The following is a 92757-nucleotide window of genomic DNA, read 5'->3' as shown; positions in this document are numbered from 1 at the left end:
AACTCGACAGACTATACAGCAACAGGAACTTATCCAATACTGAACAACGGATGCACGGCGGATCAGGAGCTTCAGCTGACGGTTACTCCGAAGCCTGTAAAAATCATCACCACGACGACTATCTGCTCAGGGGAGACCTATACGTGGAGTGCAAACTCAGTTGATTATACAGCAACAGGAACCTATCCTATCGCAAACAACGGATGCACGGCGGACCAGGAGCTTCAGCTGACGGTTACTCCGAAGCCTTCAAAAATCATCACCACGGCAACTATCTGCTCAGGGGAAACCTATACATGGAGTGCAAACTCGACAGACTATACAGCAACAGGAACTTATCCAATACTGAACAACGGATGCACGGCGGATCAGGAGCTTCAGCTGACGGTTACTCCGAAGCCTGCAAAAATCATCACTACGGCGACCATCTGCTCAGGGGAGACCTATACATGGAGTGCTAACTCAGTTGATTATACAGCAACAGGAACTTATCCTATCGCAAACAACGGATGCACGGCGGACCAGGAACTGCAGTTGACGGTTACTCCGAAGCCTTCAAAAATCATCACTACGGCGACGATCTGCTCTGGGGAGACCTATACATGGAGTGCAAACGCGACAGACTATACAGCAGGGGGAACTTATCCGATAACAAACAACGGCTGTACGGCAGACCAGGAACTGCAGTTGACAGTAACCCCTAAGCCTTCAAAAGTAATCACCACAGCAACAATCTGCTCTGGGGAGACTTATACATGGAGTGCAAACGCGACAGACTATACAGCAGGGGGAACTTATCCGATAGCAAACAACGGCTGTACGGCAGACCAGGAGCTTCAGCTGACGGTGACTCCGAAGCCTTCAAAAATCATCACCACAGCGACCATCTGCTCTGGGGAGACTTATACATGGAGTGCAAACGCGACAGACTATACAGCAGGGGGAACTTATCCGATAGCAAACAACGGCTGTACGGCAGACCAGGAACTGCAGTTGACAGTAACCAATGTTACAAGTCCAATAATTGGTTTAATAACGCATCCAACTTGTTTGTCATCAACTGCTAGTGTTGAATTAAGCGGTTTACCAGCAGGATCATGGATTATTAATCCTGGAAATATATCTGGAAATACTGCTACAACTACGATCACTGGTTTGATAGCTGGTAATACTTATAATTATACGGTTACAGACTCTTTTGGGTGTCAATCGGCAGTTTCTGCAAACGTAACAGTTTCAAATTATATTTGTGCAGAAGACGATACTCCATCGACAATAAATGGAGCGGCAGGTGGAACTATTTCAACCGTTTTTGCAAATGATAAAATAAATAGAAATTCATTTTTACCAACTGATATTACTATTTCAACTAGTTCACTTCCAACAGGCATAGTTTTTAATACTGATGGAACAATTACAGTTGCTCCTAACACGCTTGCTGGAACACATTTAATTACTTATACTATTTGTATGTCTGCAAACTCAAGTGTTTGTGATTCTGCAACATTAGAGATAATAATTGAGAGACCGGTAATCGACGCGGTATCTGAAACCACAGCATCAATCAACAGCAACATCGGAGGTACGACAATATCTCTGACAGCCAATGATACGCTGAACGGAACACCAGTTACAGTCGGAACAGGCGCAGGCCAGGTTGGTTTTACGCTTGTGAGCACGCTTCCTTCAGGTCTTACGCTTAATGCAGACAAAACCATCACGGTGGCTCCGGGTACAGCTTCAGGAAACTACGAAGTGGAATACACGATCTGTGACAATGACCATGCCTTGAACTGCGATACAGTGAAGAGTTATGTTCAGGTGAATGGCGATGTACTTGTTGCGAATGCAGACAATCCTGCTTCAGTGACAGCATCAAATCAGCCACAGACAATCATCACAGTTGTGGACAATGACACTAGAAATGGACAGCCGTTGACAGCTTCAGAAGTAAAAATAACTACGACAGTTCCGAATGCTTCAGGATATTTAACTCTTGATCCGTCAACAGGAATTGTGTCCCTTGGCGCGAATGCACCGGCGGGAATTTATACTTTGACATATTCGATCTGCGATAAGACCAATACATCAAACTGCTCGACAGCGAGTGTAAGCTTAACGGTAAATGCTCCGATAGTGATTCCTGTAATCGACGCGGTAACTGAAACCACAGCATCAATCAACAGCAATATCGGAGGTACGACAATATCTCTGACAGCCAATGATACCCTTAACGGAACACCGGTTACAGTAGGCACAGGCGCAGGACAGGTCGGCTTTACGCTTGTAAGCACACTTCCTGCAGGGCTTACGCTTAATGCAGATAAAACCATTACGGTAGCTCCGGGTACAGCTTCAGGAAACTACGAGTTGGAATATACAATCTGTGACAATGACCATGCTTTTAACTGTGATACGGTTAAAAGTTATGTTCAGGTTACGGGAGATGTACTGGTTGCTAATGCAGACAATCCTGCTTCAGTGACAGTATCAAATCAACCCCAGACAATTATTACAGTTGTGGACAATGACACTAGAAATGGACAGCCATTGACAGCTTCAGAAGTAAAAATAACTACGACAGTTCCGGATGCTTCAGGATATTTAACTCTTGATCCGTCAACAGGAATTGTGACGCTTGGCGCGAATGCACCAGCGGGAACTTATACTTTGACGTATTCGATCTGCGATAAGACCAATGCATCAAACTGCTCGACAGCTACAGTAAGCTTGACAGTAAATGCTTCGGTTGTAATTCCGGTAATCGACGCGGTAACTGAAACCACAGCATCAATCAACAGCAACATCGGAGGTACGACAATATCTCTGACAGCCAATGATATGCTTAACGGAACATTGGTTACAGTCGGAACAGGCGCAGGCCAGGTTGGCTTTACGCTTGTAAGCACACTTCCTGCAGGGCTTACGCTTAATGCAGATAAAACTATCACGGTAGCTCCGGGTACAGCTTCAGGAAACTACGAAGTGGAATACACGATCTGTGACAATGACCATGCTTTGAACTGTGATACAGTGAAGAGTTATGTTCACGTGACTGGCGATTTATTGGTTTTGAAAGATGATTTAGCAGGCCCAATTGCAGGAGTTAATCATGCGGTAACTGTTATTAATGTTTTAGGAAATGATACTAAAAATGGACTACCGATTGCAGTTTCTGATATAAATCTTTCAGTAACTATTGCAGATCCATCAGGATATTTAACATTAAATCCAGACGGAACAATAGTACTAAAAGAAAATGCTCCAGCAGGAACTTATGATCTTACTTATCAAGTATGTGAATTAAATACAACAAATTGTGCAACTGCAAATGTTAAAGTTACCGTTGTTCCTCCAACAATGACAATAACCGCAAATAGTTATTGCTCTAATGATGTTCCATATGTATCCTACAATGTAACACCAGATAATTTTACAACAAATAATTTATTGACTGTAAAATGGATTGACAGTGCAAACAATGTTGTAGCGACTCAAACTAATTTGCCATTGAGTGGAAGTATTTTATGGCCGGGAGCAATTGTCGACAGCAACGGAATTGGAGTTGACTGGCCAGGATGGTTATTGACAAATGGTCAATGGATAGAAGGTGCAGATGGATTTGAAAAAACCAGAACTGGTGTTACAATAGAATTTTCATTAAATCCTACTGTAAGTATTTCAGTAAGTTATCCTCCAGCAACACCACAGTGTAACGCAAGACCAACATTTGAAATCAAAGCAAATAATGACAGTGCGGGACCAATCGATGCTAAAAAAGGTATAAGTACTGCATTAAATATATTTAGTAACGACCGATTAAATGGAACTGCAGTAAACCAAACAGCAGTTGTTCTAAGTACTGTAGTTGCAAATCCTAATTTGATTTTAAATGCAGATGGTTCTGTTGATGTTAAATCAGGAACACCATCAGGGACTTATCAATTGACTTACCAAATTTGTGAAGCTTCAAATTCATCAAATTGCAGTCAGGCAGTTGTAAATGTTACCGTTGTTAATTCAGATGATCCAGCACCAGCACCACAGATTATTACAAAAGATGATCTTCAGGTAAATGTTGACGGAATTAATGGGCAGCTTGAGTTTATTAATATTTTAGATAATGACTTATTGAACGGCGTATCAATTGATCCGGCAAATGTTGTCATTTCTAATATTCCAAAAAGCCCGTATTTTGAATTTAATGCAGACGGAACAGTAAATGTAAAACCAAATACGCCGGGAGGAAGTTATGCTGTAGTATATCAAATCTGTGAAAAAGCTAATGCAACAAATTGCGCTTCGGCTACATTAAATGTTTTTGTTGAAGTTCCAAATATTGCCATTATTAAAACAGCAGTGTTTAATGATGAAAACGGAAATGGATTCGCAAACGCGGGTGAAACAATCACCTATAAATTTAAAGTTACCAATACCGGAAATGTTCCGTTGACAAAAATAGTAGTTAAAGATCCTTTACCTGGAGTTGTAGTTTCAGGTTCAGCAATTGATCTGGCAGTAGGCGAGGCTAATGAGAATAATTTTACAGCACAGTATAAAATAACGCAAAGCGATATTATTCTTGGAACTGTTAGCAATCAGGCAACTGCATTTGGTTTTAGCGCTAGAGGAGTTGATGTCGAAGACAAATCAGATGATGCTAGCAATACGGGAGATAATCCAACGGTATTGAGTCTTAACGGTTGTCAGATAAAAGTCTTGAATGCTTTTTCTCCAAATGGTGATTCAAAAAATGCAAGATTCTATATCCAAGGAATAGAATGTTATCCTGATAATACAGTTGAAATTTATAATCGTTGGGGTGTATTGGTATTTGATACCGATCATTATAATAATCAAGACCGAGTTTTTGTTGGAGTTTCGGCAGGACGAGCGACTGTAAAAGAATCAGATGGATTGCCGGTTGGAACCTATTTTTATGTCTTGAAATATAAAGATGGCGATTCAAATCCGCATGAGCAGTCAGGTTACTTGTATCTAAATAAATAAAAAATGATGAACGGCTTGACTTTTAGCCAAGCCGTTTTAAAAGCTTAATAAATGAAAAAGTTAATTTTAATTTTCATGTTTTTTTCAGTTGTGTGTTCCGCTCAGCAAGATGCGCAGTATACACAATACATGTATAATACAATCTCCGTGAATCCGGCATATGCAGGTTCGCGAGGTGTACTGAACGTTTTTGGACTGTATCGTACACAATGGATTGGACTTGACGGTGCGCCAGAAACAAGTACTTTTTCAGTAAATACTCCTTTAGATAATACTAAATTAGGATTAGGTGTTTCTTTGGTCAATGATAAAATTGGACCAACTGTTGAAAATACATTGTCAGCTGATTTGTCTTATAGTATCCCAACTTCTGATTCGTTTAAACTTTCTTTTGGGATAAAAGCTACAGCCAATTTATTTAATCTTGATGTAACCAAACTAAGTTTTGAAGATCAAGGAGATGAGCAGTTTCAGGATTTAGATAATAAATTCACGCCAAATATAGGAGCTGGTGTTTACTGGCATTCTGATCGGGCTTATTTAGGATTTTCGGTTCCTAATTTTATTGAAACAAATCGGTATGATGATAACAATACGGCCATTTTCAAAGAAAAAATTAATTACTATTTAATGGCGGGTTATGTATTCAATTTGGACAAATTAGAATATATCAGATTTAAACCGGCAATATTGACTAAAATGGTTCAGGGCGCTCCTTTACAAGTTGATGTTTCGGGTAATTTTATGTTTTATGATAGATTTGTTGTGGGGCTTGCTTATCGCTGGAGCGCATCAGTAAGTGCAATGGCTGGATTTCAAGTTTCAAAAGGCCTGTATGTTGGTTATGGATACGATCATGAAACAACCGATTTAAGACGATATAACTCAGGATCTCATGAAATTTTCCTTCGTTTCGAGTTTTTCAATAGTTTTAACAAAATGATCTCTCCACGATTCTTCTAATTAATGCCTGCTATGAGAATTAAAATTTTAAGCTTTTCTGTTTTGTTTGTGTGCTTTTTCTTCAAAATAAATGCGCAGACAGCAAACAATACAAGTTCCGCAGATAAAAAGTATGATGACTATGCGTACGCCGATGCAATAAAAGCATACGAAAGTCTTCTAGAAAAAGGTACTAAAGATGAAAAAATAGTGCAAAGGCTTGCCAATTCGTATTATTTTATTGGTGAATTGCCGTCTGCTCTTCAATGGTATAAAGAGTTGTTTGCAATGAGTGAAGATCAGGAGCCAGAATATTTGTACCGATATGCACAGTGTTTAAAAGCTTCAGGAAATTATCGCAAGGCCGATGAAGTTTTAGAGAAATTCAATTTAAAAGCAGGTTCAGAAAAAAGAGCTTCACTGATTAGAGAGGATAAAAATTATTTGGAGCAGATAAAATTGAATTCAGGACGATATGAAATTGCCGATGCTGGAATAAATTCACCTTACTCGGATTATGGGAGCGTTATTTATTATAAAAAAATTGTTTTTACTTCGGCCAGAGATACGGGCGGAATTACAAAAACGAGTTTTAAATGGACAAACAAATCTTTTTCTAAATTATATATTGCTGATTTAATGCCAGACGGAAGTGTTGGCAAGCCAAAATTATTTCATAAAAGCCAAAAATCAAGATTCAACGAGTCAACTCCTGTCTTTACTAAAGATGGTCGAACAATGTATTTTACGAGAAATAATTTTACCGACGGAAAGAGAGGAAGTAACGATAAACAAGTAACACTTTTAAAACTATATAAATCAGAGTATGTTAACGATACTTGGGAAGAAGCCAAAGAACTTCCTTTTAATAGTGACCAATACAGTACTGCGCATCCTACATTGAGCATTGATGAAAAAGTCTTGTACTTTGCATCAGATATGCCGGGAACTTTAGGACAGTCAGATTTATTTAAAGTTGCTATAAATGAGGATGGAAGTTTTGGACAGCCTCAAAACTTAGGTCCAGTAATTAATACAGAAGGAAGAGAAACTTTTCCGTTTATTTCAGGAGAAAATGAACTTTATTTTACTTCTGATGGACGTCCAGGATTAGGCGGACTGGATATTTTTGTTACGAAAATTAATCCTGACGGTACAATTGAGGATGATGTGCAGAATGTCGGAGAACCTGTAAACGGTAAACAAGATGATTTTGCATTTATAATCGACAGTAAAAACAGAAACGGATTTTTTTCTTCCAATAGAGAAAACGGCCAAGGTTTAGATGATGTTTATCGTTTTACAGAAACGAAAAGACTAGTTTGCGAGCAAGATTTAATGGGAACAGTTTCTGATGCTGAATCAAATGAAGTTTTATCTAATGTAAGTTTGGCTTTATTTGATGAAAATCGTAATCCAATTTCAACAATAGCAACAGATGAAAAAGGGAATTATATTTTTCCAAAAATAAAATGCGGTAAAAAATATTCAATTCGAGCTTCAAAAAGTGATTATGGAATAAAAGATATTTCGATAGCAATTAAAAAAGCAAATGGTAAAACAATCTTGGATTTTACGATGCAAAAAATGTTCAAACCGCTAGCAACAAAAGCTATCGAAATCAAAAAAACAACCGTAAAACCGGTTAAACTCGGACCAATAAAAATTGGAACCGATTTGGCTAAATTGCTTCATATTCCAATGAACTTTTTTGATTTAGGAAAAGCAACTATCAAAAAAACATCTGAGCCTGATTTGCAAAAAGTTGTTGATATTTTAAATCAGTATCCAAACATAAAATTAGATATACGTTCGCATACAGACAGCCGTTCATCTGCAGAAAGCAATCAAATTTTATCAGATAAAAGAGCACAGTCAACTAAAGATTGGCTAATTAGCAAAGGAATTGATGCTAACCGGTTATCAGCAAAAGGTTACGGTGAAACAAAATTAATAAATAGATGTGCTGACGGAGTAAAATGTACCGAAAAAGAACATCAACAAAACAGACGAAGTGAATTTATTATCGTTGGTTTGTAAAAATGAACATAAAAAAAGAAGCTCTTTTCTAGTTATGAAAAGAGCTTCTTTTTTTATGTAAAAACCAAAAGCGTTAAAAAACCAAATTTTTCACAAAAAAACTCTTTAATTGATTTCATTCTTTATTGAATAATTTTGAAAAATTGAAATGTGCTGTATTTTATTTAAAATGAATGAATTAGCTTTTTAAAAAGCAAATTTTAATAACAAGTTTTGTCATTTTTTATTTAACTTTATAAAACTAAATTTTTTCAGATATGACTGTAAATCAAATACTAAACGCAAAAGGAAGAAATGTTTTTTCAGTACTTTCAACAACAACAGTTTATGAAGCATTGAAAGTAATGGGTGAAAAAAACATAGGGGCTATCCTTGTAATTGATGGAACCGATCTTAAAGGAATATTGTCTGAAAGAGATTATGCCCGAAAAATTGTTTTAAAAGATAAATCATCCAAAGAAACATTTGTGCATGAAATTATGGAAAGTAATGTTTTCTCGGTAAATCTTTCAAACAATATTGAAGATTGTATGGAGCTGATGAGTACTAAAAGAATCAGACATTTGCCTGTTTTAGAAGATGGAATTGTTGTAGGGATTATTTCAATCAGCGATGTTGTAAAGGCAATTATCGAAATTCAAAAAGACACAATAAATCATCTAAATTCCTATATTTCCCAATAAAGAAAACCTGAAAAATATATTTTTAAAAATAGTCCTGATTTTGATGGACTATTTTTTTTTGACTATGTAAATTGTTATTTTAACAAAAGAAAGCACTAAAAACGCCCCATTTTAAACTAAGACTTATATCTTTGTAAGCTAGAATAAAAGCTAAAAATAATGAACAAAGAGAGTAAAAGAAGAGAAGCGCTACTGTATCACTCAGAGCCGACTCCAGGAAAAATTCAGGTAGTTCCAACAAAAAAATACGCAACCCAGAGAGACTTATCACTGGCTTATTCGCCGGGAGTTGCAGAGCCATGTTTAGATATTGCAGCAAACGTTGAAGACGTTTATAAATACACAGCAAAAGGAAATTTAGTAGCTGTAATTTCAAATGGTACAGCAGTTTTAGGGCTTGGAGACATTGGTCCCGAAGCATCAAAACCTGTAATGGAAGGAAAAGGTTTGTTATTCAAAATATTCTCTGATATTGATGTTTTTGATATCGAAGTCGATACAAAAAATGTAGAAGAATTTATCCAGACTGTAAAAAATATTGCTCCAACTTTTGGAGGTATTAATCTTGAAGATATTAAAGCGCCAGAATCTTTCGAAATTGAGAGAAGATTGGTTGAAGAATTAGATATTCCGGTAATGCATGATGACCAGCACGGTACGGCAATTATCTCGTCAGCAGCATTAATAAATGCATTAGAGTTAGCAGGAAAAAAAGCGGAAGATGTAAAAGTGGTAGTTTCTGGTGCAGGTTCGGCTGCAATAGCATGTACTGATTTATATGTTTTGTTAGGTGTGAAAGTTGTGAATATCCTAATGTATAATAGTAAAGGCCTTTTAACAAAAGACAACCCTTCACTATCAGAATTACAATTAAAATATGCTATTGATGGTGCTAAAATCGAATTAGCCGAAGCAGTAAAAGGTGCCGATGTTTTCATCGGACTATCTTCGGGAGATATTCTGTCGCCAGAAATGTTATTGACAATGAATGATAACCCGATTGTTTTTGCAATGGCAAACCCAAATCCGGAGATCGATTATAACTTAGCTGTAGAAACTCGTAAAGATGTCATTATGGCTACAGGACGTTCTGATTTTCCTAATCAGGTTAATAACGTTCTAGGTTTTCCATATATTTTTAGAGGAGCGCTTGACGTTAGAGCTACAAAAATTAACGAGGCAATGAAAATGGCAGCTGTAAAAGCTTTAGCTATTTTGGCAAAAGAGCCAGTTCCAGAACAAGTTAACGTAGCTTATGGTGCAACAAAATTAGGTTTTGGTCAAGAATATATTATTCCTAAACCATTTGATCCACGATTGATTACCGTTGTAGCGCCAGCTGTTGCAAGAGCGGCAATGGAATCTGGGGTAGCAAAAAATCCTATTACTGACTGGGCAGCTTATGAAGACGTGCTTCGCGAACGTATGGGGAATGATAATAAAATGGTTCGATTAATTACAAACCGTGCAAAATTAAATCCTAAACGAATTGTTTTTGCCGAAGCTGATCATTTGAATGTTTTAAAAGCAGCACAAATTGTATATGAAGACGGTATTGGTTTCCCTATTTTATTAGGTAACAGAGAAATTATATTAGAATTAAAAGCAGAATTAGGTTTTGATGCTGATCTTGAAATCATTGATCCTAAAATAAACGAAGAAGAAGCAAGACGCAACAGATTTGCAAATTCATACTGGGAATCAAGAGAGCGCAGAGGTGTTTCATTGCTTGATGCTCAAAAATTCATGCGCGAAAGAAATTATTTTGCAGCCATGATGGTAAATGAAGGAGAGGCAGATGCTGTTGTTACTGGCCATTCAAGAAGTTATCCAAGTGTCGTAAAACCAATGCTTCAATTAATTGAAAAAGCACCGGGAGCTTCACTTGTTGCAACTGCAAATATGATGCTTACAACACGCGGACCAATGTTTTTGTCAGATACTGCGATCAATATTAATCCGTCTGCTCAAGATTTAATTAATATTGCATTGATGACTGCTAAAACTGCAAAAATGTTTGGTGTTGAGCCGGTTATTGCTATGGTTTCCTATTCAAACTTTGGTTCATCAACACATCAAAATGCATCAAAAGTAAGGGAAGCTGTTGCCTATTTGCATAAAAATCATCCGGAATTAATTATTGATGGAGAAATTCAGGCAGATTTCGCTTTAAATTCAGAAATGCTTAAAGAAAAATTTCCTTTCTCTAAATTAGCAGGCAAAAAGGTAAATACACTTGTTTTCCCAAATTTAGAGTCAGCAAACATTACTTATAAGTTGTTAAAAGAATTAAACAAAGCAGGTTCAATTGGTCCAATCATGATGGGATTAGGCAAACCTGTGCATATTTTTCAATTAGGAGCAAGCGTAGAAGAAATGGTCAATATGGCTGCAATTGCAGTTATTGATGCTCAGGAAAAAGAAATTAAAAAAAATAAATTAGTACAATAGCCCTTATAGTAAACAGAAATCAATATTTTCTTATTTTTACTTATATTTGGTACTATAAATTATATTTATGATAGCACATTTGCAAGGGAAATTGGTTGAAAAAAATCCCACTGAAGTTGTAATTGATTGTGGCGGAGTGGGTTATCATGTGAATATATCTTTACATACCTTTTCGCTGATCCCTAATGCTGATTTTATAAAATTGTATACGCATCTTCAAATTAAAGAAGATGCGCATACTTTATTTGGTTTTGCTGAAAAATCAGAACGCGAAATATTCAGAATGTTATTATCTGTTTCTGGTATTGGCGCCAATATTGCAAGAACAATGTTGTCTTCAATTGAACCGAAACAAATTATAAATGCGATTGCGTCTGGAGATGTGGGAGTTATTCAGTCAATTAAAGGAATTGGCAGCAAAACAGCGCAAAGAGTTATACTTGATTTAAAGGAAAAAGTGTTAAAGTTGTACGATTTAGATGAAGTTTCGGTAGTTCAAAACAATACAAATAGAGATGAAGCGTTATCTGCTTTGGAAGTTTTAGGATTCGTTCGAAAAGCTTCTGAAAAAGTAGTCGAAAAGATTGTAAAAGAAGATCCGGAAGCTACAGCAGAAACCATCATAAAAAAAGCATTAAAAAGCTTGTAACTCAACTAACATAAACCAATTGTATGCGTAAAATTTGTATTTTTTTACTGGTTTTATTTTGCGGTAATGTTTTGCAATCGCAAGTAAATCCGGCAGTTCAAGATACAACAAAAACTCAATTTTCTGTAGGGAAAGTAGAGTTGAAAGATCCGCCAAGCATACTTTCTGCATACAAATACGATCCAATTTCAGATCGCTATATTTATTCGAATTCAGTTGACGGTTTTCCTGTCAATTACCCGATTATTTTAACGCCTAAAGAGTATGAAGATTTAGTTCTGAAAGAATCTCGCCGAGAATATTTCAGAAAAAAAGCGGATGCAATTGACGGTAAGAAAGCTGGAAGCGAAGCCGCTAAAAAGAATTTACTGCCAAGATATTATGTTAATTCAAGTTTTTTTGAAAGCATTTTTGGAAGTAATACAATTGACGTAAAACCAACAGGTTCAGTTGAAATGGACTTAGGGATACGCTACACTAAACAAGACAATCCTTCATTTTCGCCAAGAAACAGATCGAGTCTCACATTCGATTTTGATCAGCGTATCAGTATGAGTTTAATGGGGAAAGTGGGAACAAGATTAGAAGTAAATGCTAATTATGATACACAGTCAACATTTGCTTTCCAGAATCTATTTAAACTTGCTTATACTCCTTCAGAAGATGATATTATCCAGAAAGTCGAAGTAGGTAATGTGAGTATGCCTTTAAATAGCACGTTAATACGTGGTGCTCAGAGTTTATTTGGTGTAAAAACACAATTACAATTTGGAAAAACGACTGTTACAGGAGTTTTCTCTGAACAAAAATCACAAACAAAGAGTGTTGTAGCCGAAGGTGGTGGTACAGTTCAAAATTTTGATTTGTATGCCTTAGATTATGATAATGACAGACACTTTTTCTTATCACAATATTTTAGAGATAAGTATGATGCTTCTTTAAAAAGTTATCCAGTAATCAACAGTCGTATTCAAATAACTCGAATAGAGGTCTGGGTTACCAATAAACAAAATCGAGTAAGTACAACCAATAATAATCTTCGTAATGTTATCGCGCTTCAGGATTTAGGTGAAGGGCCCCTAAGTAACGTTCCTGATAACCAAGTAGTTGTTATTAGTCCTACAACAGGATTTTTTAACCCTTCTACACTTATTGATTCGCCTTCTGATAATGAAAATAACGCTTATAATCCTGATGCGATTGGTCAGCCGGGATCGTTTTTAAATTCAAATATTCGAGAAATCGTTACGGCAAAATCTGGTTTTAATAATACAAATGTTAATGAAGGAACGGATTACTCGATATTAGAGAATGCTCGTAAATTGACAATTAATGAATTTACTTTCAATCCACAGTTAGGATATATATCGTTGCAACAACGTCTGGCAAATGATGAGATTTTAGCTGTTGCCTACGAATATACAGAAGGAGGAAAGATCTATCAGGTTGGAGAATTTGGAAGCGATGGAGTTGATGCAACTGTTGTTACAGGAAATAATAACTCTAATCAAGCAATTATTACGCAAAGTTTGATTTTGAAAATGCTTAAGAGCAATTTGACAAACGTGCAGAATCCGGTTTGGAATCTGATGATGAAAAACGTTTACCAAATTCCACAAGCCTATCAAATAAAACAAGATGATTTTAGAATGAATATCTTATATACAGATCCTTCACCTATAAATTATATTACCCCGGTTACGGGCTCTTCTTTCCCCTCAAACCCAACAGCTGACAATAAAGTTGATCAGACACCTTTATTGAATGTGTTTAATTTAGACAGATTAAATTACAATAACGACCCACAAACAGGTGGTGATGGTTTCTTTGATTATCTTCCTGGTATTACAGTAGATGTTCAAAACGGACGAATTATTTTTACAACGAAAGAGCCTTTTGGAGAATTAATATTTAAAAAATTACAAAATTCAGGTTCTGCCGAAAATTATAATGATCCAAGCACTTATAACGCAAACCAGCAAAAATATGTCTTTAGAAACATGTACCGAAATACACAATCTGGAGCTTTACAGGATAGTGATAAAAATAAATTCTTATTAAGAGGAAAATATAAATCATCTGGAAATAACGGTATTCCAATTGGAGCTTTCAACGTGCCTCAAGGTTCTGTTGTTGTTATGGCTGCTGGACGAAGATTAGTTGAGGGTATTGATTATAGTGTCGATTATCAATTAGGAAGAGTTCAAATTTTAGATCCGTCACTTCAAGCCTCAAATACGCCTATAGAGGTTTCATTGGAGAATAATTCTATTTTCGGACAACAAACCCGAAGATTTATAGGATTCAATGTAGAACATAAAATTTCAGAGAAATTTGTTGTTGGCGGTACTTATTTGAAAATGACTGAAAAGCCATTTACTCAAAAATCAAGTTACGGTCAAGAATCAGTAAATAATACTATTTTTGGATTTAATGGTAATTATGCGACTGAAGTTCCGTTTTTTACAAGATTAGTAAACAAACTTCCAAATATTGATACAGATGTTCCGTCAAATCTTTCTGTTCGAGGTGAAATTGCTTTTCTAAAACCTGACGCTCCTAAAGCCAGTGATTTTGAAGGCGAAGCAACTATTTATGTAGATGATTTTGAAGGTTCTCAATCAACTATTGATATGAGGTCTGCTTATGCATGGAGTCTTGCTTCAACTCCATTTATAAATTCAATAAATGACAATACATTTAATGCAAATTCAAGTACATTAGAATATGGTTATAAACGTGCAAAATTAGCTTGGTACACCATTGACCCTGTTTTTTACTCATCAAAACCATCTGGTATTTCAAATGATGATTTGTCATTAAATACAACTCGAAGAATTTATAGTAGAGAGTTGTATCCAAATACTGATATTGCCCAAGGTCAGATTCAGGTAATCAATACGCTTGATTTAACCTATTTTCCTTCAGACAGAGGGGCTTATAATAATAATCCAAATTTTGGTTCGAGTGTGGCTTCTTCAAATTTTGGAGGAATTATGCGTTCGCTAAATTCTACCAATTTTGAACAGGGAAATGTCGAATATATCCAGTTTTGGGTATTGGATCCATATGTTGGAAATGGCGAAGCTCCAGCAAACAATACAGGGAAAATATATTTCAATTTAGGTGAAATTTCCGAAGATGTTTTAAAAGATGGAAGAAAGCAATACGAAAATGGTTTAGGTCCAGATCAGGTAATGGTAAACCCACAACCGATTTGGGGAGATGTGCCGGCATCACAATCTTTAATTTATGCATTTGATACTAACGCAGACAATCGAAAAAATCAAGACGTTGGTTTAGATGGTTTGCCAGATGCTAAAGAAAGTGCAGTTTATACTAATTATGCAGGCGAAGAAGATCCTGCCGCAGATAACTATAAATATTATTTAAATGTTGATGGAGGAGTTCTGGATCGATATAAAAGATACAATGGTGTCGAAGGAAACTCTGCTGTAAGTATTGATGATCCTAATCGTGGTTCAACAACACTTCCAGATGTAGAAGATATTAATCGTGATAATACTATGAGTACGATTAATGCTTACTATGAATACAGTGTTGATTTGAAACCGGGAATGCAGGTAGGACAAAATTATATTACAGATATTCGTGAGGTTACTAATGTAGAATTACCAAACGGCGGGACTACAAATGCAAGATGGATTCAATTTAAAATTCCGGTAGCAAAACCTCAAAATACAATTGGAAACATATCTGATTTTAGATCTATACGTTTCATGCGTATGTTTATGACTGGTTTTAATGATCAAATGACGGTTCGTTTTGGAGCTTTAGATTTAGTTCGAGGCGAATGGAGAAGATACACCGGTACGCTTGATGCAAACGATCCAAATCCTGATGACGATGGGGTTCAGTTTGATGTTGCTGCAGTTAATATTCAGGAAAATAGTACGAAGTGTCCGGTAAATTATGTTATTCCGCCGGGCGTTCAAAGAGAACAATTGTATAATAATAATACTATTATCAATCAAAATGAGCAGGCATTAGCGGTTCGAATAGGAGGAACAGGGTTGCAGTATCAGGATTCAAGAGCAGTTTTCAAGAATGTAAGTGTTGATATGCGTCAATATAAAAAACTGAAAATGTTTTTGCATGCTGAGTCACTTCCAAATGAAACAAATTTATTAGACGAGGAAATGGTTGGTTTTATTCGTTTCGGTAACGATTTTACGCAAAACTATTACCAAGTCGAAATTCCATTAAAAGTTACGCAAACGGGAGGATCTTGTACAATAGCTCCAGACTTGGTTTGGATGGAAGAAAATAATATCGACTTGGCACTTGAATTATTAACCAGTATGAAAATCAAAGCCATGCCTTTAGATATTAATTCTCCTAAAAGAGATATTAATGGGGTATATTATCCTGATGATGATCCTGATTTGATTGCGAGTGGAGGTGATGGTGATAGTAAATTGAAGCTTGGTATTAAAGGAAATCCAAATTTTGGTTTGGTTCGAAATTTAATGGTTGGTGTAAAAAACAGGGCAGATCATAAAGATATAAAAGGGGAAGTGTGGTTCAATGAACTTCGTATGTCAGATTTAGATAATAAAGGCGGAATGGCGGCATTATTAAATGTTGATACCAACATGGCCGATTTTGCGACTATGTCTGCTACTGGTAGAAAAAGCACAATCGGTTTTGGATCGCTTGAACAGGGCGCAAATGAAAGAGATCGTGAAGATATTCAGCAATATAATATTGTTACAAATTTGAATTTAGGAAAATTACTGCCTCACAAATGGGGAATTAATTTGCCTTTCAATTATGCTATTGGCGAGGAAGTTATTACGCCAGAATATGATCCTTTTAATCAGGATATAAAATTAGATCAGCTGATTAAAGAAACGACTGATCCAGCAGAGAAAGATAATATCAGAACAAGAGCTGTAGACTATACAAAGCGTAAGAGTATTAATTTTATTGGGGTTAGAAAAGACAGAGCTCCAGAGCAGAAACCTCATGTTTATGATATTGAAAATTTCACATTTTCACAATCATACAATCAAGTGGCGCGTCATGATTATGAAGTAGAAGATTATAGAGATGAACAGTCCAATTCTGCGGTAAATTATGCTTATACTTTTCAGCCAAAAGAAGTGGTGCCTTTCAAACAGACCAAATTCATGAAGAAAAGTGATTATTGGAAGATGTTGAGTGATTTTAACTTTAATTACCTTCCTTCGAATGTTACTTTCAATACAAATATTTTAAGACAAAGCAATCGTCAGCAGTATCGACTTGTTGAGGTTGAAGGAATTGGCCTTGATCCGCTTTACAGACGAAATTTTGCTTTCAATTATCAATACGGTTTTGGCTTTAAAGTGACCAAATCTTTAAATTTGAATTATACTGCGGCGTCAAATAATATTGTGAAAAATTATTTGAATGCTGACAATACACCAAAAGAAGATTTTAATATTTGGGATGATTATTTTGATTTGGGAATTCCAAATCAGCATATACAGCAATTAAAATTGGATTATGATATTCCAATCAATAAAATTCCAGTTTTAAGCTTTGTAAAGGCTCAGTATACCTATACTGCAGATTATAGCTGGCAACGTTCTTCTACGGCTATGTCTCAATTTACTGCTGATGACGGTATTACATATAATTTAGGAAATACTATTCAAAATGCAAATTCAAATACGTTGTCCTCAACTTTGGATATGAATAAGCTGTACAAGTATTTAGGTTTGACGCCTGGAGCAAAAACAGCAGCAAAACCTAAACCGACAGCACCGCCAAAACCAGGAGAAAAAATTGTAAATACGACAGCAAAACCAGTGGTTAATAATAGTCCATTTTATGACGGTTTAATTGGTGTTTTGACAAGTTTGAAAAATGTTCAGGTTAATTTTACGAAAAACAGCGGGACAGTTTTGCCTGGATATACACCAAGCGTAGGTTTCTTTGGAACAGCAAAACCATCTTTAGGATTTATTTTTGGAAGTCAGGATGATGTTCGTTTTGAAGCTGCAAAAAATGGCTGGTTAACGAATTATGATAATTTCAATCAAAACTTTACACAGGTTACAAACAAGATTTTAAAAGTAACTGCAAATATTGATTTGTTTCCAGATCTGAAAATTGATTTGGCAATGGATCGCGCTTATTCTCGAAATTCATCTGAACAATATAGTGTTGTAGATGGTGAGTATATTCCGTTATCTCCTTACACTTATGGAATGTTTTCGATCTCAACTGTATTGATTAAAACATCTTTTGCGACCAGTAATGAAACTGAATCGGCAGCATTTGATGATTTTAGAAGTAATCGTTTGGTTATTGCAAATCGATTGGCCGAGGATCACTATGGAGCTGGTGCGACTATACCAAGATATGGAGATGCAAATAACCCAATTCCTGCGCCGGGAGATGCAAATTATGCTGTTTATACTGCCAATGTAGGATATCCTATAGGTTTTACAAAAAGCAATCAGGCGGTTTTATTGCCATCATTTTTAGCAGCTTATTCCGGAGGAAATGCGTCAAGCAGTTCGACGGATATTTTTAAAAGTTTCCCAATTCCTAACTGGACCATAAAATACAATGGTTTAATGCGTTATAAATATTTTAAAGATAAATTTAAGCGTTTCTCATTGCAACACAATTACAGAGCATCTTACACGGTAAATCAGTATAGATCTAATTTTGATTACTACGAGAATCCAACGGGGCAAGATGTGAATACGAATTTTTACAATCAAACGGTAATGTCGAATGTGAATTTAGTGGAGCAGTTCAGTCCCCTGATTCGTGTCGATTTTGAGCTGAAAAGTTCTTTCCGTTTGCTGACTGAAATTAAGAGAGACCGAGCATTGTCGATGAGTTTTGATAACAACTTGCTCACAGAGGTGAAAGGTGTTGAATATGTTGTGGGAATGGGATATCGCTTTAAAGATGTTATTTTTTCATCACGTTTAGCAGATAGCCCAACAGGAATCATAAAAAGTGATATTAATATAAAAGCTGATTTTTCATATAGAAATAACCAGACATTAGTTCGTTATTTAGATTATGATAATAATCAACTTGCGGCAGGACAAAATATTTGGGCATTAAAATTAACTGCAGATTATGCATTCAGTAAAAATCTGACAGCTATATTTTATTATGATCATTCATTTTCAAAAGCAGTTATTTCAACTTCATTCCCGCTTACAAATATTAGATCAGGATTTACGCTCAGATATAATTTCGGAAATTAAATTTAGATTTCGGGACTAAATTTTATTAGAAGATTATTACATTTGTGACTTATTTATTAAATTATCAATTTTCAAACATACTATTATGAGCATACCAGCAAATTTAAAGTACACAAAGGATCACGAATGGGTTAGCATCGAAGGAGATGTTGCGACTGTAGGAATAACTCATTTTGCACAAAAAGAGTTAGGGGATATCGTGTATGTTGAGGTAGAAACTTTAGATCAGACATTAGATAAAGATGAAGTTTTTGGAACAGTTGAGGCTGTTAAAACAGTTTCGGATTTGTTTTTGCCTTTAACAGGAGAAATTATTGCTTTCAATGATAGTTTAGAAAGTGCTCCAGAAACTGTAAATTCTGATCCTTATGGAGCAGGATGGATGATCAAAATAAAAATCGCTGATGCATCAGAAATTGATTCATTATTGTCTGACGCAGCTTACAAACAACTTATCGGTGCCTAAACAACTTCTTTTAATTTGGGCAATTATCTGCTCAGGAGTTATTACTTATTTTTGTTTGACAAATTCAAGTAATATCCCAGCAATAGATTTTCCAAGCATAGATAAAATTGTTCATTTTTGTTTTCATTTCGGATTTACAATCTCGTGGATTTTGTTCTTCAAAAAAGAACTTAAAGGTCAGCATGCAAATGATTATAAAGCATATCTAATTTCGTTTATATTTTCCGTTTTTTTTGGAATTACAATCGAAATTATGCAAGGAGTCTTAACAACTACAAGACTTCCTGATGTAACAGATGTTTTAGCAAATACGATTGGTGCAACCGCCGGCGTCTTTTCTGCTATAGGATTTAGGAAACAGATCGACAAAATAATAGGAATATGATTACCCACTTCGGTGGGTTTTTTAATATCCTAAAATGAAGCTTTATAAATAGTGCTGTTTTTTGAATTTAAAATGTATTTTTGTGCCGATCTGATATACTATTAAGTCATGAACATTAAGCAATACCTTGATTCAACGTATCTTAAAACTGCTTCGCAAGCTGGACTTTCGGAAGCGGAAAATGATATCGTTGTAAAAAATGCAATCAATGAAGCAATTGCAGAGGGCTTTAAATTGATTATGATTCGGCCAGAGAATGTCAGCTTGGCAAAAAAAATGATTCTCAAAGCTAATGCAGCTTTATTGGTTGGGACTGTTATTGATTTTCCAGAAGGCAAATCAGATTTAGAAACCAAGATTAAAGAAGCGAATGAAGCTATTGAAAATGGAGCTGACGATTTAGATTTTGTCTGTAATTACGAAGCTTTCAAAAATGGTGATACTGTATTAGTAAAAAACGAAATTTTAATAGGTACTCAAATTGGTTTAGCGCATAATAAAACGGTAAAATGGATTATTGAAACCGCTGCTTTAACCGATAAAGAAATTATTCAGCTTTCGGCTTTGATCAAAAATGTCGTTATCTCTAATTTTAAAGAAGACGACTATGCTTCAGTTTTTGTAAAATCATCTACAGGTTTTTTTAAAACGGAAGATAATTTGCCAAATGGAGCTAACGTTCCTGTAATTATTATTATGCTAGAAAATGCGTCACCATTGCCAGTTAAGGCGGCGGGCGGTGTCAGATCATATGAAGATGCAATAGAAATGATTCGTTTAGGAGTTAAACGTATCGGAACTTCGGCGGCAAAAGCAATTGCTAATGGAGAGAATACCCCAAATCAATATTAAATGAAAACCAAAATTTACGCAACAAATAAAAGTGCATTATCTTTTGTTTTGCTGTTAAGCTCGTTATTTGCTTTCGCACAGAACAATAATACTTCTTCTGTTCAATCTGGATTTACAAGTGAACAATTTCCCGTTTTTGATAATTGTCAAAATTTAGCCGATAAAAAATTAGAAAACTGCTTTTATAAAGAAGTTCAGGATTTTGTTTTTCAAAATTTTGAAGTGCCTGAAAATCTGAAACAATCAAATTATAAAGGCGAAGTAAAAGTGCTTTTTGAGGTTGATGCAACTGGTGATTTTAAAGTGATTTATGTAAATATTGCAAATGAGGATTTGTCTGCAGAAGCCAAACGTGTTTTTGGTAAATTTCCAAAAATAAAACCTTCTACTTACAACGGAAAACCGACTTATTCAAAATATACAATTACCATTGCTATTCCTTTGAAAAGTGCAGATCAGCAGGCGGCAGAAGCATTGGCAGCAGCCCAAATTTTAAAACCGGCTGAGAAGCCTCTGACAGAATTAGATAGCATTGTATATAAAAAATACAATAATCCCGAATTTGAGAGTCATTTAAACATTCCGTTTTCTCATAGTTATTATGCACAGTTTGATGGTGCGATGAATCAGGTTGGAAGCAATAATCATACAGCTTCAAAACCATATACTTATACTGAGGTTTCAAAATATTATAATTTGAAAGCAGTAAATGAGTCACTTCAAAAAAATGTTTCAACTTGGCTGGGCAAGAAATGGTGGAATGAAAACTTGGTGCAGATTCAGGGAGAAGATTATTGGCTTGCTTTAAATCCAATAGTTGATTTGCAATTGGGAAAAGCTTCAGATCTTGATGCTTCTTATACCTATGTAAATACGCGCGCTTTAAATTTTAGAGGAGGTTTAGGGAAACAAATAAACTTTACTACAACAATTTTTGAAAGCCAAGGCCGTTTTGCAGGATATTTTAATGATTATGCCGAATCGTTGAAACCATCAGGAGGGAATCCGGCGATTATTCCTGGAGTTGGTATTGCAAAGCGATTTAAAGAAGATGCTTATGATTTTCCTTTAGCAGAAGCCAATATTACGTACACGCCGTATAAATTTTTTGATCTGCAGTTAGGTTATGGTAGAAATTTTATAGGAGATGGATACCGATCACTTCTTGAAAGCGATGGAGCGAGTCCGTATCCGTATTTTAAAATTAATACCACTTTCTGGAAAATAAAATATACGAACACTTATATGTGGCTCAAAGATGTTCGTCCTGAAGTTACAGTTGATAAAACATATGCCACAAAATTTATGGCAAATCATTATTTAAGCTGGAATGTTTCAAACAGACTGAATTTAGGTTTCTTTGAATCGGTTGTTTGGACAGATACTAATAATAGAGGATTTGATGTCAATTTTGTGAACCCAATTATTTTTTATCGTACAGTTGAGTTTACTTCTTCTTCAAGAAGCGGTAATGCAATGCTTGGTATTACTGGAAAATATAAATGGAATAACAGTATAAATTTGTATTCACAGTTTTTAATTGATGAGTTTTCGGTTTCTGATGTAAAAGCAGCAGATAAAAGTTGGAAAAATAAATTTGGTTTTCAAATTGGAGGAAAATACTTTAATGCATTTGATGTAAAAGATCTTTTGGTGCAGATAGAATATAACCATGTACGACCTTATGTATATTCGCATAGTGCGGTGATTACAAATTACGGGCATAATAATCAAAGTCTAGGTCATCAATGGGGAGGAAATTTTAATGAACTTGTCATGATAGGACGTTATCACAAGGGCCGTATTTTTGGTGATGCAAAATTTACTGTTGGAACAAGAGGATTGGATTTTAATACAACTCAGGATAGTTATAATTATGGAGGCGATATTTACAAAAGTTATGATGTAAAGCGTCCGTATGATAAGGGAGTTAAAGTGGGACAGGGAAATAAAACAGATGTTTTTATTGCCGATATACAAGGAGGGTATTTGATAAATCCAATGACGAATTTGAAATTGTATGGAAGTTTTATTTACAGAAACTTTGATCCTACTCAAGATACCGCCACAACTTTTAAGCAAAGTACGACTTGGTTTACTATCGGATTGCGTTCAGATATTTTTAATTGGTACTTCGATTACTAGAATTTTTATAAGATTTTTCGAAATAATTGTGTTAAAGATTTGCAAGACCTTATTTTGTAAAGGTTTTATTGAAAAAAATCTAATTTTATAGTTCTTTATTCTACAATCTAATTTGTACATTTGCAGCACTCAAAAAAAATATACAAACAATAGAGGTTTGAACGCTACTAAAAATACAATTTCACTAAAATCAATATTTCTGGATTTCAAAGAGATTACAAAGGCTGGTTTGGCTATCAGTGTTTTGTTTTCTTCGATTGCCGGATATTTATTAGGCGTAAATAACGAACACCCTTTTAAATGGAGTGTTTTGCTTGTTTTGTCAATTGGCGGTTACTGTATGGTTGGAGCTTCAAATGCATTTAATCAGGTAATTGAAAAAGACATTGATGCCTTAATGGATCGAACGAAAAATCGTCCAGTTCCTTCAGGGCGTATGTCTCCAAAAATGGCTTTGTTTGTAGCGAGTTTGCTGACCATCATTGGAATCAGTTTGCTTTACACTATTAATGCTAAGTCAGCAATGTTTGCTGCAATCTCGATATTTTTATACACAAGTATCTATACGCCTTTAAAAACAGTAACTTCATTGTCTGTTTTTGTTGGTGCATTTCCCGGGGCTATACCGTTTATGTTAGGATGGGTTGCGGCAACTGGTGAATTCGGAATTGAAGCAGGAACATTGTTTTTGATTCAGTTTTTCTGGCAATTTCCTCATTTTTGGGCAATTGGTTGGTTTTTGTATGAAGATTATGAAAAAGCGGGAATCTTTATGCTTCCAACGGGAAAAAAAGACAAAGGAACTGCTTTGCAGGTTATTTTATACACAATTTGGTTGATTATAGCTTCATTGCTTCCGGTTTTGGGTTATACAGGACAATTGTTTATTTCGCCTATTGCTGCAGTTTTAGTGTTTTTATTGGGTTTATGGATGTTGTTTTATGCTGTGAAATTATATCAGCTAAGAACAGCAAAGTCAGCAAGAACCTTAATGCTGGTGAGTGTTTCGTACATTTCACTGTTGCAGATTGTATTTATAGTAGATAAATTTTTAAGATAGTTATGGAAATGACAATTAAAGCAAGTGAAGAACAAGAGAGTAAATCAAAGTCGGCAAAGCTGATTTTGTTATTCGCCATGGTGAGTATGACCATGATGTTTGCTGGACTTACAAGTGCATTTGTAGTTAGTAAATCAAGAGCCGATTGGTTGAAGAGTTTTGAATTGCCAACGGCATTTTATTATAGTACAGCGGTGATTATTGGCTGTAGTATCACTTTTTATCTGGCAAAAAAAGCAATCCAGAAAGACAACAGAAGCTTAACTACAGCTTTATTGTTAGGGACATTGGCTTTGGGTATTTTGTTTGTGGTTTTACAGCTTGTAGGATTTGGGCAGATTATGGAAAGCGGTTATTATATGACTGGTCAAGGTAGTTCGATTACGGCAACTTTTCTTTATGTAATTACTTTTGTACACCTATTGCACTTACTTGGCGGGTTAATTTCGCTTTTAATTGTAATTTATAATCATTTTAAACAAAAATACAATTCAACTCAAACTCTTGGTATAGAACTAGGTGCAATGTATTGGCACTTTCTAGACTTATTATGGGTTTTATTATTTTTATTTTTATATTTCTTTAAATAAGAAAAAAACGTAAATTTGGGAACTTTTTAACGAATATCTTTTATGGAAGCGACAGTTACTACTGCAAACAACGACGAAAAAACTTGGGGAGGCGGCGACATCCAGCCATTAGGAGCAAGCTATGGTAAAATGATGATGTGGTTTTTTATCGTATCAGATGCCTTAACATTCTCTGGATTCCTTGCTGCTTATGGTTTTTCTAGATTTAAATTTATTGAAACTTGGCCTTTGGCTGATGAAGTGTTTACACACTTTCCATTTTTACATGGTGTTGCGGCTCCTATGTATTATGTAGCCTTAATGACTTTTATTTTGATTTTTTCATCTGTAACAATGGTGTTAGCTGTTGATGCAGGTCATCAATTAAAGAAGACAAAGGTTGCTGTTTATATGTTCTTGACTATTATTGGAGGTTTAATTTTCGTTGGTTCTCAAGCTTGGGAATGGAAAAACTTCATTAAAGGAGAATATGGTGCAGTTGAAACAGCAGGCGGAAGTTTATTGCAGTTTGTTGACAAAGATGGTAAAAGAGTAGCTCTTGAAGCGTTTGCTGTAAAATTACCGGAACAAAGAGAAGCTTTGACAAGAAGCCATGCAACTTGGTTTGTTGAAGATGCTGAAACGCAACCAACTTATACTGTTGCTGAAGTTCAGGCTGGTTTTAAAGCACATCCTGAATTGTTGATTAGAACAGAACAGATAATTGAAAATAACGGAAAAAAGAGTAAAAAAGTTCTGACTAGAGCAGAAGCTGAAACTCGTTTGGCAACTGCAAAATATGTAGTAGAAGGTGCAAACCTTACAAGAAACGAATACGGAAGCAAATTATTTGCTGATTTCTTCTTCTTCATCACTGGATTCCACGGATTCCACGTATTTTCTGGAGTTATCATTAATATCATTATTTTCTTTAATGTATTATTGGGAACTTACGAGAAAAGAAGAAGCTACGAAATGGTAGAGAAAGTTGGATTATACTGGCACTTTGTAGATTTAGTTTGGGTATTTGTATTTACAGTTTTCTACTTAGTTTAATTTTTTAAGATTTATTATTATGGCACACGGTCACGAATACGTATCAAATACAAAAAGAATCTGGTTTGTTTTTATATTACTATCAGTAGTAACTACAGTAGAGGTTGTTCTTGGTATCTACAAACCTGCAGTTTTAGAAGGTAATCATTTTGTTGGTTTGAATTTGTTAAACTGGATTTTCTATATCCTTACAATTTTCAAAGCATATTATATAGTATGGGCATTTATGCACATGGAAGGTGAAAAAAGCAGTCTTAGATGGTCTGTTGTATCGCCAGTTATTTTCCTAGTTTTATATTTATTGTTTATTCTTTTGACAGAAGGACATTATATTTATGGGGTTTTTAAAGATTCTACTATTAAATGGAATTTTTAACATGATATTAATTCGAAAAGAAGCTCCGATTTGCGGAGCTTTTTTTATTTTTGTACCTCAATATTTGTCCGCATAAACAATGAAAAAAAATATAGTTCTCTTTGTACTTTTTGTTCTGCCTATCGTAGCTTATTTGTTTTTTGCATCTGGAGTAAACAGCTTTACTAAACTTCCTACCATAACACCAAAAATCGCTGACCTTGGTAACTGGAAATCTTTAAAAGGTGAGAAAGTAACTTTGAATAAAAAAATCACAATACTTGGTTTTTCTGGTGCTGAAATTGTAAAAAACAGAGGTAATTTTTTTAATCTGAATGAAAAGATCTATCAGCGTTATAATGGTTTTAAAGATTTGCAGTTTGTAGTTATTTGTCCGTTAGGGACAGAAGAAAGCGCTAAAAAACTTGTTAAATCTTTAGGTGCTTTTACTGATGTTTCAGGCTGGCATTTTGTTTTTGCTTCTCCAGAAGAAATCAAAACGTTTTATAATCAGCTTCATTTAAAAGGCAAGCTCGACGATAATCTTGGAACATCAAATGTTTATATTGTTGATAAAGAAAGAAATCTTCGAGGTCGAAAAAATAAAGATGATTATAAAGAAGGATATAATACTTTTCATCCTTCAGAGTTGAGCAACGAAATGCTTGATGATTTTAAAATCATTTTATACGAATATCGTGCGGCTCTTAAAAAGAATCACAATGCCACTAAAGAACTTTAATTTTTACCTACATGTTTAAAAATAAATCATATATCGGAATTTCGTTTATCGTTCTGATTTTCGGAATTTATGCAGTGCCAAAAATTGTCGACAGAATTCAAAACGGAGAAGTTGTAAAAGGAAATCGTTTGGATAACGTTGGTTTGAAAAATTCGAAAGAAGATGGGAAATTATTGACTATTGGTCCAGCTCCTAAATTTGAATTAACGAATCAGGAAGGTACTAAAGTATCAAATGAAACATATAAAGGAAAAGTTTATGTTTTGGAGTTTTTCTTTACAACCTGTCCTTCAATTTGTCCAAAGATGAATTTAAGCATGCTGGAAATTGAGAAAACTTTCTTTGGAAATCCTAATTTCGGAATCGTTTCAATTACAATAGATCCTGGTCACGATACGCCGGCGGTTTTAAAAGATCACGCAAAATTATTAGGTGTTAAATCTTCAAATTGGAATTTTTTAACTGGGGATAAGGCAACGATTATGGATTTATCTAACAAAGGTTTCAATCTATATGCAGGAGAAAATGATAAAGTGAACGGAGGTTTTGAACATTCAGGTCTATTTGCTTTAATTGATAAAGATGGTAAAATTCGTTGCAGAAAAGATGAGTTTGGAAATCCAATTTTATACTACGATGGCTTAGATAAAAAAGGTGTTAGAGAAATTCAAGAAGATATTAAAGTATTATTAGAAGAATAAAATGGAAGATAATTCGATAGAAAAAAAATACAATAAATTTATTATCGCTGTTTCAATTGTAATACCAGTTGTAGTGGCAATTTTATTTGGTGTGAAACTTAAAGATTTTGGATATAATGTTGAACCATTATCTATGTTGCCTCCTGTGTATGCAACAATAAACGGCGTAACAGCAATTGTTTTGGTTGCAGCTGTAATGGCTATTAAAAACGGAAAACGTTTGTTACACGAGCGCTTAATGACCTTTGCTATTGTTTTGTCTGTTGCTTTTTTAGTGATGTATGTTGCTTATCACATGACAGCAGATTCAACGAAATTTGGAGATTTAAATCATGATGGTATTCTTGATGCTACAGAAAGTGCTAAGGTTGGTTCATTACGATTAGTTTATTTTGTTATTTTAATAACTCATATTTTGCTTTCAATCGCAATTATTCCGCTTGTTTTAATTTCTTATGTTAGAGCTTTGGCACAACGATTTGATAGACATAAAAAAATAGCTAAAATCACGTTTCCAATTTGGTTATATGTTGCTGTAACTGGGGTTGTAGTATTTTTAATGATTTCTCCGTATTATGCTAATTAATAAAAAAAATAATATTCAAAGTTTAAAACTGAAATTTCAAACTTTGTTTTTTGGAATTTGCTTCTTCTTAATTGGAATTTCAGCAAATGCTCAATGTGCAATGTGCCGTGCTGCCCTTGCGGGAGATTCAAACGTTAAAAAAGCTGAGGCGGTAAACGACGGAATTGTTTATTTAATGGTGATTCCGTATTTGCTTGTTGGTATAATTGGTGTTCTGATTTACAGGATGTACCAATCTAAAAAGAAAAAAGCAGTCTAAATTTAGACTGCTTTTTTTTTATTTTAATCCGTCGACAGAAACATTCACGGTTCCATTTATTTTTATAAAAGCGATAATGGCCTGATTAGTCAGCTGAATTTTATCAAACTGAATGTCTTCCATTTTTCCGTTTACAAAAACTCCCGGCATTGGGGAATAGTTTTTTAGATAAGAAGCCATACTCTTTTTGCCTTCTTCTAAATTAGGCTGAATAGAATAGCGGCAACTTGCTTCCATTTTTTTTAAAATATAACCTTGTCCTAGCCAGCTTGCGGTTCTCATTAATTTGCTTTTGGTGTCTAAAACATAATCGAGTTTGTCAAAATAGATTTCTTTTGTCTGCGGATTATATTGAGGAAATCCGTTTAAGTATAAAGTTCCGTTTATAGATCCTAATACGTCTAATGCAATTACCATTTTTCCATCTTTGTGCCAAATGGTAACATTTTTTACGGTTACTTTTTTACTTCCAGATCCAAATTCCTGATCAGCAAAATTTTTGGTCATTATTTTAGAGGCGTCAGTATAAGTTGAAATTGCTGCAATATTGGCCGAAATTTGATTCGGAATTTTAGTAACAGGTTTTAAAACAATTTTACTGGCATTGAATTTCGAGTCAGGTTGTTTGCCAACAATTGTTTCCATGTTGCATTTCATTCCCATGTCTAACAAAAAGGAATCGTTTTTTAGTTTCGCATTTGTCGAATAAACTTCGATTGGAACAATTCGTAACCAGCTTTCATAAGTGTCGCTCATTTGAAACGGCGTGCAGATTTTTTCTAATGCTGATAAAACATTCGGCTTAAAATCCATTGATTTTTCGATAGCCTCGTCTATTTTTTTCTCGATTTTAGATTTAAAAATAGAAATTGCAGGGTTTATCAAATACGTAATTGGCATATTTTTTCCAAAAACCGTCATAGTTGGGCTTTCGTTCCAATCTAATGATTTGAATTCAGTTTTAGTGTTTAGTTTCCAATTTGTCAGAGCTACATCGCTTGATAAAGTGATGACGCCATTTAAATTAAATTCGCGCGTATCATATAGCTCCACGCCTAATTTTTTTGTTCCAATTCGGTATTTAATAGTTGCCTTTAAAGGGAGAACTGTTTTTATCTTTTTGTCTGGCGATGCAGGATCATTCTGAATTTTTATTGGAGCCTGTTTCCATATTTTCATTTCGATATCATCATCTTCAATATTATTGTCTTTATAAATAAGCCCATTTAAAAGTGCGTTTGTCTGATTTTCAATATCAGGCAGTTTTACAGTTATCGGTAAATTAATAAAAGACGGATTTGCATCATAAACTAGCGGACTGGCGTCGTCCGGCTCCGGTTTTAAAGTTTCTAGTTTTTGTGATGTTGAACAACTGTAAAGTAATGTAACAGCCGTAAATAGAGCGAAAATTGAAGTAAACTTCATTGGTATAATTTTTTAAAGTCATAACAAAATTAAGAAAACAATTAAATAATCTTAAAAAAGTGTAACAATTAGAAAAGTACGCCGTCTTATTTAAATATTAAAATGTAATTATTAACGTTTTGTTATCATAATTTACTTATAAAAAATATTATTATTGTTTAAAAAATTAACAATACCATGATTGAAATAAAAGATTTGCATAAATCCTATAAAATGGGAAGTTCAGAACTGCATGTGTTAAAAGGGATAAATTTTAATATTGAAGAAGGTGAGCTTGTAGCGATCATGGGATCTTCGGGGTCAGGAAAATCTACGCTTCTAAATATTTTAGGAATTTTAGATGAGGCTGATTCAGGAAGTTATACTTTAGATAAAACTCCAATTAAAAAATTGAACGAAACGATAGCTTCAAAATATCGCAACAAATTTTTAGGATTTGTTTTTCAATCTTTTAATTTGATCAATTATAAAAGTGCACTTGATAATGTGGCAATGCCGTTATATTATCAAGGAATAAAAAGAAAAGAACGCTATGATATTGCAATGAAATACTTAGAGAAAGTTGGTTTGGGTTCGCATTCGCACCATTTGCCAAATGAACTTTCTGGAGGTCAAAAACAGCGTGTTGCAATCGCAAGAGCATTAGCCTCAAATCCAAAAGTATTGCTTGCAGATGAGCCTACAGGAGCTTTGGATACTAAAACTTCTTATGAAGTAATGGAACTTATTCAAGGAATTAACGATGAAGGTAAAACTATTTTGATCGTTACACACGAACCAGACATTGCCGCGATGTGCAAGAGAAATGTGGTCCTGAAAGACGGATTAATTATCGATGATAAAAAAGTAGAACAAGTTAGAGCTTCATCTTATGTTTAATATTGAGCGTTGGCAAGAAATATTTGAAGCAATCTCCAAAAACCGGCTGCGTACATTTTTGACTGGAGTTTCAGTTGCATCGGGAATTTTTATTTTGGTGATTTTGCTGGGGGCGGGAAAAGGACTTCAAAATGGTATTGAAAAACAGTTTGAAAGAGATGCCGCAGGAATTATAGAGGTTTGGTCTGGGACAACAACAAAAGAGTATAAAGGACTAAATCCGGGAAGACAAATTCAGTTTCGAAATAGTGATTATTCGCAATCTGTTCAAAAGTTTGAAGATAAGCTGGATTTAAGAGCCTCGACACAGAATTATTGGGGAGCACAATTTGCTTACGGTAAAGAAAACGGAAATTATCAATACAGAGGTGTCAATCCTGATTATGGTCAGGTTGAAAATCTTGTGATTGTTCAAGGGCGTTATGTTAATAGTAAAGACTTAGAAAACAATGAAAAGGTAGCTACCATTGGTATGAAAATAAAGACCGATTTGTTTAAAGATCAGGATGCGCTCGGAAAAGAAATACAAATCAACAATATCAATTTTAAAGTAATAGGTGTTTTTACAGATCCAGGAGGAGAACGAGAAGAAGCAAGAGCTTATTTGCCTTTAAGTACAGTACAAAGGGCCTTTGGAGCAGGTGACAAAATCAGTAATATGTTTTTTACATTGAAAAAGACAAATGATTACGATGAAGCGCTGGCACAATCTGAAAAATTTACTCAGGATTTAAAGGATTTGCTTAAAAGTAAAAATATGGTCGCGCCAGAGGATGATAGTGGAATTGGTGCATATAATTCAGTAAAAGACGCAAAACAATTTTATGATTTAAATTTATATATAAGATTGTTCTTTTGGTGGGTGGGTATTTGTACCATTATTGCTGGAGTTGTTGGCGTGAGTAACATCATGTTAATCATCGTAAAAGAAAGAACGAAAGAAATTGGAATTCGAAAAGCATTAGGTGCATCGCCATTTTCTATTATTACAATGATACTGCATGAATCCATTTTTATTACGACAATTGCAGGTTTCGTTGGATTATTAGCAAGTTTATTGCTGTTGGAATTAGTTGGGCCACTGGTACAGAGTGAATATTTTAGAAATCCTGAAGTAGATTTCAGTGTAGCATTGACAACACTTGTTTTACTTGTTTTTGCAGGCGCACTGGCTGGTTTTTTTCCGGCATACAGAGCAGCCAAAATTAAACCTATTGTAGCACTTAGAGACGAATAATTATGTTTAAGAAAGATAATTGGGACGAAATTTTACAGGCATTGACTGCAAATCCTTTCAGGACAATCTTGACGGCTTTTGGTGTTTTTTGGGGTATCTTCATTTTGGTGATTTTGCTAGCTGCAGGAAATGGTCTGGAAAATGGAATTAAAAAAGGTTTTGACGGAATTGCCACAAATACCATGTTTATGTGGAGTCAGACGACTTCAAAAGCATATAAAGGATTGCCAAAAACCCGTAGATATGATTTTAGAAATAGCGATGTTGCTGCTTTAAGAGCTGCTTTGCCTGATTTGTTATATGTTTCACCACGAAATCAACTAGGTGATTTTAACGGAACTAATAATGTGGTTAGAGGTACAAAAACATCATCATTTACCATTTATGGAGATTATCCAGAGCTGATTAAACAACAGCCAATGGATATTATAAAAGGAAGGTTTGTAAACCAGCAGGATATTGAAGATAAAAGGAAGGTTTGCGTAATTGGTAAAGGGGTGATTAGTGAACTTTATGGAAAAGAAGAAGAGTCTATTGGAACTTATATTAAAATCAATGGAATAAACTTTATGGTTGTTGGGATTTATAAATCGAAACAGCAAGGAGGAAATGCAGAGCAAGAGCAAAAAAATATATTTATTCCGTTTACCACTTTTCAGCAGGCATTTAACTATGGAGATAAAGTGGGATGGATGGCAATTACTGCAAAAGATGAAACTTCTATTACCGATTTGAAACCGAAAATTCTCGAAATAATTAAAGCATTACACTCTATAAATCCTGCAGATGACAGAGCTGTTGGTAATTTTGATTTATATGAGCAGTTTAATAAAGTTCAGAGTTTATTTAACATCTTGAAAATCATTGCTTATTTTGTTGGGACCCTGGTTCTGATTTCTGGAGTAATCGGGATTTCAAATATTATGCTTATTGTAGTTAAAGAGCGTACAAAAGAAATTGGAATTCGCAGAGCTTTAGGGGCAACTCCGGCGGCTATTCGAGGACAAATTTTATCAGAATCTATCTTTTTGACTATTATTTCAGGAATGCTGGGAATTGCAGTCGCCACCGGAATTATTGCTGTTTTAAATATGATTTTAGATTCGATGCCGGCAGACAGTAATACCATGTTTTCGAGTCCAAGTGTAGATTTAGGAGTTGTATTTGTTGCCTTATTAATATTAGTGGGTTCAGGTTTGCTGGCTGGATTTATTCCAGCACAGACCGCAATTAATGTGAAGCCAGTTGACGCTTTGCGAACAGAATAAATTATCAATCAAAATATAATCGATTAAACCAAAAACAAAATGAAAAAAGGAGTAACCGTAACCATTTTAATCTTTATTGCAATAGTTTTCTTTGGTGCACTTTATTATTTGTATGCAAAAAATCAAGAGTCGCCAATTGTTTATCAAACAGAAAAGGCAGAGATTAAAACGATAGTAAAAAATACCATTGCAACAGGTAATATTCAGCCTGATGAAGAGGTCCTAATCAAACCAAACATCTCAGGAATTATTGAAGAAGTCTATATTAAAGCCGGAGAAAAAATTAAAGCCGGTGATATGATTGCCAAAATTAGAGTTGTTGCCAATGTGTCGAATGTAAGCAGTACTCAAAATCAAGTACAGACTGCGAAAATTGCACTAGATAATCAGGAGAAAATCTATCAAAGACAAAAAACGCTTTTTGATAAAGATGTAATTTCTGCAAATGATTTTGATGCAGCTCAATTGGCTTACAAACAAGCCAAACAAAATTATTTGGCTGCAAAACAAAGCTTAGATATTGTTAAAACAGGAACAACAACATCTTTAGGGACTTATGCAAATACATTAATTCGTTCAACTGTTACTGGAATGGTATTGCAAGTGCCCGTAAAAGTTGGAAATCAAGTTATTGAAAGTAATAATTTTAACGAAGGAACTACAATTGCTAGCGTAGCCGATGTTGGAAGAATGATTTTTATTGGAAAAATCGATGAATCTGAAGTAGGTAAAATTAAAGAAAAAATGCCTATTGAGATTACAGTTGGAGCTATTGAAAATAAAAAATTCGACGCGACTTTAACAGACATCGCGCCAAAAGGTGTTGTAGAAAATGGTGCTATTCAGTTTGAAATAAAAGCAAAACTAGAGAATAAAGGAGATACTTTTATCAGAGCTGGATTAAGTGCAAACGCATCAATTATATTAGAAAAAGCAGACAAAATTTTAGCTATTAAAGAATCACTTGTGCAGTTTGACAAAAAGACTCAAAAACCTTATGTAGAAGTAGAAACGGCACCACAAAAATTTCAGAGAAGAGATTTAGTTTTAGGTGTTAGTGACGGAATTTATGTGCAGATCAAAAGCGGTGTTAAAGATTCTGATAAAATCAAAATCTGGAATCAAGGTTTGATCAACGAAGGAAATAAGGATAAAAAATAATTTGATTATTTAAAGGAGTTTTTGGGTTTTTAAAATGTTAAATTTGCATGGCTTGTTTGCTGTGCTTCATTCAAAATATATGAAAATAAATAAAATAAATAGTCTAGTTTTTGCCATGCTTTTCGGATTTGGATTATCAGGTCAAGCGCAGACAAAACAATGGACACTAGAGGAATGCGTAAGATATGCATTGGATAATAATATTACAATAAAGGTATCAGAATTAGATGTTGAAAATGCTGAAATAAATAAAAAGGATGCATTTGGCAGATATCTTCCATCTGTTAACGGAAATGCATCTCATTCTTGGAATATTGGTTTAAATCAAGATGTAACTACAGGAGTTTTACGTAATCAGACCACTCAATATTCATCTGTAGGTTTAAGTGCTGGAGTTGATATTTACAGAGGTCTGCAAAACCAAAATACATACAGACGAACAAAACTTGCTATTATTGCATCACAATATCAATTATTGAAAATGCAAGAGGATGTTTCGTTGAATGTTGCGAATGCTTTTCTTCAGATTTTGGGTTATAAAGAAGATTTTAAAATAAAAACAGAACAGCTTTCTATTGATGAAAAACGTTTAAAACGTTCAGAAGAAATGGTTAGTGCAGGAACAATTCCGCGTGGTGATTTATTTGATTTAAAAGCTACTATTGCAACAGACAAGCAAAATATTGCAGTTTCTGAGAATAATTTGTTGATCTCAAAATTGAGTTTAGCACAGCTTTTACAGCTTAAAGAATTTGCAGATTTTGACGTTGTTGATGACACAAATGCAAAAGATGAAAATAATATCATGGCACAAAGTCCAATTGATATTTACAATAAAGCAAAAGAAACAAGAACCGAATTAAAACTGGCACAAACCAATCTTGAAATTGCCGAGAAAAATGTAGCAATTGCAAAAGGAGCATATCAGCCGACTTTAAGTGCTTTTTATAACTTTAATACAAGAGCAAGTTACTCGGATATTATTTCAGGTAGAGTTATCGATCCGGTAAATCCAACTACTCAAATAGGTTATGTTCAAGGAACAAATCAAGCTGTATTAACTGATAATTATTCAACTGTTACCGGAAGCGCAAAACCAATTTTTGATCAGTTTAATGATAATAAAGGACAGTCTTTTGGTCTTCAGCTTTCTGTTCCAATTTTTAATGGATTCTCTGTTAGAAATAATGTTGAACGAAATAAAGTAAGTTTAGAGAAATCTAAAATAGATTTAGAACAAAAAAGTTTAGATTTGCAACGTAACGTATATACTGCTTTTACGAATGCAAAAGCGGCATTAAATACGTATGAAGCTGCAACAGTAACTTTAGAGGCAAGACAGCAGGCTTACAATTATGCTAAAGAAAAGTATGATGTAGGATTGATGAATTCATTTGATTTTACACAGGCTCAAACGTTATTGACAAATGCACAGTCTGATGTTATCAGAACGAAATACGATTATATATTTAAAATAAAAATTCTTGAATTCTATTTTGGAATTCCAATTGTTCCAATTCCTGCAAAATAATTTACTATGTCAAAAAAAACAATTTATTTCTTAGTTGGGGGCGCAATCATAATTATTGCAGTCTTAATAGGTTTGTCGAAATCAGGAGTTATAGGAAATAAGGATGAAGGAAAAGAAGTAGAAATCTCAAAAGTTGTGTCGTCAACAATTGTCGAAACGGTTTCGGCAACAGGAAAAATTCAGCCTGAAATTGAAGTGAAAATTTCACCAGAAGTTTCGGGAGAAATTATTCTGCTTAATGTTAAAGAAGGACAGGTTGTAAAAAAAGGAGATTTATTAGTTAAAATAAATCCAGATTTATATACCTCAAGTTATAATCGTTCAGTTTCAAATTTATCAGGAACTAAAGCGGGCTTAACACAATCTGAAGCTAGTTTTAAAGAAGCAAAAGCGAATTACGAGCGTAATAAAACCTTGTTTGATAAAGGAGTTATTTCAAAATCAGACTGGGATAAAGCGATTGCGTCATTTGAAGTTGCCAAAGCTACTAGACAAAGCTCTTATTATAATGTTCAGAGTGCCTCTGCATCTGTAAATGAAGCGAGAGACAATTTAGGGCGTACTACCATTTATTCTCCGGCAGATGGTACAATTTCGGTATTAAATGTTGAATTAGGAGAACGTGTTTTAGGAACACAACAAATGGCTGGAACAGAGCTTCTAAGAGTTGCGAATCTTAACAATATGGAGGTTGAAGTTAATGTAAATGAAAATGATATTGTTAAAATTAAAATTGGAGACGAAGCAAATGTTGAAGTGGATGCCTATTTGAAAAAGAAATTCAAAGGTATTGTAACCAGTATTTCGAATTCAGCAAGTACTGCTTTAACTTCTGATCAGGTTACTAACTTTAAGGTTAAAGTTCGAATTTTAAAAGAATCTTATCAAGATTTATTGAATGGAAAACCAAGTACTTATTCGCCTTTCCGACCAGGAATGACGGCAACGGTTGATATTATTACAACAACAAAAACAAATGTTTTGGCAGTGCCAATTAGTTCTGTTGTAGTAAAATCAGATACTACAGCTGTAAAAGATTTTAAAGTTGAAGATCCAAACGAAGACAAAAAAGCAGCTCCAAAAAGTGACAAAAAATTCGAATGTGTTTTTGTAAAAGTTGGAGATAAAGCTAAAATCAGAATCATTAAAACAGGAATCCAAGATGACACTAATATTGAAGTAATGTCTGGATTAAAACCGGGTGATGTTGTAATTACAGGACCTTACACAACAGTTTCTAAGGATTTGAATTCTGGTGATAAAGTAAAGCTTAAAAAAGCAGAAGCACCTAAAAAATAGGGTATAGTATGATAATTGCTTTGCATGGAGTTCCGTCAGAATTCATTTTTAGTAGTGTCGGAGGTTTCATTAGTGTGATTGCATATTTGATATGGGTACATTATAGCGTCTCTAAAACAAAATATTATAATGATGAATTTAAATATTTTGCAGTAGAAAAAAGATTGATCATATACATAGGCTTTTTATTGGGAAATTTGTGTGTGGCATTTCTATTATTTTGGTTAGTAACCCTTATTTTTGCGGCTTTAATTTTTGTATAATTTTTTAATAACAAACAATTTTGTCTTTTATTCTTAATATCGAAACAGCAACGAAAAATTGTTCATTATCAATTGCAAAAAATGGAGAAACTATTTTATGCAAAGAAATTGCTGAAGAAGGATATTCACATGCCGAAAAACTTCATGTTTTTATTGAAGAAATAATAGCAGCATCAGGAATCTCAGTTCAGGATTTAGAAGCTGTAGCGGTAAGCCAGGGACCAGGTTCATATACTGGTTTGCGCATTGGAGTTTCTGCAGCAAAAGGTTTGTGCTATGCTTTAAATATTCCGTTGATCGCTGTTGATACATTAGAGACTTTGGCTTCACGAGTTACTGTTTCAGAAGGAAAAATTATTCCAATGCTTGATGCCAGAAGAATGGAAGTGTACAGTGAAATTTTTACTTTTGATTTAAAAAAAGAAAGAGCCATTCAGGCGGAAATTATTTCGGAAGATTCGTTTTCAGAATACAAAGAAGTGCTATACTTTGTTGGTGATTGTGCCGAAAAATGTAAGCCGGTTTTAACAAAAGAAAATTTTATTTTTTTAGAAGAAATCAAATACCCTTCGGCAAGAGAAATGAGTAAAATCAGTTATGATAAATATCAAAAAAGCGACATCGTTGATGTCGCTTACTTTGAGCCTTATTATTTGAAAGATTTTATGATGACCCTGCCATCAAAAAAATAACTATCTATTTATTTTTGAAGCGTAAACGGCTGAACAGAAATTCCTGCTTCGTCTAAAGCTGCTTTGCAATTCTCTAAAGTTTCAGAAAAAACAGCCCCATAATTCGCATTTTTTGCCCACGGACGAACGGCAAAATCTACTGAACTTGCTGATAAATTTTTTACAAAAACCTCAGGAGCAGGAGTTTTAAGCACTTTTGGGTTTTTAGTCAAAACATCTAAAAGAACCTCTTTTGCTTTTTTGATATCGGAGTCGTATGAAACTGAAAACGTCAAATCGGCTCTTCTTTCTCCCTGCATCGAATAATTGATAATAGTTCCGTTTGACAAAGCCCCATTTGGAACAAAAACAGTCTGATTATTTCCGGTTAACATTTTGGTGACAAAAATCTGGATTTCTAAAACTGTAGCAATAACACCTTGTGCTTCGATGGTATCACCAACTTTAAAAGGTTTAAAAACAATTATTAGCATACCGCCAGCAAAATTAGAAAGCGAACCTTGAAGAGATAAACCAACTGCAAGTCCCATAGCTCCTAAAATTGTAACAAATGATGTCGTCGGAATTCCAAGATTTGAAATAAAGGTTACAAATAGTAAAATTCGGAGTGCCCATAATAAAATATCGGCCAGAAATTTAGTCAAAGTAGGATCTAAATTTCGTTTCACCATTATTTTCCTGATCGATCTGTTTATTAATCTTATGGCGTATAAACCAACAAATAAAACGATAAGAGCAGAGATTAATTTTGGCGAATAATCTACTAATACTTTTATAATCGCGTTGGCGTAACTACTTAATTGTTCTGGGCTCATATTTTTGTTTTTAAGGATAAAAAAAACCTTCTCAAGAGAGAAGGTGTATTATTTTGCAAATATAAAAAATATTTATTTTTATAAGAAAAGAATGCGGTTTTATTCCTTTTCAGCTTCTTCGACTGCTGGTTCGGTTGTGTCGGCAACAGTTTCTGAAACAATTGTTTTACTATCATCAGCGGCTTCTGCTGTTTTCTCTTTTACAGTTTCAACAACATCGCTGATCGCATCAGATGCTTTTTCAACATATTCGCTCACAATATCTTTCGCCTGATGTGCATATTCTGCCGCAGTTTCAATCATTGGTTCTGATGCTTCTTTTGCTTTAGCAATCGTTTCTTCGGCAAAAGTTTCTGCTTTTTCAATGTATGGAGCAGCAGCTTCTCTAGCTTGCTCAAAAGTGCTTTCGGCATTATTTGCCAATTCGTTTACAGATTCTTTGGTCGAGCCAAATAAATTCTTGAAAAAAGATGTTACACCCATAGTTTTATATTGATTGGTTAAGAATACAATATTAGGTAATTTTATAGAATTACTAGTCTTTTATTATTTATAATTTATTGAAAATAAGATTAATATAAAATAAAAAAAACGCCTGCAATTTGCAGGCGTTCCTCTTCTTTGTGATATTTTGTATTAAGCATTCAAAGCCTCAACTGTAATTGCTTCATCATTCAGCATGCTTTTCAGCATATTTTCGATACCGCTTTTTAAAGTAAAAGTAGATGACGGGCAACCGCTGCAGGCACCTTGCAAAATTACTTTTACAGTTTTGTTGTCTTCGTTATAAGAATCAAAAGCAATATTTCCACCGTCTGCAGCAACTGCTGGTTTTACGTATTCTTCCAAGATATTGATGATTTGCTGAGAAGTAACGTCTAATTTGTCGAACGCTTCATCTTTTGCGACATCATTTTTGGTTTTAGTTTCAATTAAACTTTCATCTAAAACAGTTCCGCCATTTTCGATAAATTGTTTAATAAATGTTCTTAATTCTAACGTAATTTCATCCCAATTGTTGATTTCATATTTCGTTACTGAAATATAATTTTCATCAATAAAAACTTCTTTTACGTAAGGAAATTTAAATAATTCCTGCGCAAGTGGAGAAGAAGCTGTTTGGTCAATGTTTTTATATTCAACAGCATTGCGTGTCAGCATTCTGCTCACGACAAATTTTAAGGCTGCAGGATTTGGAGTTGTTTCTCCATAAACCGTAATAGGCTGTTTTTTTGGCTTGTTTTCGTCGATAGTTACAATAACACCGCCTTTGTCAACAAAAGCTTCTATTTGCTCTGCAACAGCTTCTTTTACATCATCCCAATCAACAATACTGAATCGTTCAATAGCGATAAAATTCCCTGAAATATAAACGGTTTTTACAAACGGAAGATAAAATAGTTGTTGTGCAAGTGGTGATGCTTGTGCCTCATCAATATTTTTGAATTCGAAGTTTTGATTTTTTGTAATGAAATCTTCGAATTCAAACTTTAAAATCGCGGGATTTTGTGTTTCTTTTATAGTGATTTTTGTCATGGTCATATATTTTTTGCAAATTTAGTAAAGTTATTTTCTACTAATACTTATATTTGGTTTTTTAATAAAATAATTAAGACTCTTTTCAAATAAATCGTATTAAATTATCAGAGTCAAAAATTTCTTTAAACAAATTTGCCTTTATGGAATTTAGAATCAAGGTTTTATTCATTTTTTTGGTTACATCTTTTTATTCCTATTCGCAAGAAGGAATTCCTGTTTACTCAGATTATTTGTCGGATAACCTTTATTTGATTCATCCATCAATGGCCGGTGCAGCAAATTGTGCAAAAGTAAGATTAACAGCAAGAAAACAATGGTTTGGTCAAGATGACGCGCCTTCACTTGGAACTTTAAGTTTTAACGGAAGAATAGGCGAGCGCTCTGGTGCCGGAATAATTGTTTTTAATGATAAAAACGGATACCATTCTCAAAAAGGATTAAAGCTTACGTATGCCCACCATATTATGTTTTCGAGAGATGAACTTGATTTGAATCAACTTTCATTTGGTATCAGCGGAGGCGTTATTCAGAGTCAGTTAGATGAAACAAAATTTGGAGGAACTTTTGATCCAATTGTTTTTGGGTCTATTCAAAAAGATTCTTATTTTAATGTTGATGTTGGAGCTTCATATAATTATTTAAATTTTTATGCGCATGCTACTGTTCAAGGACTTCTTGAAACTAGAAGAGAGTTGTATACCGATTATGAAAGCGACAATTTGAGAAAGTTTTTGCTTAGTGCCGGATATGTTTTTGGAAAAAATGGAAATTTTACTTGGGAACCATCTGTATTGCTTCAAGTTTTTGATCAGACAAAAGAAAAAACGATCGATTTAAATATGAAAGGCTACAAAAACATGGAGTTTGGAAGTTTATGGGCAGCGTTATCATATAGAAGAAGTTTCGATGGAGCACAATACAGCACAGGAAGCGGTGTACAGGCGCAAAAATTACAATTTTTTACGCCAATAATTGGAATTAACTATAACAATTTTATGTTTGCTTATACGTACACACAAGTTATGGGCGATGTAAAATTTGATACTGGAGCTTATCACCAAATTACTCTTGGAATCAATTTATTTTGTAAAAAAGAACGTTACGATTGTAATTGTCCTGCTATTAATTAAATTACTATGTTAATCAAGTCTGTAAACGGAAAATCACCTTTGATTCCAGAGGATTGTTATGTTGCCGAAAATGCGACAATTGTTGGAGATGTTTCATTTGGACATTCCTGCAGTGTTTGGTTCAATGCGGTTATTCGCGGTGATGTTCATTTTATTAAAATTGGTAATAAAGTAAACATTCAGGATGGCGCAATTATTCATTGTACCTATCAAAAACACCCAACTATTATTGGAAATAATGTGTCAATAGGGCATAATGCAATTGTGCATGGTTGTACGGTTCATGATAATGTTTTGATAGGAATGGGCGCAATTGTTATGGATAACTGCGTAATCGAGAGTAATGCAATTATTGCTGCCGGAGCAGTTATAACGCAAAATACAGTTGTTAAATCAGGAAGCATTTATGCAGGCGTACCGGCCAAAAAAGTGAAAGATATTGATCAATCTGACTTTGCTGGTGAAATTGAGCGTATTTCGAACAATTACGTGATGTATTCGAGTTGGTTTAAAAACGAAGAATAACTTAAAACGAACTACAAATTAATCTTTTCAAAAAAAGCAGTCTTGTAACTTTCGCTGATTGGAATTCGTTTGTCACTAATCAAAACTTTATTTTTCTGAATCGATTTGACATGTTTTATATTAATAATGTAAGATCTGTGAATTCGTGAAAAACCTTTGCTAGAAAGCAAGTTTTCCAGTTTTATCAAGCTTATTAAAGTGAGCGTAAACTTATTGTCAGTGGTATATATTTTTACATAATCTTTCAAACCTTCGATAAATAATATATCTGAAAAATTCATTTTTACATTTTCATATTCAGCTCTTACAAACATAAAATCCTGTTCTAATTCTGGAGTTGCGGTATTTTCGGAAATCGCTTGAATAGCCGTTGCCGGATTTACAATTTGCTGTGCTCTTACAACCGATTTTAAAAAGCGATGAAACGGAATTGGTTTTACTAAATAATCAACTGCGCCAAGATTAAATCCTTCGACAGCATAATCAGAATAAGCAGTTGTAAAAATAACCAAAGGCTTTTTTTCAATTGTATTTAAAAAGTCAATTCCAGAAAAATGTGGCATCTGAATATCTAGAAAAATCAAATCAACATTATTTTGGTTGATAAAAGATACGGCATCAATAGCATTATTGAAAGTATTCACCAGTTCAAGTGAATCTACTTTTTTGACAAAATCTTCTAATAATTCAACTGCTAAAGGTTCATCATCAATAATTACACATTTCATCTGCTGGAAATTAAGTTTTAAAATTTTGTTTTGGCGCTCAAAAGTACTTTTAAATCAGTCAATTAAGTTTTAAAATTATCATAAAATAAGCGTTTATTTTATAATTATCTCTTAACGTTTAGATGTAATACGAATTAATTTATAGCGGTTTGGATTTCATCTAAATTTAAATTCAGATGAACTCTATAATATTGATTGTCCTGTGTAATCGACAGCTGATGCGCATTTGGATAAAGCAAATCAAGTCGGTTTTGAATATTTACTAAGCCAATTCCTGAGTTTTCTGGATCTTTTACATAATTTTCAATTGTATTTTCTATCCAAAAGTCAAGACTGTTTTCATGAATGAAAATTTTGATTTTAACATGTGCGGCACCTTTATAATCGGTTCCATATTTAAAAGCATTTTCAACAAACGAAATTAAAAGCAATGGCTCTATAAATTTGTTTTTTGTGTCGCCATGAACATTGATGACAATGTCTTCAATATTGTTAAGTCTGAGTTTTTGCAGTTCAATATAATTCTGAATATAATTGATTTCTTTTTCTAAAGCCACCGTTTTATTATCTGTTTCATACAGCATATACCGCATGAGTTCAGATAATGTCACGATGGCATCAGGGACCAAATCAGATTTCTTGTGTGCCAATGAATAAATACTGTTCAAAGAATTGAATAAAAAATGCGGATTAGTCTGCTTGCGTAAATAAATCAATTCGGTATTTGTTCTATGTGTTTCGGCAATTAATTTATTTTGCTGATTATTATAAAATTCAGTTAATGTTCTAATAATTGCACTTATTGTAAGTATTAAAATGTAGAAAAAAGAAGGAGCAATTTTAAAAAAGAAGGGTTGTCTTATTTCGGTTCTAAAATGCGCGCCTTTCGGAAAAAATTTAGGATCCGGCATCATTCTGGCCGGACGCATGTTTTCGGGTCTTAAATGTCTAAAATCCGGGATGAAATAATGCGTTCGGATGACCATGAACACAACAATAATAACTAGAGCAAAAACAAAATAAATCAAATACTTTTTTTCTAAAAGCAAAACCGGAACCAAGTAAAAATAGTTAAGATAAAACAATATAATTCCAGTAACCCATTGCGCATAAAAATCATTATTGATTTTAAAAGGGCTTTCGTAAAATTGAATTAAAGAAGTCAATATAAAGAAAATCCATATGATACAATGAAATAGAATTTTGTTTGAACTAGTATTTTTAATGGCGTCTATCTTCATTTAGAATTTTATTTTTAATAAAATTAAATCATTTTTCGTTAAAGTTGGCGACATATTTCTGTCTAGTTTGCTAACAACCAATTTTGCTGTTTTTAAAGCTTCTTCTTCTGTAGAAAAACTCTTCGCAGTGCTTATCACCGGAATGATTGATTGTTTTATTAAAATTTTATTTTTGCTTGAAATAGTATATCCCCAGCCTGTTTTTGTTTTAAAAGAATCGATTTTGAATGTTTCATTTTTTGCACAGGCAGTAAATTGTAAAACAAGTAAAATAAACAATAAATTCTTCTGGATTTTACTCCAGAAGAATTGCTTTTTTGTATTAATTATCATCGTCGTTTTGTTCGTCAAGAGGTTTAAATTCCCATGCATCATCAAAATAAGTTGAACCAACTCTTCCTAACATATAAAACCCACGGTTGTTAATGGCAAAACCTACGGCATCTGTTCTTGTTGCACCTTCCATTGGAGTTCTCTCTGTCCAAAGATCGGTTGATGGATTGTATTCCCAAACTGTTTTTACACTTTCTCCGCCTACAATATAACCCAGTCCATTCATACTAAAACTAGAAGCGTTGGAACGAGTGATAGCATATTCATCATTGTAGGTGTAATCATCATCAGTGTCTTTGTCAATATCACGTTTTCTTGTCCAAACATCTGTTGATGGGTCAAATTCCCAAAAATCTTCTTGGTAAACACCATTATTTATTCCAGTTCCTAAATAAGCTTTATCACCAATTGTAAAAACAGTAGCATTTCTTCTTTTGTTGCCACTAAAGCCATTTACTAAAGTCCAGGCATTTGTTTGGTCATTGTATTGATAAAAGTCTTTCAGATAATTTCCGTCATATCCAGTTCCAAAATAAGCTTTCCCACCAACTTGAAATCCAAGGGCGCCATAACGGCCAGTTCCTGCAAAATCAGCTTTCTGAGTCCAGCTATTGCTTGTTGGGTCATATTGAAAAAAATCTTTCAATTTATTAGTTCCATCATAACCAAGGCCAACATATCCTTTTTCATTTAAGGAAAAACTTGAGGCAGAACTTCTTCCTGCACCTGTAAAATCAGCTTTTTGTTCCCAGTAATCTCCATTAGAATTATAAGCCCACAAATCTTTTAAATATTCATCACCAGTGTAACCTGTTGCTATATAAGCGTAATCGCCAATCACAAAACTAGTAGCGCTTGATCGAGCAGGACCATCAAATGCCGACTTTTTAATCCAGTTTCCTATCAAATCATCGTCGTCATCATCATTACTGCAGCCTGCAAAGATTAAAGCTGAAAACAGAGTAGCGAATAATATTCCTTTTTTCAAATTATTCATAGTGTATAAAATTTATTTATTGTTTGTATTTGATGCCAATGCTAAAGATGCCACCGTCGCCTGTATTAAAATTGTATACAGTGTGATTGTCAGAATCTGTCAGTTTGTATTTTTTATTAAAATCATAGCCGGCTTTAAAATTCAAAAACCAATTTGAATCTACATTTCGTTCATATTCAAAAGCCGATGTCATTTGCGATAAACTCATTTTTGATGCGTTATAATTAGCGTCGGACTTTTGATCTAAATAGTAAAAGCTCCCATTAAAGCTGTTTGTTAGACTGAATTTATTTCGGATATTATTTGAATAAGAAATTTTTGAGTCTGGAAATCCAACTGAAATTGTACTTTTTTCACTGAGTATATAGTTTATTGCTAAAAGAGGAATAAATTTTGGAGTTCCAAAAACGGCAGATCTTGCAGCTCCAACAGTAATATTTGTATTTGAATTCAATTGCTGATTAATTTCAAAACTTCCTAAAAGAGTAAAATCAGAAATATCTAAATTCTCCTGAAAACTGAACATTGGTGTAAGCGAAAATTGCAGTTTTGTTTTGTCTGATGCTTGAAATAAATAATCTGTTTTGTTTAGAAACTGATTAAATCGATCCAAATTTTCAGATGATGAAAAAGAGCCGAGTTCATAATTGACATGCAACTTTGAATATTCAGTTGTATTTGTCAGCTGGTTTTTGGTGTTTATCTTTTTATTGAACAACACCGAAACATTACTTTCGTTAAAATCAATTTTATCGGTTGGTTCTGTTTTTAAATTCACATTTGCCGAAAAAGTTTCTTGAGCCTTCATATTATAAAATGAAATTGTAAAAACGGAACATATTAAAAGCTTTATTCTCATTACTTATTTATTGGTTCAAAAGTAGGAGGCCGATGGTTTAAAAAAAAAGAATATATATGTATGGCGTTTTTTGATAGACTAAATCGCATTTTTTAAGGCTGAAACAAAGTTTTGATTGTATAAAGCTATTATAGATGAGTTTTTGCTGTTTGTAGTGTAAAAACGCATGGCTGTATATGTTATAGTGCGGTGCAGATTGCACCAATTTATATTTGCCGAAAAATTATATTATGCACAAGTTTATATTGATGTTCTTTTTTGCAGTTACGATGCTTTCGTGCGGTACAGATACTGATGCTGGTGAATTTGTTGTTGGGTCAGATTATTTGGCGGTAAGCAATAAAGCGATATTGATTGATACGCTGACGGTTGATATGGCTACAATAAATTTTGACTCTTTGGCGACTTCAAATCAAAGCCGAATTTTAGTTGGAAATTATGACGATCCTATTTTTGGAAAAATTAAGTCAAACAGTTATTTACAATTGGCAGCAGATTCATATACTTTAAATATTACAGGAGGTTCAGATACGGAGGCAGTTAATTTTGTTTTCGATTCCATTTCCATGATTTTAAAGTATGATAATTATTATTATGGTGATACCACAAAAGTGCAGACATTTGATATACATAGGCTGACACAAAGGATAAAACCTAATACTGGTGACGATAATTTGTATAATAATTCTTCCTTTGCTTACAATGATGAAAGCATTGGCTCGATTTCATACAAACCCAGACCACTTGAAAAAGATTCTATTGTAATAAAAATGAGTGATGCTTTTGGTTCGGATCTTTTTCAAAAATTAAAGAAAAGAGAAATTACAGATTTTGACAGTTTTTCAGAATATTTGAAAGGACTTGTTCTCGTGCCTTCAACCTCAAATTCATCCAGTGTTATTGGTTTTCATGTTTCAACTAGCAAAGTCAGGATGTATTATTCCAAATATCAGGCTGATACTGAAGAAACACCTTATGTATTGGAATTTTCAGTTTTAGATGCGACAAAGCAGTTTAATTCTATTTCTTTGGATAAAACAGGAACAATACTTCAGAGTTTGCCCATCTCGAGCAGTAAATTATCCAGTTCATTTACAAATCAGCAAGGTTTTATTCAATCGGGTACAGGTGTCGCCTGCCGAATTGATTTTCCCAATATTAAACAGCTTAAATATATTTCAGATAATGGCGCTATTGTTAGTGCTGATTTGATTTTAAAACCTGTCAACAATACCTATTCTGAAAAGTATCCATTAGCAGATTCTTTACGGGTTTATGTGGGAGATAATTTAAACCGAATTAGTGCTTCTCTTGTAAATTCTGCCGGCACTACGGTTTACGGAATCTTGAATAAAAAAAGTGACGAATTTAATGAGAACGTTGGATACACAATTCCTGTTGGAAGTTTTTTACAGAAAGAAATGCTCAAAAAAGCTGATTCAAGGTCATCTCTGATTTTGACATTGCCGGGAATTTCTAAAACAGTAAATAGAATTGTTTTAGGGGATCAAAAACATTTGAATAACAAAATCCAACTCAAAATTTATTATATCTCCTATTAAATGAAAAATAAAATAGTTTATTTAACCTGCTTCATTTTATTGTCGCTGACTTCATTTTCCCAAAGTATTTCAAGTTCTCCTTATTCACTTTATGGAGTTGGGAGTGTATATGATTCTGATTTTGGAATTCTTCCTTCAATTGGTTCGTCAGGTATGGCTTTGCCATCTGCGAGTTTTATTAATAACTTAAATCCGGCTTCTTTGGGTTTTATTCCATTAAATCATTTTATGTTTGATATTGGCGGAAAAGCCATTGCGACAACGTACCAAAGCAGCTCTAGAACAGAAAAACGAAATAATTTTCAGTTTTCCCATATGGCTTTTGCTTTTCCAGTTACTAAAAACTCTGGATTTAGTTTGGCATTGCGACCTTACTCCAGCAGCGCTTTTAAAATTTCAAATTTAAAACTGCCAATAGAGAACAGTCAGGAATACTATTATTTAACTGCCGTTGGATCTGGCGGACTTAATAATTTTGATTTTTCATACGGATATCGATTTGGCAAAAAGCTTTCACTTGGTTTCACTGGATCATTATTATTTGGAAACACCATTGATGAGCGAAGTTTTCTAATCCAGAGCACAGTTACGACAGTCAATAAAAAGAGCGATTATAATGGTCTGCGTGCAATACTAGGAGCACAGTATAAAATAGATTCTACTTTTACGATAGCGCCAGTAGTTAAATTGCCTGCTCAAATTAAGGCTTCAAAAGTGCAAAGTGTTCAGGTGATTGCTGATGAGGTTGTAACGCAAATTGAATCTGATGTAGCTTCTAATATAGACGATTTTTATATGCCTTTAGAAATAGGAGTAGGGTTTAGCAAACGTTTTAAAAATAATTTAAATATGACTTTAGATTATGAAAAAAGCTTTTGGAATAATACAAATCAATCTGAGTTGTACGGAAACTTTGTAAATCAGGATAGATTTGCGCTAGGTTTTACTTATAACGCCAAGAAAGATATTCGGAAATATTGGGATCGTGTTCAATATGCGATGGGGGCCAATTTTGATAATGGATATCTTGAAGTAGATGGAAAACGAGTAAATAATGCAGCCATTTCTTTTGGTCTTTCTTTGCCAATAGAGAACACTTTGACAACGCTAAATATTTCATATTCTTACGGTCAAAAAGGTCGAATTACGGATAATTTAATAAAAGAAAATTATCATAAATTGTCTTTAAATTTATCTTTAGACGGAATTTGGTTCGTCAAAAGAAAGTTTGAATAAAGTCTTAGAAATCTTTGTGTACAACCGGATATTTATAATCTAAAATTGACTCCAAGACAGCTGGATTTGAATTAACATAAAATTCAGGTTCACTTTCTTTAAGATCAGATAAACCAACTTTTTCACGTAGAATATTTTGTGTCTGACGGGCCACCGCTTCACCAGAATCAATAATCTGGATGTGGTCCGGCAGAATTTTTTTTATCTGAGGAATTAAGTACGGATAGTGACTGCAACCCAAAACAAGATAATCAATATTGGCATCAATCATTGGTTGTAGGTAAGATTCTAAAAGCTTAGTCATTTCTGGTGAATTTAGATTTCCATCTTCTATCAGCTGTACTAAGCCATGCCCAACTTGTTCTACTATAGTTGTATTTTGAAACATTTCGGCTGTTTTGTTAAACAGTTCACTGTTTAAAGTTCCTTTAGTAGCTAAGATGCCAATTACCTGCGTTTTTGAATTATTAGCGGCTGGCTTAATAGCCGGCTCAATACCTATAAACGGGATGTCATAATCAGCACGGAGTTCACGAATGGCATTGGTTGTAGCAGTATTGCAGGCTACAACAATTAATTTACAACCCATTTCGATTAATAAATCAACATTCTTTTTACTTAAAGCAACAATTTGTTCTTTTGTCTTTTGACCATAAGGAGCATTTTTGCTATCAGCTAAATAAATGGTTTTTTCGTTTGGAAGAAGATCATGAATGGCATTCCAGATGGAAGTTCCTCCAATTCCAGAATCAAAAACGCCTATAGGATTGTTGTTCGTCATAAATACAAATTTAATATTTTTTGAAATAAATTGATGTTTCAATTTAATCGAAATCTATAAAATCTTTTCTTTTTTAGTTTTAATTTATTGTAAAAAAAAATGCCCAGACTTATAAAGTACTGAGCAGTTTTTTAATAATAAGAAATTAGTTTCTTAGAATCCTAAATCTTTTTTCACATCAGCAGTGATGTTTGGACCATCAGCTAAGATAAGTGAAGAACCATCTAAAACGTATTGGTAACCTTTAGCTTTTCCAACTTTTTGGATAGAAGCTTTCACTTTCTCCATAATAGGTTTCATGATGTCTGAATCTTTTTGTTGTAGTTCTTTTTGTGCATTGTCTCTGTAATCAACAATTCTTTTTTGCATGTCTTGAACTTCTTTAGCGCGCTCTGTGTTAACTGCTTCAGTTTGTTTAGTAGACTCTTCTTCGTACTTTCTGATTTTAGTTTGGTATTCTTCAACCATTTTTTTGTATTCTGCGTCGTATGTACCACTTAATTTTTGTAGTTGATTTTGAGCATCTAGCATAGCAGGCATTTTCGACATAATCTCGCTAACATCAACATGGGCAACCTTAGCCTGTGCATTCATTGTGTTACTTGCTCCTAAAATTAGAACGGCAGCAATTAGTAAAGTTTTGATTTGTTTCATCATTTTTAAAATATTAATTAATTATTGGTCGTATTAGGTTTTTGTGTTTCGGCTTCTTTTGCTTTTTTAGCCGCTTCTCTTTCTTCTAATATTTTCTTTCTTCTTTCTTCTAATTCTTTTTTACGCTGTTCGTAGAGTTTTTGTCTTTCAGCGGCTTTATCTACTGGTGGCTCTGTTGTAGCAGGAACTGTTTCAGTGGCTGTAGCAGGTTTTGCTGTTGTTCCGTCTGTTTTAACAGCTTCTGTTGACTTTGCAGGTTCAGAAACCGTGCCATTTTTTTTAGCTTCTCTTTCAGCTTGTATGGCTTTTCTTCTGTCGTCGTATTCTTTTTTCTTAGCTTCCTGTTCTAATCTTCTGTCTTCGATCAGTTTTTCTCTGGCAGCTTTCTTTTCGTCCAGGGCTTTTTGTCTATCGGCCATTGCTGGGTTTTCATCGATAGCATTTTCTTTACTCTCTTTAATTTCCTGATCTTTCAATTGTTTTTTAGTCAATTGCTCTCTTTTGTCAGTTCTGTTTAAAACGCGTATAACCTGATCGCTGATGTCAAATTTTTTGTTGCTGAAAAGCATTGTCAGATCTGAAGATTTGTCAAAAATAAAATCGTAACTTTTAGCTTCTGCAATATCCTGAACAGCTGTAAAAACTTGATCTTGGATTGGCTTGGCTAATGCAGCCTTTTGATGGATTAAATTTCCGTCAGCTCCAAATTGTTTTTGCTGATAATCCATCATTTCTGTTTCCAGAAATTTTATTTCCGTTTCTCTTTCATCAATAAGCTCTTTTGTAAGAAGTGCTTTTTCAGCTTTTAAACTTTCTTTCAGTTTATTTATTTCTATTTTTTTGGATTCAATTTCTTGTTTCCATTTTTGAGCTTTCAACTCTAATTGAGCTGTTGCCTCTTTATAGTCAGAAACGTTTTCAAGAATGTACTCCATATCGATATAGCCAATTCTTGTCGTTCTTGTCTGTGCCTGACTTGTATTTGCTACAATCAAGGCTAAAAATATAAATAAAAACTGTTTTATCATAACATAACTTTATTTGATGATTTTTAACCAAACGCTAATAATTGCCTAAAATTGTTGACCAATGATAAAATGAGTTTCCCATCCGTTTGCTTTATTGGTAACAGAGTTAGGAAGTGCGTCGAAACCGTAACCAAAATCAATTCCTAGTAATCCGAATGCTGGCATGAATACACGTAAACCTACACCTGCAGAACGGCTCAAATCAAACGGGTTATAATCCTTAAATGTTGGATATGATGAACCTGCCTCTAAGAATGTCAGCGCATAAATTGACGCTGATGATTTTAATGTGATAGGGTAACGCAACTCCATAGAGAATTTGTTGTAAATTGTTGCTCCAATTTGCTGACCAGCAGCATTTGTTGGTGTCAATGATCCATTTGGATATCCTCTTAAACCAATAGTTTCTCTACCATCCATTGAGTACTGTGCCATTCCGTCTCCTCCTAAATAAAAACGCTCAAACGGCACTACGCCTCTTGCTTGATCATAAGCTCCTAGGAAACCAAATTCTGTCAAAGTTCTTAAAACTAATTTACCATATACTTTTGTATACCAGTCTGCTTTAAATTTAATTTTATAGTATTCTAGCCAATTGTATTTCTTTTGATCGACTTTAGCAACATCCGTATCAGCGTTTGCATAATCAGATCCAACACTTACATATCCAGATTGTCCATTTACAGTTTCTGTCTTTACAAAATCACCAGTGTTTAATGGCTGACCATCAACTCCAGATGTTGGTGCTCCGGTATATTGTGTTTTATATTCTTTTTGGTTTTCTAAATCTCCATAATTAATTCCGTTAAGTAAAGAATATGGAGGCGTTACTTTTGCTGAAATACTAAACTCCGAACCATACGTTGGGAATATAGGATTCAAACCTTTGTTGTTTCTTGTAAGTCCTATAGTATAAGCAAGATTTCGTGATGCTCCATTACCAAAGGTAAACAATCCTGTATAATAATTGTTCAAGTCATAATGCTGATAACTTACAGATTGTGATAGTACAAAGAAATCATCCGGCACAGTTAGACGTTTTGCTAAACCAAACTGTACTGTAAAAATATTAAAACTTTTACTTTTATCAACAGTTCTTGTTGCGTAATTGTTGTTGAACTGTTTACTATAAGAAATTGCAGAACTGAATTGTACTGGTTTTTTACCTCCAAACCATGGCTCAGAGAATGACAAACTATAAGTTTGGAAATAGGTACTTCCTTGTAAACGAAGTGCCACTTTTTGACCATCTCCCATTGGAAGCGGTTTGTAAGACTCCTTGTTGAATATATTTCTTGCTGAGAAGTTATTGAATGAAAGACCTAAAGTTCCAATGAAACCGCCACCGCCGTAACCTCCTTGAAGTTCAACCTGGCTAGATCCTTTTTCAACAAGTTGATATTCGATATCAACCGTTCCTGCTCCAGCATCTACATTTCTAAATTCAGGTTTAATAGATTCCGGATCAAAGAAACCTAATTGACCAATTTCACGAATTGTTCTTACTAATTCTTCTTTGCTGTATTTGTTTCCAGGTTTAGTTCTTAACTCACGATAAATTACGTGGTCATTTGTTTTGTCATTTCCTGTAACATAAATTTTATTGAAATAAGCAATTGGACCTTCTGTTACTCTAATTTCAAAATCAATAGTATCATTTGCTGTTTTTACCTCTACAGCATTGATATTCGAGAACAAATAACCATTGTTTTGGTATAAGTTTGTAATATCTTCTGCATCTGGTTTTGTTTTATCTGCAATACGTTTTTCAAGTAAAACTCCGTTGTAAGTTTCCCCTTTTTTAATACCTAAATAACGGTGCAAAAGCTGATCAGAGTAAACAGTGTTACCTAAAAATTTAATATTTCCAAAGTAATATTTGTTTCCTTCTTCTACATTAATTTTGATGTCAAGCATTTTTTTCTCCTTATTATAAGCGACAGAGTCATAAATAATACGGGCATCACGGTAACCTTTTTCTTTGTAAGCAGCAACTACTTTTTCTAAGTCGGTTTTGTATTTTTCAGGAATGAATTTTGATGCTTTTAAAACACGAAATAGATTTTTTTGTTTCGTGTCTTTCATTGCAGCTCTTAATTGAGTATCAGTAAGCTGTTGGTTTCCAATGAAATCAATACTGCTAATTTTTACCTTATCGCCCTTGTCAATTCGAACAAGCATATTTACTTGATTACCGGCAGTAGTGTCAGGTGTATTTGTAATAGTAACTTTTGTGTTATAAAAACCTTCTTTTTTATATTTATTTTCGATGTAATTTTTGGTAGTCGTAATTAAGTTTTCATTGACAATTTTGTTTTTTGTCAAATTATTATCCTTAATAAGTCCTTCGATTTTGCTTTTCTTGACACCAACAATTTTAACTTCATTTAGTTTAGGAAGCTCAACAATATTAAGGTCTAGATAAATACTGTCGTTTTCAACTTTGTTGATATAAAAAGCGATTTCGTCAAAAAGGCCAAGTTTGCCTAATTTTTTGATTGCACTACTTATTTCTTCACCAGGAACTGTTATTTCCTGCCCTTTTTGAAGGCCAGAAAACGTAACAACTGTTTGTTCATTGAAGCTTATTTTACCAACAACAGAAACTTTAGCAAGAATATATTTTTTTCCTTGATCAAAAGGAACTCGATCTTGTGCTTTTATTTGTGAAAAACTACCCAAAAGTAGTAGGGTAAGGACTATTTGTACTCTTTTTTGTAACACTAAAAAATTATTTAATTTGTTCACTGGTTTTTCCAAATCTACGTTCTCTTTTTTGATAACTAATGATAGCCTCATATAAATCTTGATCTTTAAAGTCTGGCCACAAGACATTCGTAAAATACAATTCTGCATAGGCAATCTGCCATAGCAAAAAGTTACTTATTCTATGTTCTCCACTTGTTCGTATTAATAAATCTACGTCTGGTAAATTTTGCGTGTAAAGATGCTCATTTATAATTGAATCGTCAATAGTGTCTAATGAAATTATATTATTTTTAACTTTATCGCTGATGATTCTGACGGCATTTACCAATTCTTCTCGCGATCCGTAACTTAAAGCCAGCGTCAACGTAAGGCGCGTATTGTTTTTGGTCTTCTCAATAACGTCTAAAAGTTCCTTTTGGGCTGATTTTGGTAATTTTTCTAGATTGCCAATTGCATTAAGTTTGATGTTGTTTTCTTGTAAGGTAACAAGTTCTTTTTTTAATGAATTGATTAATATTTTCATTAATGCTTCTACTTCCAGTTTTGGACGATTCCAGTTTTCTGTCGAAAAAGCATATAAGGTTAAATATTCAATACCTAATTTAGCACAATTGGTAATTGTTTTTTTTACTGATTTTGTTCCGTTTTCATGACCAAAAGCGCGTAAAAATCCTTGTTGTTTTGCCCAACGTCCATTTCCGTCCATGATAATGGCCAGATGTTTTGGTAGGTTTGAGCGATCTATAGTGTCTAGTAAATTCATTGTATTATTCTGCGCAATAGCAAGGTTTTTGTCCAAAGGTATACGTTAAAGTAATTCCAGAGAAGACATACCAGTCGTTATTATTTAAATTTCCAAAACGCAAATTCGATAAATTGCTGTTGCTTGGGTTGCTTCCGTCAATATTGTCTGTAAACGTATAGCGCGCACCAACTTCTGCACCTATCACAAAATGCGGTGTTATGTTTGATTTTATTCCTAATGTCATTGGAATGGCAAAAGAACCTGCATCTTTGTCTTTTCTTGTGACTCCTCCGCTAATGTATAAATCATCATAAAAAAAAGCACTTATGCCTGTATATATATAAGGTGTAACTTTTGTATGATAATCGTGCAAATTGAAATCGAAAAAATTAAATTCTAAACCTGCTGAAAACTCCTTGATTTTGTTTTCGAAACTGTAGCCTCTTTTGTTTCTTCCTGATTCATTAGAATCAGTATCATTTCCTGAAACTGTTGATTGTGTATAAGAAAAACGATACGCATGACGCGGACTTTTATTCCATTTATATAATACGCCAAAAGCCAGCTTATCTGGATTGATATAAGTAGTGCTTCCTACGTCTCCAACGAAGTTGCTTCCGCCAAGAAAAACACCTATCTCATTGATCTGAGCATTAAGTGTAATAAAGGGGAAAAAACATAACAATAAATTAAAAATTTTCTTCATTTAATTCAAAATTGCGTGCAAATATAATAATTATCGATACGAATCAACGTTGCTTTGATTAAATGTGCTTTTTTTTCAATTTACATTATGATTTTGAGACATTTAATGCGGATTCGATACATGCAGAACGAGAAAAAGTGGTATTATCGTATAGTCAACCGTCAGAAAAAGACTTAATTTCTTTTGTCTTCTCCCCACAGCAATTTATTTCTCAAAGTTTTTAAGAAAGTCTCTCCCGGAATCTCTACCATTTTGATTTTGTAATCTGTTTTCTTGATTTTTAGAATCGATTCGTTTTTTACAGATGAAATTCTTGAGTCTAGAGAAACTAAATATTGATCTTCTCTTCCTGTTACACGTAGTGTGATTTCTGTATCGTCAGGAATTACAAGCGGTCTGGCAGTTAAATTATGTGGTGCAATAGGAGTTATTACCAAGCTTTTGACATCAGGTGTTAATATTGGTCCGCCGCAGCTTAACGAATAACCTGTTGAGCCAGTTGGTGTAGAAATAATCAAACCATCGGCCCAATATGAATTTAAATATTCGTTGTTAAGATACGTTTCTACGGTAATCATCGAAGTGGTGTCTTTACGGCTGACAGTAACTTCGTTCATGGCGAAATTAAGTTCTTCGAAAGCTTCGTTTTTAGGTTCAGAAGTTAATCCTAATAAAGTACGTTCAGAAGTTGTGTAGTTTTGATCAATAACAAACTGCAATAAACTGTCGATGTTTTCTTTTTGAACTTTGGCTAGAAAACCTAATCTTCCTGCATTTATCCCTAATAAGGGTACGCCTGAATTACGAACAAAAGCGGCAGATCTTAAAACGGTACCATCCCCGCCAATACTAATAAGCATTTCAAAACTATTATCTAAAATTGTACTTAATGAGAATGTTTTATAGTCTTTTTTTACCAGCTGTTTTTCATAAAGCATCTCCAGAAAATTTTCTTCAATAACTATTTCAACATTGTTTGAAGCAAAAAACAAGAAAATGTCTTTTATAATAGGCTCGGTGCTGTTTTGATAATATTGTCCGTAAATGGCTATTTTCATTATTTTTAAATTAGATAATTTGTCAATGTGTCAATTAGATAATTTGCAAATGTGAAAATTGTCTAATTAACTAATTTTCTCATTGGCACATTTATAATTTATATATTAAGGTATTTGTCTAAGTAATCAGAGCGTTCTTTTAAACTATTGATGTATGCGTCTTCCTGATGTTCAGAAATAATTTCGTAATTGTATCGTCTAAAAGTTTGGATGATTTCATTCATTGGACCAACGCCAATTTTGATTGTAATCTGAACATTTTCTAAATCAGCTTCAGATATAAAACAACCAAGAATTTTTCCATTATTGCTTTCTACAATTTGGGTTACCTGGCCCATTGAATAATCCAAAAGTCCTTTTTGAACGATGATGATGCCACCTTGCTCTTTTAAAAACGGTGTTTCCTGAAAGAATCTCATGATGTCTTCCATTTCGTAATATCCGATATAGGCATTGTTTTCATCCAATACAGGAATTGTGTTGGTATGATTTTTAGCAAAAACCTCTAATACGTCAAGCCATATCATTGATTTTCGGGCAAAAAAACGTTCTAAAGTATATTTGTAGTCAATTGTTTTTTTATCAGTGTCAAAAGTTTCAATATCATCAGCGGCAATGCTTCCAATAAAGACACCTTCTTCTAAAACCGGAAAATGAGAAAAATCCACGTCGGCAAAAAAGTCCTGAACAGATGCTATTGTTTCCTGACTGTCAATCGCCCTGAAATCATTGGTGATATAGTTTGTAATTTCTGTCATAAATCAATTGAAGATATTTCCTTGCAAAATAATCAAAAAATACCAAAAACTGCTACGTTTTACTTTGTATTTTTGTCGTAACAAATATAGTGTTACTAGAATTAATTATCTATTTATATGACAAAGTTAAGTGTAAATATCAATAAAATTGCAACCCTAAGAAATGCTAGAGGCGGAAATGTCCCTAATTTACTAAAAGTAGCAGCAGATATTCAAAATTTTGGCGCTCAGGGAATCACCATTCACCCGCGTCCAGACGAGCGTCACATTCGTTATCAAGATGCGCGTGATTTAAAAGCAATTGTTACTACAGAATATAATATCGAAGGAAATCCGCAGCATAATTTTATTGATTTGGTTTTAGAATGCAAGCCAGATCAGGTAACCTTGGTTCCAGATGCTATTGGCGCAATAACATCTTCTGCCGGCTGGGATACAATTAAAAATCAAGATTATTTGACTGAGGTTATTCAGGAATTCCAAAGAAACGGAATCAGAACTTCGATTTTTGTTGATCCCGTTTTGGAAATTATTGAAGGTGCCAAAAAAACAGGAACCGACAGAATTGAATTATATACTGAAGCTTTTGCACATCAATATGATTTAGGAAATAAAAATGGAATTGAGCCTTACACAAAAGCGGCAGAATTGGCAAATGAATTAGGTTTAGGAATTAATGCCGGACATGATTTAAGTTTGGATAATATTCAGTTTTTTAAACAAAACATTCCAGGCCTCCTTGAAGTTTCAATTGGTCATGCTTTAATTTCTGAAGCTCTTTATCTTGGTTTAGATAATGTGGTTAATATGTATTTGAATAAATTGAAATAATTCTTTAGAAAAAACAAAATATGCTTTACTCAAAAATAGAAGGCGAAGGAAAACCATTTGTTATTATGCATGGTTTTTTGGGAATGTCTGATAACTGGAAAACACTTGCCGGACAATATGTCGAAGCTGGATTTCAGGTTCATATTTTAGATTTAAGAAATCACGGGCGCAGTTTTCATTCAGACGAATGGAGTTATGAAGCTATGGTTCAGGATGTTTTTGAATACTGTCAGGCAAATAATTTAAACCGAATTGATATTCTTGGACATTCGATGGGCGGAAAAGTGGCGATGCTTTTTGCGACAACTCATCCCGAAATAGTTGATAAACTAATTGTGGCCGATATTGGTCCGAGATTTTACAAACAGCATCATCAAGATATTTTGGCAGGATTGAATGCGGTCGATTTTTCTGTAAAGCCAAGCAGGGCTGATGTTGAAGCAATAGTCGCGCAATATGTTCCTGATTTTGGAACGCGTCAGTTTTTGCTGAAAAATTTATATTGGAAAGAGCCGGGGCAATTAGCTTTCAGATTTAATCTGCAAGTTTTTAATAATAATCTCGATGCTATCGGGAAAGCTTTAGCAGCTGATTTAGTTTTTGAAAAACCAACATTATTTATAAGAGGAGGAGAATCTGGATATGTTTTAGATTCTGATATTGATTCTATAAAGGAGCATTTCCCGAATTTAAAATTAGAAACAATTCCAAACACAGGACATTGGCTTCATGCCGAAAATCCTAAAATGTTTTTTGAGCTGACAACGGAGTTTTTGAAAGAATAATTTTTATAGCCACAGATTAAAGGATTGTCACAGATTAAAAATCTTTATAATCCTTTAATCTGTGGCAAAAAACAAGAATGCAATAGTTGGTAAATATAAAATTCATTACTTTTATTAAAATTTTAAACCAGAAAAACTATGAAATTATTACTCAGACTTCTTGTTACTGCAGCTTTGGTGTTGTTAATAGCTAATTTTTTAAAAGGTGTTCACGTAGCCAGTTTTGGTACGGCTGTAATTGTTGCGGTGGTTTTAGGATTACTGAATATTTTTATAAAACCTATTTTGGTTATTTTGACTTTGCCGGTAACGTTTATCACGCTGGGCTTGTTTTTGCTGGTTATAAATGCCATAATAATTTTGCTTTGTACAAATATTGTGGGCGGGTTTGCAGTCGATTCGTTCTGGACAGCTTTAATTTTTAGTGTTATTTTGTCTATTTTACAATCTATTACTTATAAAATACTGGGAGACGATAAATAAAAACAAATTTTGCAGATTAAAACTGCTTCAAATACAATAAATTAAAAACTTGGTTGGGTTGCAAAAATTTTATAATTTTGCAACCCAATTTTATTATGTAAATTAAAGAAGAAGATGGATATTAAAAGAGTAGCAACAGACGCTGTGAACGAGACAATTGTTTTAAACGTTGTTCACATGGATTATAAAGGTCAAGTAGCAAAAAGAATAAACGAAAAAATGCCTTTGGCTACCGTTAAAGGTTTTAGAAAAGGTCAAGTGCCTAAAGATCTTGTTGAAAAACAATACGGAAAAGCAATTAAGCAGGAAGAAGTTAAAAAAGTTGTTGATTTGGCTTTAGAGCGTTTTGTTCAGTCTGAAAGATTAAATCTTTTAGGAACTCCTCTTGCTAAAGAAAACGAAAACTTTGATTGGGACGCTGAAGAACTAACTTTCGAATACGAAATTGGTTTGGTTCCTAACTTCGAAATTGATTTAGAAGCTAAAAACAATATCGTAAAATATATCGTTACTGCTGATGATAAATTAATCGACGGACAAGTAGAGCGTATCCAAAAACAATTCGGAAAAGCAATTCCACAAGATAAAGTTGAAGCTGATTCAGATTTAACTGGAACTTTCACAAACGAAGAAAAAGGTATCAACAATACAACTACAATTTCTGTAGCTACATTCAACAAAAAAGCAGGTGATAAATTCATCGGTAAAAAAGTTGGTGATGTTGTAACAGTAAGCACAAAAGGTTTATTTGAAGATGATCACCAATTAATGGATTACTTAAAAGTAGCTCATGATGATGTTCACGGTTTAGATATCGAAGTAAACTTTACTATCGAGGCTATCAACGGAGCTGAATTGGCTGAATTAAACCAAGAATTATTTGATAAACTTTTTGGTGAAGGAAAAGTAGCTTCTTTAGAAGATTTAAAAGCTAAAATTAAAGAAGATGCTGAAGCGCAATTCGCACAGCAAGCTGACCAAAAATTATTATTAGACGTTCAGGATTTCTTGATCGAAAGTACAAAATTTGATTTACCAGCTGAATTCCTTAAAAAATGGTTACAAACTGTTGGAGAGAAAAAACTTTCTGCAGAAGAAGCTGAAGTTGAATACGCAAGATCTGAAAAAGGATTACGTTTTCAATTAATTGAAGGAAAAGCAATGGCTCAAAGTAATATCCAAATTACATTTGAAGACTTAAAAGAATTTACTTCAGGTGCTATCAGACAACAAATGGCTCAATTTGGACAAACAAACCCAACTGAAGAAGAAGTTCAAGGAATCGTGGCTAGAGTTTTATCTAATCAAGAAGAAGTGAAAAGACTTTCTGAGCAAGTTGTAGCAGCTAAATTGTTAGATTTATTTAAAGAAAAAGCAAATCCAACAACTAAAGAAGTTACTTACGAAGAATTTATCGCTGCGTCTTACGGAGAATAAATTTTAGTCTGAAGTCAAAAGTTATAAAGTCGAAAGTTAAGAAGTATACTTTTTAAAAATTAAGATTTTATTACAGAAACTGAAAGATAAAAATAATTATATTTGAACGTCAATGGAAAATTTTATTCTCTTGGCGTTCTTTTTTTTGTTTCAGGTTTTAAGTTGGTAAATGTTTCTTAGAAAAAAAACTTAGAATCTTAGTGCCTTAGAATCTTAGCATCTTAAAAAAAAGAAGACAAATTGACATCCTTTATAAAAAGGTATGAACTTTGTTAAATTCGTTTAGGTCACTTTCTGACTTTAGACTTTCAAACTTTAAACTAAAAATATGAACTACGGTAAAGAATTCAAAAAATTTGCTACAAAGCACCAAGGAGTTAACGCAATGTATTATGATAAAATCATAGCAGCGATGAACCCAACAAACATGACTCCATATATTATCGAAGAACGTCAGTTGAATATTTCTCAATTAGACGTTTTTTCAAGATTAATGATGGACAGAATTATCTTTTTAGGAACTGGTATCGATGATCAAATCGCTAATATCGTTCAGGCTCAGCTATTATTTTTAGAAAGCGCTGATGCATCAAAAGATATTCAAATTTACTTAAACTCTCCAGGAGGAAGTGTTTATGCAGGTTTAGGAATTTATGACACTATGCAGTACATCAAGCCAGATGTTGCTACAATTTGTACAGGTATGGCAGCTTCTATGGGAGCGGTTTTATTATGTGCAGGAGCAGCAGGAAAACGTTCGGCTTTGCCACATTCACGTGTAATGATTCACCAGCCATCTGGAGGAGCACAAGGAGTTGCTACAGATATGGAAATCAACTTACGCGAAATGTTGAAACTGAAAGATGAATTATACAACATTATTTCACACCATTCAGGACAAACTTTCGAAAGAGTGCACAAAGACAGTGAGCGCGATTACTGGATGAAAGCTGACGAAGCGAAAGAATACGGAATGATTGATGAAGTTTTGAGAAGAGGATAATTTTTTAAGCTTCTAAGTTGCTAAGACGCTAAGATTCTAAGTGTTCTTTGTGATTTAAATTTTAAATAAAAAATAAAAATATTAAGCTGTAAGGAGTTAAGTTTTAAAGTTTTAATTAAAAAGCTTAGAAACTTAGTATCTTTGCAGCTTAGTAACTTAAATAAAGAATGGCAAAAGTAGTATTAGAATGTTCGTTTTGTGGAAGAAAAAAGCCAGAAACTAATTTATTGATTGCTGGTATCAATGCACATATTTGTGATAAATGTATTGAACAAGCGCACGGAATTGTATTAGAAGAATTAAAATCAAGCGGAAGCGCGAAACTTGTTGGGGATTTAATTTTAAAGAAACCAAAAGAAATCAGAGCTTTCCTAGATCAATATGTTATTGGTCAGGACCAGACAAAAAAAGTAATGTCGGTTGCAGTTTACAATCACTACAAACGTTTAATGCAACAGCAATTAGACGACGAAGTTGAGATTGAAAAAAGTAACATCATTATGGTAGGTCAAACCGGAACCGGAAAAACATTGGTTGCTAAAACAATCGCAAAAATGTTAGACGTTCCGTTGGCAATTGTGGATGCGACGGTATTAACAGAAGCTGGTTATGTAGGAGAAGATGTTGAAAGTATTTTAACACGTCTGTTACAAGCTGCTGATTATGATGTAACCAAAGCAGAAAGAGGAATCGTATTTATTGATGAAATTGATAAAATTGCCCGCAAGAGTGATAACCCTTCAATAACGCGCGACGTTTCTGGTGAAGGTGTACAGCAGGCGCTTTTGAAACTGTTGGAAGGAACAATTGTGAACGTACCGCCAAAAGGAGGACGTAAACATCCAGATCAGAAATTTGTTGAGGTAAATACTCAGAATATTTTATTTATTGCAGGAGGTGCTTTTGATGGTGTTGAACGTATTATTTCTAAACGTTTAAATCGTCAGGCAGTTGGATATTCGACTTCTAAAAATGTTGACAATATCGATAAAGACAATTTATTGCAATATATTATCCCAAAAGATATTAAAGATTTCGGATTGATTCCGGAAATTATTGGTCGTTTGCCGGTTTTAACGCATATGGATCCTTTAGACAGAGAAACATTGCGTGCAATTTTGACACAACCTAAAAATGCTTTAGTTAAACAATATCAAAAGCTATTTTTAATGGATGATGTTGAATTCAATATTACTGATGAGGCTTTAGATTTTATTGTTGATAAAGCATTAGAGTACAAATTAGGTGCACGTGGATTACGTTCGCTTTGTGAAGCAATCTTGACAGATGCAATGTACGAACTGCCAAGTTCTGATGATAAAGTTTTATCGATTGATAAAGATTACGCAGAGCATACTTTAAGCAAAAACTTATTGAAGCGTATGGAAATTGCTTCATAAATTATAAAAATAACTTTGTCAAGTTTTGGCAAATCTTTTTTAAACCTGTTCATATATTTGAACGGGTTTTTTTATACTTTTCAAGTACTATTTCCGTTTCAGATTTTATGTAAATTGTAGGTATGAAAAATATGATTTTTGCAATTGGTTTGACTTTAATTTTATCTTGTAATCAAAAAGATAATAAAGAAATAGTGATTTCTAAAAATGAAAGTACAACTGAAATAATTGGAGAACCAAAACCTCGAATCGAGGTTGATTACAGTAAATTTTATAAAGAGGCAAAACAGTACACGCTTCAAAACAACCTAAATAAAGATAAATTTATATTAATCGATTTAGGATTGCATTCTGGTTTAAAGCGATTTTTTATTTATGACTTTAAAAAGGATACAATTATAAAATCTTGTATGGTTAGTCACGGTTGTGGTGATAATAGATGGGGAGCAACAACAACTAAAGAAAAAGTACAAATTAGTAACGAGTTTGATTCACATTGTTCTTCACTAGGCAAGTATGTTATTTTGGATCGAGGCGCAAGTCAATGGGGAATAAAAGTGAATTACATTTTGCAGGGAAAAGAGAAAACCAATTCAAATGCCAGAGACCGCGCGATAGTTTTACATTCGTGGGAAGCAGTTTCTGAGAATGAAGTTTATCCCGAAGGAACTCCTGAAGGCTGGGGCTGCCCTGCAGTTTCAAACGAAAGTATGAAAGAAATTGATGCACTTTTGAAAACGAACAAAAAAGTCTTGATGTGGATTATTAAATCTTAAAATCACGACCACCTTTCAGAATTTGCCAAGTGGTTTTTGTTTTTTAGAAAGTACTGTTATTTTACGATTTTGAGATAAGGATTGATATCAGTTTTTAATAGATCATTTAGCCAAATGGTTTTTTTAGTAATGGAATTATTTGTTCTATTAAATTCAATTTTTAGTATGTCAGTTTGACTTTCATTCCATTGAATATAAGTTTCAGGATATTTTTCATCCGCTGAACTATTTAAAAAAACTCGCATCACAGTACGCCCATCTTGTTCATAAAGTAAAAAATTGCGAGGATAATCTGTACCGTTGGCTTTTTGGATTAATTTGCCTTCAACCAGGTAAAGGATTTTTATTTGATCTTGCTTATAGGCATTAGGAGTTTTGGGATTTAATAAATCGGAACCATCAGAATTAGTGAGTGTTACGTCTATGCTTCCATCGTAAACAAATCCGGAAATTACATCGCTTTCAGCACTGCTACAACTAAATAATGATAACGCTATTAAAAAAACAGATACTATTTTTCTCATTTTATTGGTGCCTTTAGGATTAGTTATGGAGTTTAAATATAGGAAAAATAGTAATTAAAATTATAGATAGATAAAACTTTTTGCATTAATTTTTCTTTGAAAAATTCTAAGTTTGAAAAACGGCATTATTAAAATTAGTTTACTTAGTAAAAAAATAAAGTTTATTACAGAATTTAAAGCCTTCAGATGTTAATCTTATGAAAATGAAATTTCTAGTTTAGCCCTGATCGAAACGACATCCTTTTGTGGTGGGGTTCACCACAAAAGATATAGTGTAGAGCAGGACAAGTCGTCTTTTGAAAACGAAATTTGCTGCTCCTAATAAAAATTACTGAACCCTAAATTTTTCTCTGTATTCAATCGGCTTCATGCCAACCATTTTATAAAACACTTTTCTAAATGCTTTGGGATCATTGTAGCCTGTTTTTTCTATAATTTCTGAAATTGAAAGCTGGGTTTGTTCTAAGTATTTTTTTGAACTTTCGACTCTTATATTTTGCAGGTATTCAATTGGCGGAATTCCGGTTACTTGTTTAAATCGGCGTGTCATATTTCTGGTGCTTGTTGGAATATCTTTTGTGATTTCTTCCAGTTTTTCAATGGTATGATACTGACTTTCGATTTTTTGCTGCAACATAGCGACCAAAGTATCATTGTGCAGATGATTTGGCCTGAAAGTACTGAAATAGCTTTGTTTGTATCGGTTTAAATCAATTGAGAATATTTTTGCAATTTGAACTGCGATTTCGTTGCCACAATATTTTTGAACTAAAAGAACCAGCAAATGAAATGATGAGGTCGAACCACCGCTGGTGTAAAGACTTCCATCAGCAGTTAAGGTTTCTTCGGGTTTTAATTTCACTAACGGAAATGCTTTTGTAAAAGCACTGCAGGCGTCGACGTGTGTAGTAGCTAATTTTTCGTTTAACAATCCCGAAGCGGCAAACAAAAAAGCGCCTGTGCAAAAACTGGCTAATTCAGCTCCAGATTGATGCTGTTTTTTCAACCACGGAATAAAATCTTTGTTCTTTGCAATCATTTCACTCATATTATCTGTGGTAAAAGCGGGAATCAAAATTAGATCCAGATCAATATTTGAAGTTTCAATTGCGTGAACATCATAACCAAATACCTGCTCATTTGTAATTTGACCAGCCGATTGAAAAACCATAATATCAAAAGGTTTTTTAACTTCTTTGCTAAGTTTATTGGCGGTTTCAAAAACCTCTAAAATTGCTGCTATACTTAATAATTTGTAATCGTGCGGTACAATTAAACCTGTTTTCTTGCTCATGATTTGTGGTATTTAGAAGATTAGCAATCTAACAAAAGTAAGTAAAATGTCTCAAATGACCCTAAAATTGACTTTTATTAGCATTTTTAAGTAATCTTAAAATTTTAAATTTGTTTTAATTAATTCGTAATTTTATCAAGATGAAAACAAAAATCTTCTTAAATCTTGCTGTAAAAGATTTAAACAAGGCGGTCGCTTTTTATAATAAGCTAGGCTTTTCGACCAATCCACAATTCACAAATGAAAAAGGAGCTTGTCTGGTTATTGACGAAAATATATTTGTGATGATTTTGGTGGAAGAGTTTTATCAAACCTTTACCAAAAAACAAATTTGTGATGCTGCAACAACTAGCGAAGTTCTTATTTCAATTTCTTTGGATTCTCGAGAACAAGTAGATGAAATGATAGAAAAAGCTATTAAAGCTGGCGGAGTAGATTATATTCCAGCAAAAGATTATGGATGGATGTATCAAAGAACCTTTTTAGATGTTGATGGCCATCACTGGGAAATTTTCTATATGGACGAAAGTCAGATACCTGCAAATATGTAATTATAAAAAAAGAAAAATTTTAAATAGCTATAAAATGATTACAGTACAAACAACAATAAAGAGTACAATAGAAAAAGTATGGGAATTTTGGAATAAACCTGAACACATTACAAAATGGGCATTTGCATCTCCAGAATGGCATGCTCCTCTTGCAGAAAATGATTTAAGAGAAGGAGGAAAATTCTCAACAACCATGGCGGCAAAAGATGGCAGTATGAGTTTTGATTTTTGGGGAGAATATACTTTGGTAAAAGAAAATGAAGCAATCAATTATACAATGGGAGACGGAAGAAAGGCTGAAATTATCTTTAAAGAAATCCCGGAAGGAATTGAGATAATTGAAAGTTTTGAACCAGAAACTCAAAATCCTGAGGAAATGCAGCGTGGTGGCTGGCAGGCAATTTTGGATAATTTTAAAAATTACGTAGAGAACAACTAATTGTTTTTTGAGGTGCAAAGGCTCAAAGTAGCAAAGATTCAGAGTTAAAATTATTTACTAACACAATATCAAACCAAAAAACTAAAAAAAATGACAAAACAAATATGGTTGAATCTTCCTGTAAAGGATGTAGCAAAAGCGAAAGATTTTTTCTGGAAAATTGGTTTTTCGTTTAATGAACAGCATGATACGCCAAGTTCGACGTGCATGATTGTGGGTGAAGGACACTTTGTTGTAATGCTTTTTGAAGAATCTCTTTTTTCTACTTTTTCTCAAAATGCTGTTATTGACACAAACTCTGGCTCAGAAGTTTTGATTTCGATCGATGCAGAAAGCAAAGAAGAAGTAAACGAATTGGCGGAGAAAGTTAAAGAAGCCGGAGGAACTGTTTTTGCACCACCGGCAGAAAGCCAAGGCTGGATGTATGGCTTTGGATTTGCTGATTTAGACGGACATCGATGGAATGTTTTGTTTATGGATTTTAGTAAATTGTCGTAAGTATGGAAACATTAGAATTTAAAATTAGAATTAAAGCTCCTGCAACAAAAGTTTGGGAGGTTTTGTGGAAAGATGACACTTATAAAGAATGGACAGGTGCTTTTTGCGAAGGTTCATATGCCATAAGTGATTGGAATGAAGGTGATAAAATACATTTTATGTCACCAAATGGTGAAGGAATGAACAGCATTATCGAAAAGAAAATTCCTAATGAATATATGGCTTTTAAGCATATTGGAGAAATTAAAGATCATAAGGAACTGCCTCTTGACGAAGAAACTAAAAAATGGAGCGGTGCGATGGAAACGTATCGATTAACTCCAGATGATGAATTTGTCGATTTGACTGCTCAGGTTGACGTTGTCGAAAAATATATCGATTATTTTAAAGAAGCTTTTCCGAAAGGATTGGAGAAAGTGAAAGAACTGGCAGAAAGAGTAAAGAGTGAAGAGTGAAGGGTGAAGAGTGAAGAGTGAAGAGTAAAGAGTGAAGAGTAAAGAGTAAAGAGTAAAGAGTAAAGAGTGAAGAGTAAAGAGTGAAGAGTAAAGAGTGAAGAGTGAAGAGTAAAGAGTAAAGAGTAAAGATTTTTTTATTTCTACCCTTTTTAAAGGCATTAACAATCAACAATTAAAAAAAAATATCATGGCAACAGTAAATCCGTATTTATTATTTAATGGAAATTGCGAAGAAGCATTTCTATTTTACAAATCAGTTTTTGGGGGAGAATTTCCTTATATAGGAAAGTTTAAAGACATGCCTGCTGAAGAGGGATGTGATCAAGTTTCTGCAGAAGATGCAGAGAGAATTATGCACGTTTCATTGCCAATTGGAAGTACCGTTTTAATGGGAAGCGACAGTTCGACAAGATTTGGAGATTTGCCTTTTGGAGAAAATTTTTCAGTTTCGATCAATACAGAAAGCACAGAAGAAGCAGATAGAATTTTCAACGGACTTTCGGCTGGTGGAAAAGTAGAAATGCCTTTGAATAAAACTTTTTGGGGCGCTTATTTCGGAATGTTCAAAGATAAATTCGGAATCAATTGGATGGTAAACTTTGACGAAAATCAAAAATAGTTTTTATAACCACTTTGTTACGTTATTTTAATAGTGGCGTATTATTGTTAAATTACTTAAAAAAGCGCATGAATATGCGCTTTTTGTTTGCAAAAAAAACAAAGATTATTCTTTTTTATCAACGATAGATTGCCGATTTTTGTCGCTTCAAAATCAATAAAGAAAAAATGGCAATAGAGGATAAAGAAATTATTTTATTAAAAGTTTCAGGACATGATAAAATAGGAGTTACGGCAGGTTTAACAGCCGTATTGGCGGCTTATGATGCTAATATTTTAGATATTGGCCAGGCCGATATTCACGATACGCTTTCTTTGGGAATTTTGTTTGAAATTGAAGCCGGTTCTTCTTCGGCGCCAGTTTTAAAAGATTTATTATTCAAAGCTTACGAATTGGAAATTAAAGTAAAATTTATTCCAATTTCTATCGAAGACTATGAAAAGTGGGTAAAATCACAATCAAAACAACGCTATATTATCAATATTTTAGGCGAAAAATTAGCAGCTTCTCAATTGGCTGCAGTGACTAAAATAATGTCAGATCAAAACCTGAATATTGATTCTATTATACGATTAACAGGCAGAACTTCTATCGTTGAAAAAGAAGAATATCCGCGTTCTTGTATTCAATTATCTGTAACGGGCGAAATTGTAAATAAAATTGTCATGACGGCAAGTTTTATGGAAATTTCAAGAACTTTAAATGTCGATATTTCTTTCCAGGAAGACAATATTTACAGACGAAACCGTCGTTTGGTTTGTTTCGATATGGACTCAACTTTGATCCAAACCGAAGTTATCGACGAATTGGCAGAATTAAATGGAGTAGGACCACAAGTTCGCGCAATCACAGAATCTGCTATGAACGGCGAAATTGATTTCAACGAAAGTTTTAAACAGCGTATGGCTTTGCTAGAAGGTTTAAGCGAAGAAGTGCTTCAAAACGTTGCCATAAATTTGCCAATCACGCAAGGTGCGCACCGCTTGATGAAAGCTTTAAAATATTACGGATATAAAACGGCAATTCTTTCTGGAGGTTTCACTTATTTCGGCGAATATCTTCAAAAAGAATTGGGTATCGATTATGTGCATGCCAATCAATTAGAAATTAAAGACGGTAAACTAACCGGAAAATATATAGGCGACATCGTAGACGGACAAAAGAAAGCCGAACACCTAAAAGCCATTGCCGAAAAAGAAGGAATTCACATCAACCAAACAATCGCAGTGGGCGACGGAGCAAACGATTTGCCAATGCTTAATTTAGCCGGCCTTGGAATCGCTTTTCATGCAAAACCAAAAGTAAAAGAAAGCGCGTCAACCTCAATTTCTAGTTTAGGTCTTGATGGTGTTTTATATCTTTTAGGGTATCATGACAGGTATATTGATATGATGTAATAAGCGTTTTTGTCATTTCGAGGGAGGAGAAATCCTCGCTAGTAGCTCCGTTCCAAGTAGTCAATCTTTGTCGAGTTTCTCGCGAAGATTTGCTTCGCCAGTCGCTATCGCTCGAGTCTCCTTCGTCAAAATGACAATATTGAGAAAATCTTAGCAACTTAGAATCTTAGAGTCTCAGAATCTTAATAATGGCATGTTCCTCTGGGCCGGGCTATCCGTTACAATCTTTTGTGTCTCGTTAAAGAAACGAGACACAAAAGGATTTCCACTTCTATCCCTCATGCGGTTTAGTGGAATTACTTTTAAAGTTGTTCTCGAGATTGTAATTCTTTTTTGATTTCTTTTAAGGTATTCATATTCAATATGAAAATAGGTAGCAATGCAATAGGAATAACATTAGAAGCGCTAAAACCTTTATTAGCGACTAGGAATATGTTAAGACAAAATAAAAGAAGCAATACTACACCAAACAGGTAAGTTACCGTTTTTAATGATTTCTGTGTTTTAATTAATTCTTCACTAGTCATTTCGCTAAACTTCTTTTTCATTTTTTATTTCATTTTGGGTTAATTAGGTATTTCTTATCAGGAATTTTTATATTTACTCCATTCTTGATGTACTAATTTTTCAAGATCGTCAAAATTGTATTTTAAGCTATTAGAAGTAATTGATAATGGCGTATGGTACATTTTTAAGTTAGCTTTCATAAGCCACGCTTTAAAACTCGAACTTTTCTGAATAAAATCTTTAGGATTTGAAACATCAATTAATAAAAATTTAGTTGACATAACTTGCTGCGTTCGTATTCCTATAATTTCTGACCATTTAATCAAGCCTACACTACTAAAATTTGAATTGTCTGTAATTCCATTTTGATTGACAATTAATCCAGGTTTTTTATCAAAAGCTTTAAATACGATATAGATTAGACATAATCCGGAAAAAATAAATGAAGCAAAACCAGCAATTCTAATAAATTCAGTATTTCTAAAAACGGAAGAAATATATTTTTCAGGTTCAAAAATAAATTGGATTCCTAATATAAGAAAGATTGTCGAGCCTATAAAAGCAAAAAATAATTTCCTTTTACTCAAACCTATAGTGAATTCGGTCATTTTTACTTGTTATTGTTTAAATATTGAATTTTAAACTTACATCTCCTTCAACTGCTCTAAATAATCTCTTTGATTCGAAAGTCTAGGAATCTTATGTTGTCCTCCTAATTTATCTCTTTCCTTCAACCAGTCATAAAATAAATTCTCACGAGCAACATTAATCACCAAAGGATTTAGTGTCATATTGTTTTGGCGTTTGGCTTCGTAATCAGAATTTAAAGTTTGCAATGTTTCATCCAAAACTTTCTGGAAAAGTCCTACATCAGCCGGTTTTTTCTTGAATTCGATCATCCATTCGTGTGCACCTTTTTCTTTGTCCTGCATAAAAATAGGAGCAACGGTATAATCGATCACTTCGGTTTGAGTGACCTGACATGCTTTAGCAATTGCCTGATCGGTGTTTTCAACCATTAATTCTTCCCCAAAAACATTAATATGATGTTTGGTTCTTCCTGTAACTCTAATTCGATATGGATTTAAAGAGGTAAAACGAACTGTGTCGCCAATTAAGTAACGCCATAAACCAGAATTGGTCGTAATCACAATGGCGTAATTTTTATTCAGTTCAACATCGGCAAGACGAATTGCTTTTTGATTTGGAGTTCCAAAAGTATCCATCGGAATAAATTCGTAGAAAATTCCGTAATCCAACATCAATAATAAATCACTTGAATTATTCAAATCCTGAATAGCAAAAAAGCCTTCAGATGCGTTGTAAATTTCGTAGTATTTAAAATCCGAACTAGGCAAAATTTTCTTGTATTGTTCTTTATAAGGAGAAAAACTTACACCTCCATGAAAGTAAACTTCAAGATTTGGCCAAAGTTCAAGCAAATTTTGATTGCCTGTATTTTCTAAAACTTTATTCATTAAAACCAGCATCCAAGACGGAACTCCGGCAAAACTGGTTACATTTTCGTTTTTGGTTTCATTTATAATTGCTGCAATTTTGGTTTCCCACTCGCTCATCAGCGAAGTTTTACTGCTTGGCGTACTGCTGAATTCGGCCCAAATTGGCATGTTTTCAATTAAAATTGCCGATAAATCTCCAAAGAACGTATTGTTGTTTTCATATATCTGAGAGCTTCCACCTAGGCGTAAGCTCTTACCAAGAAACAATTCAGAATCTTCATTATTATTTAAATACAGACAAAGCAAATCTTTACTCCCTTTGTAATGGCAATCTTCTAAAGCTTCGTTGCTTACGGGGATAAATTTGCTTTTGGCATTTGTAGTACCACTTGATTTGGCAAACCATTTTATTGGAGTTTCCCAAAAAACATTTTGCTCGCCCTGACGCGTTCGTTCAATCAAAGGCTGTAATTCTTCATATGTCGAAATCGGAACTCTTTCTGCAAATGTCTGATATGAATTTATAGATGCAAAATCATATTTTTTCCCCACTATAGTATATTCTGATGCAGTCAATAAATTATGCAACAGTTCTTCTTGAACTTCATTCGGATATTTTAGAAAAAGCTCTATTTGGTGTATCCTTTGTTTGAGGACCCAAGATGCGAAAGAGTTAATGATAGATACAGGCATGAGTGAGTTTTAGGTTTTAGATTGCTGATTTTACATTTTTGATCTTACGCATTGCAGAAAATCAAGAAATTTAAAATTTGAATATCAAGAGACAAATACTAACTTTGTCATCTTATCAAAAATAGTACTTTTTTGTAAAAAAAACCATTCTAAATGGAGTAAAGATTCTATTTAAATTGAATTAAAAACTAAATTTAGAACTCAAAGAAGTAAAACTAAAAACTAAAATCTTCAATAAAAAATACAATGACTTACCAAGGCGTACTTACAAAAATGCAGACTGAAATGGGAAATCCAATTCAATATTATTTGGTTTTCGAAGATAGTTTCCTAAGTATGAATCAATTATTGGATAAAGAGATTGAGATAAATTTTGCTGGTTTTCAATGTTTGAATTGCAGTAAAAAGAAAAAAATATACAGACAAGGTTTTTGTTACGATTGTTTCTATTCAAGTGCTGCGGTTGGAGACTGGATTATGCGACCAGAATTGAGTACGGCTCATTTAGGAATAGCTGATCGTGATTTAGAATATGAATCACAGGTGCAATTACAGCCTCATATAGTTTATTTTGCTTTTTCAACTGAAGTAAAGGTAGGAGTGACAAGAAAAACACAAGTCCCAACAAGATGGATTGATCAAGGTGCCACTCAGGCAATTGCTATTGTTGAGGTTCCAAACAGATATTTAGCAGGGATTACAGAGGTCGCTCTAAAAGAGCATTATACAGATAAAACGAACTGGAGAAAAATGCTTCAATGTACCTCAGATTCATGCGATTTGATTCTTGAAAAATCAAAAGTAGAAAGCTTAATTCCAGCCGAAGCAAAGGATTATTTTTACAGTCAAAAAAATGATGTTTACCAATTACAATACCCTGTTTTAAGTTATCCTGCAAAAATAAATAGTCTTAATTTAGATAAAACGCCTTCTTTTCAAGGTAAATTAGTTGGAATTAAAGGACAATACTTATTGTTCGAAAACGGAACCGTTTTCAACATTCGCGGTTCAGAAGGCTATGTTGTGACCATAAACGTCTAGGATAAACTGGGTTTCGTCTATTCATTTTCAGCCTCCGTATAAAATTCCCAAATGGGTGATGTAATCGTTGTATTTTCGGCGCTTTTAAGAATAGATGATGTGAATTTTGTTAAATTAATTTACAATATTGTAAAGTTTACTTATTCAAAGAATTTAATTTTAAGAAATATTTAACTTATATTTGATTGGTTCAATACCGTTGATCAATTAATAAAGCAAAAAAACTTTTTTAATTCTAAAAACAAAAGTGAATGAGTAACTTAAAGAAAGTTAACGTATTCAGACGCAACATAATGCGTAGTTTAACCAAGAATATTGGCCGCTCTGACTTGCAGAGCAGCGAGCAAATTGACAATAGCAAAATCAAAAAAGTGCTTATTTCTAGACCAAATAAAAGATTGGGAAATTTGCTTTTAATTACGCCGCTTATTCAAGAAGTTACCGAGACATTTCCAAATTGCAAAATTGATTTATTTGTAAAAGGAACGCTTGCTCCAATTGTTTTTGAAAACTACAAAAACATTGATAAAATAATCGACTTGCCTAAAAAGCCTTTCAAAGAATTAATCAAATATTTGAAAGTTTGGACATTGATAAGAAAACAAAATTATGACGTCGCTATTAATGTTGATCAAAATTCTTCATCGGGTCGTCTAGCGGTAAAATTTTCAAATGCGAGATTTAAAATTTTTGGAGATCTTCCAGAAAATGTAAAACTCCCTTATGAAGATTATGATCATATTGCAAAATATCCTGTTTATAATTTTAGATATGCCTTGAGCCAATTTGGAGCCGAAGATAAAAAAGAACCAGTTGCATTAATCGATTTAAAATTATCTCCAGATGAGATTGCAAAAGGAAAAGCAATTTTAAAAGGTATCGTAGACGAAAACAAAAAATCAATTGCCATATTTACTTATGCAACCGGAGAAAAATGTTATTGCGTAGAATGGTGGGAAGAGTTTTACGCCGCTTTGAAAAAGGAATATGAAGCTGACTATAATATTTTTGAAATTCTGCCAGTCGAAAATGTCTCTCAAATAAATTTTCAGGCGCCTTCTTTTTATAGTAAAGATGTTCGCGAAATAGGATCAGTTATGGCAAATTCTGTAATTTTTATTGGAGCTGACAGTGGTATTATGCATTTGGCAAGCGCTTCAAAAGTGCCAACAGTGGGTTTGTTTTCTGGAGCGAATGTAAAAAAATATGAGCCATACGGAAACAATAGCCTCGGTGTTGATACTAACACCAATTCAATTCCTGAGTTTATCCGAATAATAAATTCGATTTTACATAAGTAGAAATAAATCTAATATAATTTAAAAAGCCTGTTCTAATGAAAGAACAGGCTTTTTTGTGAAATCAATTTGATTTAGTTTTTCTTCTTGAATAATCCATTCAGCAAGTCGCTTGCTTTTTTGGTTACTTCTTGAGTTTTTTGCTCTTTTTCTGTTTTTGCAGCTTGCGTTGTATCTTTAGCTTTTGTGTTTTTATTGATTAAATCAGTCAAAGCAGCAGAGCCTTTCTGCGTCAATTTATCTTTTTGCTGATTGGCTACCTGAGTTGCTAAACTGCTTACAGCGGCTTTCATATCAGTACTGATTTTTGGACTAGAAAAATTACCTGTAATCATAGCATTGATCGGAATGTTTTCCAATTTTGCTGCATCAGCAGGAGACATTTTAGAAATAAAAGCGTTTGCTTCACTTCCTAAATATTTAGCCGGAACATCAAATTTCAAGTTATAATTCATCGTTTGGTCAAAACCATGAGTACCGCCAACTGTAACTTTAATGTCTTGGTACTTAATGTCGAATGGTTTTACGTTCACTTTTCCATTTTCAAAAGTCAAAGCTGCTTTAATATCGTTTAAGTTCACTTTGTTCATATCAATAAACTTAATGTTTGAACCAAGGGCATTTAGTAAAGTGGAGTTCTTAGCATTTATTGTTGTCGAAAGCAATTGTCCAAGTAAATCTCCCGAAATAGATTTTAGATCTGGTGTCAATTCATTTGCATCCAGATTTCCATTTAACTTGATAGTAGAATTTAATTTACCATTGATGATTCCTGCGATAGGAGCAATTTTTTTCATCATATCAAGCTGTGTGAAAGTCTGAGCAATATCAACTTGGTTGAAGCCTAAATTCATATCAAAAGTCGGAACTTTTTCTTTTGTAGAAACGGCTCCGGTCAAACCAATTGTTCCTCCAAAAATAGATGTTTTAAAGTTCTCTAAAATTGCTTTTTCATCTTTGATTATCAGTTTTCCAGAAACATCTTTCAGTTTTAAATTATCGTATAAAACAGTCGTTGCTTTTGCGTTTAATGTACAATTTAAAAAGGCAGGAATTTTCATTGCTTCAGCTGGTTTTGCTGCAGTTTTTGTTTCTTCTTTTGCAGGTTCGCCGGCTGTCATAAAATCATCAACGGCCAACTGATTTGAACTCATATTGAAGTTTCCTCTTAATTCTTGTTTTTTGAACATGAAACCATAGAAGTTTTCTAAAATTCCGTTGATTGCAATGTCACTTTTTCCTGTTGTAGCGTTGAACTGTTTTAAGTTGATTTTACTCGGATTAAATTCAACTTGCGCAATGCTGATGTTCATCGATTTATTGTTTTCGTCAGTATATTTAAATCCTGACAAACTCATAGTTCCTGCATTTTTAATGTTCTGATATTGACTTTTTTCAACAGAAGCCATATCAAAATTTGTGGTAACATCAGCTTTTAAAATACCAGCAAGCGGTTTATCCATTTTAATTGGATACGCTTTTGAAAGATTTGCCAAATTGATTGTTCCTTTTAAAGCGGCATCAACAATAGGATTTACGGTAATATTTTTAATATTCGCTTTAGCGCTAAAAACGTCTTGATCAATTCTGAAAGTCAGTTTGTCTAAATTGACGTAGGTATCATTTAGAATTCCTGTTTCGTTGATGATTTTTGTATCAATTACAATATTTTGAACTGACTTTGGCAAGTTCGGATATTGAAATGAACCATTGTTTGAAGCAATTGCAATGTTGAATTTAGGCACTGTTGTGTCTGTTAATTCTCCTTTTGCAAAACCTGCAACGGTAAAATCTCCAGTTGTTTTTACACCATCTAAACCGGCTGCATAAGCAGAAGGAATCAAACCTAAGAAGTTTGTAAATGAAGATGTTGGAGTTTTAAACTTTAAATCATAAATCTGAGCTTTGTCTGTCATCTGAATAAATCCGTCAAACTCTAAAGGCAATTGATTGATTAAAGCTTTGTTCTCTTTAAAAGTATATTTGCTCTTATCAAGATCAATTCCTAAAACAGCATCTAAAGTCAGTTTTACATTTTTCATGTAATTTACTTTATCCATATCTAGCGATACTTTTGCTGTTGATTTTGTCGTTAAATCTAATTTTGCATTGGTAAAATCTCCTGTTCCTTCATGGTTCAAACTATCAATTACCATTTTAATTTTAGAACCTTGATCAATATATCTGAAGGTGAAATTTTCGATTTTATAGTTTTGAATTTTTAATGAAAGCGGTTTGCTTTTATCATCTTTGGTTTCTTCTTTTTTGTCTTTTAAAGCGATATCGAAGTTTCCGACACCATCTTTATTAAAAATAATGTTGATCAAACCATTTTCAGAAGTAATTCCCTGAATGCTTAAAGGTTCATCTTTTCCTTTGAAAAGTTCTTTAATGCTCATTTTTAGGTTCAGTTGCCCTAATGAAACTAACGTATCGCCTTCAAACGGCGCTTTGTTGATAATTACCAGTTTTTCGATTCCAACTGAAGCATTTGGAAAGTTTCGGAATAAGCTTAAGTCAGCGTCAGCAAAACTTACTTTTGCATCAACGCTTTCATTGATAGCATCAGCTATTTTTGCTTTAATCTGGTCTTTAAAGAAGTAAGGAATGGCAAATAATGCGGCCACAAAAACCACAATTACAATGGCGGTTATTTTTAAAATTTTCTTTAACATATTTATAGATTTGAGGGTTTACTTAAAATCGAGTTCTGCAAAAATAACTTTTTTTACCACAGTGCGCAGATAAAGTTTTCTTAAAAATGTAAGAAATGTATTAAATTTAAACAAAAAAAATCCGTTTGAAATTTTTCAAACGGATTTGGTTTTTGATGTTATATTTATTTTTTGATGAAAGAAATAACCTTATTTGTCAAGTCTTCTGAAATAGGCAGACTTTCATTGTTATAGCTTTCGAAATTGGCTTTATTGTCGCCGTCAATAATTTTTAAAACATGATTCATTTTGTCAACTATGACTAATTCACCATTTTTACTGGCTTTTGATAAGCTCTCAGCATCAGAAACGCTTACCTGTAAATCTTTATTTCCTTGAATTATTAAAACAGGAACCGTTAATTTTTTTATTTCTGTCTGAGGATCATATTTAAACCACGAAATCAGATAAGGCTGAATACTTGGCCTGAAAAGCGAATTTAAAAGCGGGTCAACTTTTTTTACTTTATTGCCACTTTTTAAACTGTCAATTATTGGAAAGGTCATTTCTTCAATTTGCTTGTTTGATTTTGAAGAAATTTGTTCTTTTAATAATTTATCAGCCGATTCTCCCGCACCCGCGATTGAAACAAATTTGTTTGCTTTTGCTCCAGCAACCATTCCTATTAATGATCCTTCGCTGTGGCCAATAATAGTTATTTGCGTAAAACGTTTGTCTTGTTTCAAAAAATTAATCCAGCTTTTAGCATCTTCGGTATAATTTTCAAAAACCAAGCTTGATTCTTCACCCGCCGATGCTTTGCTTTCGCCAATTCCTCTTTTATCATATCGCAATGATGCAATTCCGTTTTTTGCTAGCGCTTCTGCCAGCATTTTTAATGAATTGTTTTTCATCATCGGATTATTTCCGTTTCTGTCCGTTGGTCCTGAACCTGAAATAATTAAGGCTACAGGGCATTTTTTAGTCGTCTCAGGAACGGTAAGTGTTCCATAAAGCTGGTCAACGTTGATTTTTAAAGTAACATTTGTTTCCTTAAAAGTTTCCTGTTTTGCATTTTGTGCATTTACAGCTGAAAGGAATAAAACACTCAAAAACAAAAATATCTTTTTCATTTTGAATTATTTAATATTAATTCCAAAAGGCATTATAGCTTGAACTCCTTTTTGTTTTTGAAGTTTTTTAACTTGCTCGATCAATAAATAGTTTTCTTCGCCAATTTCTTCTTTTATGAAAGCTTCTTTAGATTGTGCAAAAGGCATTTTTGATAAAATATCACCAAAAGTTTTTTCGTATTCAGGATAATTCTGAGTACTGTATGTTTTGATTTTGGCAATTTTTGCAGCTTCAGCAATAGCATCATTTAATCCGCCAATTTTGTCTACTAAACCAATTTTCAAAGCCTCGGTTCCAGACCAAACTCTTCCTTGTGCAATGGCATCAACTTGAGCGAATGTCATTTTTCTTCCTTCGGCAACGTGCGTTACAAAAGTGTTGTAAATATGTTCAACACCTTCTAAAGTAAAAGCTTTGAATTTTTCGTCAATTGGAACAAACGGACTATAATTTGCGGCGTTTTCGTGTGTTTTTACTTGTTCAGTGTTGATTCCTAATTTGTTTGCCAGCGGACTGAAATTTGGCAATATTCCAAAAACCCCAATAGAACCTGTAATGGTGTTGCTTTCGGCGAAAATTTTATTAGCGTTGCAGGCAATATAATATCCTCCAGATGCTGCATAATTACCCATTGAAACTACTACAGGTTTTACTTTTTTGGTCACTTCAATTTCTCTCCAAATCAAATCTGAAGTTAAGGCACTTCCACCAGGACTGTCAATTCTTAAAACAATTGCTTTTACATCATCATCTTTTCTAGCTTCCTGAAGTGCGCGGCGCATTGAGCCTTCACCAATAATATTTACATCTCCTTCACCGCTTTCAATTTCGCCTTGAGCGTAAATAATTGCAATTTGATCCGTTTCAATATTTGTCAGCGCTGTAGTTACATTGTTTTGTGTGTAATCATCAATCGATATTTTATTGTAATCGTCGTCGCCGGTTACTTTTAATGCTTTTTTGATCGCATTGTGATAAACATCTTCATAAGCCACAATATCAACTAAACCATTGGCTTTTGCCAACTCTGGAGTTCTAGCCAATAAGCCATTTGCAATTTCATTTAATCTCGGAAGCGGAATATTTCGGCTTTTTGAAATATCAGCAGAAATAGTTGCCCAGATTGAGTTTAACAGAGCGGTAACTTGCTCTCTGTTAGCATCACTCATTTTGTTCTCTAAAAATGGCTCAACCGCACTTTTGTATTTTCCATGACGAATTACTTCCATGTGAATACCTGATTTGTCTTGGAAATCTTTAAAAAACATGACTTCAGATGAAAGGCCTTTAAAATCTAAATCGCCCGCTGGATTTAAATAAACGGTATTGGCAACAGAATTTAAATAATATTCTTTCTGCGAATACGTATTGGCGTAAGCCCAAACAAATTTTCCCGATTTTTTAAAGCTTTCAAGTGCATTTCGTAAATCTTTATATTGAGCAAGTCCTAAAGAAGATTCGTCATTTAGAATAGAAATTCCTTTGATATTGTCATCTGTTTTTGCGGCTTCGATTGCGTTGATCACATCGGTCAAGCCGATTCCTTTTTGGTCTGAAAAAACAGTTACCCAAGGATCTTTATATTTTCCTGCGTAGTCATTTTTAATGTCTTTTAAATTCAGTTCAATAACCGAATCTTTTTTTACAGAAACCGTATCTTCTCCTCCAAAAATAGCCCCAATAAGGATTACTCCGAAAAAGAATAACATGATAAATACAAAAATACCAATCACTGTGGCAATTACATTTCCTAAAAACTTCATAATGTATATTTTTTTAATAAGTAGCTACAAAGACTCCTTTGTTACAAATATATCTAAATGCGTTTTAATTCTGTTATATGATTTATGAAATATTTGTAGATTTTACATTTTTAAATTCTTTTTAGAATATTTTATTTTATAAGATAAATAGTATTTAAAGGTATATATTTGAGAATCTTAATTTTTACTATATGTATCGAAAAATTATTGTTTTGGCTTTCTTCGTATTTTTCAGCATTTCAGCTTTCGCTCAAAAAATAGCAATTAAAAAAATAGTTGCTGACAGAACTACAAAACTGCCTTTGGACAAAGTAAATGTATATAATGAAAAAGACAATTCATTGACAAATCAAGAAGGCGCGTTTTCTTTTATTTCAGATGTGAATGAGATCAATTTCAGTTTGATTGGATATAACGATCTAAAGTTAAGTTTTGACGAAGTGCAAAAACTGGATACCATTTTCTTAAAGAGCAGTATTGTAGAACTTGATGAGGTTGTAGTTGGAAGTGAGATGGCTATCATCAAAAAAGCATATTCAAAACTGAAAGAGAATTATGGGCTGGAACCGTATAATGAGAATTTCTTTTTTAGATGTACTCTAAAAAGAAATAATGAACTTTCCAGACTGCAGGATATTTATGGAACGGTTTCGAGAAAATCTATTTTTAAAACAAAAAGCCAGCCTGACAATAAATGCAGCGTTGAAATTTTGAATATGCGAAAAGTAGGGATTGCAGATAAGAAGGATTTTATTTATTTTAAATTTCAAAGTTTTGAAGAATTATTTAATTTAAATTCTCTGATACAAATTAGCCTTGATAATTATGAGTTAACGCAGGAAAAAAATGTAAAAGGCGATTACTATAAAATCAGTTTCGTCAAGAAGGAAATCAATGAAATTAACCAAAAAACAAGCGGGTATTTTATTATCAATAAACAAGATTATGCCATTATAGAAACCTACTTTGATTTTTATGATGATCCGGATAATGTGCCTTTTACAAAAGACGGAAAAGCGAATTATAGAACAAAGCTCTACAAGAGAACTTCTAATTATAAAAAAAGCAACAATACCAATAAATATTATTTAAGCAATGCAAATTCAACAGTACAGGTAGAGCTGGCTGAAAATGAAAAAGTTCCAAAAGCGATCTATGATTATACGACTAACTTTTTTGTAACGAACAGCTTTATTTCATCAAAAGCCAATTCAAATTTGTCGATCGATAAGGACATTTTTAAAGTAAAATTTCCATATGAAGCATCTTTTTGGGCGAGCCAAAATCAATTGCCTTTAACGAGCGATTTGAAAGATTTTTTAAGCCGTGTTTCTGATAATAAAGACAAAAAAGAGGAGTTTGAAGTAATTGGAAACTTCTAAGTCTTGATGCAAATAATGTATTCAATTCTAAAATAGTTTTAGTTACTTTGCATTAATTATGAAGTCACAGCATCAAGTCGTTTTATCTATAGGAAGCAATCAGGGAAACAGGTTAGCAAATATTGAAAGTTGTATTGCTTTAATACATCAGGAAGTTGGAACTGTTATCAGGGTTTCAAAACTATATGAAACTCCGGCTTGGGGATTTGAAAGTGATGCTTTTTATAATTGTGCGCTTCTTTTGCACAGCACTTCATCGGCACAAAAAATACTGAATCAGGTTTTAAAAGTTGAAAAGCAATTAGGGAGAATTAGATCCAATCAGGAAGGATATCAGTCCCGAATTATTGATGTTGATTTAATTGCTTTTGACGATGAAATTATAGAAACTGAAAAACTCCAGATTCCGCATCCATTAATGCAAAACAGAAATTTTGTTTTACTGCCGGTTCAGGATTTAAAGCTAGACTGGAAACATCCTGTTTTCCAGAAAACTATTTCAGAATTAATAGCTCTTTCTCCTGATGACAGTGTTTGTACAATGGTTCAGAATTTAAAAAGTCCGTTGCAGGGAATTGCATTAGAAAACTTCAATTATATAGCTTTTGAAGGAAATATTGGTGCCGGAAAAACAACATTAGTTCATAAAATAGCAGAAGATTTTAATGCAAAAACCGTTTTAGAAGGATTTGCAGATAATCCTTTTTTGCCGAAGTTTTATAAAGACCAGAACCGATATGCTTTTCCGTTGGAAATGTCTTTTCTTGCAGACCGTTATCAGCAATTATCAGATGACTTAAAACAATTTGATTTGTTTAAGGATTTTATCGTTGCTGATTACCATATTTTTAAATCCCTAATTTTCTCTAAAATAACACTTGGAGAAGATGAATATCGACTCTACCGAAATTTGTTCGATATTATTTATAAAGAAATGCCAAAGCCAGATTTGTATATTTATTTATATCAAAATACCCAAAGGCTTCTTCAAAATATAAAAAAACGTGGTCGCAGTTACGAGCAGAATATCGAGGCAAGTTATCTGGATAAAATCAACAATGGCTATTTGGATTACATTAAATCCCAAACTGATTTAAATGTTCTTATTATTGATGTTTCAGATCGTGATTTTGTAAAAAAACACGAAGATTATCTTTTTATTTTAGATGAAATTCAGAAGAAAATCGGTTAATGTTTCAATTAGAGAATGTGCCAATTAGAAAATTATGATATGGAATCATCTAATTTTCTAATTGACAAATTTTCTAATTAAGTTTTATCTTTTTAATGTAAAGTGGCCTCTTAAAATAGGCTGTGTGTTGTCAATTTTTAAAACAAACCAATAATCTGATGCGGGTAATGGTGCTTTGTTTGTTGTGCCGTCCCAATATTTTTTTGAAGCGTTTAACTGTGCAATAAATTTTCCATAACGATCAAAAATCGTAATTTGTGCTTCGGGATAATTTTCCATTCCAGTTACTTCCCAAACATCATTAAAAGAATCATTATTAGGAGTAAAAAATGCAGGAAAAACTAGCACAACAAAACTTTTTGAAGCTGTTTTACAACCACTTTTTTCTCTTGCATAAGCAGTTTGCAGACCGCCGGGAGCGTCATAAAAAATGTTAGCGTTCTGAAAATTTATTCCGTCAATAGAATATTCAAAATAACTTTCAGGATTGCTGAGAATAATAGTCACAGTTCTATTGTCAACATCAATTTTTTGAATTTCGGGCGCAGGAAGTTCTATTACTTTTATGGTTTTTCGATTGGAGCAATTTCCTGCAGATGTAGCTGTAACATCAACAAAATAAGTTCCTAATTGAGAAACGGTTATTTTTTGTGTCGTTTCTCCAGTTGACCATAAATAAGCCACATTACTGATTCCTGCATCAAGTGTAACCGAATTAGGTGCGCACAAAACTACCTCTTGATTTTGAACATCAGGAAGCGGATAAATTTTTATTTCTATCGGAATTCGTGCCAATGAACGGCATTCATTATTATTGGCTTCAACATAATAAATGGTATTTGACGAAAGATTTGGCGTAATAAACAAAGAACCAGTTCCCAAAACCGATCCGCCTGTTTTAGAATCAAACCAATTTGCTTCGCCCGCAGAAACAGTAGCTTCTAAAAAAAAGATTCCAGAACCACATACAGGTTCAGGATTTAAAACAGAAGTTACTTCTGGAACGGCATTTACTCTTACTTCAACAGCAGTTCGTTTTGTAAAACAACCTTCAAATTCGGCTGCTGTGTAATACGTTTTATTAGCATTTAAAACCGGAGTTGTAAAGCTGGAGCCAGTTGCGATTAAACTTGCCCCGGTTTCATCAGCATACCAGTTTATTGTTCCTGCCGAGCTTTTAGCTTCTAATAAAGCAGTTCCAGAGCCACAGATATCCGGAGCTTTTGTTTCGGTAATAGACAGCATAGTCAACGAAGTGCTTGCACTTATTTGCGGATAAACATCACCTGGCATTCCTCCATATTCTACAATATATCCTCTCGGGTAATTTACGTTTAATGGATCATTGCTTCCATAAAGTGAGGTATCATTCCATCTTCCTTTTTGGCCATTTCCGGGCGGTGCGATATAGGCATAATCTTCAGCCCCTTTCAAGGCTAGTTCTCCGCCATTATCTGGTTCTTTATAATCATTCCAGTAAGCAAAAGTCGTAGTAGAACCACTTTGACGGCCATACCAAAATTGAGTTCCTTCTTCTGGACCTGTTTCCCATCTCCATTCAGGCTCTTTTCTGGTATCGCTGCCACCAATCCATCCCGTGCCCGAAAGTTGTTCTCCAACAAATATTGCTTCGTCTAGAGTGGTTATGGTAACTAAATAACCTTTTAAGCCAAAATAATTACTTGCGGCGGCGGCTCTTTTTGCATCGCCCCAAGAAATTCCTGGACTAGAAACAAATTGATAATAATGTTTAGAAGAAGGCAGGTAATTGGCCTGTCCCAAGCTAATTGAAAAATTCCTAATGCCGGTTGGAATTACCGAGCTATTTCTAAATTCAACTGCTTTTATAGCGGTAATAAATTCAGATAGCGTGGCATTGTTGTTATTGCGGGCAATAGTAAGCGTTCCTGAATCTGCGTTCCAGTTTGATGTTAAATTAGGATGAGCGCCAACAAGAGTTAATATATCTTGACCATTTACATAGCCAGAAGAAATTTGAATATAAATAGCTGTAAGTTCTTCAGTTGAATTGATAGCTACATCAGTTACAATTTTTATACTGCTTTGCGGACAGTAAACCTGATTTCCAGTTGCTGTAATTATTGATGCAGCTGTTGAAGATTTTTTGGTGACTTTTTTTAATTCGCTTTCAGGCAAAGGCACACCTTTGAAGGCAAAAACTATATTACAGCAAAGTAATACAATTGCCAAAGTGTAATTGCAAGAGAATTTAGTTTTCATATTTAAAATTACATTTTTTAATCGAAAACTGCCTAGGGAATATTGAAAATGAATTTTCAGGAAAAATATAATTTATCGTTTTAATGTAAAGTGACCTCGCAAAATAGGATGCAGATTGTCAATTTTTAAAGCATACCAATAGTCTGAAGCGGGAAGTGGCGATTGGTTAAAAGTTCCATCCCAGCTCATTCTTGAAAGCGATAATTGCGCTAATAATTTGCCATAACGATCAAAGATGGTGACTTGTGCCTGTGGATAATTTTCCATTCCTGTTACTTCCCAAACATCATTATAACTGTCATTATTTGGGGTAAAGAAAGCAGGAAAAACTAATACTACAAAGTTTTTCGCAGTACCGCCACAGCCACCTTTTTCTCTTACATAAGCGGTTTGTAAACCGCCTGGAACATCGTAAAAAATATTGGAATCCTGAAAATTTGAACCATCAACAGAATATTCAAAATAAGATTGTTCTTTTTTAAGATAAATTATTGCTCTTGTTCCTTCAACATCAATACGGTCTATTTGGGGAATTTCGTGCTCTTCAACTTTAATTGTTTTTCGGCTTGTACAGTTTTGTGGTGCTGGACTTGTTACATCAACAGTGTAAGTCCCTGCAGTGCTTATTTCGATGGTTTGAGTTGTAGCGCCAGTTGACCACAAATAAGTCATTCCTGATATTCCGGCATCAAGTATTTTTTTATTAAATTGGCATAATACTACCGTTTCATCAGTAACTACCGGAGGCGTATAAATTGTAATGTTTACAGGAGTACGCGTTCCATTTAAACAGCCATTGTTTGATGCTTCAGCATAATATATTGCAGAAGATGTAATTGTTGGTGTATTAAAATTATTTCCTGTAAAAATGCTCGTTCCTCCCGTTGAAGAGGTGTACCAATTGATAAGTCCAACATCAGAAGAAGCTTGAAGTGTTACACTGCCTGGTCCGCATCTTGAAACATTTGACGAAGCTACAGTTGGTGTTGTCGGCGTTTTATTAATAACTGCTGTAATTGATTTTCTGTTAGTTTCGCAACCGGCATCAACATAATAAGTTGTTGTAATGTTTATTATGGGTGTAGTGTAAGAACTTCCTGTAGCAATCGCAGTTCCTCCTGTTGCTTGAGTGTACCAGCTGATTGTTGCTCCCGCAGTTGCTGTTGCATTTATAGTAAAACTTCCTGAATCGCAAATTGGGTTTGGGGTTAATACATTTGCTTCTGGAATTGTAATTTTAGTGCTTGTGGCAATTTCTAAAGGTGATTCTCCGGTTGATCCTCCATATTCAACAACATAACCTTTTGGCTGGTAATTGTCTCCAGGAATTAATGATCCCGTGTTTGATAAATCATTCCAAGATCCTTGTATTCCTACTCCAGGTTGTGTGATATGAGCGTAATCTTCATCTCCTAAATTATTAGGTTCACCATTGTTCCAGAAAGTATAAGTCATTAGAGTGCCTGCTTCAGGGCCTGTCATCCATTTCCAAACACCTTCGGTTTCTTGGTCGCTTCCGCCAATCCAACCTGTTCCCGATGCCTGTTCGCCAATAAGTTTGGCTTCATCAGCAGATAAAATGGTCGCTAAATATCCCTTTAGTCCGTAATAGGTACTTGCCTCAGCAGCAGTTCGTGCCGAAGTCCAGGTAATACCAATACTTGGGACATATAAATAAAAATGTTGTGTTGAAGGCAGATAGTTGGCGTTACCAACTGTTATTGAAAAAGTTCTGGTTCCAGAGGCTGAAGCCGAAGGATTTGTGAACATCACATCTTTTACAGCAGCAACTAAGTCGGAATATAAAACATCGCCACCTGTTAGACTTGAACTTGTTATGCTTAATTTTCCTGCTGTTGAATCCCAGCTTGTAGTTACGTTAGGATGTGACGTAGGATTTGAAAGAGCAAGCTGATCCAAACCGCTTGAGTAGCCAGATGAAATCTGAACAAAAACACCTCTAGTTCCTGTTTCTGCGGGGTCATGCGTAATGGTAAAATCGGTTACAATTTTTATTGTGTTTTGAGGACAGTACAGTTGGTCTCCTGTTGCTTTAACAATAGGTGCAGTTGTTGCAGCGGGCTTACTACAATCATTTGAATATTTTGTTGTATTGTCTTTGTCCTTCCAGTTTGTATTTGAATAAGCCTCATCGTCTACTTGTATACAGGTTAGACTAGAGTTGAATTTAAAATTTGGAGAGGTCAGTTTAGCGTTCTGTCCATTTTTTAAATTCAAATAAGTTAGCAGGTTATTATCACACGAAAAAGTATTTAGATTAGTATTGTTAGATAAATCTAAGCTAATTAATTGGTTATAATTACATTGTAAAATTCCTAAATTTGAATTGTTAGCTATGTTCAAAGACGTTATTTGATTGTGACTGCAATCTAACAATCCTAAATTTGGATTATTAGAAGCATCCAGAGAAGTTATTTGGTTATTTTTTAAATCTAAAACTTCTAACGCTGGGTTTTTAGAAATATCAAGATTTGATAATTTACAATCGCTACAGTTTAGAAATTTTAGAGTAATGTTTTTTGAAAGATCTAAAGTTGTTAAATTAGTGAAGGGACAAATTAAATTTATTAAAGAAGTATTTTTAGTAAGGTCTATGCTTGTAATGTTATTGTTGTAAAATGAAAGGTTAGTTAAAGAACTGTTTTGAGAGACATCTAGACTACTTAATTGATTGTGTTCTATGTGTAAAGATTCTAATGCAGTGTTTTTTGAAAGATCTATTGTAGATAATTCATTATAACCGCAGGATAAAGACTTAAGAAAAATGTTGTTTGAAAGATTTAAATTTGTAATAAAGTTTCTTTGAGATGTATTATCATTAAATAGCCCAAGATTTAATGTTTCTAGTTTTACAAAAGCTTCAATGCCAGTTAGGTTAGTGATATTTTTACCTGGAATTAATAGGGTTGTTATATCTTTAATATTTGCTGTCAGAACCTGACCATCTATGGCGCCACTATCAATATTCAAATCGATTAAAGCCTTTTCGAAATTTGGGTCAGGAATTGGGGTATATTGAGCAAATCCAAAAGAAGTGGACAGCAATAAAATAAATAAGATATATATATTAAGAGAACTATTATTTTTCATTTTATAAAAGTATCACTTTTATAATAATAAAAAAATAATTTTCATTTTCTAACATTTAAACATGGAAATTATTGTAAAATAACAATTTATTTCGTTAAAATACTTCTAATTGGAATTTGGCCAGTTTAATTTTTGAAATAAATCCCAAACCACAATTCCTGCACTTACAGCGATATTTAAAGAGTGTTTGGTTCCTAATTGGGGAATCTCAATACAGCCGTCACAAATAGCAACTGCTTCCTGAGCAACGCCATAAACTTCGTTTCCAAAAACTAAAGCGTATTTCTGATTTTTTTCAACTTTAAAATCTTGAAGAAAAATAGCGCTTTCAACTTGTTCTATAGCAAGAGTTAAAACGTTTTCTTTTTTAAGATTTTCAATAACTTCAAGTACATTTTCATGATGTTCCCATGCAACGGTTTCTGTAGCGCCAAGAGCGGTTTTGTGAATCTCTTTATTTGGAGGAGTCGCTGTGATGCCACATAAAATGATTTTTTCAATCAAAAAAGCGTCTGCAGTTCTAAATACAGAGCCTATATTATGTAAACTGCGAATATCATCCAAAACTAAAATTAAAGGAGTTTTGTCTGATTTTTTAAAATCTTCAATCGATTTGCGGTCTAATTCGCTATTTTCAAGTTTTCTCATTTGTGTTGCATTCAGGTCATAAAAAAAGCTTCCAAAGATAAGGAAGCTTTTTCAATTATTTTATTTTGTTTTATTTTTCAGATTAGCTTTTTACTGGATCTGGTAAAACTGTACCTTTAATAGTAAGTACTTTTGTTGGCTGTCCTTCAGCATTAGAAGTAACAGTTACCGTTTTTGTAAAAGCACCAACTCTGTCAGTAGCATATTTCACTCCAATAATTCCTTTAGCACCTGGAGCAATTGGCTCTTTTGGTGTTGTTGGTACAGTACAACCACAAGATCCTTGAGTGTTTGTAATGATTAATGGTTTTGTTCCGTTGTTTACAAAAACAAACTGACGGTTACCATCAGCATTGTGAGCGATAGTTCCGTAATCAATAGTTTCGTTTTCAAAAACCATTCCAGCTCCTTCTACTTTTGGAAGTTTAGTTTTTTTAGTGCTTTGCGCGTTAGATGCTGTAATTCCAGCTACAGCAATCATAACAAATAAAATTATTTTTTTCATTTTTATAGTCTTTGTTTAAATGATGAACAAATCTATGTAAAATTCTTAAATGTCAACCCAAAAATTTCTTAAAATATTTTAATTTTTGAAGCCTTCGATATGCCGTTAAAAAATTATAAATTCGCTGTCTTAATTTTCATTTAAAACATATCGATTTGGCAGCTAAAGAAAAAGTGGTGAAAGAAACACCTTTAATGAAACAGTACAACGAAATCAAGAGAAAATATCCTGATGCATGTCTGCTTTTCAGAGTAGGAGATTTTTATGAAACCTTTGGAGAAGACGCCATTAGAGCTTCTAAGATTCTCGGAATAACGTTGACCAAACGAGGTGCGGGTTCAGAGACTGAAACGGCTTTGGCTGGTTTTCCACACCATTCTATTAATACGTACTTGCCAAAATTGGTTAAAGCAGGTCTTCGTGTAGCAATCTGTGATCAGCTCGAAGACCCAAAAATGACTAAAACTATTGTAAAACGTGGTGTTACTGAACTGGTAACTCCTGGAGTTTCTTTAAATGATGAGGTTTTACAGTCTAAATCAAATAACTTTTTAGCATCAGTTTACTTTGCTAATAAAAATATCGGAATTTCTTTTTTAGATGTTTCAACGGGTGAGTTCTTAACGGCTCAAGGAAATGCAGAATATATTGATAAGCTTTTGCAGAATTTTAATCCGAGTGAAGTTTTGGTTCCGAAGAATAATAAAGGTGATTTTAAAGCTGCTTTTGGAGATGATTTTCATAGTTTTTATCTAGAAGATTGGATTTACAAAGAAGATTATGCTTTAGAAACGCTTACAAAACACTTTCAGACTATTTCCTTAAAAGGTTTTGGTATTGAAGAATTGAAAGAGGGAATTATTGCTTCTGGCGCAATTTTGTATTATTTGTCAGAAACGCAGCACAATCGCGTGCAGCATATTACGGCAATTCAGCGTATTGCCGAAGATGCATATGTTTGGATGGATCGTTTTACAATCAGAAACTTGGAATTGTATCACAGTTATAATCCAAATGCGGTAACGCTTTTAGATGTAATCGACAGAACGCTTTCGCCTATGGGAGGTCGTTTGCTAAAACGATGGCTGGCGCTTCCTTTAAAGGATAAAAACAAAATAAAAGGACGCCATGATGTGGTTTCGTATTTGAAATCAAATCCTGAGATCCTGCATAATATTCAATATCAAATCAAGCAAATTTCAGATTTAGAACGTTTGATTTCTAAAATTGCAGCTGGAAAAGTTTCACCGCGTGAGATTGTTTATTTGAAGGAATCTTTGGATGCAATTATTCCAATTAAAACTCTGGCACTCGAAAGTCCGCAGGAAGCTGTAAAAGTTATTGGGGATAGCCTGCATGCTTGTGATTTATTAAGAGAAAAAATAAAACTGACTTTAAATCAGGATGCACCTGTGGCAATTGCAAAAGGAAATGCGATTGCAAGCGGTATTAGTGAAGAATTGGATGAACTGCGTGCAATTTCAACTTCTGGAAAAGAATATTTAGAAGGAATTGAAAAAAGAGAATCAGAACGCACCGGAATTTCTTCGCTGAAAATATCTTTCAATAATGTTTTTGGATATTATATCGAGGTTCGAAATACGCATAAAGACAAAGTTCCTGAAGAATGGATTCGCAAACAGACTTTAGTCAATGCAGAGCGTTACATTACTGAAGAGTTAAAAGAGTATGAAACTAAAATTTTAGGAGCAGAGGAAAGAATCTATAAAATCGAAACCGATCTTTTTGAGCAATTAGTAGCTTGGATTGCGACTTACATCAAGCCAGTTCAAATGAATGCTAATTTGGTTGCGCAATTAGACTGTTTGTGTTCTTTTACACAATTGGCTATTGAAAATAAATATGTCTGCCCAGAAATTGATGATACTTGTGAATTAGAAATCAAAGAAGGAAGGCATCCCGTAATCGAAAAGCAACTGCCGGTTGGTACGCCATACATTTCTAATGATGTTTACTTGGATAGAGAAACGCAACAGATTATTATGATTACCGGGCCCAATATGTCTGGTAAGTCGGCAATTTTGAGACAGACTGCTTTAATTGTATTGCTGGCTCAAATGGGAAGCTTTGTTCCTGCAGACAGCGTTAGAATGGGAATTGTAGATAAGATTTTTACGAGAGTAGGAGCTTCTGATAATATTTCGATGGGAGAATCGACTTTTATGGTCGAGATGAATGAAACCGCTTCAATTTTGAATAATATTTCTGATAGAAGTTTGGTTCTTTTAGACGAAATTGGAAGAGGAACGAGTACTTATGATGGAATCTCGATTGCTTGGGCAATTGCTGAATTTTTGCATGAACATCCATCAAAAGCCAAAACTTTATTTGCAACGCACTATCATGAATTGAACGAAATGACCGAATCGCTTTCGAGAATTCAGAATTTCAACGTTGCAGTTAAAGAATTGAAAGATACCGTTCTTTTTGTCCGAAAACTGATAAAAGGAGGAAGTGCACATAGTTTTGGAATTCACGTGGCTAAAATGGCTGGAATGCCTCAGTTGGTTATTTCTAAAGCGCAAAAGCTTTTAAAGAAATTAGAAAAAAATCATTCAAGTGATGCTTTAAACGGAATAAAGGCGGCTAATGATGAAATGCAGATGAGTTTCTTTAATTTAGATGATCCTTTGTTAGAAGAAATAAAAGAAGAGATTTTAGGGCTTGATATAAACGCCATAACTCCGGTTGAAGCACTGATGAAGCTGAATGAAATCAAAAGAATGTTGGTCAAAAAATAAAATAAAAAATTTTCAAGTTTAAAGTTTAGGTTATCAGAAAGTTATAAAATAAGTAAAATATTTTTTCAAAAAACGCTTGTGTAATTGAATAAATGTCCTAAATTTGCACTCGCAATACAGAACAAGTGAAGTGTTGTAGTTCTTAAGCAGAATTTGAAAAAACGCGAAAATAGCTCAGTTGGTAGAGCGCGACCTTGCCAAGGTCGAGGTCGCGGGTTCGAGCCCCGTTTTTCGCTCAAAACCATATAATGCTCGGATGGTGAAATTGGTAGACACGCTGGACTTAAAATCCAGTGAACAGCAATGTTCGTGCGGGTTCAAGTCCCGCTCTGAGTACTAAAGCCTCTTCTTTTTGAAGAGGCTTTTTTTATTGTGTAAATTCACGTATCGAAAATAAATTTACGAAGTAAATTTATTTTAAAGAATCTAAGAATCTAAGAATCTAAGAATCTAAGAATCTAAGAATCTAAGAATCTAAGAATCTAAGAATCTAAGAATCTAAGAATCTAAGAATCTAAGAATC

General features: G+C 33.7%; 77 protein-coding genes and 2 tRNA genes. 50 read left to right on the top strand and 29 right to left on the bottom strand.

What is annotated here, in order from left to right; genetic code table 11:
* The 19 genes from EV145_RS22450 to EV145_RS17070 form a co-directional block, all read left to right on the top strand.
* A partial coding sequence (locus tag EV145_RS22450; protein WP_166638477.1) for a gliding motility-associated C-terminal domain-containing protein occupies positions 1-5010 on the top strand: 5010 nt, incomplete at its 5' end.
* A 51-nt stretch (positions 5011-5061) separates the two neighbouring features.
* Positions 5062-5973, top strand: a complete 912-nt coding sequence (locus tag EV145_RS17155) for a type IX secretion system membrane protein PorP/SprF (protein WP_133526420.1) — start codon at positions 5062-5064, stop codon at positions 5971-5973.
* 12 nt (positions 5974-5985) lie between these two features.
* Positions 5986-7992: an OmpA family protein gene (locus EV145_RS17150; protein ID WP_133526419.1), complete on the top strand. Its 2007-nt coding sequence runs from the start codon at positions 5986-5988 to the stop codon at positions 7990-7992.
* 257 nt (positions 7993-8249) lie between these two features.
* Complete coding sequence (locus EV145_RS17145; RefSeq protein WP_133526418.1) at positions 8250-8675, top strand: CBS domain-containing protein; 426 nt, start codon at positions 8250-8252, stop codon at positions 8673-8675.
* 159 nt (positions 8676-8834) lie between these two features.
* Entirely contained in the window at positions 8835-11126 is a 2292-nt protein-coding gene (locus EV145_RS17140; protein ID WP_133526417.1) for an NADP-dependent malic enzyme, read from the top strand.
* 67 nt (positions 11127-11193) lie between these two features.
* Positions 11194-11775 carry a Holliday junction branch migration protein RuvA gene (ruvA, locus tag EV145_RS17135; RefSeq protein ID WP_115889395.1) on the top strand — a complete coding sequence of 194 codons (582 nt, stop codon included), beginning with the start codon at positions 11194-11196 and terminating at the stop codon, positions 11773-11775.
* A 23-nt stretch (positions 11776-11798) separates the two neighbouring features.
* On the top strand, positions 11799-19016 hold the full coding sequence (sprA, locus tag EV145_RS17130; protein WP_133526416.1) for a cell surface protein SprA: 7218 nt from the start codon (positions 11799-11801) through the stop codon (positions 19014-19016).
* Between the two features lie 85 nt (positions 19017-19101).
* A complete protein-coding gene (gene gcvH / locus EV145_RS17125; RefSeq protein ID WP_035651485.1) occupies positions 19102-19482 on the top strand; it encodes a glycine cleavage system protein GcvH in 381 nt (126 codons plus the stop codon).
* Positions 19475-19867 (top strand): VanZ family protein, encoded by a 393-nt coding sequence (locus EV145_RS17120; RefSeq protein ID WP_133526415.1) that lies wholly within the window; start codon positions 19475-19477, stop codon positions 19865-19867. The genes gcvH and EV145_RS17120 overlap by 8 nt, the downstream gene beginning before the upstream one ends.
* Positions 19868-19975: 108 nt before the next feature.
* Positions 19976-20719, top strand: a complete 744-nt coding sequence (gene deoC, locus EV145_RS17115; RefSeq protein ID WP_133526414.1) for a deoxyribose-phosphate aldolase — start codon at positions 19976-19978, stop codon at positions 20717-20719.
* Positions 20720-22864, top strand: coding sequence for an energy transducer TonB (locus tag EV145_RS17110; protein ID WP_133526413.1), 2145 nt, complete (start codon positions 20720-20722; stop codon positions 22862-22864).
* Between the two features lie 157 nt (positions 22865-23021).
* On the top strand, positions 23022-23924 hold the full coding sequence (gene cyoE / locus EV145_RS17105) for a heme o synthase (RefSeq protein WP_133526412.1): 903 nt from the start codon (positions 23022-23024) through the stop codon (positions 23922-23924).
* A 2-nt stretch (positions 23925-23926) separates the two neighbouring features.
* Entirely contained in the window at positions 23927-24514 is a 588-nt protein-coding gene (locus EV145_RS17100) for a heme-copper oxidase subunit III (RefSeq protein ID WP_133526411.1), read from the top strand.
* A gap of 42 nt (positions 24515-24556) precedes the next feature.
* Entirely contained in the window at positions 24557-25549 is a 993-nt protein-coding gene (locus tag EV145_RS17095; RefSeq protein ID WP_133526410.1) for a cytochrome c oxidase subunit 3, read from the top strand.
* Positions 25550-25568: 19 nt separating this feature from the next.
* Positions 25569-25925, top strand: coding sequence for a cytochrome C oxidase subunit IV family protein (locus EV145_RS17090; protein ID WP_133526409.1), 357 nt, complete (start codon positions 25569-25571; stop codon positions 25923-25925).
* Between the two features lie 79 nt (positions 25926-26004).
* Entirely contained in the window at positions 26005-26646 is a 642-nt protein-coding gene (locus tag EV145_RS17085) for a hypothetical protein (protein ID WP_133526408.1), read from the top strand.
* 11 nt (positions 26647-26657) lie between these two features.
* The gene (locus EV145_RS17080) at positions 26658-27347 is read left to right on the top strand and encodes an SCO family protein (RefSeq protein ID WP_133526407.1); all 690 of its coding nucleotides are present in this window, start codon (positions 26658-26660) and stop codon (positions 27345-27347) included.
* 1 nt (position 27348) lies between these two features.
* Entirely contained in the window at positions 27349-27933 is a 585-nt protein-coding gene (locus tag EV145_RS17075) for a DUF420 domain-containing protein (protein WP_133526406.1), read from the top strand.
* A complete protein-coding gene (locus EV145_RS17070; protein WP_133526405.1) occupies positions 27923-28192 on the top strand; it encodes a hypothetical protein in 270 nt (89 codons plus the stop codon). Before EV145_RS17075 ends, EV145_RS17070 begins: the two co-directional genes overlap by 11 nt.
* Positions 28193-28210: 18 nt before the next feature.
* Here the strand turns inward: EV145_RS17070 and EV145_RS17065 are convergent, their stop codons facing one another.
* On the bottom strand, positions 28211-29617 hold the full coding sequence (locus EV145_RS17065; protein WP_133526404.1) for a DUF4403 family protein: 1407 nt from the start codon (positions 29615-29617) through the stop codon (positions 28211-28213).
* A 177-nt stretch (positions 29618-29794) separates the two neighbouring features.
* Between EV145_RS17065 and EV145_RS17060 the strand changes: the two genes are divergently transcribed.
* The 7 genes from EV145_RS17060 to tsaB all read left to right on the top strand — a co-directional run bounded on the left by EV145_RS17060 (position 29795) and on the right by tsaB (position 37947).
* The gene (locus EV145_RS17060; protein WP_035651510.1) at positions 29795-30496 is read left to right on the top strand and encodes an ABC transporter ATP-binding protein; all 702 of its coding nucleotides are present in this window, start codon (positions 29795-29797) and stop codon (positions 30494-30496) included.
* Positions 30489-31733, top strand: a complete 1245-nt coding sequence (locus EV145_RS17055; RefSeq protein ID WP_133526403.1) for an ABC transporter permease — start codon at positions 30489-30491, stop codon at positions 31731-31733. The genes EV145_RS17060 and EV145_RS17055 overlap by 8 nt, the downstream gene beginning before the upstream one ends.
* A 2-nt stretch (positions 31734-31735) precedes the next feature.
* Positions 31736-33001 carry an ABC transporter permease gene (locus EV145_RS17050; RefSeq protein ID WP_133526402.1) on the top strand — a complete coding sequence of 422 codons (1266 nt, stop codon included), beginning with the start codon at positions 31736-31738 and terminating at the stop codon, positions 32999-33001.
* A 39-nt stretch (positions 33002-33040) separates the two neighbouring features.
* Positions 33041-34162, top strand: coding sequence for an efflux RND transporter periplasmic adaptor subunit (locus EV145_RS17045; protein WP_133526401.1), 1122 nt, complete (start codon positions 33041-33043; stop codon positions 34160-34162).
* Positions 34163-34241: 79 nt separating this feature from the next.
* Positions 34242-35693, top strand: a complete 1452-nt coding sequence (locus EV145_RS17040; RefSeq protein ID WP_133526400.1) for a TolC family protein — start codon at positions 34242-34244, stop codon at positions 35691-35693.
* A gap of 6 nt (positions 35694-35699) precedes the next feature.
* Entirely contained in the window at positions 35700-36992 is a 1293-nt protein-coding gene (locus tag EV145_RS17035; RefSeq protein WP_133526399.1) for an efflux RND transporter periplasmic adaptor subunit, read from the top strand.
* A gap of 283 nt (positions 36993-37275) precedes the next feature.
* Positions 37276-37947, top strand: coding sequence for a tRNA (adenosine(37)-N6)-threonylcarbamoyltransferase complex dimerization subunit type 1 TsaB (gene tsaB, locus EV145_RS17030; protein ID WP_133526398.1), 672 nt, complete (start codon positions 37276-37278; stop codon positions 37945-37947).
* An 8-nt stretch (positions 37948-37955) separates the two neighbouring features.
* Here the strand turns inward: tsaB and EV145_RS17025 are convergent, their stop codons facing one another.
* The 3 genes from EV145_RS17025 to EV145_RS17015 form a co-directional block, all read right to left on the bottom strand.
* The gene (locus EV145_RS17025; protein WP_133526397.1) at positions 37956-38762 is read right to left on the bottom strand and encodes a mechanosensitive ion channel family protein; all 807 of its coding nucleotides are present in this window, start codon (positions 38760-38762) and stop codon (positions 37956-37958) included.
* Positions 38763-38861: 99 nt separating this feature from the next.
* A complete protein-coding gene (locus EV145_RS17020) occupies positions 38862-39245 on the bottom strand; it encodes a YtxH domain-containing protein (protein WP_133526396.1) in 384 nt (127 codons plus the stop codon).
* Positions 39246-39398: 153 nt separating this feature from the next.
* Entirely contained in the window at positions 39399-40298 is a 900-nt protein-coding gene (locus EV145_RS17015; protein ID WP_133526395.1) for a NifU family protein, read from the bottom strand.
* 143 nt (positions 40299-40441) lie between these two features.
* Between EV145_RS17015 and EV145_RS17010 the strand changes: the two genes are divergently transcribed.
* On the top strand, positions 40442-41431 hold the full coding sequence (locus EV145_RS17010) for a type IX secretion system membrane protein PorP/SprF (protein WP_133526394.1): 990 nt from the start codon (positions 40442-40444) through the stop codon (positions 41429-41431).
* Positions 41432-41437: 6 nt separating this feature from the next.
* Positions 41438-41956 carry a gamma carbonic anhydrase family protein gene (locus EV145_RS17005; RefSeq protein ID WP_133526393.1) on the top strand — a complete coding sequence of 173 codons (519 nt, stop codon included), beginning with the start codon at positions 41438-41440 and terminating at the stop codon, positions 41954-41956.
* An 11-nt stretch (positions 41957-41967) separates the two neighbouring features.
* On the opposite strand, the gene EV145_RS17000 is transcribed toward EV145_RS17005, so the two are convergent.
* From EV145_RS17000 to EV145_RS16980, 5 genes are all read right to left on the bottom strand, one after another.
* On the bottom strand, positions 41968-42684 hold the full coding sequence (locus tag EV145_RS17000; protein WP_133526392.1) for a LytR/AlgR family response regulator transcription factor: 717 nt from the start codon (positions 42682-42684) through the stop codon (positions 41968-41970).
* 134 nt (positions 42685-42818) lie between these two features.
* Positions 42819-43925 carry a sensor histidine kinase gene (locus tag EV145_RS16995; protein WP_133526391.1) on the bottom strand — a complete coding sequence of 369 codons (1107 nt, stop codon included), beginning with the start codon at positions 43923-43925 and terminating at the stop codon, positions 42819-42821.
* On the bottom strand, positions 43926-44258 hold the full coding sequence (locus tag EV145_RS16990; protein WP_133526390.1) for a DUF4907 domain-containing protein: 333 nt from the start codon (positions 44256-44258) through the stop codon (positions 43926-43928).
* Positions 44248-45255, bottom strand: a complete 1008-nt coding sequence (locus EV145_RS16985; RefSeq protein ID WP_133526389.1) for a Kelch repeat-containing protein — start codon at positions 45253-45255, stop codon at positions 44248-44250. The genes EV145_RS16990 and EV145_RS16985 overlap by 11 nt, the downstream gene beginning before the upstream one ends.
* 16 nt (positions 45256-45271) lie before the next feature.
* A complete protein-coding gene (locus tag EV145_RS16980; RefSeq protein ID WP_133526388.1) occupies positions 45272-46114 on the bottom strand; it encodes a DUF6268 family outer membrane beta-barrel protein in 843 nt (280 codons plus the stop codon).
* A gap of 230 nt (positions 46115-46344) precedes the next feature.
* On the opposite strand from EV145_RS16980, the gene EV145_RS16975 reads away from it, so the two are divergent.
* Positions 46345-47676, top strand: coding sequence for a DUF4270 family protein (locus EV145_RS16975; protein WP_243739277.1), 1332 nt, complete (start codon positions 46345-46347; stop codon positions 47674-47676).
* Positions 47677-48912, top strand: a complete 1236-nt coding sequence (locus EV145_RS16970) for an aromatic hydrocarbon degradation protein (protein ID WP_133526387.1) — start codon at positions 47677-47679, stop codon at positions 48910-48912.
* A 4-nt stretch (positions 48913-48916) separates the two neighbouring features.
* Here the strand turns inward: EV145_RS16970 and murI are convergent, their stop codons facing one another.
* From murI to EV145_RS16930, 8 genes are all read right to left on the bottom strand, one after another.
* Complete coding sequence (gene murI / locus EV145_RS16965) at positions 48917-49693, bottom strand: glutamate racemase (RefSeq protein WP_133526386.1); 777 nt, start codon at positions 49691-49693, stop codon at positions 48917-48919.
* A 153-nt stretch (positions 49694-49846) separates the two neighbouring features.
* Positions 49847-50350, bottom strand: coding sequence for an OmpH family outer membrane protein (locus EV145_RS16960; protein WP_208110910.1), 504 nt, complete (start codon positions 50348-50350; stop codon positions 49847-49849).
* A gap of 14 nt (positions 50351-50364) precedes the next feature.
* A complete protein-coding gene (locus EV145_RS16955) occupies positions 50365-51375 on the bottom strand; it encodes an OmpH family outer membrane protein (protein ID WP_133526385.1) in 1011 nt (336 codons plus the stop codon).
* A 45-nt stretch (positions 51376-51420) separates the two neighbouring features.
* Positions 51421-54174 carry an outer membrane protein assembly factor gene (locus EV145_RS16950; protein WP_166638476.1) on the bottom strand — a complete coding sequence of 918 codons (2754 nt, stop codon included), beginning with the start codon at positions 54172-54174 and terminating at the stop codon, positions 51421-51423.
* Positions 54107-54847 (bottom strand): isoprenyl transferase, encoded by a 741-nt coding sequence (locus EV145_RS16945; RefSeq protein ID WP_133526384.1) that lies wholly within the window; start codon positions 54845-54847, stop codon positions 54107-54109. Before EV145_RS16945 ends, EV145_RS16950 begins: the two co-directional genes overlap by 68 nt.
* A 4-nt stretch (positions 54848-54851) precedes the next feature.
* Entirely contained in the window at positions 54852-55535 is a 684-nt protein-coding gene (locus EV145_RS16940; RefSeq protein WP_133526383.1) for a DUF6089 family protein, read from the bottom strand.
* 173 nt (positions 55536-55708) lie between these two features.
* Positions 55709-56593 carry an NAD kinase gene (locus EV145_RS16935; RefSeq protein ID WP_133526382.1) on the bottom strand — a complete coding sequence of 295 codons (885 nt, stop codon included), beginning with the start codon at positions 56591-56593 and terminating at the stop codon, positions 55709-55711.
* Between the two features lie 98 nt (positions 56594-56691).
* Positions 56692-57351, bottom strand: coding sequence for a CBS domain-containing protein (locus tag EV145_RS16930; RefSeq protein WP_133526381.1), 660 nt, complete (start codon positions 57349-57351; stop codon positions 56692-56694).
* Positions 57352-57468: 117 nt separating this feature from the next.
* Here EV145_RS16930 and EV145_RS16925 point away from each other — a divergent pair, with 117 nt between their 5' ends.
* The 7 genes from EV145_RS16925 (at position 57469) to EV145_RS16895 (ending at position 64066) form a co-directional block, all read left to right on the top strand.
* Complete coding sequence (locus EV145_RS16925; RefSeq protein WP_133526380.1) at positions 57469-58182, top strand: pyridoxine 5'-phosphate synthase; 714 nt, start codon at positions 57469-57471, stop codon at positions 58180-58182.
* A 20-nt stretch (positions 58183-58202) separates the two neighbouring features.
* Entirely contained in the window at positions 58203-58967 is a 765-nt protein-coding gene (locus EV145_RS16920; RefSeq protein ID WP_133526379.1) for an alpha/beta fold hydrolase, read from the top strand.
* Positions 58968-59105: 138 nt separating this feature from the next.
* Positions 59106-59450 carry a phage holin family protein gene (locus EV145_RS16915; protein ID WP_133526378.1) on the top strand — a complete coding sequence of 115 codons (345 nt, stop codon included), beginning with the start codon at positions 59106-59108 and terminating at the stop codon, positions 59448-59450.
* Positions 59451-59564: 114 nt separating this feature from the next.
* Positions 59565-60887 (top strand): trigger factor, encoded by a 1323-nt coding sequence (locus EV145_RS16910; RefSeq protein WP_133526377.1) that lies wholly within the window; start codon positions 59565-59567, stop codon positions 60885-60887.
* A 328-nt stretch (positions 60888-61215) separates the two neighbouring features.
* The gene (gene clpP / locus EV145_RS16905; RefSeq protein ID WP_133526376.1) at positions 61216-61890 is read left to right on the top strand and encodes an ATP-dependent Clp endopeptidase proteolytic subunit ClpP; all 675 of its coding nucleotides are present in this window, start codon (positions 61216-61218) and stop codon (positions 61888-61890) included.
* A gap of 167 nt (positions 61891-62057) precedes the next feature.
* On the top strand, positions 62058-63290 hold the full coding sequence (clpX, locus tag EV145_RS16900; protein WP_133526375.1) for an ATP-dependent Clp protease ATP-binding subunit ClpX: 1233 nt from the start codon (positions 62058-62060) through the stop codon (positions 63288-63290).
* A gap of 122 nt (positions 63291-63412) precedes the next feature.
* Positions 63413-64066, top strand: coding sequence for a murein L,D-transpeptidase catalytic domain-containing protein (locus tag EV145_RS16895; protein WP_133526374.1), 654 nt, complete (start codon positions 63413-63415; stop codon positions 64064-64066).
* A 56-nt stretch (positions 64067-64122) separates the two neighbouring features.
* On the opposite strand, the gene EV145_RS16890 is transcribed toward EV145_RS16895, so the two are convergent.
* Together EV145_RS16890 and EV145_RS16885 are read right to left on the bottom strand one after the other, a co-directional pair.
* Positions 64123-64590, bottom strand: coding sequence for a hypothetical protein (locus EV145_RS16890; RefSeq protein ID WP_133526373.1), 468 nt, complete (start codon positions 64588-64590; stop codon positions 64123-64125).
* A gap of 328 nt (positions 64591-64918) precedes the next feature.
* Entirely contained in the window at positions 64919-65884 is a 966-nt protein-coding gene (locus tag EV145_RS16885; protein ID WP_133526372.1) for a GlxA family transcriptional regulator, read from the bottom strand.
* A 140-nt stretch (positions 65885-66024) separates the two neighbouring features.
* On the opposite strand from EV145_RS16885, the gene EV145_RS16880 reads away from it, so the two are divergent.
* The 6 genes from EV145_RS16880 (at position 66025) to serB (ending at position 69843) form a co-directional block, all read left to right on the top strand.
* Positions 66025-66435 (top strand): VOC family protein, encoded by a 411-nt coding sequence (locus EV145_RS16880; protein ID WP_133526371.1) that lies wholly within the window; start codon positions 66025-66027, stop codon positions 66433-66435.
* Positions 66436-66469: 34 nt separating this feature from the next.
* On the top strand, positions 66470-66874 hold the full coding sequence (locus EV145_RS16875) for an SRPBCC family protein (protein WP_133526370.1): 405 nt from the start codon (positions 66470-66472) through the stop codon (positions 66872-66874).
* Positions 66875-66964: 90 nt separating this feature from the next.
* On the top strand, positions 66965-67372 hold the full coding sequence (locus tag EV145_RS16870) for a VOC family protein (protein WP_133526369.1): 408 nt from the start codon (positions 66965-66967) through the stop codon (positions 67370-67372).
* Positions 67373-67374: 2 nt separating this feature from the next.
* The gene (locus EV145_RS16865) at positions 67375-67827 is read left to right on the top strand and encodes an SRPBCC domain-containing protein (RefSeq protein ID WP_133526368.1); all 453 of its coding nucleotides are present in this window, start codon (positions 67375-67377) and stop codon (positions 67825-67827) included.
* A 187-nt stretch (positions 67828-68014) separates the two neighbouring features.
* Entirely contained in the window at positions 68015-68446 is a 432-nt protein-coding gene (locus tag EV145_RS16860) for a VOC family protein (protein WP_133526367.1), read from the top strand.
* Between the two features lie 167 nt (positions 68447-68613).
* Positions 68614-69843: a phosphoserine phosphatase SerB gene (serB, locus tag EV145_RS16855; RefSeq protein WP_133526366.1), complete on the top strand. Its 1230-nt coding sequence runs from the start codon at positions 68614-68616 to the stop codon at positions 69841-69843.
* 302 nt (positions 69844-70145) lie between these two features.
* Here the strand turns inward: serB and EV145_RS16850 are convergent, their stop codons facing one another.
* The 3 genes from EV145_RS16850 to EV145_RS16840 are packed head-to-tail and all read right to left on the bottom strand — an operon-like array spanning position 70146 to position 72503.
* On the bottom strand, positions 70146-70391 hold the full coding sequence (locus tag EV145_RS16850; RefSeq protein WP_133526365.1) for a redox-active disulfide protein 2: 246 nt from the start codon (positions 70389-70391) through the stop codon (positions 70146-70148).
* Positions 70392-70427: 36 nt separating this feature from the next.
* Positions 70428-70958, bottom strand: a complete 531-nt coding sequence (locus tag EV145_RS16845) for an STM3941 family protein (protein ID WP_133526364.1) — start codon at positions 70956-70958, stop codon at positions 70428-70430.
* A 36-nt stretch (positions 70959-70994) separates the two neighbouring features.
* The gene (locus EV145_RS16840) at positions 70995-72503 is read right to left on the bottom strand and encodes a GH3 auxin-responsive promoter family protein (RefSeq protein WP_133526363.1); all 1509 of its coding nucleotides are present in this window, start codon (positions 72501-72503) and stop codon (positions 70995-70997) included.
* Positions 72504-72749: 246 nt separating this feature from the next.
* Between EV145_RS16840 and EV145_RS16835 the strand changes: the two genes are divergently transcribed.
* Both EV145_RS16835 and EV145_RS16830 read left to right on the top strand, forming a co-directional pair.
* Complete coding sequence (locus EV145_RS16835) at positions 72750-73544, top strand: DUF2797 domain-containing protein (protein ID WP_133526362.1); 795 nt, start codon at positions 72750-72752, stop codon at positions 73542-73544.
* 251 nt (positions 73545-73795) lie between these two features.
* The gene (locus tag EV145_RS16830; RefSeq protein WP_133526361.1) at positions 73796-74845 is read left to right on the top strand and encodes a glycosyltransferase family 9 protein; all 1050 of its coding nucleotides are present in this window, start codon (positions 73796-73798) and stop codon (positions 74843-74845) included.
* Positions 74846-74916: 71 nt separating this feature from the next.
* Here the strand turns inward: EV145_RS16830 and EV145_RS16825 are convergent, their stop codons facing one another.
* From EV145_RS16825 to sppA, 3 genes are all read right to left on the bottom strand, one after another.
* Complete coding sequence (locus tag EV145_RS16825; RefSeq protein WP_133526360.1) at positions 74917-77517, bottom strand: AsmA-like C-terminal region-containing protein; 2601 nt, start codon at positions 77515-77517, stop codon at positions 74917-74919.
* A gap of 164 nt (positions 77518-77681) precedes the next feature.
* Entirely contained in the window at positions 77682-78629 is a 948-nt protein-coding gene (locus EV145_RS16820) for an alpha/beta hydrolase (RefSeq protein ID WP_133526359.1), read from the bottom strand.
* Between the two features lie 6 nt (positions 78630-78635).
* Positions 78636-80393 carry a signal peptide peptidase SppA gene (sppA, locus tag EV145_RS16815; protein ID WP_133526358.1) on the bottom strand — a complete coding sequence of 586 codons (1758 nt, stop codon included), beginning with the start codon at positions 80391-80393 and terminating at the stop codon, positions 78636-78638.
* Positions 80394-80584: 191 nt separating this feature from the next.
* Here sppA and EV145_RS16810 point away from each other — a divergent pair, with 191 nt between their 5' ends.
* Together EV145_RS16810 and folK are read left to right on the top strand one after the other, a co-directional pair.
* The gene (locus tag EV145_RS16810) at positions 80585-81775 is read left to right on the top strand and encodes a hypothetical protein (RefSeq protein WP_133526357.1); all 1191 of its coding nucleotides are present in this window, start codon (positions 80585-80587) and stop codon (positions 81773-81775) included.
* Positions 81776-81833: 58 nt separating this feature from the next.
* Complete coding sequence (gene folK, locus EV145_RS16805) at positions 81834-82967, top strand: 2-amino-4-hydroxy-6-hydroxymethyldihydropteridine diphosphokinase (protein ID WP_133526356.1); 1134 nt, start codon at positions 81834-81836, stop codon at positions 82965-82967.
* A gap of 84 nt (positions 82968-83051) precedes the next feature.
* Here the strand turns inward: folK and EV145_RS16800 are convergent, their stop codons facing one another.
* The 4 genes from EV145_RS16800 to EV145_RS16785 all read right to left on the bottom strand — a co-directional run bounded on the left by EV145_RS16800 (position 83052) and on the right by EV145_RS16785 (position 89472).
* Complete coding sequence (locus tag EV145_RS16800) at positions 83052-85208, bottom strand: T9SS type B sorting domain-containing protein (protein WP_133526355.1); 2157 nt, start codon at positions 85206-85208, stop codon at positions 83052-83054.
* Between the two features lie 72 nt (positions 85209-85280).
* A complete protein-coding gene (locus EV145_RS16795) occupies positions 85281-88319 on the bottom strand; it encodes a T9SS type B sorting domain-containing protein (RefSeq protein ID WP_133526354.1) in 3039 nt (1012 codons plus the stop codon).
* Between the two features lie 105 nt (positions 88320-88424).
* A complete protein-coding gene (locus tag EV145_RS16790; RefSeq protein WP_133526353.1) occupies positions 88425-88967 on the bottom strand; it encodes an RNA methyltransferase in 543 nt (180 codons plus the stop codon).
* Between the two features lie 82 nt (positions 88968-89049).
* The gene (locus EV145_RS16785) at positions 89050-89472 is read right to left on the bottom strand and encodes a DUF1573 domain-containing protein (RefSeq protein ID WP_133526352.1); all 423 of its coding nucleotides are present in this window, start codon (positions 89470-89472) and stop codon (positions 89050-89052) included.
* A gap of 155 nt (positions 89473-89627) precedes the next feature.
* On the opposite strand from EV145_RS16785, the gene mutS reads away from it, so the two are divergent.
* The 3 genes from mutS (at position 89628) to EV145_RS16770 (ending at position 92570) form a co-directional block, all read left to right on the top strand.
* Entirely contained in the window at positions 89628-92234 is a 2607-nt protein-coding gene (mutS, locus tag EV145_RS16780) for a DNA mismatch repair protein MutS (RefSeq protein WP_166638475.1), read from the top strand.
* A gap of 163 nt (positions 92235-92397) precedes the next feature.
* Positions 92398-92470 (top strand) — tRNA-Gly (locus EV145_RS16775).
* A 14-nt stretch (positions 92471-92484) separates the two neighbouring features.
* Positions 92485-92570 (top strand) — tRNA-Leu (locus tag EV145_RS16770).
* Positions 92571-92757 lie beyond the last annotated feature (187 nt).

This window comes from Flavobacterium sp. 245, from assembly GCF_004362055.1.
Classification (GTDB): Bacteria; Bacteroidota; Bacteroidia; order Flavobacteriales; family Flavobacteriaceae; genus Flavobacterium.
The sequence above is the reverse complement of the archived record's forward strand: the minus strand, read 5'-3'. Positions and strand labels throughout refer to the sequence as shown.

What these genes read in the sequence shown, in the direction of transcription:
- EV145_RS17050 (WP_133526402.1), top strand. Translation starts at nt 31,736, where the DNA reads ATGTTTAAGAAAGATAATTGGGACGAAATTTTACAGGCATTGACTGCA.
- EV145_RS16850 (WP_133526365.1), bottom strand. Translation starts at nt 70,391, where the DNA reads ATGAAAAAGAAGTTTAGCGAAATGACTAGTGAAGAATTAATTAAAACA.
- EV145_RS17080 (WP_133526407.1), top strand. Translation starts at nt 26,658, where the DNA reads ATGTTTAAAAATAAATCATATATCGGAATTTCGTTTATCGTTCTGATT.
- EV145_RS17095 (WP_133526410.1), top strand. Translation starts at nt 24,557, where the DNA reads ATGGAAGCGACAGTTACTACTGCAAACAACGACGAAAAAACTTGGGGA.
- EV145_RS17015 (WP_133526395.1), bottom strand. Translation starts at nt 40,298, where the DNA reads ATGACAAAAATCACTATAAAAGAAACACAAAATCCCGCGATTTTAAAG.
- EV145_RS16785 (WP_133526352.1), bottom strand. Translation starts at nt 89,472, where the DNA reads ATGAAAAAAATAATTTTATTTGTTATGATTGCTGTAGCTGGAATTACA.
- EV145_RS17140 (WP_133526417.1), top strand. Translation starts at nt 8,835, where the DNA reads ATGAACAAAGAGAGTAAAAGAAGAGAAGCGCTACTGTATCACTCAGAG.
- EV145_RS16935 (WP_133526382.1), bottom strand. Translation starts at nt 56,593, where the DNA reads ATGAAAATAGCCATTTACGGACAATATTATCAAAACAGCACCGAGCCT.
- EV145_RS16970 (WP_133526387.1), top strand. Translation starts at nt 47,677, where the DNA reads ATGAAAAATAAAATAGTTTATTTAACCTGCTTCATTTTATTGTCGCTG.
- EV145_RS16920 (WP_133526379.1), top strand. Translation starts at nt 58,203, where the DNA reads ATGCTTTACTCAAAAATAGAAGGCGAAGGAAAACCATTTGTTATTATG.
- EV145_RS16800 (WP_133526355.1), bottom strand. Translation starts at nt 85,208, where the DNA reads ATGAAAACTAAATTCTCTTGCAATTACACTTTGGCAATTGTATTACTT.
- EV145_RS17155 (WP_133526420.1), top strand. Translation starts at nt 5,062, where the DNA reads ATGAAAAAGTTAATTTTAATTTTCATGTTTTTTTCAGTTGTGTGTTCC.
- sprA (WP_133526416.1), top strand. Translation starts at nt 11,799, where the DNA reads ATGCGTAAAATTTGTATTTTTTTACTGGTTTTATTTTGCGGTAATGTT.
- EV145_RS16990 (WP_133526390.1), bottom strand. Translation starts at nt 44,258, where the DNA reads ATGATAATTAATACAAAAAAGCAATTCTTCTGGAGTAAAATCCAGAAG.
- EV145_RS16975 (WP_243739277.1), top strand. Translation starts at nt 46,345, where the DNA reads ATGCACAAGTTTATATTGATGTTCTTTTTTGCAGTTACGATGCTTTCG.
- EV145_RS16945 (WP_133526384.1), bottom strand. Translation starts at nt 54,847, where the DNA reads ATGAATTTACTAGACACTATAGATCGCTCAAACCTACCAAAACATCTG.
- EV145_RS16950 (WP_166638476.1), bottom strand. Translation starts at nt 54,174, where the DNA reads ATGAGGCTATCATTAGTTATCAAAAAAGAGAACGTAGATTTGGAAAAA.
- EV145_RS16890 (WP_133526373.1), bottom strand. Translation starts at nt 64,590, where the DNA reads ATGAGAAAAATAGTATCTGTTTTTTTAATAGCGTTATCATTATTTAGT.
- EV145_RS16825 (WP_133526360.1), bottom strand. Translation starts at nt 77,517, where the DNA reads ATGTTAAAGAAAATTTTAAAAATAACCGCCATTGTAATTGTGGTTTTT.
- EV145_RS17035 (WP_133526399.1), top strand. Translation starts at nt 35,700, where the DNA reads ATGTCAAAAAAAACAATTTATTTCTTAGTTGGGGGCGCAATCATAATT.
- EV145_RS17150 (WP_133526419.1), top strand. Translation starts at nt 5,986, where the DNA reads ATGAGAATTAAAATTTTAAGCTTTTCTGTTTTGTTTGTGTGCTTTTTC.
- EV145_RS16925 (WP_133526380.1), top strand. Translation starts at nt 57,469, where the DNA reads ATGACAAAGTTAAGTGTAAATATCAATAAAATTGCAACCCTAAGAAAT.
- EV145_RS16840 (WP_133526363.1), bottom strand. Translation starts at nt 72,503, where the DNA reads ATGCCTGTATCTATCATTAACTCTTTCGCATCTTGGGTCCTCAAACAA.
- EV145_RS17075 (WP_133526406.1), top strand. Translation starts at nt 27,349, where the DNA reads ATGGAAGATAATTCGATAGAAAAAAAATACAATAAATTTATTATCGCT.
- EV145_RS16995 (WP_133526391.1), bottom strand. Translation starts at nt 43,925, where the DNA reads ATGAAGATAGACGCCATTAAAAATACTAGTTCAAACAAAATTCTATTT.
- EV145_RS16820 (WP_133526359.1), bottom strand. Translation starts at nt 78,629, where the DNA reads ATGAAAAAGATATTTTTGTTTTTGAGTGTTTTATTCCTTTCAGCTGTA.
- clpX (WP_133526375.1), top strand. Translation starts at nt 62,058, where the DNA reads ATGGCAAAAGTAGTATTAGAATGTTCGTTTTGTGGAAGAAAAAAGCCA.
- EV145_RS16875 (WP_133526370.1), top strand. Translation starts at nt 66,470, where the DNA reads ATGATTACAGTACAAACAACAATAAAGAGTACAATAGAAAAAGTATGG.
- ruvA (WP_115889395.1), top strand. Translation starts at nt 11,194, where the DNA reads ATGATAGCACATTTGCAAGGGAAATTGGTTGAAAAAAATCCCACTGAA.
- EV145_RS16960 (WP_208110910.1), bottom strand. Translation starts at nt 50,350, where the DNA reads ATGATGAAACAAATCAAAACTTTACTAATTGCTGCCGTTCTAATTTTA.
- EV145_RS17085 (WP_133526408.1), top strand. Translation starts at nt 26,005, where the DNA reads ATGAAAAAAAATATAGTTCTCTTTGTACTTTTTGTTCTGCCTATCGTA.
- EV145_RS17110 (WP_133526413.1), top strand. Translation starts at nt 20,720, where the DNA reads ATGAAAACCAAAATTTACGCAACAAATAAAAGTGCATTATCTTTTGTT.
- EV145_RS16930 (WP_133526381.1), bottom strand. Translation starts at nt 57,351, where the DNA reads ATGACAGAAATTACAAACTATATCACCAATGATTTCAGGGCGATTGAC.
- EV145_RS17045 (WP_133526401.1), top strand. Translation starts at nt 33,041, where the DNA reads ATGAAAAAAGGAGTAACCGTAACCATTTTAATCTTTATTGCAATAGTT.
- EV145_RS16885 (WP_133526372.1), bottom strand. Translation starts at nt 65,884, where the DNA reads ATGAGCAAGAAAACAGGTTTAATTGTACCGCACGATTACAAATTATTA.
- EV145_RS17090 (WP_133526409.1), top strand. Translation starts at nt 25,569, where the DNA reads ATGGCACACGGTCACGAATACGTATCAAATACAAAAAGAATCTGGTTT.
- EV145_RS16810 (WP_133526357.1), top strand. Translation starts at nt 80,585, where the DNA reads ATGTATCGAAAAATTATTGTTTTGGCTTTCTTCGTATTTTTCAGCATT.
- EV145_RS17000 (WP_133526392.1), bottom strand. Translation starts at nt 42,684, where the DNA reads ATGAAATGTGTAATTATTGATGATGAACCTTTAGCAGTTGAATTATTA.
- EV145_RS17055 (WP_133526403.1), top strand. Translation starts at nt 30,489, where the DNA reads ATGTTTAATATTGAGCGTTGGCAAGAAATATTTGAAGCAATCTCCAAA.
- EV145_RS16895 (WP_133526374.1), top strand. Translation starts at nt 63,413, where the DNA reads ATGAAAAATATGATTTTTGCAATTGGTTTGACTTTAATTTTATCTTGT.
- EV145_RS17100 (WP_133526411.1), top strand. Translation starts at nt 23,927, where the DNA reads ATGGAAATGACAATTAAAGCAAGTGAAGAACAAGAGAGTAAATCAAAG.
- EV145_RS16835 (WP_133526362.1), top strand. Translation starts at nt 72,750, where the DNA reads ATGACTTACCAAGGCGTACTTACAAAAATGCAGACTGAAATGGGAAAT.
- EV145_RS17025 (WP_133526397.1), bottom strand. Translation starts at nt 38,762, where the DNA reads ATGAGCCCAGAACAATTAAGTAGTTACGCCAACGCGATTATAAAAGTA.
- EV145_RS17070 (WP_133526405.1), top strand. Translation starts at nt 27,923, where the DNA reads ATGCTAATTAATAAAAAAAATAATATTCAAAGTTTAAAACTGAAATTT.
- EV145_RS16915 (WP_133526378.1), top strand. Translation starts at nt 59,106, where the DNA reads ATGAAATTATTACTCAGACTTCTTGTTACTGCAGCTTTGGTGTTGTTA.
- EV145_RS17065 (WP_133526404.1), bottom strand. Translation starts at nt 29,617, where the DNA reads ATGAAGTTTACTTCAATTTTCGCTCTATTTACGGCTGTTACATTACTT.
- serB (WP_133526366.1), top strand. Translation starts at nt 68,614, where the DNA reads ATGGCAATAGAGGATAAAGAAATTATTTTATTAAAAGTTTCAGGACAT.
- EV145_RS17005 (WP_133526393.1), top strand. Translation starts at nt 41,438, where the DNA reads ATGTTAATCAAGTCTGTAAACGGAAAATCACCTTTGATTCCAGAGGAT.
- EV145_RS16845 (WP_133526364.1), bottom strand. Translation starts at nt 70,958, where the DNA reads ATGACCGAATTCACTATAGGTTTGAGTAAAAGGAAATTATTTTTTGCT.
- EV145_RS16955 (WP_133526385.1), bottom strand. Translation starts at nt 51,375, where the DNA reads ATGATAAAACAGTTTTTATTTATATTTTTAGCCTTGATTGTAGCAAAT.
- EV145_RS16910 (WP_133526377.1), top strand. Translation starts at nt 59,565, where the DNA reads ATGGATATTAAAAGAGTAGCAACAGACGCTGTGAACGAGACAATTGTT.
- EV145_RS17060 (WP_035651510.1), top strand. Translation starts at nt 29,795, where the DNA reads ATGATTGAAATAAAAGATTTGCATAAATCCTATAAAATGGGAAGTTCA.
- EV145_RS16880 (WP_133526371.1), top strand. Translation starts at nt 66,025, where the DNA reads ATGAAAACAAAAATCTTCTTAAATCTTGCTGTAAAAGATTTAAACAAG.
- sppA (WP_133526358.1), bottom strand. Translation starts at nt 80,393, where the DNA reads ATGAAGTTTTTAGGAAATGTAATTGCCACAGTGATTGGTATTTTTGTA.
- EV145_RS17020 (WP_133526396.1), bottom strand. Translation starts at nt 39,245, where the DNA reads ATGGGTGTAACATCTTTTTTCAAGAATTTATTTGGCTCGACCAAAGAA.
- EV145_RS17040 (WP_133526400.1), top strand. Translation starts at nt 34,242, where the DNA reads ATGAAAATAAATAAAATAAATAGTCTAGTTTTTGCCATGCTTTTCGGA.
- clpP (WP_133526376.1), top strand. Translation starts at nt 61,216, where the DNA reads ATGAACTACGGTAAAGAATTCAAAAAATTTGCTACAAAGCACCAAGGA.
- EV145_RS16860 (WP_133526367.1), top strand. Translation starts at nt 68,015, where the DNA reads ATGGCAACAGTAAATCCGTATTTATTATTTAATGGAAATTGCGAAGAA.
- EV145_RS16870 (WP_133526369.1), top strand. Translation starts at nt 66,965, where the DNA reads ATGACAAAACAAATATGGTTGAATCTTCCTGTAAAGGATGTAGCAAAA.
- murI (WP_133526386.1), bottom strand. Translation starts at nt 49,693, where the DNA reads ATGACGAACAACAATCCTATAGGCGTTTTTGATTCTGGAATTGGAGGA.
- EV145_RS16985 (WP_133526389.1), bottom strand. Translation starts at nt 45,255, where the DNA reads ATGAATAATTTGAAAAAAGGAATATTATTCGCTACTCTGTTTTCAGCT.
- gcvH (WP_035651485.1), top strand. Translation starts at nt 19,102, where the DNA reads ATGAGCATACCAGCAAATTTAAAGTACACAAAGGATCACGAATGGGTT.
- deoC (WP_133526414.1), top strand. Translation starts at nt 19,976, where the DNA reads ATGAACATTAAGCAATACCTTGATTCAACGTATCTTAAAACTGCTTCG.
- EV145_RS16795 (WP_133526354.1), bottom strand. Translation starts at nt 88,319, where the DNA reads ATGAAAAATAATAGTTCTCTTAATATATATATCTTATTTATTTTATTG.
- EV145_RS16830 (WP_133526361.1), top strand. Translation starts at nt 73,796, where the DNA reads ATGAGTAACTTAAAGAAAGTTAACGTATTCAGACGCAACATAATGCGT.
- EV145_RS16980 (WP_133526388.1), bottom strand. Translation starts at nt 46,114, where the DNA reads ATGAGAATAAAGCTTTTAATATGTTCCGTTTTTACAATTTCATTTTAT.
- EV145_RS17010 (WP_133526394.1), top strand. Translation starts at nt 40,442, where the DNA reads ATGGAATTTAGAATCAAGGTTTTATTCATTTTTTTGGTTACATCTTTT.
- EV145_RS16940 (WP_133526383.1), bottom strand. Translation starts at nt 55,535, where the DNA reads ATGAAGAAAATTTTTAATTTATTGTTATGTTTTTTCCCCTTTATTACA.
- EV145_RS16865 (WP_133526368.1), top strand. Translation starts at nt 67,375, where the DNA reads ATGGAAACATTAGAATTTAAAATTAGAATTAAAGCTCCTGCAACAAAA.
- EV145_RS17145 (WP_133526418.1), top strand. Translation starts at nt 8,250, where the DNA reads ATGACTGTAAATCAAATACTAAACGCAAAAGGAAGAAATGTTTTTTCA.
- EV145_RS16790 (WP_133526353.1), bottom strand. Translation starts at nt 88,967, where the DNA reads ATGAGAAAACTTGAAAATAGCGAATTAGACCGCAAATCGATTGAAGAT.
- folK (WP_133526356.1), top strand. Translation starts at nt 81,834, where the DNA reads ATGAAGTCACAGCATCAAGTCGTTTTATCTATAGGAAGCAATCAGGGA.